107 protein-coding genes, 1 tRNA gene and 1 pseudogene (1 of these 109 running past the window's edge) are annotated in these 115,343 nt (G+C 35.9%); 77 read left to right on the top strand and 32 right to left on the bottom strand.

What is annotated here, in order from left to right; genetic code table 11:
- From ACM40_RS15925 to ACM40_RS15940, 4 genes are all read left to right on the top strand, one after another.
- Positions 1-760 (top strand): T9SS type A sorting domain-containing protein (locus ACM40_RS15925; protein WP_048503803.1); only part of this gene is annotated, 760 nt, incomplete at its 5' end.
- Positions 761-765: 5 nt separating this feature from the next.
- Positions 766-3,567, top strand: a complete 2,802-nt coding sequence (locus ACM40_RS15930; RefSeq protein ID WP_131705376.1) for an RHS repeat protein — start codon at positions 766-768, stop codon at positions 3,565-3,567.
- 2 nt (positions 3,568-3,569) lie between these two features.
- The gene (locus ACM40_RS15935; RefSeq protein ID WP_053077122.1) at positions 3,570-7,205 is read left to right on the top strand and encodes a DUF6443 domain-containing protein; all 3,636 of its coding nucleotides are present in this window, start codon (positions 3,570-3,572) and stop codon (positions 7,203-7,205) included.
- A 1-nt stretch (position 7,206) separates the two neighbouring features.
- On the top strand, positions 7,207-7,539 hold the full coding sequence (locus tag ACM40_RS15940) for a hypothetical protein (protein WP_048503805.1): 333 nt from the start codon (positions 7,207-7,209) through the stop codon (positions 7,537-7,539).
- Positions 7,540-7,597: 58 nt separating this feature from the next.
- On the opposite strand, the gene ACM40_RS15945 is transcribed toward ACM40_RS15940, so the two are convergent.
- Positions 7,598-8,029 (bottom strand): hypothetical protein, encoded by a 432-nt coding sequence (locus tag ACM40_RS15945; RefSeq protein WP_048503806.1) that lies wholly within the window; start codon positions 8,027-8,029, stop codon positions 7,598-7,600.
- A 189-nt stretch (positions 8,030-8,218) separates the two neighbouring features.
- Between ACM40_RS15945 and ACM40_RS15950 the strand changes: the two are divergent.
- From ACM40_RS15950 to ACM40_RS15970, 5 genes and pseudogenes are all read left to right on the top strand, one after another.
- Positions 8,219-9,136: pseudogene (locus ACM40_RS15950) on the top strand (RHS repeat-associated core domain-containing protein); the annotation flags it as partial.
- Between the two features lie 96 nt (positions 9,137-9,232).
- Positions 9,233-9,616, top strand: a complete 384-nt coding sequence (locus tag ACM40_RS15955) for a hypothetical protein (protein ID WP_048503808.1) — start codon at positions 9,233-9,235, stop codon at positions 9,614-9,616.
- Between the two features lie 88 nt (positions 9,617-9,704).
- Positions 9,705-10,166 carry a hypothetical protein gene (locus ACM40_RS15960; RefSeq protein WP_048503809.1) on the top strand — a complete coding sequence of 154 codons (462 nt, stop codon included), beginning with the start codon at positions 9,705-9,707 and terminating at the stop codon, positions 10,164-10,166.
- Positions 10,163-10,927, top strand: coding sequence for a hypothetical protein (locus tag ACM40_RS15965; RefSeq protein ID WP_048503810.1), 765 nt, complete (start codon positions 10,163-10,165; stop codon positions 10,925-10,927). Before ACM40_RS15960 ends, ACM40_RS15965 begins: the two co-directional genes overlap by 4 nt.
- Positions 10,928-10,972: 45 nt before the next feature.
- On the top strand, positions 10,973-11,362 hold the full coding sequence (locus ACM40_RS15970) for a hypothetical protein (protein WP_048503811.1): 390 nt from the start codon (positions 10,973-10,975) through the stop codon (positions 11,360-11,362).
- A 125-nt stretch (positions 11,363-11,487) separates the two neighbouring features.
- On the opposite strand, the gene ACM40_RS15975 is transcribed toward ACM40_RS15970, so the two are convergent.
- Positions 11,488-12,513, bottom strand: a complete 1,026-nt coding sequence (locus ACM40_RS15975; protein WP_048503812.1) for a phytase — start codon at positions 12,511-12,513, stop codon at positions 11,488-11,490.
- Between the two features lie 4 nt (positions 12,514-12,517).
- Complete coding sequence (locus tag ACM40_RS15980) at positions 12,518-15,328, bottom strand: TonB-dependent receptor (RefSeq protein ID WP_048503813.1); 2,811 nt, start codon at positions 15,326-15,328, stop codon at positions 12,518-12,520.
- A 234-nt stretch (positions 15,329-15,562) separates the two neighbouring features.
- On the opposite strand from ACM40_RS15980, the gene ACM40_RS15985 reads away from it, so the two are divergent.
- The 4 genes from ACM40_RS15985 to ACM40_RS15995 all read left to right on the top strand — a co-directional run bounded on the left by ACM40_RS15985 (position 15,563) and on the right by ACM40_RS15995 (position 17,261).
- A complete protein-coding gene (locus tag ACM40_RS15985; protein ID WP_048503814.1) occupies positions 15,563-16,132 on the top strand; it encodes a DUF6624 domain-containing protein in 570 nt (189 codons plus the stop codon).
- 129 nt (positions 16,133-16,261) lie between these two features.
- Positions 16,262-16,346: transfer RNA gene (locus ACM40_RS15990), tRNA-Ser, on the top strand.
- 255 nt (positions 16,347-16,601) lie between these two features.
- Positions 16,602-16,745: an Arm DNA-binding domain-containing protein gene (locus ACM40_RS20295; RefSeq protein ID WP_083996890.1), complete on the top strand. Its 144-nt coding sequence runs from the start codon at positions 16,602-16,604 to the stop codon at positions 16,743-16,745.
- 69 nt (positions 16,746-16,814) lie between these two features.
- Positions 16,815-17,261 (top strand): pentapeptide repeat-containing protein, encoded by a 447-nt coding sequence (locus tag ACM40_RS15995; protein WP_228376196.1) that lies wholly within the window; start codon positions 16,815-16,817, stop codon positions 17,259-17,261.
- Positions 17,262-17,356: 95 nt separating this feature from the next.
- Here ACM40_RS15995 and ACM40_RS16000 read toward each other — a convergent pair whose 3' ends face one another.
- Both ACM40_RS16000 and ACM40_RS16005 read right to left on the bottom strand, forming a co-directional pair.
- Complete coding sequence (locus ACM40_RS16000; RefSeq protein WP_048503816.1) at positions 17,357-17,767, bottom strand: DUF2000 domain-containing protein; 411 nt, start codon at positions 17,765-17,767, stop codon at positions 17,357-17,359.
- A 3-nt stretch (positions 17,768-17,770) separates the two neighbouring features.
- Positions 17,771-18,736, bottom strand: coding sequence for a helix-turn-helix domain-containing GNAT family N-acetyltransferase (locus ACM40_RS16005; RefSeq protein WP_048503817.1), 966 nt, complete (start codon positions 18,734-18,736; stop codon positions 17,771-17,773).
- A 526-nt stretch (positions 18,737-19,262) separates the two neighbouring features.
- Between ACM40_RS16005 and ACM40_RS20300 the strand changes: the two genes are divergently transcribed.
- From ACM40_RS20300 to ACM40_RS16045, 8 genes are all read left to right on the top strand, one after another.
- Positions 19,263-19,472 carry a hypothetical protein gene (locus tag ACM40_RS20300; protein WP_048503818.1) on the top strand — a complete coding sequence of 70 codons (210 nt, stop codon included), beginning with the start codon at positions 19,263-19,265 and terminating at the stop codon, positions 19,470-19,472.
- Between the two features lie 100 nt (positions 19,473-19,572).
- Complete coding sequence (locus tag ACM40_RS16015; protein WP_048503819.1) at positions 19,573-19,773, top strand: hypothetical protein; 201 nt, start codon at positions 19,573-19,575, stop codon at positions 19,771-19,773.
- Between the two features lie 428 nt (positions 19,774-20,201).
- Positions 20,202-21,110 (top strand): hypothetical protein, encoded by a 909-nt coding sequence (locus ACM40_RS16020; RefSeq protein WP_048503820.1) that lies wholly within the window; start codon positions 20,202-20,204, stop codon positions 21,108-21,110.
- A 566-nt stretch (positions 21,111-21,676) separates the two neighbouring features.
- Positions 21,677-22,612, top strand: a complete 936-nt coding sequence (locus ACM40_RS16025; protein ID WP_048503821.1) for a helix-turn-helix transcriptional regulator — start codon at positions 21,677-21,679, stop codon at positions 22,610-22,612.
- Positions 22,613-23,136: 524 nt separating this feature from the next.
- Positions 23,137-24,138: a hypothetical protein gene (locus tag ACM40_RS16030; RefSeq protein WP_131705377.1), complete on the top strand. Its 1,002-nt coding sequence runs from the start codon at positions 23,137-23,139 to the stop codon at positions 24,136-24,138.
- A 624-nt stretch (positions 24,139-24,762) separates the two neighbouring features.
- Entirely contained in the window at positions 24,763-25,968 is a 1,206-nt protein-coding gene (gene hmpA / locus ACM40_RS16035) for an NO-inducible flavohemoprotein (RefSeq protein WP_048503823.1), read from the top strand.
- Positions 25,969-25,983: 15 nt separating this feature from the next.
- On the top strand, positions 25,984-26,409 hold the full coding sequence (locus ACM40_RS16040) for an Rrf2 family transcriptional regulator (RefSeq protein ID WP_048503824.1): 426 nt from the start codon (positions 25,984-25,986) through the stop codon (positions 26,407-26,409).
- An 851-nt stretch (positions 26,410-27,260) separates the two neighbouring features.
- Entirely contained in the window at positions 27,261-28,010 is a 750-nt protein-coding gene (locus ACM40_RS16045) for a hypothetical protein (RefSeq protein WP_131705378.1), read from the top strand.
- 848 nt (positions 28,011-28,858) lie between these two features.
- On the opposite strand, the gene ACM40_RS16050 is transcribed toward ACM40_RS16045, so the two are convergent.
- Positions 28,859-30,199 (bottom strand): T9SS type A sorting domain-containing protein, encoded by a 1,341-nt coding sequence (locus tag ACM40_RS16050; protein ID WP_048503826.1) that lies wholly within the window; start codon positions 30,197-30,199, stop codon positions 28,859-28,861.
- 653 nt (positions 30,200-30,852) lie between these two features.
- Here ACM40_RS16050 and ACM40_RS16055 point away from each other — a divergent pair.
- The 13 genes from ACM40_RS16055 (at position 30,853) to ACM40_RS16115 (ending at position 41,450) form a co-directional block, all read left to right on the top strand.
- The gene (locus tag ACM40_RS16055) at positions 30,853-31,674 is read left to right on the top strand and encodes a hypothetical protein (RefSeq protein WP_048503827.1); all 822 of its coding nucleotides are present in this window, start codon (positions 30,853-30,855) and stop codon (positions 31,672-31,674) included.
- Positions 31,675-31,692: 18 nt separating this feature from the next.
- Complete coding sequence (locus tag ACM40_RS16060) at positions 31,693-32,598, top strand: hypothetical protein (protein ID WP_048503828.1); 906 nt, start codon at positions 31,693-31,695, stop codon at positions 32,596-32,598.
- Positions 32,599-32,618: 20 nt separating this feature from the next.
- Complete coding sequence (locus tag ACM40_RS16065; protein ID WP_131705379.1) at positions 32,619-33,419, top strand: hypothetical protein; 801 nt, start codon at positions 32,619-32,621, stop codon at positions 33,417-33,419.
- A gap of 354 nt (positions 33,420-33,773) precedes the next feature.
- Positions 33,774-34,523, top strand: a complete 750-nt coding sequence (locus ACM40_RS16070; RefSeq protein ID WP_048503830.1) for a type 1 glutamine amidotransferase domain-containing protein — start codon at positions 33,774-33,776, stop codon at positions 34,521-34,523.
- Between the two features lie 230 nt (positions 34,524-34,753).
- Complete coding sequence (locus ACM40_RS16075; protein WP_228376197.1) at positions 34,754-35,074, top strand: hypothetical protein; 321 nt, start codon at positions 34,754-34,756, stop codon at positions 35,072-35,074.
- 35 nt (positions 35,075-35,109) lie between these two features.
- Entirely contained in the window at positions 35,110-35,790 is a 681-nt protein-coding gene (locus tag ACM40_RS16080) for a DUF2490 domain-containing protein (protein ID WP_048503832.1), read from the top strand.
- A 39-nt stretch (positions 35,791-35,829) separates the two neighbouring features.
- Positions 35,830-36,570 (top strand): SDR family oxidoreductase, encoded by a 741-nt coding sequence (locus ACM40_RS16085; RefSeq protein ID WP_048503833.1) that lies wholly within the window; start codon positions 35,830-35,832, stop codon positions 36,568-36,570.
- Between the two features lie 26 nt (positions 36,571-36,596).
- The gene (locus tag ACM40_RS16090; protein ID WP_048503834.1) at positions 36,597-37,970 is read left to right on the top strand and encodes an aldehyde dehydrogenase family protein; all 1,374 of its coding nucleotides are present in this window, start codon (positions 36,597-36,599) and stop codon (positions 37,968-37,970) included.
- A gap of 13 nt (positions 37,971-37,983) precedes the next feature.
- Positions 37,984-38,331, top strand: a complete 348-nt coding sequence (locus ACM40_RS16095; RefSeq protein ID WP_048503835.1) for a hypothetical protein — start codon at positions 37,984-37,986, stop codon at positions 38,329-38,331.
- Positions 38,332-38,369: 38 nt separating this feature from the next.
- Entirely contained in the window at positions 38,370-38,993 is a 624-nt protein-coding gene (locus tag ACM40_RS16100) for a TMEM175 family protein (protein WP_048503836.1), read from the top strand.
- The gene (locus ACM40_RS16105; protein ID WP_228376198.1) at positions 38,994-39,677 is read left to right on the top strand and encodes a potassium channel family protein; all 684 of its coding nucleotides are present in this window, start codon (positions 38,994-38,996) and stop codon (positions 39,675-39,677) included. It abuts the gene before it with no gap.
- Between the two features lie 7 nt (positions 39,678-39,684).
- Positions 39,685-40,701: a bestrophin family protein gene (locus ACM40_RS16110; RefSeq protein WP_048503837.1), complete on the top strand. Its 1,017-nt coding sequence runs from the start codon at positions 39,685-39,687 to the stop codon at positions 40,699-40,701.
- A 14-nt stretch (positions 40,702-40,715) separates the two neighbouring features.
- Entirely contained in the window at positions 40,716-41,450 is a 735-nt protein-coding gene (locus tag ACM40_RS16115) for a hypothetical protein (RefSeq protein WP_048503838.1), read from the top strand.
- Between the two features lie 368 nt (positions 41,451-41,818).
- On the opposite strand, the gene ACM40_RS16120 is transcribed toward ACM40_RS16115, so the two are convergent.
- Positions 41,819-42,103, bottom strand: a complete 285-nt coding sequence (locus tag ACM40_RS16120) for a hypothetical protein (RefSeq protein ID WP_048503839.1) — start codon at positions 42,101-42,103, stop codon at positions 41,819-41,821.
- Between the two features lie 95 nt (positions 42,104-42,198).
- Positions 42,199-42,891, bottom strand: a complete 693-nt coding sequence (locus ACM40_RS16125) for a DUF1003 domain-containing protein (RefSeq protein WP_048503840.1) — start codon at positions 42,889-42,891, stop codon at positions 42,199-42,201.
- Positions 42,892-43,037: 146 nt separating this feature from the next.
- On the opposite strand from ACM40_RS16125, the gene ACM40_RS16130 reads away from it, so the two are divergent.
- On the top strand, positions 43,038-45,548 hold the full coding sequence (locus ACM40_RS16130; protein ID WP_048503841.1) for a cation-translocating P-type ATPase: 2,511 nt from the start codon (positions 43,038-43,040) through the stop codon (positions 45,546-45,548).
- Positions 45,549-45,625: 77 nt separating this feature from the next.
- The gene (locus tag ACM40_RS16135) at positions 45,626-46,183 is read left to right on the top strand and encodes an inorganic diphosphatase (protein WP_048503842.1); all 558 of its coding nucleotides are present in this window, start codon (positions 45,626-45,628) and stop codon (positions 46,181-46,183) included.
- Between the two features lie 83 nt (positions 46,184-46,266).
- Here ACM40_RS16135 and ACM40_RS20190 read toward each other — a convergent pair whose 3' ends face one another.
- The 4 genes from ACM40_RS20190 to ACM40_RS16155 form a co-directional block, all read right to left on the bottom strand.
- Positions 46,267-47,325: an MlaD family protein gene (locus tag ACM40_RS20190; RefSeq protein ID WP_053077123.1), complete on the bottom strand. Its 1,059-nt coding sequence runs from the start codon at positions 47,323-47,325 to the stop codon at positions 46,267-46,269.
- Positions 47,326-47,336: 11 nt separating this feature from the next.
- Complete coding sequence (locus ACM40_RS16145; RefSeq protein WP_048503843.1) at positions 47,337-48,116, bottom strand: ABC transporter ATP-binding protein; 780 nt, start codon at positions 48,114-48,116, stop codon at positions 47,337-47,339.
- Entirely contained in the window at positions 48,116-48,880 is a 765-nt protein-coding gene (locus ACM40_RS16150; protein ID WP_027380723.1) for an MlaE family ABC transporter permease, read from the bottom strand. Before ACM40_RS16150 ends, ACM40_RS16145 begins: the two co-directional genes overlap by 1 nt.
- 117 nt (positions 48,881-48,997) lie before the next feature.
- Positions 48,998-49,660, bottom strand: a complete 663-nt coding sequence (locus ACM40_RS16155; protein WP_048503844.1) for a BON domain-containing protein — start codon at positions 49,658-49,660, stop codon at positions 48,998-49,000.
- 226 nt (positions 49,661-49,886) lie between these two features.
- On the opposite strand from ACM40_RS16155, the gene ACM40_RS16160 reads away from it, so the two are divergent.
- Complete coding sequence (locus tag ACM40_RS16160; protein WP_048503845.1) at positions 49,887-50,822, top strand: 1-phosphofructokinase family hexose kinase; 936 nt, start codon at positions 49,887-49,889, stop codon at positions 50,820-50,822.
- A 130-nt stretch (positions 50,823-50,952) separates the two neighbouring features.
- Here the strand turns inward: ACM40_RS16160 and ACM40_RS16165 are convergent, their stop codons facing one another.
- The 4 genes from ACM40_RS16165 to ACM40_RS16180 form a co-directional block, all read right to left on the bottom strand.
- Positions 50,953-51,426: a Dps family protein gene (locus ACM40_RS16165; protein WP_027380726.1), complete on the bottom strand. Its 474-nt coding sequence runs from the start codon at positions 51,424-51,426 to the stop codon at positions 50,953-50,955.
- 39 nt (positions 51,427-51,465) lie between these two features.
- Positions 51,466-52,227 carry an SDR family NAD(P)-dependent oxidoreductase gene (locus tag ACM40_RS16170; protein ID WP_048504028.1) on the bottom strand — a complete coding sequence of 254 codons (762 nt, stop codon included), beginning with the start codon at positions 52,225-52,227 and terminating at the stop codon, positions 51,466-51,468.
- A gap of 158 nt (positions 52,228-52,385) precedes the next feature.
- Positions 52,386-53,051, bottom strand: coding sequence for a BON domain-containing protein (locus ACM40_RS16175; RefSeq protein WP_048503846.1), 666 nt, complete (start codon positions 53,049-53,051; stop codon positions 52,386-52,388).
- A 222-nt stretch (positions 53,052-53,273) separates the two neighbouring features.
- Positions 53,274-53,903, bottom strand: a complete 630-nt coding sequence (locus tag ACM40_RS16180) for a hypothetical protein (RefSeq protein WP_131705380.1) — start codon at positions 53,901-53,903, stop codon at positions 53,274-53,276.
- A 288-nt stretch (positions 53,904-54,191) separates the two neighbouring features.
- Between ACM40_RS16180 and ACM40_RS16185 the strand changes: the two genes are divergently transcribed.
- The 19 genes from ACM40_RS16185 (at position 54,192) to ACM40_RS16275 (ending at position 74,246) form a co-directional block, all read left to right on the top strand.
- Complete coding sequence (locus ACM40_RS16185; RefSeq protein WP_048503848.1) at positions 54,192-55,574, top strand: L,D-transpeptidase family protein; 1,383 nt, start codon at positions 54,192-54,194, stop codon at positions 55,572-55,574.
- A 7-nt stretch (positions 55,575-55,581) separates the two neighbouring features.
- Complete coding sequence (locus ACM40_RS16190) at positions 55,582-56,457, top strand: universal stress protein (RefSeq protein WP_027380730.1); 876 nt, start codon at positions 55,582-55,584, stop codon at positions 56,455-56,457.
- Positions 56,458-56,591: 134 nt separating this feature from the next.
- On the top strand, positions 56,592-57,800 hold the full coding sequence (locus tag ACM40_RS16195) for a PAS domain-containing sensor histidine kinase (RefSeq protein WP_048503849.1): 1,209 nt from the start codon (positions 56,592-56,594) through the stop codon (positions 57,798-57,800).
- A 5-nt stretch (positions 57,801-57,805) separates the two neighbouring features.
- Positions 57,806-58,858 carry a response regulator gene (locus ACM40_RS16200; protein WP_048503850.1) on the top strand — a complete coding sequence of 351 codons (1,053 nt, stop codon included), beginning with the start codon at positions 57,806-57,808 and terminating at the stop codon, positions 58,856-58,858.
- Between the two features lie 79 nt (positions 58,859-58,937).
- Complete coding sequence (locus tag ACM40_RS16205; protein ID WP_048503851.1) at positions 58,938-59,294, top strand: hypothetical protein; 357 nt, start codon at positions 58,938-58,940, stop codon at positions 59,292-59,294.
- Positions 59,295-59,379: 85 nt separating this feature from the next.
- Positions 59,380-59,811 (top strand): Hsp20/alpha crystallin family protein, encoded by a 432-nt coding sequence (locus tag ACM40_RS16210; protein WP_048503852.1) that lies wholly within the window; start codon positions 59,380-59,382, stop codon positions 59,809-59,811.
- A 105-nt stretch (positions 59,812-59,916) separates the two neighbouring features.
- On the top strand, positions 59,917-61,284 hold the full coding sequence (locus ACM40_RS16215) for an MBL fold metallo-hydrolase RNA specificity domain-containing protein (protein WP_048503853.1): 1,368 nt from the start codon (positions 59,917-59,919) through the stop codon (positions 61,282-61,284).
- 285 nt (positions 61,285-61,569) lie between these two features.
- The gene (locus tag ACM40_RS20870) at positions 61,570-61,815 is read left to right on the top strand and encodes a hypothetical protein (RefSeq protein WP_316932880.1); all 246 of its coding nucleotides are present in this window, start codon (positions 61,570-61,572) and stop codon (positions 61,813-61,815) included.
- A 180-nt stretch (positions 61,816-61,995) separates the two neighbouring features.
- Positions 61,996-66,345: a CusA/CzcA family heavy metal efflux RND transporter gene (locus tag ACM40_RS16225; RefSeq protein WP_048503855.1), complete on the top strand. Its 4,350-nt coding sequence runs from the start codon at positions 61,996-61,998 to the stop codon at positions 66,343-66,345.
- 3 nt (positions 66,346-66,348) lie between these two features.
- Positions 66,349-67,503: an efflux RND transporter periplasmic adaptor subunit gene (locus tag ACM40_RS16230; protein ID WP_117614883.1), complete on the top strand. Its 1,155-nt coding sequence runs from the start codon at positions 66,349-66,351 to the stop codon at positions 67,501-67,503.
- 45 nt (positions 67,504-67,548) lie between these two features.
- Complete coding sequence (locus tag ACM40_RS16235) at positions 67,549-68,016, top strand: heme-binding domain-containing protein (RefSeq protein WP_048503857.1); 468 nt, start codon at positions 67,549-67,551, stop codon at positions 68,014-68,016.
- 55 nt (positions 68,017-68,071) lie between these two features.
- The gene (locus ACM40_RS16240) at positions 68,072-68,461 is read left to right on the top strand and encodes a hypothetical protein (protein ID WP_007844636.1); all 390 of its coding nucleotides are present in this window, start codon (positions 68,072-68,074) and stop codon (positions 68,459-68,461) included.
- Positions 68,462-68,540: 79 nt separating this feature from the next.
- Positions 68,541-68,984 (top strand): thioredoxin family protein, encoded by a 444-nt coding sequence (locus tag ACM40_RS16245; protein WP_007844638.1) that lies wholly within the window; start codon positions 68,541-68,543, stop codon positions 68,982-68,984.
- A 5-nt stretch (positions 68,985-68,989) separates the two neighbouring features.
- Entirely contained in the window at positions 68,990-69,916 is a 927-nt protein-coding gene (locus tag ACM40_RS16250) for an FAD:protein FMN transferase (RefSeq protein ID WP_048503858.1), read from the top strand.
- Positions 69,917-70,017: 101 nt separating this feature from the next.
- A complete protein-coding gene (locus ACM40_RS16255) occupies positions 70,018-70,245 on the top strand; it encodes a DUF4266 domain-containing protein (RefSeq protein WP_007844654.1) in 228 nt (75 codons plus the stop codon).
- Between the two features lie 33 nt (positions 70,246-70,278).
- A complete protein-coding gene (locus tag ACM40_RS16260) occupies positions 70,279-71,469 on the top strand; it encodes a DUF3570 domain-containing protein (RefSeq protein ID WP_048503859.1) in 1,191 nt (396 codons plus the stop codon).
- A 6-nt stretch (positions 71,470-71,475) separates the two neighbouring features.
- A complete protein-coding gene (locus ACM40_RS16265; protein ID WP_048503860.1) occupies positions 71,476-72,249 on the top strand; it encodes a phosphatase PAP2 family protein in 774 nt (257 codons plus the stop codon).
- Position 72,250: 1 nt separating this feature from the next.
- Positions 72,251-72,946, top strand: coding sequence for a VIT family protein (locus tag ACM40_RS16270; RefSeq protein ID WP_048503861.1), 696 nt, complete (start codon positions 72,251-72,253; stop codon positions 72,944-72,946).
- An 841-nt stretch (positions 72,947-73,787) separates the two neighbouring features.
- A complete protein-coding gene (locus ACM40_RS16275; protein ID WP_048504029.1) occupies positions 73,788-74,246 on the top strand; it encodes a MaoC family dehydratase in 459 nt (152 codons plus the stop codon).
- A 226-nt stretch (positions 74,247-74,472) separates the two neighbouring features.
- On the opposite strand, the gene ACM40_RS16280 is transcribed toward ACM40_RS16275, so the two are convergent.
- The 3 genes from ACM40_RS16280 to ACM40_RS16290 all read right to left on the bottom strand — a co-directional run bounded on the left by ACM40_RS16280 (position 74,473) and on the right by ACM40_RS16290 (position 79,804).
- Entirely contained in the window at positions 74,473-76,515 is a 2,043-nt protein-coding gene (locus ACM40_RS16280; RefSeq protein WP_048503862.1) for a M13 family metallopeptidase, read from the bottom strand.
- Between the two features lie 359 nt (positions 76,516-76,874).
- Positions 76,875-77,504 carry a response regulator transcription factor gene (locus tag ACM40_RS16285; RefSeq protein ID WP_048503863.1) on the bottom strand — a complete coding sequence of 210 codons (630 nt, stop codon included), beginning with the start codon at positions 77,502-77,504 and terminating at the stop codon, positions 76,875-76,877.
- Positions 77,505-77,512: 8 nt separating this feature from the next.
- Positions 77,513-79,804, bottom strand: a complete 2,292-nt coding sequence (locus ACM40_RS16290) for a sensor histidine kinase (RefSeq protein ID WP_053077124.1) — start codon at positions 79,802-79,804, stop codon at positions 77,513-77,515.
- Positions 79,805-80,112: 308 nt separating this feature from the next.
- On the opposite strand from ACM40_RS16290, the gene ACM40_RS16295 reads away from it, so the two are divergent.
- Both ACM40_RS16295 and ACM40_RS16300 read left to right on the top strand, forming a co-directional pair.
- On the top strand, positions 80,113-80,919 hold the full coding sequence (locus tag ACM40_RS16295; RefSeq protein WP_131705381.1) for a hypothetical protein: 807 nt from the start codon (positions 80,113-80,115) through the stop codon (positions 80,917-80,919).
- Between the two features lie 227 nt (positions 80,920-81,146).
- On the top strand, positions 81,147-82,685 hold the full coding sequence (locus ACM40_RS16300) for a membrane-binding protein (RefSeq protein WP_131705382.1): 1,539 nt from the start codon (positions 81,147-81,149) through the stop codon (positions 82,683-82,685).
- 404 nt (positions 82,686-83,089) lie between these two features.
- Here ACM40_RS16300 and ACM40_RS16305 read toward each other — a convergent pair whose 3' ends face one another.
- From ACM40_RS16305 to ACM40_RS20645, 8 genes are all read right to left on the bottom strand, one after another.
- A complete protein-coding gene (locus ACM40_RS16305) occupies positions 83,090-84,091 on the bottom strand; it encodes a terpene synthase family protein (protein WP_048503866.1) in 1,002 nt (333 codons plus the stop codon).
- 2 nt (positions 84,092-84,093) lie between these two features.
- A complete protein-coding gene (locus ACM40_RS16310; RefSeq protein ID WP_048503867.1) occupies positions 84,094-85,158 on the bottom strand; it encodes a terpene synthase family protein in 1,065 nt (354 codons plus the stop codon).
- A 305-nt stretch (positions 85,159-85,463) separates the two neighbouring features.
- The gene (locus ACM40_RS16315; RefSeq protein WP_048503868.1) at positions 85,464-86,339 is read right to left on the bottom strand and encodes a hypothetical protein; all 876 of its coding nucleotides are present in this window, start codon (positions 86,337-86,339) and stop codon (positions 85,464-85,466) included.
- 168 nt (positions 86,340-86,507) lie between these two features.
- On the bottom strand, positions 86,508-87,623 hold the full coding sequence (locus tag ACM40_RS16320) for a hypothetical protein (protein WP_048503869.1): 1,116 nt from the start codon (positions 87,621-87,623) through the stop codon (positions 86,508-86,510).
- A 273-nt stretch (positions 87,624-87,896) separates the two neighbouring features.
- Positions 87,897-88,511: a response regulator transcription factor gene (locus tag ACM40_RS16325; RefSeq protein WP_048503870.1), complete on the bottom strand. Its 615-nt coding sequence runs from the start codon at positions 88,509-88,511 to the stop codon at positions 87,897-87,899.
- Positions 88,504-91,512, bottom strand: coding sequence for an ATP-binding protein (locus ACM40_RS16330; RefSeq protein ID WP_048503871.1), 3,009 nt, complete (start codon positions 91,510-91,512; stop codon positions 88,504-88,506). The genes ACM40_RS16325 and ACM40_RS16330 overlap by 8 nt, the downstream gene beginning before the upstream one ends.
- Positions 91,513-91,734: 222 nt before the next feature.
- The gene (locus ACM40_RS20640) at positions 91,735-91,878 is read right to left on the bottom strand and encodes a bacteriocin-like protein (protein ID WP_165579317.1); all 144 of its coding nucleotides are present in this window, start codon (positions 91,876-91,878) and stop codon (positions 91,735-91,737) included.
- A 30-nt stretch (positions 91,879-91,908) separates the two neighbouring features.
- Positions 91,909-92,052, bottom strand: a complete 144-nt coding sequence (locus tag ACM40_RS20645; protein ID WP_165579318.1) for a bacteriocin-like protein — start codon at positions 92,050-92,052, stop codon at positions 91,909-91,911.
- A gap of 284 nt (positions 92,053-92,336) precedes the next feature.
- Between ACM40_RS20645 and ACM40_RS16335 the strand changes: the two genes are divergently transcribed.
- The 7 genes from ACM40_RS16335 (at position 92,337) to ACM40_RS16370 (ending at position 100,533) form a co-directional block, all read left to right on the top strand.
- Entirely contained in the window at positions 92,337-93,212 is an 876-nt protein-coding gene (locus tag ACM40_RS16335) for an alpha/beta fold hydrolase (RefSeq protein WP_048503872.1), read from the top strand.
- 53 nt (positions 93,213-93,265) lie between these two features.
- The gene (locus ACM40_RS16340) at positions 93,266-93,859 is read left to right on the top strand and encodes a dihydrofolate reductase family protein (RefSeq protein ID WP_048503873.1); all 594 of its coding nucleotides are present in this window, start codon (positions 93,266-93,268) and stop codon (positions 93,857-93,859) included.
- A gap of 308 nt (positions 93,860-94,167) precedes the next feature.
- The gene (locus tag ACM40_RS16345; RefSeq protein ID WP_048503874.1) at positions 94,168-94,923 is read left to right on the top strand and encodes an SDR family oxidoreductase; all 756 of its coding nucleotides are present in this window, start codon (positions 94,168-94,170) and stop codon (positions 94,921-94,923) included.
- An 82-nt stretch (positions 94,924-95,005) separates the two neighbouring features.
- Positions 95,006-95,356 (top strand): DoxX family protein, encoded by a 351-nt coding sequence (locus ACM40_RS16350; protein ID WP_048503875.1) that lies wholly within the window; start codon positions 95,006-95,008, stop codon positions 95,354-95,356.
- Positions 95,357-96,415: 1,059 nt separating this feature from the next.
- Positions 96,416-98,158: a sensor histidine kinase gene (locus tag ACM40_RS16355; RefSeq protein ID WP_048503876.1), complete on the top strand. Its 1,743-nt coding sequence runs from the start codon at positions 96,416-96,418 to the stop codon at positions 98,156-98,158.
- 2 nt (positions 98,159-98,160) lie between these two features.
- Positions 98,161-98,814 carry a response regulator transcription factor gene (locus tag ACM40_RS16360; protein ID WP_185097201.1) on the top strand — a complete coding sequence of 218 codons (654 nt, stop codon included), beginning with the start codon at positions 98,161-98,163 and terminating at the stop codon, positions 98,812-98,814.
- A gap of 1,203 nt (positions 98,815-100,017) precedes the next feature.
- A complete protein-coding gene (locus tag ACM40_RS16370) occupies positions 100,018-100,533 on the top strand; it encodes a thermonuclease family protein (protein ID WP_048503878.1) in 516 nt (171 codons plus the stop codon).
- Positions 100,534-100,618: 85 nt separating this feature from the next.
- Here ACM40_RS16370 and ACM40_RS16375 read toward each other — a convergent pair whose 3' ends face one another.
- From ACM40_RS16375 to ACM40_RS16395, 5 genes are all read right to left on the bottom strand, one after another.
- A complete protein-coding gene (locus ACM40_RS16375; protein WP_048503879.1) occupies positions 100,619-101,035 on the bottom strand; it encodes a hypothetical protein in 417 nt (138 codons plus the stop codon).
- Positions 101,036-101,259: 224 nt separating this feature from the next.
- Positions 101,260-102,441 carry an MFS transporter gene (locus ACM40_RS16380; protein ID WP_048503880.1) on the bottom strand — a complete coding sequence of 394 codons (1,182 nt, stop codon included), beginning with the start codon at positions 102,439-102,441 and terminating at the stop codon, positions 101,260-101,262.
- 141 nt (positions 102,442-102,582) lie between these two features.
- On the bottom strand, positions 102,583-103,194 hold the full coding sequence (locus ACM40_RS16385) for a response regulator transcription factor (RefSeq protein WP_048503881.1): 612 nt from the start codon (positions 103,192-103,194) through the stop codon (positions 102,583-102,585).
- A complete protein-coding gene (locus ACM40_RS20650; protein WP_165579319.1) occupies positions 103,187-103,354 on the bottom strand; it encodes a hypothetical protein in 168 nt (55 codons plus the stop codon). The genes ACM40_RS16385 and ACM40_RS20650 overlap by 8 nt, the downstream gene beginning before the upstream one ends.
- A 548-nt stretch (positions 103,355-103,902) precedes the next feature.
- Positions 103,903-104,550: a DUF1349 domain-containing protein gene (locus ACM40_RS16395; protein WP_048503883.1), complete on the bottom strand. Its 648-nt coding sequence runs from the start codon at positions 104,548-104,550 to the stop codon at positions 103,903-103,905.
- Between the two features lie 81 nt (positions 104,551-104,631).
- On the opposite strand from ACM40_RS16395, the gene ACM40_RS16400 reads away from it, so the two are divergent.
- From ACM40_RS16400 to ACM40_RS16460, 12 genes are all read left to right on the top strand, one after another.
- Complete coding sequence (locus tag ACM40_RS16400) at positions 104,632-105,375, top strand: helix-turn-helix transcriptional regulator (protein ID WP_048503884.1); 744 nt, start codon at positions 104,632-104,634, stop codon at positions 105,373-105,375.
- A 95-nt stretch (positions 105,376-105,470) separates the two neighbouring features.
- Positions 105,471-105,842, top strand: a complete 372-nt coding sequence (locus tag ACM40_RS16405) for a helix-turn-helix domain-containing protein (protein WP_048503885.1) — start codon at positions 105,471-105,473, stop codon at positions 105,840-105,842.
- Between the two features lie 377 nt (positions 105,843-106,219).
- Positions 106,220-107,476, top strand: a complete 1,257-nt coding sequence (locus tag ACM40_RS16410; protein ID WP_048503886.1) for an aminotransferase class I/II-fold pyridoxal phosphate-dependent enzyme — start codon at positions 106,220-106,222, stop codon at positions 107,474-107,476.
- A gap of 6 nt (positions 107,477-107,482) precedes the next feature.
- A complete protein-coding gene (locus ACM40_RS16415) occupies positions 107,483-108,124 on the top strand; it encodes a TetR/AcrR family transcriptional regulator (protein WP_048503887.1) in 642 nt (213 codons plus the stop codon).
- 99 nt (positions 108,125-108,223) lie between these two features.
- Positions 108,224-109,309, top strand: a complete 1,086-nt coding sequence (gene dnaX, locus ACM40_RS16420; protein WP_048503888.1) for a DNA polymerase III subunit gamma/tau — start codon at positions 108,224-108,226, stop codon at positions 109,307-109,309.
- A 32-nt stretch (positions 109,310-109,341) separates the two neighbouring features.
- Positions 109,342-109,920: a hypothetical protein gene (locus ACM40_RS20770; RefSeq protein ID WP_228376199.1), complete on the top strand. Its 579-nt coding sequence runs from the start codon at positions 109,342-109,344 to the stop codon at positions 109,918-109,920.
- 426 nt (positions 109,921-110,346) lie between these two features.
- Positions 110,347-111,426, top strand: coding sequence for a chorismate mutase (locus ACM40_RS16435; protein ID WP_048503890.1), 1,080 nt, complete (start codon positions 110,347-110,349; stop codon positions 111,424-111,426).
- Positions 111,427-111,585: 159 nt separating this feature from the next.
- Positions 111,586-112,509 carry a ribosome small subunit-dependent GTPase A gene (rsgA, locus tag ACM40_RS16440; protein WP_048503891.1) on the top strand — a complete coding sequence of 308 codons (924 nt, stop codon included), beginning with the start codon at positions 111,586-111,588 and terminating at the stop codon, positions 112,507-112,509.
- 597 nt (positions 112,510-113,106) lie between these two features.
- A complete protein-coding gene (locus ACM40_RS16445) occupies positions 113,107-113,523 on the top strand; it encodes a nucleoside-diphosphate kinase (protein ID WP_034722935.1) in 417 nt (138 codons plus the stop codon).
- A gap of 245 nt (positions 113,524-113,768) precedes the next feature.
- Positions 113,769-113,981, top strand: coding sequence for a hypothetical protein (locus tag ACM40_RS16450; RefSeq protein ID WP_048503892.1), 213 nt, complete (start codon positions 113,769-113,771; stop codon positions 113,979-113,981).
- Between the two features lie 3 nt (positions 113,982-113,984).
- Positions 113,985-115,079: a DUF692 family multinuclear iron-containing protein gene (locus ACM40_RS16455; protein ID WP_083996892.1), complete on the top strand. Its 1,095-nt coding sequence runs from the start codon at positions 113,985-113,987 to the stop codon at positions 115,077-115,079.
- 39 nt (positions 115,080-115,118) lie between these two features.
- Positions 115,119-115,343, top strand: partial view of a DUF1772 domain-containing protein gene (locus tag ACM40_RS16460; protein WP_165579320.1) — the beginning only. The gene runs 267 nt beyond the window's last position; only the first 225 of its 492 coding nucleotides appear in the window; the start codon lies at positions 115,119-115,121; its stop codon lies beyond the right edge, outside the window.

The following is a 115,343-nucleotide window of genomic DNA, read 5'->3' on the forward strand; positions in this document are numbered from 1 at the left end:
AGATGATCATTTAAGAACTCTTGCTTTAACGTCGGCAGGATATTTAATCGGAGGAGAATCCAGATCAGAGAGATCAGGAAACAAAACCGTTGGAATTGAAGAAGGAACCGATCTGTGGTTAATTTCCTTAAACGAAAGAGGCGAAGAGCTTTGGCAAAAATCTTACAATTTCGGGAACAGAGATATCCTGATGGGAACCAGTGTTATTCAGAGTCAAGAATCAAGAGCCAAGAATCAAGATGTCACAAAAGGAATTTTACTCGGTGGCTATACCCAGGCAGAAGGAAAGATACAGACTGATGACGAAACTTTCTGGATGCTGTATCTGGATCAGGAAGGAAATGAAAAATGGAGAAAACATGTGAAAGGAGAATCCAGAAAAAGAGAGGAGAGACTATCTGATATAAAACTGAACAGAGATGGTTCCATTATTCTAGCAGGAACCAGTGCGGAAGAACTTGGCAAAGAGAACTGGAAGATCGTAAAGTTGGGAGATAAACAGCTTGACCAGCTGATTGAAAAGCAGGACATCAAGATCTATCCAAACCCGGTTTCAGATTATGCTTATGTAGAAATAGGCTTTGATTTCAAGGAGGCTGATATTATGCTGTATGATATGGGAGGAAGGCAGCTTCAAAGTTTGAAGACCAATAATAAGGTAACTAAGATTAATACCCAGAATTTGATTCAGGGGGCTTATCTGGTGACGATAAAAACGGATAATAATAAAACAGCAAGTGCTAAACTGATAAAAAAATAATACAGATGAAAAAAATACTTTTATTATTCATATTGATATTCAATTGGGGCTTATCCCAAAGAAACTTAGGGGATACTCCGGAGCCGATGCCTTCTGTTTCTTCATTTTCCTCTTATGTGAATACTCCGGTTTCATTGTCTACAGGAATTCCGAATATTTCAATTCCTTTACTTGCCCTGCCTACAGGTAATGGTAACGTAGATCTTTCAACAGCTTTAAGCTATCATCCTTATAATGCCATTGGAAATAAAACGGGCAGTGAAGTAGGCTTAGGTTGGGCTTTATTGAAAGGCGGGGTTATTTCAAGAGTGATCAATGGCAGAGCAGATGAGGAATTCTCGGATCCAAACGCCACCAATTATAAGAGAAATATATTTGATGATATTTATTACTATGATATTCCCGGGGAGTCAGGAAAATTCAAATTTGTAAGGGATACTATAAACAATACTTTCAGCCTGAATAATATCTCAGGAAACAATGTTAAAATTGAATATACAAGAGATTCCAATAATGCGACACTCATTCTTAATTCTTTTACATTAACAAATGACAAAGGGATTAAATATATTTTTGAAGACTATAGTATTTCAAGGTATGATGTCAGTTATAAAGGTTTTAATTACAAATCTGCTTTCTTTCTGACTAAAATCTCCGATGAGAATAACAATATTGTTGCCAATTTTACCTATCAAAAGAACAGCAAATATGCAGGAACTTCCACTACGCTGTTATATCAGAACTGTAAGCTGGAAAACATGTCTACAAGGTATGGTAAAATAACAATTGGGTATACCTACAACCAGTTTCTGGAAGATTCGGGAAAAGACGACCCTTATCAGGTAAATAATATTTCATTATCAGATGCTTCTTCCAATCTTATTGCTCAATATAATCTGGATTATTCCAGTTTCCATGCTTACAGTACCTTTAAAAATAATAACGAGGATAAAAGAATCCTGGTCGGCATAAAAAAGCTTGACAAAAGCGGACAGATTGTAGAAAACAGGATATTTGAATATGATCAGTCCGGTTCTGAAACCAATTACAGCCCGTCAGGTAATCCTGATGAGTATGGAAATTTCCTGTGCCCTGATAGCAATCAAAAGAATCCGAGAAGCTATACCTTAGGGTTACTGAAAAAAATGATATTGCCGGAAGGAGGGTATGTAGTCTATAATTTTGAAGCAGGCGAAACGTATCAGGATAGCAGTAGTGTCCAGTTGAGCAATAATGAAATAACACGGCCGGATATACAGTTTTTAAGCCTTGCCAATACTGCTGATTTTGATACCAATATTAACAGGAATTATACATTTCAGGTAACCGAAGCGAAAAAGTTTTATGTAACCCAACTGACAGAAGAAGTTTATATTATTCCCAATCCTCATGGTGATGTAATTATTCCTCCGACCTATAAACTGTTGAATTCATCAGGAACTGAAGTGAACGGATACATCATTAACAACTGTGAAGGAGTAAATTATTACAATCTTACCCCGGGAATCTACACTTTTAAAATAAGCGGTAACGGAAGTGGAGCTGTTAAAGCCTATTCTATTGCCAGCCTTCCAGCTCCGTACAAAAATAGTATACCAACCGAAGTTCCGCGTATAGCAAACATTAAATATTATACGTCGGCTAATAGTCTGAAAAAATCTGTAACCTATAATTATAATTCATTTTCTAATCCCAATGATTCCAGTGGTAAAGAATTTACAAATGAGATATGTAATGATGAGGACTACATAAGCAGCTTTAATTTATATACCAATGTTAAGGAAATTTATGGTGGGGAGTCCGGAAACATAGGATATGCAAAATATTATTTCAAAACACCGGACGATTATGAAATAAGTGGAAATTTCTTTTATAAGCAGTATTACAATATAGTTTCATCCGGGGTGCTCAGTAAAAAGGAAACTTTCAGTCAGCAGAACCAATTAGTATCTGATGAGAATATGGAATATGTTTTCGAAGAAATCAATAATGTACCTGAATACTCATTATGTTTAGGATATAAATCCAAGGCTTCATGGATGAAATCTTCCAAAACCACTTCCAAAACGTATTTTGATAACGGAAGCAGCTTACAGAATATAACAGAAACCTTTTCCAATGCAGGTAATTTCCAGCCTTATTTAATCAAAGAAACAGCTTCAGATGGAAAAGTAACCGAGAAAAAAATAAGCTATGCATCAGACACGAACAATACCCGCCTGATGAATGCCAATATGATCTCCATACCCGTTCAGACCGAAGTGAAGGTAAACGGAATTGTCGTAGATAAATCGGAAACGAAATTTGATAATGCTTCCAACCTGTATCCGTCATCTGTTATGGGATACAATACGCAGAGCCAGACACAGTTTACAGCGGCTACCCTTGATGTATATGATGACAGAGGTAATCTTGTCCAGGTTTCCGATAAAGCTAATTTTCCGGTAACAACCATCTGGGGATATGATAAAACACAGCCTATTGCTAAGATTGAAGGTCTGCCATACAGCCAGGTCATGAATCTGTCCACTGTAACAGCTGCCGTTAATGCTTCAAATGCCGATGCGGCTAACCCTGCTACTGAATCCTCTTTGCTGCAGGCGCTGGAAAACCTTAGAAAGGATACCACATTAAAAAATTATTCCGTTACCACGTATACCTATGATCCGCTGATCGGTATGACCAACAGCATCTCTTCCAATGGTATGAAAACCACCTATCTGTACGATAATGCCAACAGGCTGATAAAAATTACAGATGCCACAGGGAAAACTTTGAAGGAATACCAGTATAACTATAAACACTAATCATGATGAAAAAAATAATATCACTCTTCACCTTGTTGTCTGCAGCGGCATATTTCAATGCCCAGACTGTCAATGCAAGCACCTCGGAGAATTATATATACACCAAAACCTGTCTTGACGGGAACTGTGCCAAAAAATCCGAACAGGTTCAGTATTTCGATGACCTAGGAAGGCTAAAACAGGCTGTAGATATCAAAGCTACACCTTCCGGAAAAGACATTGTTGCCCACATTCAGTATGATGAATTCGGAAGGGTGACCAAAGAATACCTGCCTGTTCCGCAGAACGGCACCCAGAACGGAGCGATTTATGCAGATCCTTTGAACAATGCGGTGAATATCTTCGGAAACGAAAAAATATATTCAGAAAAAGAACTGGAAAACTCTCCACTGGGGAGAATAAAAAAAGTGACTCCGCCCGGAAATGATTTTACGGCTCATCCATCCAGTATCGCCTATGCTGCAAATACGGCAGGAGAAGTGAAAAAATATACCGTTACAACATCCTGGCAGGATAATGCCACCTTGTCCGCACTTTCTGAAAACGGGACTTACGCTGCCAACCAGCTGATGAAAAACAGTGTGACAGATGCAGACGGGAACATCACCACAGAATTTAAAACCTCTGATGGAAATACCGTTTTAGTAAGAAAAAATGACGGAACGCAGAATGTGGATACTTATTATGTGTACAATGAATTCGGTCAGCAGGTAATTGTTATTCCGCCAATGGCTGCCGTGGCTACTGTAAACCAGACAGCTTTGGATAATTTGTGCTACCAGTACCGTTATGACGGTCTGGGAAGACTTGTGGAAAAGAAACTCCCAGGCAAAGGCTGGGAGTATATGTTATATGATAAGCAAGATCGATTGGTATCTACCCAGGATGCTGAACTGAGAAAAAAAGGACAATGGTTGTATACCAAATATGACAAATCAGGCAGAATTGCCATTACAGGAATTGGTACAGGCTCATCCCGCGTGTCGGAGCAGAGTATTGTAGACGGGCTTGCTGATAATAATGTTAACAGACTCGATAATGCGCTATTCAATAGACAGGGAATGGACGTTTATTATGGAAATCAGGATTCTACTTACCCAAACTCTACAAAATGGGTAACTTTACTTTCCCTGAATTATTATGACAGCTACCCCCAATATGGTTTTAACCCTGCTTTTCCTGCGACAATATTGGGGCAAAATGTTATTACAGACAATCAAAATGCGAATGTAAATACAAAAAATCTTCCTGTATTGTCTCTTATAAAAAACATAGAAGACGATAACTGGACAAAAAGCTATATCTGGTACGATGAAAAATCCAGGGCTGTGGGAACTTATTCCATCAACCATCTGGGAGGATACACCAAAACGGAATCTTTGTTGGACTTCGCAGGAGTAACCCAGCTATCCAAGGTATATCACAAAAGACTGAATACCGACACCGAAAAAGTCATTACCCAGACTTTCGAATACGATGCACAGAACCGCCTGAAAAAACATTACCACCAGGTGGACGGCCAGCCTCAGGAATTATTGACGGAGAATACCTATAACGAATTATCCAGACTTTCCAATAAAAAGGTTGGGAACAATCTGCAAAGTATTGATTATGTCTACGATGTCAGAGGTGCACTCACAAAGGTGAATGATCCTGCCAATCTGAATGGAAAACTGTTTGGCTATGAACTCAAGTACAATAATCCGGCAAATACTGCTGCAAAGTTCAACGGGACCATTTCCGAGGTAGACTGGAGAACAGCCAACGATAATGTGCTCCGAAGATATACCTATCAGTATGACGGGCTGAACAGGCTGAAAAAAGGAGCGTATTCCGAGCCGGATTCTTCTGTTCCTCAAAACGATTTTTATAATGAAACGGTAACGTACGACATGAGCTCCAATATCATGTCCCTTCAGAGAAATACAAAAGGGGTTTCAGGAACAGCTTCACAGATTGACAATCTTGCCTATACTTATACAGGCAACAGGCTCAATTCTGTTACCGACAGCTCAACCAATTACAGTGGTTATCCCGATACCTCAGGAAATACCATTTCCTATGATGATAACGGGAATATGAAAGACCACACAGATAAAGGTGTTTTGCAGATTGATTATAACTTTCATAATCTTCCTGCCAAAATAACTTTTAACCAAACCTATCGTGTCCGAAATTTAGTAACAGGAAGTCTGACCAACCGTAACGTCACTACCAATTATACTTTTAAAGCAGATGGTACAAAATTGCGTAAAGTATATAAATATGGAGGGGATTTGTTCGTCGGTGAGGTTTCCATTTCTACAGATTATCTTGATGGTTTTCAGTATGAATCCCAGACTGCATCAGCTCCTTTCATTTTAAAATTTGTTCCTACGGCTGAAGGCTACTATAACTTTGAAAATAATAAGTATATTTACAGCTATACAGACCATTTGGGCAATGTGCGTTTAAGCTACACCCAAAACGGTTCAGGACCAGAGATCATTGAGGAAAATAATTTTTATCCTTTCGGGATGAAGCATGAAGGTTACAATACTTTAGCAGGAAATCCGGCTTATAAATACCAATATAATGGCAAGGAACTTCAACAGGAAACCGGCTGGAGCGATTATGGTGCCAGAATGTACATGTCTGACATTGCAAGATGGGGTGTAATTGATCCATTGGCAGAAACAAGCAGAAGATTTTCACCATATAACTATGCGCTAAACAACCCTATAAGCTTTATAGATCCGGATGGAAGAAGAGCTATGACGCCAATTGGAGCAGCTGAAGGTGGTGCACCTGGAGGCTCTCTGTGGTGGTATTATGCAGGCGGTGGAAGCGCAACTTCAGGTTCAGCAGAAAGCTGGATAGGAGCTAGTACAGGAGAAGGAAGAGGTGGAAGTCATGGTGGTAGTGGGTTTGTCACAGAAGCCAAAACTTTTGGGGAAACACAGTGGTATAAAGATATTATGGCTTCAGTGGGAGATCCAGGTTCTCCCAAATCTGGTTTCTGGGATTTCTTAAAAGGACTCTTTGGAGGAAGTGAAAAAGGAGCAGGTATTAAAACATTGGCTCCTGGAGCAACAGTAACTAAAGTTGGAACTTTAGAAATAGGAGATGTTGTATTTAGGGGAATTGCTCAAATGGTTGATACACGAGTGTCTGATGCTTGGAATAGTAGTATTGCAAGAGATTTAATTAATGATTCATATAGTTTGGGGTTATCATCTAATGTATCTGCTATTATTGGTACAGGAACGACTCCTATTAATTTTACTTTACTTACAAGGGGACAGCCAGGTTTATATTTTACTTCTTCAGTGAATGGATCAATTGGAGACGGTATTGAGGGAAATGCAGGGGTCACATTTAGTGGGGGTAGATATACAGGTGACTCTAGAGATATAAGGTATAGTATGTTGCAAGGTCATTCGGCAGGTGTTTCTGCAGGGATAGGTTTTATTGCTGATGGATCTTTGAATGCAATGTACGCCCCTGTAGATCCACGAAATCCAATTAAAGGAGGTGGATTTATAAATGTGGGAGGACAGATAGGAGTGGGTATAGAGGGAAGTCCTGCATCAGTGGCTAATATTCAAATAAATTACCAATATACACCAATTGTTAAACCTATTTTCCAAATTAAATAAAATGAAAATTTCAAAATATTATCGCTTTGTACCTATGATATTAGGCTTAGTATTAGTGGGTTATTTTTATGGATATAAATATATATACAAAAATAATGACCATTTTTTTAAAAATAAAATTCAGACTAAAATCATTAAGGTGATGAATTATGAAAATAAATCATTACAATTTTATTATGACAATGAATATTGTATTACTACTACGAATACTAGAGGAGATACACTAAAAGTTGGTGATTCCATTTCCAAAGAACATAATACAAAAAGCTTTGATGTATATAGGGTGAAGAATGGTAGTTATAAATTTTTTAAAAGCTATAATATTAATAAATAAAGTATTTTAAAATATAATGTCCCTAAAATATTACATTTCAGGGGCATTTTATGAGTTTTTATTTAACATCCAGATTAATTTTATAACCTACAATTTTGATAGTATCATTTTCTTTTTGCAAAGAAAAAATCTCTTGTGTGTTAATAGAATCTCTCTTAATATAATATACAAGGGAATAATCAGATTTAGGGTTTGGCCCTTTGATAACTAATGTTTGCCAATTAGATAAAGTATAATTTGAAATAGTACCCCCTTTTTCATTAGTCCAGTTAATCATTTCATTAAGTTGTTGTTTATTTGTTATAAGAAAAAATTTCTTGCTAAATAATTTAATTGTACTTTCTTTATTATTCTCTTTTATAGAAGCATAGAATTTTTTTATTACTCGTTCAGCATCTTGCTTATCTTGTTCTCTATTTGAAAAGGTTTCATTATAATTACAGCTAATCATTAATATTAAAACTAAAAATATTTGAATGCTTTTTTTCATAAATAGTACGAATTATAATATAAAATTAGTTTTTATTTGTAAACTAATATATATAATTAAATGTTTATTTTAGATTTTTTTGATCATATTCCAAATGTTTGATACTTTTAATAAGTTTATCCAGCCTATAAATACCAATATAATAGTAAGAAACTTCAACAGGAAACCGGCTGGAGCGATTATGGAGCCAGAATGTATATGTCAGACATTGGCAGATGGGGAATTATAGATCCATTGGCAGAAACAAGCAGAAGATTTTCTCCATATAACTATGCTTTAAATAACCCTGTAAGCTTTATAGATCCGGATGGAAGAAGAGCCATGACTCCAATTGGTGCTGGTGAAGGTGGTGCACCTGGAGGTTCTCTGTGGTGGTATTATGCAGGTGGTGGAAGTGCTACTTCGGGTTCGGTAGAAAGCTGGATTGGAGAAAGTACCGGAGAAGGAAGAGGAGGTAGTGCTGATGGTAGTGGATTTGTTACAGAGGCGGAGACTTATGGTGAAACAGAGGAGTATAAAAATCTTATGGCTTATGCTAATGGCCCAGATTATTTTGGAGGCTTTGACTTTGATCAATTTGGAGAAGACCCACCAGGAAGTAAACTAAAATTGAGTGAAAGAACATCAAACTGGGTGCAAGAAAATATTAGAGGCCCCTTATCTGGATGGCTTGATACACATACTAGAAATGCTTTCGTGCTTGAAGGTGCAGACAAAGCAAGGATGGATGATCTTAGAGGGCAAATGACAGACTATATGCGTCTTAATGTTGGTGGAGGTATTAAATGGGGGGCAGAACATGGATTAGTTGGTTCTGGAATGGGAACTGGATTAGTTGGTGCATTTAGAAAGCTAGATCCAAATAGGCTTCCTTTTAAACCTGCATCAGAAATGACAAAAATTGAGATAGAAGGATTTCAACATGCCATGGATAGACATGGATCGCAATTTGGCTTAAAGTGGAGAAAAAAAGATTTGGCAAGCCTTGTAGAAAAGTTTAATATTGCAGCGTCTGAAATTAGACATACAGGAAGATTTACTGGATATCAACGTGTTTTATATGGTGAGAGGGGATCAGGTAGAGCTGCGACTTTTGTTCAGGCTTGAACATTTGAAATGGTTAAAAATGGTCAAACTTATTATTATTATGAAACAAAAGGTGGGAGATTTATAAGTGCGGGAATAAAACAAACTCAATAATTTATGGAATTAACTGATATATATATTTACAGAAATAAAGTTGAAAAAGAAATTATTTTTGACTTTATGAAAAATAGGCTAATAGGTTTTAAAACTACAGACGAAATTTTTGAGTATCCTCAATTTTTCGGAGACACAGAATTGGAAACTGATGATTATTTTGAGATGCTTTCCTTCGTCTTAGCTGCACCTGATAGAAACTATAATTTTTATTTTGAAAACAAAGATAATTTACAAAATCCCAAAGGAATGATTTTTATTCAGAATAATGCTATGTACTTAGGTATTGGTGTAATTCCAAGTTGTGAAAAGCATTTTATTAATAGTTTTACCGAAGAATATAAAGAAGAGCTGATTATTTGTAATGGGATTCTCCCTTATAAGTAATATACCAGATTTGCTGTTAAAAAAAATATAGCGTTGATTTTCAACGCTATATTTTTTCAAGTTAAATGATGAAAAATAAAATTTTAATATGTATTTAAGAGAAATTTCTGAAATAAATTATAAAAGCTCAACTTTACCTGTTTTATTTGAAGACGAAAGAACAGATCGAATGTTTGGAATAATTTCAAATAATATACATAGTTTTAAATTTGGTTGGCAAAGTACAAATATTAAACCCGTAGTGAAAGAGGTTAGTAAAGAAATCTATGCAATTGGAATTGATCAAAATTTTATACTAATTGATTTAAATATAGTAAATATCAAACTTAAACTTAAGCTTTTCTATTTTTTCTATAATCTAGTTGTCTATGATACTTTTATGATTGTAATAACCGAATTAGAAATCCTAATTGTTAGTTTAATAAATTATAATTTATTAACAAGTATTTCTTTACCAGAGCTTTATGAAAATATGGAAATCAATGGAAAGAATTTAAAGTTTACCTGCATTGATGGCAGTTATGTTGACTTTAATTTAAATGAAATATGAACCTAATAATAATAGATATAGACAGCGATTATCAGAGCTTAATTGATAATAAAGATTTCATTGCGGTGAATTTTCCTGTTGAAAATGCCGTTAAAATTTATGGAAGTAGTTATGACAGGCTAGTCGGCAAGAATAAATTAAAACGTGAAATTGAAAATATAATAGGCTTTAAAGATGATCGTTTGAACTCTTCTTCAGCAATAGAAAATTTTCTGGTTTTTACTTATTATTTATTAAAAACAAATGATAAGCTAGTTGTTTTTACGGCTGGGTTATCTTATGATTCTATTGACCATTATATTAAAGTAATGGAAATTATTTTGTCTAAATTGGATAATCGGACATTATGCGTTGTCAAAAATTTTTCTGATATTAATGAATCTAAATTAACTGATATATATGTACATATCAATATAATTGAAAAAGAAATTATATATGATTTTATGAAAAACTGGTTGATGGGATTTAAGCCTAAAGATGAATATTTTACCTATCCTCAATATTTTGGAAAAATAGAGTTTGAAACTGATGATTATTTTGAAATGCTTTCTTTTGTTTTAGCTGGGCCAAATAGAGATTATGAATTTTATTTTACCAACAAAAACAATCTTCAAAATCCTAAGGGAATGATTCTTATTAATAACAATTCCATATATTTAGGATTTGGCGTTGCCATAGGTCATGAAAAATATTTCAAGGATAAATTAGCTGCTGAATATATGCAGACGCCTATTATTTGCGATAATGTATTACCATATTAGTTAGTTTATTATGGATAAATAAAAATAATCTACTAAAAAAATAATATGAAAAAAGTAATTATATTAATTATATTGGGAGCAACTATGACTGTGGGGTGTAGTGTAGATAAAAATGATTTATTGGGAAAATATTCTTTTACAGGAGACAATGTTATTGACACATTAATTATTAAACAGGATACATATATTCATAAAATTTATGATAAACATTCAAAACTATTATATCAAGGGCAAGATAAATGGGAACTAGACAAAAATAGGATCGATCTTCAAAATTTTTATAATAATGAAGATAATGAATTAACTGAAGCCTTATCAAATGAAGATTCTAAGAAGTTTTTAATGTTAACTTCTTATCCTATTGATAAACAAAACAACCATATAATTATAGAAGTTAATGCTGATGAAAATATTAGGTATGAAAAAGGTAGGTAATGTTTTAGACGTGCTGCTATAAAATATTAATAGCATTACAAAACGTAACTTAAAGTAAAAAAATCAAAAAAGGATAACCAAAACGGTTATCCTTTAAACTATAATAAAATTGAAATAAAATTCCTCTACTTTCCAGCCTCCTGCGCCGCTTTTATCTTCTCCTCAACTATCCTCCAGTCATAAAAATGAAAAACCCTTCCATTGCTCATCGCAACCAACATACCTTTTGGAAATTGAGGCCCTAGATTAACGTTGGTTACCTCTGAACCGTCGCTTTCACTTGTGGAAACCGGGATTTCAGCAATTCTTCCTTTCGCCGGATCTTCCCGCAGATACACATTAAAAGTATTCTTTTGTTGATTGGAAACCAGGATATAACCTGTTTGTGCTGAAGTGGGATAAATAGAAATCCCCTCAAGATCAGACTTAAAATCGCCTTTTCCAAAGACCAGAAGCTCTTCATTTCCTTTCGCCGGATCTGCATAATACTGATGCACTCCGAACTGTTCGTCAGAATAATATATATATCCCATTTCATCATCCACAGCAATGCTTTCGATCTCTTTCATACCGCTGTATTTGCCGAACTTACGGACCACTTCACCGGTGATTTTTCCATTCTTCTCAGAAAGCTTATACTGCCACAGATAACCGTCGGCCGGTCCGGATTTTCTTCCTACAATAACATCAATTTCTTGCGTTACAGGGTTTTTATACATCGAAATTCCCATCGGGCCGCGTTCCGCTTCACCGTCAAAAACTGTAAATTCACCTGCTTCCTTCAGATCAGGGAGGCTGTAAAGCTTCACGGTATTGGTTTCCCTTTCCGTAACGGCAGCAATGTCTGTCTTCTTTCCGTTGAGCATAAAGCCATATTCAATATCTACATTGTTCGGGCGTTTCAAACCAAGGACTTTGTTGATTATTTTTCCGTTCAGGTCAAAGGCATACAGTCCGCCGTCAGTGTCCTTATCGGTTCCTATGATAATACTTTTTGAAGCATTTTCGGGATTAATCCAGATTGCCGGATCATCCGTGTCGTGTACCACTGTTTCTGTGATAACAGTGGGTTTTATACTTGAATGTTGTGCGGTGCAGCTTATCACAAAAGGGATAACTGAAGCCGCTATAATAAAGGGTAACTTTTTCATACGTTTAAAAATCAAATTTCAATCCTAAAGTGAATCTCGGCTTGTAATATTCCACTTGTGCGGTACGGCTCTGAATTCCCTGGTAATAGCGTAACGGCTGGTTCGTGAGATTATTGGCCTCTGCAAAAACTCTCAGTTGGCTGGTGATCTTATAAGAAGCATTGGCATCAAGGAAAACCTGCTTGTCATAATAACGGTCTTCAAATGAATTCCCACCCAATTCATCAATATAATGAGAAGCATAATTCATAGAAACCCTTGCCGAAAAACGTTTGTTTTCCCATGAAAGAGATCCGTTGAACATATGGGGCGCAGCTCCTGGAAGTCCTACATCCGTCCTCTCCACACCGTCTTCATTGGTAATACCTTTCGCTTTAGAATGGGTGTAGGTATAGTTGACATACACTCCAAGCCCTTTCCAGAATGCTCCCGGAATAAAATCAAGCTGACGTTGAAGAGCAACCTCAAAACCATAAATATCTACGTTGTCCCCATTACGCTGCTGGGTAAAACTCCAGTTGCTTTCTCCCGGAGGAATAGGGTTGGTTTGTCCCGCAAAATCATTCGCAAAATCCCCTGATGTATAATTTCTTCTTGAATAGGTATAAATAAAGTCTTTAAGATTCTTATAAAAAACACCTCCCGAAAGAATTCCTACAGATTTAAAATACTTCTCAGCCATAAAATCGAAATTATAGGCATACGTTGCCTTCAGGTCAGGATTTCCTGCGGCAATAATTTCATCACCGGAGACAACATTAAGATAAGGAACCAGGGAATAATAATTCGGGCGGGCTAAAGCAGTGGTAAATGCTGCACGGAGGATAAGATCCTGAACAGGAACATATTTGAAAGACACATTTGGGAGAACGTTGGTGTAAGTATTGGTACGGTTGATTTTCCCGGCCAGATCTTCCTCATCCAATACATAATTTCCTGTATAGTCAATTTTTGTAGTTTCAATACGGGCCCCGACAATCATCGAAAGCTTATCGTTGAAATCCTGGTCCCATCTGATGTATCCGGCATAGATGTTTTCCTTTGCAGTATAATTGCCCGACAGGAATTCTTCCGGTTTCAGTTCACCTTTAAATAAATCAGGATTAAACAGATCAAGTCCGCCCAGATAGGAGGGATCTGCAAAAGTTCCCGGAACATAATTTCCCGGCTGGAAATTCTGACCGTCAAAATATACGGTAGGAACAGACAGAAGGCTGCCCATATTATTCAATGGTTCAAAAGCATAATAATCATTGTCCCGCTCCTTTTCTTTTACACGAAGACGCAAACCTGCACGAAGCCTGCCTTTCTGATGGTCAATAACAGAAAATGGGAAACGCACATTTACCTTTGCCCCGAATTCTTTTTCCTGGGTAAAGCTGTTTGAATCCGAAAGATCACTTAGCTCATAAACTCCCGGGTTATCTGCAGAAAGCGGAGTGATCATAGGTCTACGCGGATCACTCAGGTCCGACGAGAAATTCATCTTCCCGTTTTCAAACTCTATATGCCTTTCATGAGGTTTCTTTTCGCTGGCAGTGGCGTAATTCATAGACCAGTCGAGGTCAACCTTGGAACCTAAGAGATGTTCACCCCTTAAGGCGTAATTCTGTACTTTCTGTCTTTCAAGACGGGTGTTGTCGTTATCGGAATCCCCGCCCTTGTTCTGTCTTGTAATGCTGCCCTTCCAGCCTGTGATCTCCGTTTCATCATCATTATAAATCGGTTTTATTTTATAGCCCAGTGCAAACCTGTTTTCCTTATCAGTCCTGAAATTATACATTGCCGAAGCATAGATCTTATTTTTTGAATTGAATTCATAATCCATATTCAGATCAAAACTGTGCCTGATGCGGTGCTCGTCGTAGTAGCGGATTCCCATTTTACTGATGTAGGCAGTTTGTGCAGCATCTTTGGCAAGGCTCCACGTAGGCTCAATATTATCTGAACCGAAATTATTGTTGTTGTAAGAAAAACTGAAAACAGCTCCTAATTTTTTATTTAAAAAACGGTTCCCATAGACAAATCCTGCAGTGTAATTCCCTTTTTCACGGATCGGGTTGTAACCTCCCGCGAGAGTGGCGGAAATCCTCTGTCCGTTGGGGGAAGCTCTTGTGATCAGATTAACGGAACCTCCAATGGCATCAGCATCCATATCCGGAGTCAGTGTTTTATTAACTTCTATGGTGGAGATCATATCTGAAGGAATAAGATCCATCTGAACATTACGGTTGTCGCCTTCAGCAGACGGAATCCTGTCACCATTCAGGGTTACGGAATTCAAATTGGGAGCAAGACCTCTGATGATCAGGTTTCTTGCTTCACCCTGGTCATTCTGTATGGTAATCCCGGGAACGCGTTTCAGGGCATCCCCGATATTGGCGTCGGGAAAACGTCCGATCTGATCGGAAGAGATTACATTCGTGATATTGGCATTGTTTTTTTGTTTGTTCAGTGCTCTGGCTTGGTTTTTCAACGTAGATCCGCTTACTACCACTTCCGCAATTACTGTTTCCTTTCTGTTGAAAATAATATTTTGTCTCGTATTTTTTTCAGCTTCTACGGTTACCTGGTACTCACTGATCCCGTAACCAAGATAATTTACAGTCATTGTATAATTTCCCGGAGGTACATTCAGGAAAACAAAATTACCGTGATCATCTGAAGTGGTATAGATATTTCCGGGAGTGAGGGTAATTTTAGCACCCGGCAGCGATAATTTGGAATCATCATTAATATTTCCGGAAACGGTTCCGGTTTGTGCATAGAAAAAGAGGGATGCACAAAATAAAACAGACGTAAAGATTTTCTTCATGGTATGACAGTATATTAAGTAGAAGCAAAATTAAACGTCTGTTTGGGGAATCGCTTAAAATGTAGATTACGATTGTTTTAAGGATTTATGAACAGGAGATTTGCGGTAGAATAAGAACTGTGATAATAATTGACAGGGAATTCCTAATTTTAAGCTTTAGTTATTATACAGAAAACATGTTTGTTTGCAGAGCAGGTTTTTATTTAAATCAAATGGATCATTAAAATTATAATAATGAATGAAGCATTTTCAAAAGAACTGATTAAGCTGGCAGAAAAAGATTTGTCGGTGAGAGAAAAACTGGCTTCTGAAGGAAAGCTTTCCAATGGCTATCATCCGGAAATGGAACTGATCCACAGGCAAAATGCGGAAAGGTTGCGGAATATTATTAAAGAAATAGGTTATCCCACCATTTCAAAAGTAGGAGAGGAGGCCAGTGATGCAGCATGGCTGGTTATTCAGCATTCTATCGGTGAGCCTGAATTGATGAAGGGCTGCTATAACATGATGATTGAAAACAAAAAAGATATCAATCCCTTGAATATGGCTTATCTGTATGACAGGATCCAGGTTTTTCAAAGCCAACCTCAAAAGTACGGAACACAGCTGACTACAGGAAGAATTCCCTATCCTGTAGAAAATAAAAACCAGCTGAATGAAGAACGCCTGAAGGTTAATTTACCGTCTTTTTCACAGGAAGAAATTGAACAAATCCCAGGTATAGAGACTATTGCTGAATTAGATAGCAGAGATGCAGATTATACCGCCTGGAGAATAAAAACAGGATGGATACTGACTTCTTAGATTTAAAGTATAGCCAGTATTCCGTTCTGTATTTCAATGTTTTTACAAAAGAGCTTAAAAAATATTTGGCCAGTTTCAAAAAACGTTATATATTTGCACCACTGAAAACGACGGCACAGCCGTTATTCAGGAGAGTTGGCAGAGTGGTCGATTGCGGCAGTCTTGAAAACTGTTGACTGTAACAGGTCCGGGGGTTCGAATCCCTCACTCTCCGCTAGTTGGGAAACCAAAATAAGCTAAAACGCTGTAAACATCAATGTTTACAGCGTTTTTTTGTTTTTGTGCTAGTATCAAAGAAAATCAAAAAAGGCCATATTAAAAGTGACCTATTTAGTGACCTATCGTGAAAATATCAAAATAGGTCACTGAAATCTCTGGAAAACCTGACCAATAGGCAGTCTAACGATTGTACATCTTGCAAAAAGTGGTAACAAAAAGTAAATTATTAATCAATTAAAGTTACCACACAATGAACAAAACATTCAACCTGCTATTCTTTATCAAAAAGAATAAAATCAGAACCAACGGCTCCGCTCCCATCTACTTACGAATTACGATAGACGGCAAGGTAGCCGAGATTCCTGCTAAAAGGTATATTGATCTGAAGAAATAGGATCTTAAAGCACATAAGGCATTTGGAAATACTCAGGAAGCTAAAACATTGAATCTCTATCTTAAAATTTTGGAACAACAAGTTTACGATTTCCACTACTTAATGCTGAAAGAAGAAGACTTTAATATTTTAGTGAGAATAAGTATCATCAGTGTATACTTTTTTTTGCCAGATATTATTACTTTAAATCAGCTGACAAAAATCCTGGATGTTGATCTAAATTATTTTTCAGAATATCTTCAATCTAGAGATGAGGCGGTACATAAAATAGGTGGTAACGCGACTACAGAGGCTGATCAGATTATTCAGGGAAAATTTTATGGGAGCTCTTTAAGCGAATCTGATTTTTCGGGTGCAGATTTAGTCGGCAGTACTTTTACGGGGAATGATATGCGTAAAGCCAATTTTGACGGCGCAAACCTGACTGATTATATTCTGTCTGTCAGTGACATTTCAGAGTCAAGTTTTAATGATACGATTCTTGTACGCGGGACTAACCCAGGCAAAGTTCAGTAATCAAACACCTCAGACCTGTGTGACATTAACAAATTCATCATTGATAGTAGACTTTATTAATTGCCTGCATATTTTTAACATTTCATCAATCATATTTATTCATGAAATTTCAATCCGTCTAAAGCCTTATCAACCTTTTTATTTTCTCCATATATTATAATGCCTACCAGGTTCAGATCATCCGCCCTATACTTCGCAATCTCCAGCACATTTTCTTCACCAGATCTGGTATCAAAAAGAGATTTTGTATAGATACCTATTGCAAGCTCCCTGTTTTTGGAACGCTGAAAAGCCCTTTGTAACTTTTCTGCTGTTTCTGCTTTATAAACAAGGATTGGATGTTTTAAAAATGGAAGAAATTTCACATTGTCCGCAGTTACGAAATCCTGGCCGTGTGTTTCAGGAAACCGAATAGCAATGCTGCTTGCAAGAAATGAAACTACATTGAGTTTTTGCCAGTCCAATAAATCATTTTTGATAACGATGGCTACTTTTTTATCGTACATTTTTTAATCTTTTAAATTAAGTTCCATTTGAATATTACAACGTTTATAAGGTGTTGGGCGTCCTGTTATTTTAAGAAATCCCATTTTATAATACAGGCTGATTGCTGGTTTCAAAATGGTATTGCTTTCCAGATAAATTTTTGATGCTCCCAATTCTCTCGCTGAATTGATAATGGATTGTCCCAGCAACCATCCAATATTCTTTCCCTGTGCTTTTGGAGAAACCGCCATTTTAGCCATTTCGTAATCGTAATCAGGATCATCCATTTTAATTAATGCACATACCCCAACAACTTCGCGATTGTAAAGCGCTACTTGTATTTTTCCACCTTTGTTCAATATGTAATCTTCCGGATTATCCAGTGTTTTGTGGTCAGTTTCTTCCATTTCAAAATAATTGGAAATCCATTCTGTATTGAGTGATTTAAATGCTGCTTGATATTGCGGCTGGTATTCTACAATTGTAACATCTTTGCTTTCACGAATTTTTTTTTGCTCCTGTACCCTTTTCAATAAAGGTTTCTGTTCCAGCAAAAACTCCCATTCTGCAATAGCCTCCCAAAGGTTATGGGTAGCTTCGGAAATTATACCGTCAATGGCTAGGTCAATATCAGCAGATTGCACTTTTATGATCGTTTCTGCAAGGGCTTTTCCTTTTGGTGTCAAACCTGCCACATTTCTCCGTTTATCATGTGATTTCAGATTGTCTTTAACCAATCCCCTTTTTGTCATTTCCTTAATGATCTTCGTAACGGATGGCTGGGAATGTCCTATTTCAGTAGCAATTTCAGTAATGGTTTTTTCTCCTTCCTCCGACAGAAAGAAGAATACAGGGAACCATTTAGGTGAAAAATCCTCCACATTGTATAATTTGTAGATTTTTGCTGCATCATCACTGATTTGTGCAGTAAGCAAACGTAGCCTGCTGCCTAATGCCACCTTACCTGTTTTTTCAAATATATTTGCCATTTTTAAACTTATATTATTGTGCAGTAGAAATTAATTTATAATTCTGATGTACTTCAAAGGTTTCTCTTGATATTAATTCTGAAACAGTTATTATTCTATAATCAATTACATAACTGGTTATGCAAATGTATATGATTTACAATTCTACACAAAATATTTTGATATTTATTTTTCTTCAGGATAGCAAAAAAATAACTCGATCGGCATTCGGGTGCCTCAATTAAGGTCTAACATCAATGGTAATAAAGCCCTATGTATGGGAATGATCAGCCGATTCAGAATTTTGTGGAAGTAAAAACATTTCTGAGTCATATGTAACAGATTATCTAAAAATATTTAAAGATTACTAATATGTTAGAGATGAATAACAATTATTGTATTATAAATACAACAATATAAAAAATTCTATCTTTGTCTAGAATTTAAACATAACAGAAAGACTGAAGAACAGAAATTATCAATTAGGGAAGCGGTTCCTTTCTTAAGAGAGCATGGTATCCAACTTACAGGATATTTTTACGAAAGAATGTTTTCACACAATCCCGAGTTGAAAAATATTTTCAATGTGGAAAATCAGGCTAACGCGAAGCAAAAAAATGTATTGGCTTCAACGGTTTTGGCCTATGCAGAACATATTGAGAACCCAGATTTGTTAATTAACACCCTAGAGACTATTGGTAACAAACATATAAGCCTTAATATAATCCTGTGTTTTCATTTCGCAGATGTAAATTAAAATTTATTTTAGATTTTGATTATTAGGTTTTTATGGAAAAATTAACTCAAATCAAGTTGTCTGATTTAAAATTTGGAGTTTTACTTTTAAAATATAAATAATGATTAGGTTAGTATTAAAAAATTTGCTTATTACAGGAATTATTACTTTTACGCTTGCCATTGTAAATAATGATAATATTGTTATGCTGATTTGGCTTCGTTCATGGATGGTAGCATTAACAATTTCTTTATTCTTCAATGTTGTAGTATTTTCTAATTCTAAAAATAGAATAATTGGTTATAAGAATAATAAGCAATAAATAACACTATTCTGTTTTCTATCTGATTATTTGGTTAGAATCTTAATGAATCACTCGATTTATTACCACTTTGAAATTTAATCAATTGATGACTAAGGTGTTTTTACAAAAAAATATTCTCTTCTCTAGATTTAGTTACATTATTTTAAATATTTGATTTACAGTTATATATAGAATTGAGTAGATGCGAGTATCTCTAAGAGTAGAGGTGGGAGATCTTTTTTTATGTCTGAAGAAATTTATCGTTTAATATTGCACCGTCTTGGGAATTTATGACATATTATTTAATTTCTAAGCCATCATACACAAATGTCTTCATATAATGCTGGGGAATTTCCCCAGCATCTTAAGAGGAAATAATTGAGGATGACAGCATAAAGGTTAATCAACAATAATTTATTCTAAATATAACCAGTTAACATAAACAAATGAAAAAAATTAATTTAATTACAATTCTGTTCGGAACTTTTATTTTTGGTCAGGTAGGGGTGAATACTCCTAATCCACAGGGCATTTTTCATGTAGATGGTGCTAAAGATAACTTTGCATCAGGTGCACCTTCAGCTGTTCAACAAGCTAATGATTTTATTGTAATGCCTAATGGAAACGTCGGTATAGGAACTGTTGCTCCAAATGCTTATGCCAAATTAGATATTACAGCTGCTGAAAAGGGTATTCTTGTACCGAGGGTCAATCTGCAAAACATTACATATGATCTGAATGCTGATGGGGACAACATTGTTTCTAACCAGCCAGCGGGCCTTCTGGTCTATAATAACGGATCAGATCTTGAATCTGGATATTATTTCTGGAACGGATCTGAATGGAGATTATTTTCTAATGTAAGTGGAAACAATGGAAGTATTACATCATATTCACAGGTAAATTTTGAACATTATGCATCTTCGGGGACAGGCGCCGGACCAAATGGAGGATTAGCTACTATACTACCTGGAGCGGTTAATATTGCTAGAGTTAAAAGACTGCTGCCATCTGTATTTAGGATTGATTTTTTAGTACCTTTTATAGATAATAATTATATTGTTTCTGGTGCTTTGTGGGAGCCAAGAGCTTGGAATTTGGATAATGCCCAGCCGTTTTTATATGCCCCTAATCTTGTGAGTCAAAGTGGTGCTGCTTTGGCATCTGCAATAGCAAATGATACTGATGTAAATCCTACAACTCCTACCAACCCAGCATATCATCTTGCTCCAAGACAGGCTGTACAAAAAGAAGGATTCGATGTCTGGGTAGTAAAATATCCAACTCATTTTTATATTGTAGAAGGTGTCGGAGCATTTCCTCTCGCTGGTGCCGCCTTGAGCATTACCAGATAAAGAAGATTGACCAAAATTTAGCAATGATGCATCTTAGTATATTTGTCTAGCCAAGTTTTATCTTTAATAATCTATTTTTTAGAACTATTCTCATATAAAGGTTCTGAAACAACGGCAATTATTTAGATATCAAATATTTGAATATTTTTAAAAGCCAATTGATGGCATGCATGCTGATGGAATAATAATGATAATAATAAGCCGTTTTCCTGCCTATCAATTTAATTTTTAACTCATGCTTAATATATAAGTTCGATTATAAAACAGGAGTTATTATTTCCGAATTTATAACTTGTACTGTTTGTATAGTTTTAAAAATAATTATATTATTAATTACAAACAATCATCATCACTTTCATGGAAAAATTTGAAAAAGAATTTTTCCTTTAATGAAAATCATTGTTCCTATAATATAGTAAAGAATTTTCATAAAAACAGAATTAAAAGTCAGTTGGCAAAATATTTTAATTGAAGTGGATATATGGTGTCAAAGTAGAAAAATAAGTTTTAGTTTAGATTTATTGTAATTCAAAATAAGTTAGGGTAGATTAATCATTGTATTTATAATGTTAAGATATATTTCTTTTTACATATCAGAGAAAAGACAATTGGCAAAAAATGAAATAGAATATGAGAAAAGTATTTTGTTTGATATCTATACTCTTGTTCTTGTGTTTATTTTAGGTTGTAATTTTTTATTAAATTTTTTTTTTCTTGAACAGCCCGTTTATGCCATAGCTTTTTTGGGAATGGGGCTGTTCATGTTGTGTACGATCTTATGGCCCGATAGAATACGGTTCAACAAAAACTTATTGATGCTGCTTTTTATATTCTTGGGCCTGATTATTTTCTATTGTGACATTATAAGTGGAAAAGATGTTATGAACTATTTAAGTTATATATCATTAACTGTAGCAATAGTATTTTTTTTTGAATACGGTAAAGACCGATATATAATTTTGTTGCTTGTCGGCATTTATATAACATTCTTTTTAATAAATATTATTACAGATTATTCTCTGTTGTCTTCCTTTCATCAGAATCTATCACCAGTAAAGGAATGGTATATAAGGGTATACAAAGTAATGGAGATTACTTTCTGTACTTTCGTTGGTATGTATTTTATCCACAGAAAGGAAAAAATGATCATTAAATATTATGTAGAAAAAGAAAGATTGAAAGATTTTATAAGCAAAACCGATAAAATAAATTTTTCTGACGGATTATATGAACTAGCGATGAGCAAAAACTCATTATTTATAACCTATTTTAAATCTCAATTTCCGGAGTATTTTGAAAAGATCTTAGAAGCCTGTCCGAATCTTATTTCGTCAGAATTGGAAATATGTGCATTGCTAAAATTAAATTTAAGCACCAAGGAAATAGCATTGGCAACTAATACTACAGTGCGTGCTGTAGAGAATAAAAAGTTCAGGATACGCAGGAAATTTAACCTATCTTCTGAAACAGATCTCAATTTGTATATGATAAACTCATTTTAAAAATATGATTTTCAGATATATAATAAAGTAATTAGATGTAAGCAGACTGCTGCCGGTTGAAACTGCATCATATGGACAAGAACTCTAAAGCCTTCAAATAAAAATGTCTTTGTACAGAATATATTAGATTTAAACCATCCGGCCGCAGATTTCATATTCAAAGCCTCTTTTCATCAAACGGTTGATATATCATCCTGAAATGATTAAAACAGTGTGTATTGGCTCCGACTAAGCAAAAGTATTAGACTATTTACCCATATAGCCTCTTTAAAAGATATTGCTAAAAATATTGCCTTAAACAAGATTGCAGTATTTCATTTTCATAATAAAAGTCAGTTTGATTTTGATAAATTGGTAACTAAAATCTTTTTCATAAAATTGATTTGGTGGTGCAATCGTACGTAAAATTCTCAAGTATAGGATATAGATTTTATTCTACAGTAAATAACCAGTGAATTTTTGAATTTATAAAGAGTACTTTAAATCAGAATAAAAACACAAAAAACATTTTCAAAAAATAAAATATGATGAACAAAAAATTTAGTCTTGCAGTTTCCCTTTTTCTTGGTGTAATTGTGTGGGGACAGGTGGGGATCAATACACCTGATCCTACAGAAATCCTAGATGTTAATGGTATAGAAAGAGTAAGAGAGCTTCCTAAACATGAAGCTGTAAATGCCATATTTACAAAACCGGACGGTACGAGATCCAATGCTAAAGACCAGACTTTTATAGCTACAAAAACAGTCGTTGCTGATGCCAATGGCATATTAGGCTATGTAGACGGTATATCTGGGAATGGCGGAACAAATATCAAAAAAAGAGTTACAATAGGTTACTGGGCAGGGTTATGGGACGGTAATTATTATGCACTAGGAGGTACAGGTTTTCCCACATTCAACGCTCAACTGCAAAACAGATTAAATTACGGACCTTACGGAATTTACAATAAAATTGATGGTATTGATTTTTTACAATTTGAAACAGAGCAGCTGAATAATTACACAGCAGCTCAACTGAAGGGAATGGTAGATGTTTTCTGTATTGGCTTGCAGGCTGGAGTGGATCTGGACGCTGTAGCAGTTACAAAAATTAAGGATTTTGTAGATCTTGGCGGGGTAGCCATTATCGTTTTAGATTCAGGAAGAAATACACCAGCTCTTCAAGGCTTTGGCGGGACAGGAAGTGTTTCGAACGGGACCGGAGTTTCTTATTCGATTGCAGGAACCGCAGGATCTACCGGTGTTTTTGGAAACGTAACGGGGAATACGGCTATTACGGGGGCACAGACAGCCAGTCGCGTAGCAGTCTCCCAACTAGGTCCAGGGTCACAGTTGTTAGCAACTGAAGGCGGTACTGCTACACCTTATGCTGGTATCTGGGTTACAGGAAATAATGGAAGGGTAATTTTCTTTTGGGATGAAGGGGTTTTCAGAAATTCAAGCATTACAACTACTTATATAGATACTAATCAGGAAAAGTACCTTCATAATATCATGGCTTACGCATTGGACAAGCTAAATTAATAATATGCACACAGGAAATAATAGTAAATAAGATGATTGCTATTAGTTTCATTTAAAAACATAAATTCTATCTTCTATTATCTCTTTCACTATAATCTTCCCACAAACGGAAGATTATAGTTTTTTATAGGAAAAGCCTTTGGTAGTGTTTGATAATACCGTTTTTAAATTATGGGTCACTTAAATCCTTACTCAATAAAAAATAATTTCAATACATCAAGTTTGTTTAATTTTACTGTCCAAAAAAGATCTAGGTAGTATAATAGATTTGAATGTACCGAATTATATGTATAAGAAAACTATTAAGCTTTAAATGGCAAGCCTGAAAATCAGCATTATTTCCTGATTTTTATAGTGTGTGTATTCAAGTATAAGCACCTAAATAGATTTATTTTCTTATTATTTTTTTGTGATTCTTTACCTTCTAGAGTAACAATTACAATAATTACATTTCTCGATTACAGAGCAGATTCCGAAAAAGAAACGTGTTGAAGTGATTCCATGTTCGGTGGAATGGCATCAAATGTAAATTTTACATTGATATAAATCATAATTAATTGTTGTATTTTAAATACAACAATATGAGAAAATATCTATCTTTGTTTAGAATTTAAACACAATAAAATGACTTACGAACAGAAATTATCAATTAGGGAAACGGTTCCCTTCCTAAGAGAGCATGGTACCCAACTTACAGGATATTTTTACGAAAGAATGTTTTCCCATAATCCTGAGTTGAAAAACATTTTCAATATGGGAAATCAAGCGAACGGAAAACAAAAAAATGCATTGGCTTCAACGGTTTTGGCTTATGCCGAACATATTGAAGCCCCGGAAGTATTGACAGAGGTCTTAAAGAGTATTGGAAATAAGCACACAAGCCTTAATATAGCTCCGGAGCAATATGATATTGTGGGATCTCATTTATTATCTTCAATAAAAGAAGTATTGAAGGAAAAAGCAACAGACTCCATCATCGAAGCATGGGCTCAGGCATACACTGAACTTGCGGCTATTATGATTTCCATAGAAGAAAAGATGTATCAGAAGAATGCAGAGAAAAAAGGTGGATGGAAAGGCTGGAGAACATTTATGATTGCAAATATTGTCGAGGAAAGCAAGACTGTAAAATCATTTTATCTGGTTCCTAAAGATGGAGGAGCCATTGCAGAATATCTTCCGGGACAATATATTTCAGTGAAAATGTTTGTTCCCTCTTTAGGCCATGAACAGCCAAGACAGTATAGTCTTTCTTCAACATATATGCCCAGTCATTATAGGATATCTGTAAAAAAAGAACAGGGAAACGCTAAAACCCCGGATGGTTTGGTTTCAAATTGTCTGCATGAAAAAAAAATAGGAGATGAAATCTCGGTAAGCGTACCGGCGGGATCTTTTTTTGCAAATATTCTACCGGAAGATTCTCTTGTTCTGATCAGTGGAGGAGTAGGCCTGACTCCTTTAATGAGCATTCTGGAAACAAGCAAAGCCCTGGATAAGAAAAATAAAGTCATTTGGATCCATGGCTGTAAAAATGAAGATTTACATGCTTTTAAGTCGAAAGTGGAAATTCTGGAGCATAATAACGATTGGTTAACATCTTTTGTCTTTTATGAAGACGGAATAACAGAAAACAGCTCTGTAAAGAAAGGAAGAGTTGATTTATCGGTGCTTAAAGATAAAATTCTTATTTCCAAAGCAAAATACTATATTTGTGGACCTGAACCGTTTATAAAAGCACATTATCATTCTTTGATCACTTTCGGGGTCAGTAAAGAAAGTATTTTTTACGAAGAATTCGGACCGCAGCTATTGCAGATCAAAGAATAAAAAGACTTGAAAGTAATGAAACTTAACCATTTTACTGATTTCAGTATGCGTGTTCTAATGTATCTGAATCAAAAGAATAATACAGATTCCAGCTCGTTGGATGAGCTCTCGGAGCGTTTTAGAATATCAAGAAATCATTTGGTAAAAATAGTACAGTTTCTATCCAATAATAACCTTGTTTCTACAAAAAGAGGGAAAAACGGGGGGATCCATATTTCAGAAAAAGCATTAAAAATGGGATTAGGAGATCTGATCAATATGCTAGAGCAAGAAGAGTTCCCCATGATAAACTGCCATTCAAAACCATGTGTATTTATTTCTCACAGCTGTAGGCTGAAATCTCTATTAGATGTAGCTTATCAGGCTTTTATAGACAGTCTGAATAAAAATAAGCTGTCTGATCTGAAATTTGAAAGCTGGAATGCCATTTTCAGCAGTTGATTTTTAGAAAATTATTCATTTCAAATAAAAATTGCCTTTAGAATAATCTAGAGGCAATTTTTGTTATTGTTGATTATTTGATAATTTTAAATTTTTTCTATTATTGAATTACTAGGTTCAGATGAAATCCAGCTGCTATTGTGGATAGCTCGGTTTTAGAAATTTTATCAATAAGGTTGATATTATATTTTATTGTCTGAAGTTATTTGTGCGGCTGTAAAGCAACTATTCTCAGAAATTCCTATAGAGTCCCGAAATACCCGATAACATTTTATATTCCTTTTTTCTGTATGGTATCTGATCAAGATTCGAACCACCAATGACAGTAAAAATATGCTTCAACTATATTAACATTATTGAGATGGTTGGCTGCAGGTTCTACTACTGTAATTATAGTGCTCTTCCAGGTTAGATTATATTTACTTACCACGAAGATAAACTCCAACCGACAATTGCCTTAATCCGGTTGAAAATTCGTACCAAATAATTAACAAAAGCAAGCAATTAAAGTTGTTCTTTTCATATAAAATTAAGTTTTTTTAACCTCTCTTTTTCTGGTATAATGCTGAAAAATATAATGTTATAACCCGAATTATTTTAGTTTTTAACTTTCTGATAATTAGCGTTTTAATTGTATTTGTATTGTGTGATTATTTCAAAATAAAAATGAATAATTAGAGTTAAAAATTCCGAAATTATAACAGTATCTGATTTTTTTACCTGGAATGATTTATAGTTTTGCAATTCAAAAGTTAAGGATTTAAATTATCTCAATATTGTTGTATTTTTTTTAATACAATTAAGTTTTTAAATCAGAATAAAACACAAAAACAATTTCAAAAAATAAAAATATGATGAACAAAAAATTTGTTTTTACAATTTCTCTTTTTATTAGTATAACTGTGTGGGGACAGGTGGGGATCAATACGCCTAATCCAACAGAAATTCTTGATGTTAATGGTATAGAGAGAATAAGAGAGCTTCCTAAAAATGAAGCGGTAAATGCTATATTTACAAAACCGGATGGCACGAGATCCAATACTAAAGATCAGGCTTTCACAGCTACAAGAACAATCGTTGCTGATGCCAATGGTATTTTGGGATATGTAGAAGGACTTCCGAAATCTAGTGACGGAGGTGGGCTGCCTGTAGGGGAAGCTATAACAAGAATTTATTCTGTTCCGGCCACTACTGCTCAGGTAGGGACTTTTAACTTAAAGGATTATGTAATTGCTAATAATCTTCCTGCATTGCCATCTATAGATGGTTTGGAAATGAATTTGCAGGGTGTAAATTCTGCTTATTATGATCCACGGATATACAATATTTCCAGCAGTTCAAAACTTGTTAGTTATCAATCATTTGCAACAGTAGGGAATGAGAACGAAACATCGCTAAATAATAATTTATCAGCAGGGAGTTATCTGCAGGTAGATGCTAACAACATTGTATTCTGGGCTACTACAGCAGCAGAAGTAGAAACAACAAACCTACAGATACAAATTGACAGCAATACATATAGATGGTATGAATTTAAGTGGTGGTGTATGGAGGTATCAGGAGAAAAGAAAATTTTTATGTCAGTTGTTCGTAAGGCCTAATTTTCAAATATTTACTTTTTTGGAAATAAGCCGCAAGAACTATTGTTTTTCATGATGTTAATAGCATATTAAGTGCTATATCTGAGAATGGCAGTTCAAATGCCCCCAGAAAATTATAATTGGTTATGATGTACGATTTGTGATGACAGTTATTATACATCTGAAGGCACAGTTTTTCCTACATTCAACATCCAACTTCAAGCAGTTAAATTACGGATCTTACAAAATTTACAATAAAATTGTGGTATTGGTTATTTACAACTAAATCCGAATACTGCAACAATTATAAAAATTAGAAATTTTGTGGATCTTGGTGGGGTAGTCATTATCGTTCCAGATGCAGGAAAATTACATACGCTCAAAGTTTTTAATGACAGCAACTGTATCGTGAGGAAATGAATTTTCTTATTGGGTTGTTTGAACCGTAGGATCTAGTGGCGTTTTTAGGAATGTACGGGGAAATACGGTTATTATCCGAGCAAATCCAGCCAGTCATGTAGTGATCTCCCAATTAGGATCAGGCACATAACTGTTAGCATTTTTCTGCTTGGATAAAGGTATTGTCAGAAATTACAGTACTACAACGACATACATAAATACTGATCAGGAAAGTACTTTCATAATATCATGGCTTATGCGCTGGATAAACTAAATTAATATATGGACTGGAGATGATGGCAAATAAGATGATTGCTATTGTTTTCATTTTTTAAAAACACAAATTTTACATTTCATCTTCTACTGTAATCTTCCTGCAAACGAAAGGTTACAGTTTTTTTATAAGAAAAACTTTCAAGGCAAAATTTAATTTATCAGATTTAGTGATAATATTGCTTTTAAATTATAAGTTATTTAAATATAATTTTTTTTGTGATTCTGTTACCTTCCGGAGTAACAATTACAATAATTGCATTTCTTGTATCTATCACTGAATTGCTAACATTGAAGGCAAACTTATTCCTGCCTTTGGTTAAAGTTATATTTTCAGCCTTTAATAATTTGCCATCCATAGCATATAATTCCATTTTAGCTATTCCGGATTTGGCTGTTTTCAAAGAAATGTTGATATCATTAATGACAGGATTGGGATAAAATTGTACAATGGGCTCATTTTTAATCTCACTATTAGCTAAAACCAAAGTTGGAAGATAGACTATCCAGCCATATGCAACCGTTGCCGGGCCATCTTCAAACCCAGCTATGTACTTACCGTTTGGAGAAATTGCGTAAGCTGCTCCCATAGAGTCCAAAGTTGAATTTACTGTGACTCCCAAATTGGTAAGATAGGTTTTAAAATCTATGGGAACCGTGCCTAATGCAGGATTGTATATTACTGGATATCTATTCGCATTAGCTGGTTTATACCACATTCCTACAATTGTTCCATCATTAGATATTCCTCCAAAAGATCCTCCGGCATACAAAGACGGATCTGGGTTTGCAAATTCGGTGTAAGAATCTGAAGCTGGATCATATACAAAAGGGAGATTATCAAAGGTACCCACTGCTACACCGCTTTCATTTATGGCCCGAACCTCGCTACTGGAAGACACGGGCAAATTGCCATTTTTTGTAATATATTTGAAAATGCCCGTTTCACTAAACAATGTTGGTACGCGTCTGGTTGAAGGTGCTGGAATATCTACCCATCCCGCAACTTTACCTGTATTATTAACCGTATAGAATGTACCATTTACAAAATCGTTGTTGCTGGCTCTGGTTGTTGTACCTGTTTGTATATCATGAATAAAGGGAATTACATAGCTAATGTTAGTAATTTGATCGAAAACTCCCATTTGTCCGGCAATATATCTGCCATTCTCGGATATTTGATAAGGAACACTTTCCGGAAATATGGAGGTAGAGGTTGTATTTGTTGGAAATGGAATAGTAATCCATGTATTGCTGTTATTTAGTTTATAAGCAGGTAATTTGAGGCTTCCGCTTGTTATGCTTCCTACTAAATCTCCATTATTATTAGTACCTCTCAATCGATAAACTATAGGCTCCTTTACTGCATAAGTATTAGTTGACCAATTATAGATAAGCCCGAATGAAACAGCAAGCCCGTTATCATTTACGTCCTGAAAAGCTGAATTATTAACGGCAAGTTTACGGTATTCCTGTGCAGTTAAAAAATTAGACATAATGCCTAATAAAACAAATACAAAAAAGTTATTTTTTTTCATAGGTAAAATATTTAATTTATTTAAAATTGTAATAATTAATTCAATAATTCTATACTTACTCTCTCTTTAAAGATTTTCCATTGAAACCTTGTTTAATGGTTTTTTGTATGCTTTCTTTTGAATTATTCGGTTGCCAACCTGGGCGTAATAAAAACTGAAAATCAAACTAAATGGTAAAGGAATAATTTTTTATATGAATCATTTAATGGGATTCTTTAGATTGCAATTTTAGTGTTATTTAATTCAAAATCTGTGTTTATTTTGTAAGAAATTCTTAAATTATAACTTTATTATTTCTTTAATATAAATTGTCTGACATCTTATTTGCCGGAAATGTTATTCTTTTTCTCATTAATATTTTCTAAGTTAAAAATACTATTTATTTTGATTCATATTGTTGTAATTCATTAATAAATAGGTAATTATTGATGTGTTGTTTGAGTTTGAATTACCGAATTTACAACTCATATTGTTTTGAAGAGATCAGGATAAACCTCTAATATTACACTATAATCCCTAACGGATAGTTGAATTAATTCTAAGCCATTCGTTGCACAGATTCTAAAAACACACACTTAACAATGATTAAAAATTTATTGTTTTTAAAAAAATGCGTTTGATCAAATTTACATTTAGTACCACTAAAAAAATTGATGATGAAAAAACACTATTTTATTTCTCTACTATTTTTATTTGAGAGCTTATTCTATGCTCAAATAAGTATTGCTCCAAATCCCGCCAACCACGAACCGCATCAAAACTCAATTTTGGATGTGAAATCTTCAACACCTGCAAAAGCCGTGTTGCTTCCCGTAGTTTCGCAGATCAGTAATGCAGCAGATCCGGATAATGATAACAATTTTAGGGGAGCAATTGTGTACAGTAAGAATAATGGTACAATTTATGAGCATGACGGAACCAATTGGTCAAGTATCTATAATTATATTGTTGATGTCAAACCACAGTATTTTGCCCATTTTTCGCGTCCATCCAATCTGAATCTTTCATGCAATGGAGGACTTCTTCCTCCATATGGCTGTACAGCTACAGGAATTATTCCGCTTGTAAACAACGGAAGTTCTGATTTTCAGGGAAGTTCTATCAACCTTTCTTTAGCTTCGAATGTTGTAACGGTAAATGAAACGGGCTTATACAGAGTTACTTACAGATCTTATGCAACTTTCAACGGGCTCAACACTGATGAAATCCAGTTGAGACTCCAAAAAGCTATGACTGCAACTCCAACGGTATTCTCGACGATTGATTATAAATCTTTTACAAGTGATAATGACAATTTGGGATATTCACCCGTGTTCAACGGTTCGATTGTTCTACAAGTGAATGCAGGGGAAAAATTCCGTTTACAGGGTTTCATGCAATCAGGATTTTCACCTTTGATTAACTCCTCGACCAGCTTCCAAAACAATAATACTTATGGAACAGGTGAGCTAATTTTCGAGAAAATTGTTTTATAACTCATTAATTTAAAAATTATGTATCCTAAAATATATTTAACGGTAGCAGCTTTGCTGGCTGCGGTGTTTTTCAATGCACAGGTAATGATTTCCAAAACGGCAGGTTCTGCCCATCAGAATGCTTTATTGGACATAAAAGATGCCACCAAGGGTGTTATTTTTACTCGTGCTGAGGATATTCCTACTTTTCCATTATATAATAATTCCCAGGAAGATTATTTTAATGATGAAGCTGCTCTGGAAGGCGCAATTTTATACAATAAAGAAGACAAACAATATTATAAATATGATGGAACAACCTGGATTCCTGCACTTCAACTCGGAGGGTGGTACAATCCTTTTTTAACCAGAAGAAAAGCTTCCAGTTCAAAAACATGGAATTGTTTAGGGGTACAAGTTCCCAACCCCTTTCCTCCATTTACTCCAATAACTGTAAGTACATGCAGTGTTTTAGCACTTTTTGGAAGCAATAGTAAACAGACTATTTCACTTTCGCCAATTACAAACAGGTCTCAATTATTAGTAAATAATCTGAATACGACAATGCCAGCAAACGGCAGTGATAATGTGATTGAAATACCGCAAGCCGGATTGTATCATATTTCCGGGGTTACAGGATTTGAAGGGTTTTCATTAGGTTCTTTAGGAAAAGATGCTACGTTTTGGGTAAGTATCGATGTCAGTTACGATGGCGGTGCAAACTGGTCAACACTGGCATTTGAGGAAACTAAACTGTATGGCGGAATTTTTATTGACTTAGGACAGGGAGGAAATAAAAGCGCAAGTGTTTCTGCTTCTGTCACATTACCAGCGAACTCTCGTATCAGGCTTCAGGCTGCTGTAAATACGGATTCTGTAATATCTACTTTTTCAAACTCTGTAGATCATAGAGAAACCTTCATTAATATTCAAAAATTAAGATAATCCCATAAAAATTAAAGCACATGAAAAAATATTTCGCATTTATAGGGATGTTGGGATTTATGATAGCAAACTCTCAGGTTGTCATTGGTGGATCAACTCCTTCTAGCAGTAATACTCAACTGGAACTTCAAAATTCCGGGCAAAAAGTATTGATTCTTCCTGTTGCAGAAAACGAAACAATATTACCAAAATACAACAGTTCTCAACCGGATAAATATGATGATGATGCTACAATGGAGGCGATGCTGATGTACAATAAAGAGGAAAGTCTTGCTAACGTTTACGACGGGACAAAGTGGGAACAGGCTTTTAATGCTAAAAATAAATCAACAACGTGGACACGAGCGAGTATTAACAGCACCAATATGACCTGCCTTTCCACCTCTGATCTTTTCGGACAGCTTTTACAGCTTTGTAGCTCTGATAATCTGAAATTTTCTGTTCCTCCAAACAGTTCTCAGTTTTCTGATTATCTGTCTGTTGTAAGAAATTCTGAAACGTTCAGGATAAGACAGAAAGGATTATACAGGATTAATTTTAATGTTTTATTTAGTGGTTTTACAGCCGGATTTGATTTTAATGGAGCCAGAATTACAGTAGTTGTTGTTGTAAATGGAGTAGAGAAGGCTTATATGTCAGGTAAAGCCTCTCCTTTTATTAATATAGGAAATTATCTTGTTTCCACGGATGGCGTTTTATTTTTAGATGTCAATAATGATGTTACATTCCGTTTGGTACTGGATGGTTCATCTTGGTCAATCAGCAGTTATAATTTCGGAGGAACAGCCGAAAGCAACGTAAGTATCGAAAGGATATTATAAATCAGAGGGAGAGTATTCTGAAAGCACAAATGAAATTTTTTATAAAACATTATTCGGTAGAAAATGCAACAAGATAAGTACCAAATACTTGTAGGAAAACAGTTTTAAAAGCTGAGTTTATCCTGAAGCTGAGTACTTTGCTTGAATATGATTTTTTCAGGATTTAAACTTGGGAGCTTACTAAGCAAAAATTTTGCAGCAAAAGGAGCAAACTGGCTATTGGTTGCTGGATTACCTAACAAACCAACTTTGTAAACGGAGGATAATACCACAAGATAATGATTTTGAAAACCGACCAACTAAGAAAATTAACGGACGGTTTTTCAGTTTTTAATTTAAACTTTACTTAAAATTATGACCAATAACGTAATCAGAAGACAACCTAAGCACACATTTCCTAAGAAAAAAGTTCTATGTCTGGTTTCAAACCCGGCAATGCTTCAGGGCATGAATGTAGGCTTTTTTGCTGAAGAAATGACACGTCCATTCTTTGATTTTGTCAATGCAGGATACGATGTAGATTTTTGTTCGCCTTGGGGTGGCGAAGTAATATTTGATAGACACAGCGATCCGGAAAATCCCGAAGGAGCATATCAAAACGACCTGATAAGTATCGGATTTGTCCACCATAAAGACTATGGCAAACTCATGAAGGATACACCTTCTATTGATCAATTTAATGTAAACGATTATGATGCTATTTGTGTAGCCGGCGGAGGAGCGCCTTTAATTAACTTTAAAGATGATGAAAAGCTGCACAAATTTATTGCAGATTTTTATGAAGCCGGGAAAATAGTATGTCTAATCTGTCACGGAACATCCTTATTGTTATGGACAAAACTAAGCGACGGTACACTTTTGGCAGACGGAAAAAGCTGGACCGGATTTGCAGACAGTGAAGAACAAATAATTAATGATATGTTCGGAATGAAGGTAAATTCTTACACCATCGAAACAGAAGCCCGCAAAAACCCAAATACTAACTTTGAATGCGCCGGTCCATTGGAGCCTTTTGCTATCAGAGACGGAAGATTGATTACTGCTCAACAGCAACACAGCAGTTTTTTAGCCTCTCAATTAGTTATTGAAGCATTATCAGAATAATATAGAATTTATCAGACCCTTTACAATACTTTTTAATTGGATGGGTCTGATTATTTCTGTTGCCGAAATTCTGGAATGAATCACAAAAATATTAAATGGAGCAATCACAAAATAAAGGGATGAAATCAATCAAGCTTTTACTCATCGTATTTTCCGTAATCAGTGTTACCGCTTGCGGACAAAACAAAAATCAAAATTCAGATCATAAAAACAGAAAAAAAATTGATAAAATGGACACAGGTAAACTAACAAATCAAAACGTAAAACAGGCATTCGAAGCTTGGCAAAGTGGTGACAGTAAAACCTTTCTTTCATTTTTTACCGATAATCCGACAATGACAGATGACGGTAGTCCCCGCAACTTTCAAAGTTATGTAAAGGAAGCTTGCGGAAAAGAAGTTTTCCTAACAATTGACTCTGTAGAAAATGATGGCAAAAATATTACGGGCAACTTTAAAGCCGGACCGTGGGGAACCTTTCCTGTTTTTTTTAATTTCCATCAAAATGCAAAAGGAAAATTTGAAAGGTTGGATATTGGCCAGGCTAAATAAGCTTTGATGATTTTCAATTTCTTTAAACAAGCTTTATGAATTTTTCATTGAGGCTTAAAATGCCAAATTTTAAAAAGGCTCTTAACGGTTTTCTGTTCTTTTGTATTGTTCAACATGCACAAGCTCAAGATATTGATGGCGTAAGTTCTTTTTTTGTAGGCGGAGTGAGTATGGATATTCCTAAGCAAAATAAATTGCTGCTCTATGGCGGTTTCAGTCCCTCCGATAAAGTAAAGGCATTTTTGGCACTGCCAAATTTTAAGATAAACAAATACTTGACACTTACGCCAGGTTATACCTATGTGAATGTAGATTTGGACAATGGCAGTAAGGTAGTGGAACATCAGTTTCTCGGAATGGCAACGCTGGCTTTTCCGATAGCAAAAAATTGGACTCTTGCTGACCGGAATATGTATTTCCACCGATTCAGAACCGGCGATGATTTATCATTTTACCGAAACAGGTTAGGTGTCATCCACAAAACGGAACTTTTCAAAAAACAGGTAAGTATTTTTTTACATGATGAAGTTTATCTCAATCTCGACAATGGACAATTTACCCGAAACCGTGTTGTTTTTGGGGGTGATATAAAGCTTTTGAAGTGGCTTACACCGCAAGTGATGTTGATGTATCAAAGCGATAGAGCAACAGGCAACAGAATTTTAGGATGGCTCATATTTACAGTGCCATTGGAAAACCTCGGAATTTTTAAATAAGTGAAACACTTAAAGAATTGGATAAAATAGAAAGAGATTATGAGTGATTTAAAAGATAAGGTAATTATTGTAACAGGTTCATCTAAAGGTATTGGAGCTACCATTGCTAAAACACTTGCGTCAAAAGGTGCGTCATTGGTTATCAATTTTTCAACTTCAAAATCAGATGCCGATAATGTAGTGTCTGAAATAATGAATTCGGGCGGAAAAGCAGTTGCTATAAAAGCTGATGTCAGTAAAACAGAAGACGTAAAATATCTTTTTGATGCAGCTATCAATCATTTTGGTAAAGTAGATATTTTGATAAATAATGCCGGAATAGCCATTTACAAATTGATTCAAGATACTACCGACGAAGATTTTGACCGTATTTTCAGTATTAATGTAAAAGGTACTTTCAACACAATGAGAGAAGCAGCACCCCGACTTGAAGCTAATGGGAGAATTATTAATTTTTCAAGCTCTGTTACACGGTTAATGCTGCCAACTTATGCTACTTATTCTGCAACTAAAGCTGCTGTTGAACAGATGACGAAAGTTTTTGCAAAAGAAATAGGCAGCAGAAAAATAACAGTCAATTCCGTTTCGCCCGGTCCGATCAATACTGAACTTTTTACACAAGGAAAAACTGATGAAACCATTGCCAGATTAGCATCAATGTCTGCATTCAACCGCATTGGAGAAACGGATGATATAGCTAATGTGATTACATTTTTAATATCAGATGAAGCTCAATGGATAACAGCTCAGAATATTGGGATAAATGGAGGATTTGCCTAAAGTTTAATTAATTAAAAAACCAAATTATGAATAAATATCAATCATTATTCGACACTCAAAAGGAGTTTTTTTATACCGATGCCACGAAAACCTATGAATGGCGCATGGATCAGCTCAACAGGCTGGAAAAAATGCTTACCGAAAATCAGGAAGTATTTTGTCAGGCATTGAAAACAGATTTCAACAAACCACCATTCGAACAACTGTTTGAAATTACGGTTCCTTTGGGCAATATCAAATATTATAAAGAAAACCTAAGAAAGCTGATGGCTCCCGAGCAAGTTGCCATTCCTAAAGGCTTGGAAGAAACCGGAAACAAAGGCATTATTTACAAAGAACCTTTTGGAGTAACCTTAGTCATTGGACCTTTTAATGCACCCATTTTATTATTGCTTGACCCTGCAATAGCTGCTTTGGCTGCTGGAAATCCGGTTATTTTGAAACCAGCGAACACTACTCCTACCGTTGCCGCCCTTTTTCAGGATTTGATTCCAAAATATTTTGAGCCTGAAGCTGTAAACATTGTTACCGGAGGAAGAGAAGGAATTACAGCATTACTGGAACTGCCTTTCGATTTTATATTCTTTACAGGAAGTTCTGCCGTGGGTAAAGTAGTAATGCGGGCTGCTGCAGAAAACCTTACACCTGTTGTTTTGGAATTGGGTGGACAGAATCCTACTGTTGTGGATGAATCTGCCAATCTTGATATTGCAGTAGATAGAATTGCGTGGGGACACAACGCTATTTCCGGTCAATGGTGCATTGCTCCGGGGTATGTATATGTGCATGAGAAAATAGCCGATGACTTTATAGCAAGATTAAAAACATCCATACAAAAGATGTATGGAGAAAATCCACAGGAAAGCCCGGATTTGGCAAGAATGATCAGTGAACATGATGCGGAAAGAGTAGCTTCCTACATTATTCCCGAAAAGGTGGTTGTTGGAGGAAGATTTGATATTAAAGCAAGGTACGTAGAGCCAACAGTCTTATATCCAAGTACATGGGAAGATCCTGCTTTGCAGCAGGAGATTTTCGGACCGGTGTTACCTGTAATGGTATATTCTGATTTAAAGGAAATTACCAACATTATCAAGCGAAAACCAAAATCGCTTGCAGCCTATATATTTAGTAAAAACCAGGAGAATATTGATTATTTCCTCAATTCGGTTTCATTCGGAGGAGGATGTGTGAATCAAACCAATCTTCATTGTTGGATAGACAGCCTTCCGTTTGGCGGCGTAGGCTATGCCGGAATGGGAAAATATTATGGAAAAGCAGGGTTTGATGCCTTAAGTAATACTAAAGCTATGTTAATTGGTAATCCTGATCTTGAACTGGATGTTTTTCCACCGTACGAAGGAAAGGATATTGCTAAAAATTTAAGCGTGTTTTCATAGATCAAAATAAACAATGGTACTAAAAACCATCAACTCAATTTTTATACTTATTGCCGTATTTATGGGCTTTAAACAAGGTGTGGCAATGCTTTCAGGCAAACCTGAAATGATAGAGATGTTCAGTAAGTGGAATTTTTCCAAAACGGCTCTGATGATCAATGGCGCAGTTACAATATTTGCGACAGTATTGATTTTGTTTACTAAAACGTTTGTTTATGGAAATTTTTTAATGGCAGCAGGTATACTTTTAATTATTTGCCTTCACTTACTGGATAAGGATTTAAAAGGGGTATCAATCGAATTACCTTTTCTATTACTGAATCTGATTATCATTTATCTACAGCATCCGTTAAAAAATTAATCTCTTGAGATGAATCGTTGAGTTATAATATTACTAAAATGACATCATACAATAATTTAGCAGGACAAAGCACAAGTAGAATTGAAGCTTTAAGTGATGCCGTTTTTGCTGTGGCTATGACACTTCTTGTACTAGAAATAAAAGTACCGGAATTTCACGAACCCATAACCGACAAAGAATTGATATCAGATTTTCTGAAGCTGATGCCCAAATTTTTGGTATATTTTCTGAGTTTTATTACTGCCGGAATATTTTGGGTAGGTCAATCTGCACAGTTTAAATATATCAAAAGCAGTGACAGAAATATCACTTGGTTTAATTTATTGTTTTTGCTTTTTATCTCTGTTTTGCCGTTTTCTACCGCTTTTTTGGGCGATTATATCACTTCCAGATTTTCAATTTTTTTATATTGGTTAAATATTTTTCTTTTGGGAATTATGCTTTACATCAATTGGGAATACGCCCAAAAGCATAATTTTATTTCAGAAGAGATGAAAGAAACAGTGTATATTCCTTTAAGGAGACGAATGATTTGGTCGCAGGGACTCTATTTTGCGGCCGCTTTATTATGTTTTATCAACATTTATTTAAGTATTGTGGCCATTATTTTAATTCAGCTAAATCAGGCTTTTGCCGTTATCGGAAACAGAAAAACAAAGTAAATGCCAAATTTTCATATGATTAAAACACTGAAGAATTATTTAAATAACCACAAATATGAAGTATTGCTTATTGCATTGGCACAACATCTTTTTATGGGTGTTTTTTTAAGTAATTTAACTTTATACACCAAAGTAATTTGGCCACTCAATATGCTCATACTTGGCATGGCAAGTGTGGGAGTGTTTATAGAAAAGGGTCAATGGAAAAATATAATTCAGAAAATACTTTTTCTACTTGTTTTGGTACTACCAATCGGTTTGACATTTTGGGGCAACAATACGCATTACTTTATTTTTCTAAACATAGGATATGTAGTTTTCTTTCTTTTCATTTTTGGGGAAGTGCTAAAATATTTAATAAAGCCAAGTTATATCAATACTGATATTATTTCAGCTTCGGCGTGTGGTTATCTTTTACTTATAGAAATCAGCACATTCCTGCTGCAATTTTTTGTATACCAAAATACACAATCCTTCAAAGGCATTGATTTGTCAAGTCCGGCCTTAACATATATGGATCTGGTGTATTTCAGTTCTATTACACTTACCAGTATTGGCTTTGGTGATATTACACCCGGTATATACTACACCAAATTAATTACTTCATTTTTTGGAATTGCAGGACAGTTTTATTCAGTAGTATTGGTGGGTATTTTAATCAGTAAATTTTCATCAAAAAATTAATTACCTTATGAACACAGGATCACACTATAAACTTCACCATTTTATTCCGTGGACGAGAACAAAGATTTATAAGATGCTTATTCTAAGTATCGTTCCAACGCTATTGTTTTATTTCCTGGACTGGAAGTGGCTGGCTATTCCATGGGTTCCGGTGGCCTTATTGGGCACAGCGACTTCTTTTATTTCGGGATTCAAAAATACCCAAACCTATAACCGAAGCTGGGAAGCCCGTCAGATTTATGGTACTATTATTAATAACAGCCGTAGTTTCGGTATTCTGGTAAAAGATTTTATAAGATTAGATGATAAAGTGGAAGAAGCAGCTTTGCATCAACAAATCATTTACCGTCATTTTGCATGGCTTACCGCATTAAGGTTTCAACTTAGAGAAATAAAAAGCTGGGAACATGTAAAGACAAAAAGCTATAATAAAGAATATTTACAATACTATGAAGTCCCTGAATGGGAAGGTAAACTTGAAGATGAGCTTAAGGAATTCTTAGGTGATGATGAGCTTCGGCATGTGCTTTCTACCAAGAATAGAGCAACACAGATCATTGTTTTGCAGTCTTCCCAGTTGAGAAAATTAAATGAAGAAAGTAAAATTTCAGATTACAATTATACTGCGCTTGAAAATCAATTTAAGGAATTGTATGATCAGCAGGGTAAATGCGAAAGAATTAAAAATTTTCCTTATCCACGACAGTTTTCAAGCATTAATCTCTATTTTACGAATGCTTTGTGTTTTTTGCTTCCTTTAGGATTTTTAGGAGAGTTTTCCAAAATGATCGATAAATTTGGAGACCCTGTAGTCTGGCTTACCATTCCGTTTAGTGTGCTCTTAGGCTGGGTATTTCTGGTTTTGGAACAGATAGGTGAGAGTACGGAAAATCCGTTTGAAGGGAATGCCAATGATATTCCGATCACTCAGATCAGCAGGAACATAGAAATTGACCTGCGTGAAATGCTGGGCGAAAAGGAACTCCCATCTGCCATACAGCCTATTAATAATATTGTCATGTAAAAAATAAAAAAATTATGAGTATAGAATCTGTAAGAAAATGGTATCCGAAGGCGTTAACGTCTATCGATACTGTTAATCGGTTATTAGACACGATCGAAAAACATTTGAAATTAAAGCCTGATCAGTTGATGCATGCAGACAGTATGTGCTGTGACGATGTTAATGCTATACAATATCCTCCAAGAGCCTATGAAATGCTTGGCCCGTTTCATTTGGGAGGGCTGGATGGTTTTCCCTTTGCCGGACTTACAGGAATGGGGGCTTTTGCCCATCATGTTCCTGAAGATGGAGCAGTGATCATTTTTTATGCTCCCCATATTGGAATTACCAGAGAAGGACAAATAGGAGAGATAAGCAGGATCGGGCAGAGCAGCAATTCTGCCTGTTGTGGTGCGGCAAAAGGAGCACTTGGAAAACTGGTAGCAGGGCAGATCATAGAAGGAAATATCACCTCACTTGATTTTCAGATGAATACAATTGAACAGATTTTCCTCCACAGTAAAGAGAGAATTCTGAATGCAGAAAATCAAATTTTTGAAGCAACGGAGGTCATGTATGAAGCCATAGATAAACGCATCGAAGTACTGGTAAAAGAAACCAGCTATCCATGTAAATATGTAATTCTGGTAGGTGGTATTTTTATTAATGGAGACAAAGATATGGGCTCATTCTGCCAGTATAAAAAATTTGAATACATCAATCTTGAAACCCAGGAACGGAAAAGTCTGATGAATGAATACTTCCATTAAATTTATAACGACCTGCTTACAATGCTATAATGCTGTGAGCAGGTTATAAAAAATAGTTTTAACTTGTAAAATATCAATAGATCTGCTACAAAAATGATTTAAATTTATGGTGTAAAGTTTAAAACCTTTATCCATGAATAAACAGTAACAGCAAGTCAAGGCTCGAAAAGATTAGCTTAAAATCTATTTAGAATCGAGGTCAATTGATCTAATGTTGGAATTTCATCCTTATTGTTAAATATACTTTTCATGCATTCAAAAAGTTTTAAAGGAGTTTTTTAATAAAATTCAGATAGATTTTTATTTTAACGACTCAGTTTACGCAGTATAAATTGAGTCGAATTTAATGCATTTCAGACTCTTAAGGATTATTTCTTAGCAAATTTTTTAGCTCCTTCATTACTGCCTTTAAAAGTGACATAACATCCTAGTACAAACCCGAAATTATACCAATTACCATTATTGGCAACTTCATAGACGGTGATATCTTTTTCAAATAAGCTTAGCACAAAAGAAACGGGAGAGATCATGCCTTGCCAAAATCCGTGTAAAAACCCGGCATTTGTTGAATGTATGCAGCTTGATAAATCGTGTGTTGTAGCACAGCTACCCAGTAAAAACAGCAGAAGCAGTAAAAATAATTTGGGATTCATAAGTTTTAATTTTTTTATCTAATATAAAAGTGTTTTCTTGTAAATGAAGCTCAGGAAAGTCCCGATAATATTCCATAAGTAGATAGGAACAGTGGCTACCTTTTTCTCTTCATTTCCGTTATAAGATCCTCAAGATAATCAGTTTGTATATCTTGTATTTCCAAGAGTTTTTTATTTTGGTTTACCAATAGGTGGTCTATTTTTTCACTCAGTAATTTAATTTCTAATTCAGCTTTTAAATTGATTTTGTAATCGTGTTCTCCTCTCAGTCTGTCTTTTTGTTCCTGTCTGTTTTGGCTCATCATAATAATGGGCGCTTGAATGGCGGCTAAACATGAAAGAATAAGATTGAGTAAAATAAATGGAAACGGATCAAATGAATTGGTTAATAACCAAACATTTATCATCATCCATAGTAATATAAATGAAAAAAACACCATAATAAATGTCCAGCTGCCTCCAAATAGTGCTACTTTATCTGCAACTTTTTCTCCAATAGTTAATTCTGATTCAATTTCATCCTGTATATTTTCTGACAGAATGGAGTTATTTTTAATGGCATCCATCACATCCAAGTCTATAATGGCCAGTTCACCTTTTTCCTGTGATATTAAAGAAGTCAGATATAGTCGTCTGTATTTATTAAGTTCAATTAAAGAGATATAATGATCTTTTGAAAAGCCAGGGAAATCCATTCTTAATAAATTAAAAATACCATCTCTGATGTCCTGACCCTGTATTTCTTCACCTTTCCCGATCTTTTTTTTGCTGATATAGCTTGTTTCCATTGTTGTTAATTGATCATTCAAAATTCCAGAAAGATTCCAGAATATTCTATGATCAGTATCACGATAAAACCTGATCCAGGTCAGGCATGGAAACTCAATTTGTATATAAATAATTGTTTATTTTTAGATAACCGATTTAATTTGATATGTCTTACAACTTACCTGAAGGTCTTAGAGGTCTTACAAACGATGAAGTGGAAGCTTCCAGACTGCAATATGGATATAATCGCCTGGAGGATATCCGTAAGAATACATGGTTTGATTTGCTTATTGGTATTTTAAAAGAACCCATGCTAATTTTGCTTATCATTATTTCCCTCATTTATGTGATTGTGGGAGATTATGGCGAGGCTGCTTTTATGTTTGTGGCAATTGTGGCGGTGACTGCAATATCCTTTTATCAGGATAACCGCAGTAAAAAAGCGTTGGAAGAACTTGAAAAACTCAACGAACCTTTAAGTACAGTTATCAGAAACTCAGAGGCTGTAGAAATTCCGACCCATGAGATTGTGGTAGGTGATTTATGCATCACCGAGGAGGGTAGAATTATAAATGCTGATGGAAAGATTTTGCATAGTAATGATTTTTCCGTTAATGAATCCTCGCTTACAGGAGAAAGCTTTTCGGTTTTCAAGGACAGCATCTCAGAGGATAATCTTGTATACAGCGGAACAGTTACAGTTTCAGGATTGGCCGTTTTTAAAGTACAAAAGATAGGAAAAGAAACACGTGTTGGTAAAATTGGAGAATCAATACTGAATATAAAAGAAGAAATTTCGCCATTGCAGATTCAAATCCGGAAGTTTGTAAAATGGATGGCAGCTGTCGGGATCGTTATTTTTTTGATAGTCTGTATATTCAGTTATATCAAAACCGGAGATCTGGTAACGAGCCTGCTTAGTGGATTAACGCTAGCCATGTCTGTATTGCCAGAAGAAATTCCTGTGGCATTTACAACTTTTATGGCCTTGGGAGCGTGGAAGCTTATGCGTGAAGGAATTATTATTAAGCGGAGCAGTATTGTAGAAACCCTGGGAAGTACCACGGTTATCTGTACCGATAAAACAGGTACCATTACTGAGAATTCGATGAAACTTCAACATTTATATAATTACCTTTCCGATAAGATTTATGAAGAAAAGGAATTTGAGTCTGACGAATTGAAAGAACTGATTGATTATGCAATGTGGAGTAGTGAGCCAGTCCCTTTTGACCCTATGGAAATAACTTTACACAAAATGTATGAGGAAACTCAAAAGAGTGATGCAAGAAAAGAATATCAAATGTTTCACGAATATCCGCTTGAAGGGAAGCCTCCAATGATGACCCATCTTTTTGAAAACACAAATAAAGACAGAATTATTGCAGCGAAAGGAGCTCCCGAAGCTATTCTTAGTGTTTCCAGGCTTTCAGAGACGGAAAAAAGTAAGATAAGAGATATTGTAAAAACATTTGGACAGCAAGGTTATCGTGTATTGGGAGTTGCTAAGTCTCATTTTGAAGGAAACAGCTTTCCAAAGAAACAGCAGGATTTTGAATTTGAATTTTTAGGACTGACCGTCTTTTATGATCCTCCCAAAAAAGGAATAAAAGAGGTATTTCAAAGTATTTATGATGCAGGGATCAAGGTGAAAGTCATTACAGGCGATAATGCAGATACGACGAATGCAATTGCACTTCAGGCAGGAATTAAAAATGATGCTCCGGCAATCAATGGCAGTGATATTATAGGACGTGCTGAAGAAGAGCTGATGCAGATCTCAGAGAACACAGTTCTGTTTACCAGAATGTTTCCCGATGCAAAGCTCGCGGTAGTGAACGCTCTGAAAAAGAATGGCGAAGTGGTAGCGATGCTTGGAGATGGTGTGAACGATGGTCCTGCGTTAAAAGCTGCCCATATTGGCGTAGCAATGGGGAATAAAGGAACTGAAATTGCCAAATCTGCTGCTGCATTGGTTATTACGAATGATGATTTAGAAAAACTTATTGTTGGAATTGCCGCAGGAAGAAGAATTTATACCAATATTAAAAAGGCGATTCAATATATTATTTCCATTCATATTCCTATAATACTGACGGTTTCTTTACCTCTGTTTTTGGGATGGATATTCCCACATATATTCACTCCGGTTCATGTTATTTTCCTGGAGCTTGTCATGGGACCGACCTGTTCTATTGTATATGAAAATGAACCTATGGAAAGAAATACAATGAAACAGCCTCCAAGAGCGATGGGAGATACTTTTTTAAGTTTTAATGAATTGGGAATCAGTATTGTGCAGGGGGTAGTGATCACCCTGGGAGTTCTGTTTGTATATCAGTTTACAGTTCAGCACGGTGGTAACGAAGAAAAGACGAGGGCGATGGTGTTCAGTACATTAATTTTTGCCAATATATTGCTGAGTTTTGTTAACAGATCATTCTTTTACAGTATGCTGGAAAGTTTCAGAAACCGTAATCCTTTACTTATGGGTATTTCTGCCTTAGTCGTGGTGATGCTTTTAGTCATATTATATGTAAAACCTATTTCTCTATTCTTTAAAGTAACAGCGCTCCATATAAACGAATTGGGGATGGCTGTTTTCATTGCAGCGGTTTCTGTTTTATGGTTTGAGATCTATAAATATGTAAAAAGGATAAGAAAAGCAAAGGCATAGTGACGATCATCATTTTTTTATAATACTATATTCTTGAAATTTACAATAATAAATTAAAAACAATTAAGGCTAAGGTAATGATAGGAAACCAACACCCATGGCATGACGTTTCACCAGGAGAGCATCTGCCACAAATAGTTACGGCAATTATTGAAATTCCCACTGGTAGCCGCACAAAATACGAAATCGATAAGCCTTCAGGATTAATAAGATTGGATAGAATTCTTTTATCCTCCATGTATTATCCTGCCAATTATGGGATAATACCACAGACTTACTACAGTGACGGAGATCCGTTAGATATTTTGGTGTTATGTTCGGAAAGTCTTGTTCCGCTTACTCTGGTTAATGCAAGGGTAATAGGAATAATGGAGATGACGGACGAAGATAAAAAAGACCATAAAATAATAGCGGTGACTGAAAATGATTCTTCTCTCCTGCATATCCATGATATTGAAGACCTGCCAGCTTATACAGTTAATGAGATTCAGAATTTTTTTGAAGAATATAAAAAATTGGAGGGAAAAGCTGTACAGGTATTTGGTTTTAAAAATAAGAAAGAAGCTTTCGATTGTATTGAAGAAAGTCTGATGATGTATGTCAAAGAAATCAAGCCTAAAATGAAAAATATCTGACCAGGTTTATTTTCTGCGGATCTTGTGGTAGCTTAGCATGGCGAAGAATAAATGAATCACACTTTTGAATGGATTAACATTAATTATCTTTTTTGTTTTCCGGTTTCTTTTTTCTTTTTATTAAAATAGCCTCTTAATAAAAAATTATTCCTGGCGGCGGCTTCAAGTTCTCTCAGTTCACCGACGCCTTTCTCAATATTGATAATAGTGGAGTCAACTGACTTTCCAAGTTTAGGATTGTTGGTGAGCTTCGATAAAACATTCTCATCATTGTTTATTTTTGAAGTAAACTCTATTAAATCATCTGAGCTTTTTTCAAGATTGCGGACTGTCTTTTCTATTGAAATAGCTAAAGTATCATTGGAAGATAACTGAGAAAGCACATTATTTTTATCATTAAGTTTTGTAGTGAAAATACTGATTTCACGAGAGCTGTTCTGTAAATTAGAAATGCTGTTTTCAATATTATCTGACCATTTCTTATCGGTAAATATTTTTGCAATAATTCCGTTTTTATTATTCAGTAAGGGAGTAAATTTTGCCAGTTCCCGAGAGCTTATCTGTAAATTTTCTATGGTTCTGTCAATGCTCGACGCAAAATCTTTATTGGTCATTATTTTTGTCAACAAGCTATTCTTATTATTCATTTTACTACTGAATTTAACCAGCTCATCAGTAATTGTTTTAGCGTTGTCTGTACTTTGTTTTATACTTGAGAACAGATCATCTATTTCAATGGTTTTATAAGAAGCAATCACATCATTATCCTTCACTATGGTAGTGGAGGTGGTGCCGGGCGAAATAATAAGAATTTTATCACCCATTAATCCATCTGATGCTATACTGGCAACCGCGTCAGTTTTTATATATTTCTGAACATCCTTTCTGATGACTAGCTTTACAAGAACCAATGAATCTGAAATAAAATCTATTTTATTAACCGTTCCTATGTTAATACCTGAAAGGCGGACATTACTTCCCTGCTTTAATCCGCTGACATTCTTAAACTCTGAACGCAGAACGAAATTAGAGCCAAACAGATTTCTGTTGACCCCAATAAAGTAAATGGCTGTTATGAAAAGAAGGATGCCTGCTGCTACAAAAACTCCCAATTTCCAATTGTTTGACGACTCGTTGCTCATGACTGCTTTATTTATTTTTCAAAAAAAGATTTTACCCAATCATCGGCATTATTTTCTATGTCTTTATAGTTGCCTTCAGCTTTAATTAGGCCGTCCTTCAGGACGATAATTCTGTCACCGGTATATTTTGCACAGGTTAAATCATGGGTTATGATAATGGATGAGGTATTGTATTTTATTTTGATATTTCGGATGAGTTCGATAATTTCACGGGCTGTGATCGTATCTAAACCTCCGGTTGGCTCATCATAAATTATAATTTCAGGTTTAATGATTAATGCTCTTGCCAGTCCTATTCTCTTTCTCATTCCTCCGGACAGTTCTGCCGGCAATTGGTCAATAGCTCCTTCCAGACCTACGTTTTGTAATGCTTCTTTAACAGCAGATTCAATTTCCTGTTCAGTAAGGTTTTTATGATTGTGCTGTAATGTAAAAATCAAATTCTCCCGGACTGTCATAGAGTCATATAAAGCTCCGTTTTGAAACAGAAAGCCAATCTTCATCCTGATCCGGTTAAGCTCTTCCTCATTCAATTTTGTTATATCCTTTCCTGATATAAATATTTCCCCTTTATCCACTTTAGTGAGACCGACAAGGCATTTAACAGCAACGGACTTACCTGAGCCTGACTTTCCCAATATAATCAGATTTTCTCCTCTTTTAACGGTAAAACTGATGCCGTTCAACACCTTATTACTGCCATAAGATTTGTAAACATTTTTAAATTCTATCAATGATGTGCCGGTTGTTGGCTGGTCATATCTGATAGGTAAATTTTTATTATTTTCCATTATAATTCAAAAAATAGATCAGTTACCTGCACTGCTACCAAATCAATGATAAAAATCATCAGCGAGGCTAAAACTACGGCTGAATTTGCAGCTTTTCCCACGCTTTTTGTACCCCCCGAAGCATTAAACCCTTCATAACAGCCAATAATCCCGATAAAAAAACCGAAAAAAAAGGTTTTAATGATAGCCGGTAAAATATCTGTGTATTCCAGGGATTCAAATATGTTAGAAAAATAATGCGCTATATTACTTTCGCCGTGCATATTGATCCCGATAAAACCACCCATGATTCCGATCAGATCAGCATAGAGGACTAAAATAGGAATCATTAATGTTGTAGCAAGGGTTCTGGTCACCACCAGATACCGATAAGGGTTGATCGCTGAAACTTCCATGGCATCAATTTGTTCCGTTACTTTCATAGAGCCTAATTCAGCTCCAATTCCTGATGAAACCCTTCCAGCACAAATCAAAGCCGTAATGACAGGTGCAATCTCTCTTATTAATGACAGCGAAACCATACCGGGGATCATAGACTCGGCTCCGAACCTTGCCATAGCCGGGCGCGATTGTATGGTAAGTACCAGCCCCATGATGAAACCTGTTATGGTCACTAATGCTAATGACTGATAACCAACAACAAAACACTGTCGGGTAAACTCTTTAAACTCAAAACCCGGTTTGAAAATTTCTTTAAAAAAGCGGCCGGAGAATAAAGCTATATTACCTACAATACTGAGGCTTTTTTTTAAATAGATTTCCATGATGTTGTGTTTATGAATATTTTATATGCAATGGGACTATTTTATTGTAAAGTAGTTTTAGCTGATAGATAAAAATTGATCGTCCACAATGTTTAGGATATATGAGACCTTTATAAATTATAAATCGTACTCATAATCCACTGTTAACTCATTTTTTACATCTTGTATACCAGGTGTTTTCCAGACAATGCGTCCTGCTTCTTCCTTTTGATGCCAGGTATGTACCGTCCCTGTTAATGTGGCCGTTCTTCCTGATACTGATACATTGATTTCACTATTATCAATTGAGCTTCTGCCAAGGGCTTTTTCAATATCGCTCTTTTCAACAGTGTTCCGTATTTCCGGGTTGACAATAATGTTATTATAAATGCCTTTAACGCCGGGAAGATACTTTACAGCATTTTCTGTAATATCCCTTATGTACTCCCAGGACACTTCACCATCCAGATCTACCCAACCGCTTTCTACTTTTACTGTTATTTTTTCTTGTGGAATAAATGAGTTTGCATTAAAAGCAGCTATAATTTCACCGGCAATTTCGATATCAGTTTTTGACCGGGGATCGGGTAATTTTACTTCGATATCTTCTACTAAAACCTTTACCCCAAAAACATTTTTTGCAGCATGTTCAGCCTGCAGTTTTTTTGCATAACTGTCCACAGTACCTGTAAGAGAAACAATTCCGTTTTTTACAATAACACCAATTTCTGCTGAATGCAGCAGAGGTTCCCATTGAATGGCATCCTGAACATCTTTTTGTAATTCTGCATTTGTTTTCATTTGATTATAAATTTATATTTCAAAGTTCCCGAAACTTTACAGAAGATAAGATGACCGGCATCACTATGAAACATGATGTTGATCAGGTCAAATATTTGGCAGTCTGTTCCTTATTGTTGAAATTTGAATTAATATAGGCAATATTATTTTTTTTAATAAGAGGACAGTAATAATTTGATAACGATACTGTTTTGAATAATTGAGTAGTATAAAAAAGTTTAATAAAATGGACAAAACTATTTTAACAATCACATTGAATCCGTCGGTAGACAAGAGCAGCAGTGTTGAAAACATCATTCCTGAAAAAAAGTTACGTTGTAATTCCCCTAAATATGAGGCAGGAGGAGGTGGGGTTAATGTATCCAGAGCATTAAAAAGATTGGGAATCTCATCAGATACTTTTTTTACTTCCGGTGGAAGAACCGGCAGATTGCTGGAAGAGTTACTTCAAGCCGAACAACTCAATATATTACCTTTCCATATTGCTGCAGAAACCCGGGAAAATTTTACTGTTTTAGATACTTCTAATAACAAGCAGTATAGGTTTGGATTTCCAGGAGAACTGTTAACAGAAGAAGTGCAAGACGAAATTTTAAGTAGTGTTGAGGTAATAAATCCGTTTCCTGATTTTGTAGTAATCAGTGGCAGTTTACCGACAGAAACCGACCCGGATGTTATAAAACAGATTGTTAATATGTGTAAGTCAAAGAGGAGTAAGGTAATTATTGACACCTCAGGAGAAGCCCTGAAAACAGCTGTAGAAGAGGGTGTATTTTTATTAAAACCCAATATAGGGGAGCTTGCTGTTTTAGTTGGAAAAGACAAGCTGGAAGAAAGTGATGTAGATCAAGCCGCCCAACTTATCATTTCGCAGGGTAAAGCTGAGATTGTGGTAGTCTCATTAGGTTCTCGGGGAGCCGTTTTATTTTCATCAACTGAAAAAATCCAGATAAAGGCACCTCATGTAGAAGTGAAAAGCACGGTTGGTGCCGGAGACAGCATGGTTGCCGGAATGGTTTATGTTTTGGTGAAAGGAGGTGATTATAAAGAAGTCCTTTCCATGGGAATCGCTTGTGGATCTGCCACTACAATGGCCGAAGGAACAGGACTTTTTACAAAGGAAAATGTAGATCGTTTATATAAAGAAATTGAAAAACAATAGACGAAATTTCATTGGATTTACAAAGATAATGTGAATTATAATTGCTAAAACGATTGATGCTTCATGATATTATATTTTTTTATTAAAATTAGATATTTCAATCGTGGCTATATTTTTAATTATTACTTCATCATAATAAATAAGAACGTAAATACCAGGCCATTTTTTGATGTGTTTCTATGAGACCAATAATAAAATGGCCCGTTGCTATATCATGGAAATCATCTGTACAGCACTTGACATGTTCACGAAGTTTGGTGATAAGACTTTCATGATCTTTCAACAATTCTGCAATTAAAGTCTGGCTGTAGTTTTTATCTCCTTCTTGTTCGGTAAGATGAGTTAAGTTGAGGTATGATTGTAAAGTTGCCGGTACAAGATGCCCGATAGAGCGGATTCTTTCTGCGGTATTGTTTATTATTTTCTGCAGTTGTTCGGATTGGGTTTCAAAAAAGGTATGTTTATCATAAAAATCAGCTCCTTCAATATTCCATTGGGCATTTTTTGTTTTCATATGCAAAACGTTTTCATCTGCCAGTATTTTTATCAGTTCATCAGCAACTGCCTGTCGATGATTGTCAGTTATTCCTATTTGTATTTTCATAACTAATTAGTTTTCTTAGTATTGTAAAAAATGCCTATATTATTCAGTAGACATTCCACCATCAATGATCTGAGTTGTTCCTGTAATGAACTGACTGTCGTCACCGGCAAGAAATAAAACCAGCTGTGCTATTTCAATAGGTTCAGCATAACGTCCTAATGGTATTGCCGCTTCAAATTGTTTTTTTGCATCATCGCCGTGTCCCGGAGCAGAATTTTCTTCTATAGAGCGCATCATTCTGTTATTTACGGGAGATGGGTGAACCGTATTCACTCTGATTTTTCGTGAAGCTGCCTCAAGAGCTGTGGCCCTCATAATGCCTACTACAGCATGTTTACTGGTGACATAGGCGCTTAGCCCTGGAAATCCCAATATTCCGGCAACAGATGAAGTCAGAATGATGCTTCCCCCATCATTCATCTGGGGTAAAACATATTTATTTCCCAGCCATACACCTTTAATATTGACGGATATGACTGTATCAAAAACGTCTTCAGGATAATTTTCAATTGGCTTCACAACCCCTTCAATACCGGCATTGTTGAAAAAAACATCTATTTTTCCAAATAGCTTTATGGTTTCAGCCACGTAGTGTTCAACTTCAGCAGCTTTTGAAACATCAGCAACACAATACCTTATATGTTCACTGTTTAATTCGTAAGCAGCTTCTTTTAATGCATTTTCAGAGAGGTCGACAAGCATTACTTTTGCCCCTTCTTCTAAAAATAGTTTAGCTGTAATTTTTCCAATGCTTCCGGAGCCGCCTGTTATAATGGCTACTTTATTTTCTAAATTTTTCATAATTTCGGATTTGCAGATTGAATTTATATTTACTATTTTCTTAATAATCTGGTTAATGGTATCACAGTGATGCAAAAGAATTAAAATTGATCCCTATGTGCGAATAAAAACCTGTGGAAAACCATATGATCTTCCACAGGTCAGAGGTTAATCAGAGATTAATAAAAATCGTACTCATAATTAACTTCCAGTTCATTTTTTACGTTCCATATACCGGGAGTTTTCCAGGCAATACGGCCTGCTTCTTCTTTTTGATACAAAGAATTTGCACTTCCGGTTAAAGTTACTGTTGTTCCTAACACAGATACTTTAATTTCATTATCATAGATTGAACTTCTTTTCAGTGCGTCTTCAATATCTTTTTTTTGTATTGAATCATCTGCCTCTGATTTGATTTTAATTTTATTGATCAGACCCTTTACACCGCTAAGATATTTTACTACACTTGCTGCCTCTTCTTTTTGGTAATGCCAAGGTAATTCTCCTTCCAAAGTAACCCATCCGTCTTCAACTTTTATCTTGATATTGTCATCGGGAATAGAGTAGTTTGATTTAAAAGTATCTAATACTTCTTTTGCGACTTCAGCATCAGTTTTTTTCCAAGAGCTCGGAAATTGTACTTCAATATTTTCAACTAAAGCTTTAACTCCGCCCACTTTTTTTGCTGCATTTTCTGCTTCAGCTTTTTTTAGATAGCTGTCGACTATTCCGGTAAGAGAAACTACACCGTCTTTTGCGATAACGCCAATCTCCGCAGCGTGTAATAGAGGTTCCCATTTAATGGCATTTTGAACGTCTCTTTGTAATTTTGCGTTTGTTTTCATTTTAAATTTTTTTTGGTTAATAAAAAGTTGAAATTTGAAATAATGAATCGTATATAATTAAACCAAATTTTAAGGTTGATTTTTTATCAAATTGGTTTTGTATTGTATTTTTTACTGATATTTTCTACTTAAAAAGTTAAATTCTTTACAGGAATATTGCTAAACAACCAGCCCTTTATCTTTTGCATTGATCATGATGATTTACTATAGGTTTTGTATTCGTTATTTTTCAATAAATCCCTCCTGCTGCATTTTATTACGAAGAGCCCGGGCAATTTCGTTCGTTAGTCTTTTTACTCCCTTCGGATCATACGTTTCTGTAATTCCTGACCATATTATTTTATCATCCTTAATAGAATAAATTATAGTTTCAATAATGAATTTTTTGGTGATGGTATAATTGCCGGGAATATTGTAATACATCCAGTTTCTGTAATAATAGGTGATGAAATCATTATAGTACATTGGGTACATATAGTATTGCTGGGGAGTATACACTTTTTCTTTATCCACATCAATCAAACGCATCGTTATCGCAGCGTCAAAACCGTCTTTTTTTATTCTACTCCGTAAAGCCTGTTCATCTTTTATGTTAAAATTTTCATCCAGATAACTGTAAGAGGTAATGCCTTTTCCATCGAGGTATTCCGCCATTTCATCTTCGGCACTGCGGCGATTGGTTTCATTTCTTAATAGTGCCATCACCAATACTTTTTTCCAATCTGTAGGGTGAATCTGTTTATCCGGATCCCGCCAACTGCTTGCTATATGAGTGGAGCTGCAGGAATTGAGGAGTACTGTACATACCAATGCTGTAAAAAGAATCACTTTATGATAGTATAATTTTTTCATGATCATGTTTTATATTAATTCCTATCAAAGGTCCTGAAACTGCATAGGAAATTATATGATACGCATCACTGGGAAAAATGATGCTGGTCAGTTCTTTAGTTCAGCCCTTTATAAGCGCTAAATCAATTATTGACTTTAAACCAATTTAGATTGATCCTTTTATATTAAGTGTTTAGGGAGTCCCGGTGAAACTTAAATTAAATTATAGCTTTATCATGATTTTTAGTGACGGTAGTCATTATTTAGCAAGACCGGAATTTGGAAATTTACACTGCTAAATGATTACTCATGAAAACTTTTATGAACTTCGCGATTATTTTTTTCTGTACTGTTTGCAGTACTATTGTATTTGGTCAGAATGCAAAAACGAATACTGAGATAGCCATACTTCTTAAAGACAACGTGAATCTCTCTACGCTGCATTACCCAAAATCTGTTATTCAGTTTTATACCCAAAATGATTCTGAATATGCTTGGGTACATGTTATGCAGAAGTCAGATCAACCTGAAGCAGCAATGTTGTTACTAGAGTATTCTTACCGGTTCGGACTCTCTTTATCTGATTATCATTGGGAAGCTATTTCTCTTCAGAAATTAAGAAAATTGAGAGGTTCTCCTGTAGAAGTAAATCAAAAAGAGAAGGCTGTGTTCGATATTCTGATGACCGATGCTTTAATAACATTTATTAATAATCTGCATTTTGGAAAATACAACCCTTCATACAATTCGGCATATATTGATGCCAACGACATTAATGGATTTCGCTCAGAGGATACATTGATATATGCAAAAAAGCAAACAGATTTTCTTAAAGCAATCCTTGATGTTCAGCCTGAGATTAAAGCATACACAGATCTTCAAAATTATTTGAATGGACTCTATGAAGAAAACGATTGCCTGGCTCCTCAAACGGAAATTGAAAAGATTGTTATCAATATGGAACGCCTGCGATGGATCAATACAAGAGATCAAGCATATGTATTAGTCAATATTCCTTCCTATACATTAGAATTTCACCATAAAGACAGTGTATCTGATTTCAAAGTAATTATAGGAAAGCCAACTACTAGAACTCCGGTCTTGGAAAGCAGCATTAATTATTTTACAACAGCCCCCGACTGGAAAGTTCCCCAAAGCATATTCATCAAAGAAATGCTACCAAAAATTTTAAAAAACAGTGGGTATTTGGAAGATCACCATTATGCAGTTTACGATAAGCAAGGCCATGAAGTCGAAATAACTTCGTCAAAATTAAAAGAGATCCGTCAAAACCCTCATAGATATAGTGTAAGACAATCATCCGGATGTGATAATGCACTGGGAGCGGTGGTTTTTAGATTTGACAACTCTTATGGAGTATATCTCCATGATACTTCTCAAAAACAATTGTTTAATAAAGATGAAAGAGCTTTGAGCCATGGGTGTATCCGTGTTGAAAATGCTAAAGAACTCGCATCTCTTCTATTAAAATATGACCACTCTGAACATAAGATTCCCATTTTAGAAAAAGCGATGGCCGACTACCAAAGAAAAGATTTTGTTTTAAAGCAACCGGTTCCTATCATTATTACTTATCTGACTTGCTTAATAAAAGATGGAAAACCTGTACTATATAAAGACATTTATCATTTTGATGATTCACTCGAAAATAAAATTAACCAAAATAAATAATAGAATTATGAGAACGATTGTAGTACCTACAGACTATTCAAAGCCGGCAAAAAATGCAGCGTTGTATGCACTTCATCTGGCTAATGCTCTAAAGTGTAATATTGATTTGTGCCATGCCTTTGCATTGCCGGTTGAAAGCCCTATGCTTGGGCAGACTGCGTGGGCTTTATATGAATATCCTGCTTTACAGGATGAAAACAGTAAAGAGATGAAAAAATTGGTAAAAGTACTTGAAGATAAAGAGAAAGCTTTATGGGGAGATGAGACTTTCCCTTATCATCCGTCGATATATTATTCTTGTGAGGGAGGTGATGCTGTGCAGTTAATAAATAATACAGCAGCCAATAATAAAACATTGCTTATTGTAATGGGGATGCAGGGAGCCGGGATGCTTGCCCGGTTTATTTTTGGAAGCAACAGTCTTAAAATGATTGAAAATACACAACATCCGCTTCTGTTAATTCCTCAAAACCATAAATATAAGGAAATAAATAAGATTGCTTTTGCAACAGATCTGAAGAAAAAAGATATAAAAATTGCTCAATCATTAATTAAATTTGCCCAATACTTTGATGCCGAACTTTTAATTACCCATATTATTCAAAGCAATAATGATGTGATTCAGGATGCTGCTTATGAGCATAAAAAAGAAGTGTTTTTAAAGGCTCTGGATGGTAAAGTTTGTTATAACTGTATTTACAGCGAAAATATAGATTACGGTTTAGATATATTAAAAAATAAAGATATTGATATCTTGGCAATGGGTCATGATCACCGGGATTTTCTCGAAAGATTTACAAAGAGCAGCCATGCTGCAAGACAGGCCGCCGGGTTAGAAATTCCACTACTAATCATTCCGGAAACTGATCAGCTGTTTTTTTAATTTAGATTTCATTTTTTTTAATCTTGTTTGTTGATAATAATTAGTAATAATTTAATATTTTAACATTTTTCATATTCAGATACCTTTAGTATACTAAAATTCATACCTTTAAATAATAGTTTAAGATATGGATTATGGAAAGCGCTAAACTTTTGCATGCTATTATAGAAACAGCGATTGATGGGATTATAACCATTGATAACAGGGGGAGAATAGAAAGTCTGAATCCCTCTGCGCTAAAAATATTTGGGTATAAAGAAGAAGAGTTGGTAGGTAAAAATATTTCAGTACTGATGCCGGAACCCGATAAAAGCAGACACGATGGTTATCTGCTTAATTATCAAAATACCGGCGAAAAAAAAATAATAGGCAAAGGAAGGGAAGTTAGGGGCTTGAGAAAAGATGGGACCCAATTTCCCTTCAGGCTTGCTGTAAGTGAAGTGCAATATCAGGATAGGGTGATTTACACAGGTTTTATCCATGATCTTTCTAAAGAAAAAGAAGCGGAAGAATCTCTTAAAAGATATGCTAGCGAACTGGAGGAATTAGTTGAAAACCGTACAAAATCGCTTAAAAAGATGCTTCGTGAATTGGAAATGGCAAAAGAAGAAGCCAATGTATCGCTGGCAAAAGAAAAAAATCTTAACAAAATGAAAAGTCGGTTCGTATCAATGGCATCGCACGAGTTTCGAACCCCTTTAAGTTCTATGCAGCTTTCTGCCGTACTTATTGAAAAATATCTTCAAACTTCAGACAATATCCAGATATTAAAACATCTTCATAAGATAAAAAATGCAATTGCCAGTTTGAATTCCATTCTCAATGATTTTCTTTCTTTAGAAAAATTGGATACCGGGATTGTAAAACCTCATTATGGCTCATTTGATATTGTAAAATTCTCAGAAGAACTTACGGAAGAAATGCAACTTATCACCAAAGAAGATCAAATTATTATTTATCAGCATACAGGATCAGAAGGTGATGTAAATCTGGATCAAAATTTATTAAGGAATTGTTTAATGAATTTAATAAGCAATGCTATAAAATATTCGGGAGAGCATACATTGATTGAATTCTCTACAGAGATAAATGAAGATAAGTATGTGTTTTCAGTAAAAGATAATGGAATAGGAATACCCGAGGAAGACCAATCCGGTCTTTTTCAGCCATTTTTTAGAGCTCATAACATAGGGAATATTCCTGGGACCGGTTTGGGTCTCAATATTGTACAGCGGTATGTAAATCTCATGGATGGTAAGATCCATTTCGAGAGTCAATCTGGCAAGGGTACCGAATTTACCTTATCATTTCATAAAAATTTAGCTAACAATACTCCAATTTAGTTCCAATGGAAAAAACACGCCTATTGATTATCGAAGATAATGACGATATCCGCGAAAGCACTTCGGAAATTCTTCAGCTTGCCAGTTATGAAGTATTTCAGGCTTCTAATGGTAAACAGGGAGTAGATCTGGCCATTAAACACATACCGGATGTGATATTATGTGATATTATGATGCCGGAGCTTGACGGGTATGGAGTATTACATCTTTTAAGCAAAAGAGAAGATACCGCACTTATCCCTTTTATTTTTATAACGGCAAAAACGGATCGGGTAGAAGTCCGAAAAGGAATAGAAATGGGAGCGGATGACTATCTAACCAAACCATTTGATGATATAGAACTTCTCAGTGCTATTGAAAGCCGATTGAAAAAGAAGGAACGTCAGAAAAGCCTTTATAGCAATATTCTTACTCAAATGACCAATTTATTTCATGGTTCGCACGGACTTGATGAATTAAAGAAAGCTTTTGATGAACGAAAAGTCAAATCTTTTAAAAAGAAGCAGATTATATATTATGAGGGTGATACTGCAAACGCTGTTTATCTTATTATATCAGGCTCAGTGAAAACAACAAAAATGACAGAAGACGGGAAAGAACTCATGACAGGAGTCTACAGTCCGGAAGAATATTTTGGAATCACTTCATTATTTGCAGGAAAAGAATATAAAGAAACAGCTGAAGTATTGGAGGATGCTACCTTATGCTCAGTTCCCAGAGAAGTTATTGATCAATTATTATATAAATATCCCGACATAGCGGAAAAATTCATCAAAATTCTTGCCCAGAATGTTATTACCCACGAAGAGCAGCTATTGCAGCTTGCGTATTTTTCTGTGAGAAAAAGAATGGCAGAAGTCTTACTTAAACTCCATACAAAACATCCCCACACTCAAAATTTTGAAATTTCAAGAGAAAACCTAGCTTCTATGGCTGGAATGGCTATTGAAACGGTAAGCAGAATTCTCAGTGATTTTAAAGAAGAAAATTTAATAGACCGAAGTGCCGGAAAGATTACCATACTTGATGTTTTAAGACTTCAAAAGCTTAAAAACTAATCACTATCACTTTTTATAATGATTTCATGCATTTGTAAGTTCTATGCTGTTCAATACATTTGAAGATTGAACCGACAGTATGAAAGTCATAGTTTACAATATCAGTCAGGAAGATAAAAAGATTCTGGCTTTGGCTAATCGTAAAAAACATAAAATTACGATTATAGTAGATCCTTTAAGTGAAGCTACCGTTCATTTTGCAGAAGCAAAAGATACTGCCATAATCATTGATCAGGAAAACCCGGTTTCAAACAGTCTTATTTTGAAACTTATATCCTTTGGGATCAGATATTTTATATTCAGATTCCAGGAACAGGCTCCTGTGGATGTATCAATAATTCAGGATGCCGGATTGAAATACATTACCATTACAGATTCAACATTGAACATTTCATCAGTAATTAAAATTCTTGATGCCTGGGAAAAAAGTGATTAGCATCATTTCAAAACGCAACGGTAGTCATGATTTAAAAATTATTTCCATTATACCTTTGGTGTATAAACCTTAAAATAATTGTATTATGAAAACTTTAGAAAAAATCAATCCAACAAATCAAACTCAATCCTTAGAATCTCTGATAGAAGATTTTTGGAAGAATGATGGTATTGTTAATCAGTTGGTTAAATCAGAACCAACAGTTAACATTATTGATAAAAATGGGGTCTATAAGCTAAAAGTTTCAGCTCCGGGATTTAAGAAAAAAGATTTCAAAGTGGCCGTTGAGGACGGAACATTGACCATTAGTGCTGCAACCAGTGCAGAGAAAAAAGAAGAAAAAGAAAATTATGTCAGAAAAGAATTTTCAGCTTCCTCATTTGTCCGCAGTTTCCGTTTACCCGATAGTATTAGTTTAGGCCATATAAAAGCTAATTATAAAGGGGGACTATTAAATATTACCATTAATAAATCTAATCTGGATAAAAAAGAAGTAAAAGAGATCAAAATACGCTAAAATTTTTCAGTATTAATTCATAAAAACCTATTGCGCATTCAGGAGATTATTCAAGTGTCAGAACCAAAATAGGCTGGTGCGCAACAGATTTATAAAAATAAAAAAATGGATACTATTATTCTAAAATCTCTTGGAGGAGCCGAAACAGTTACCGGATCCAAGCATTTATTAAAAACCTCGGAACTTACTATATTAGTAGATTGTGGATTGTTTCAGGGCATTAAATCTTTGCGTGAACAAAACTGGGAATCATTAAATATCGATGTTGCTGAAATAGATATTGTCATTCTTACGCATGCTCATCTTGATCATTGCGGTTATATTCCTCTTCTTGTAAAAAACGGATTTAAAGGTAAAATTTACATGACTGAGCCTACCAAAGAATTAGCAAAATTGATTTTACTCGATAGTGCAAAGCTGCAGGAAGAAGATGCGGAGAAAGCGAATTTTCATCATTATACCAAACATAATCCTGCAAAACCGTTGTATACGATAAACGATGCTGAAAGATCTTTTAAACAATTTTTTACGGTTAATGAAAACACCATGATCAAACTTAGTGATCATATTCAATGCAGGTTCAAGCCCTGCGGACATATCATTGGAGCCTGTTCCGTGGAGATCACATGTTTTGAGAAAACGATCATTTTTTCAGGAGATATCGGACGGACTCACAGCGCTATTTTACCTCCTCCTGATTTTTTCACCAAAGCAGATTTTATAGTGATGGAATCAACATACGGAGACAGACTTCATGACAATACCAATTTGTATGATAAATTGGAACACTGGATCAATCTCACTGTTAAAAACCATGGTAATATAATTATTCCCAGTTTTGCTGTAGGCAGGGCACAGGAGCTTATTTACATCCTTTATCAGCTCAAGGAACAGAACAGAATCCCTTACAATCTTCCTGTAATTATGGATAGCCCAATGGCTGCTTCTGCCACTGATATTATGGTTGAATATGCTGAACACACAATTGTTAATAAAGAAAAATGGCTGGAAATTATTGAACAGGTGAATATCAATAAAGAATATACGAATACTGAAGAAATAGTTCATGATAAGCAAAGTAAAATAATAATTGCCGGCAGTGGTATGATGACAGGAGGGCGTGTTCTTGAGTATTTAAAGCATGATGTAGGAAATAGCCGGAATACCGTATTAATTGTCGGGTTTCAGGCAGAAGGTACTCGTGGAAGAGCATTGCTTAATGAATCTCATGAGTTGAAAATTCACGGAAAATATTATCCTGTAAACGCAAATGTTGTTGAATTGACAGGATTATCTGCACACGCTGACCAATATGAACTGATGGAGTGGATAAGGAAATTTAAAAATCCGCCGAAACAGATCATGCTTGTTCACGGTGAACCCTCTGCCCAGGAAGCATTAAGGGTAAAAATTCAAACGGAGTTGCAAATACCGGTAAAGATTCTAATAAAAGATAAGGAAGTCGTTTTCTAAAACAATGCTGATTGCTCTTGCTTAAAAGCAATTAGCATTTATTGCATGGAACTTCTTATCAAAAATGACATACAAATCTTAATCATTTTTGTTACTGAAGATAGTATTATTTATAATCATTCTGAAAAGAAAAATATCTAATTTTGTATTGTGAGAAAGTTCATTTCCATAGTATTACTTTCCTTTTATTTGGTTTCGACAACTGAGTTATATCAGTTGTTGAAAGTTCCTGTCCTTATAGAGCATTTTTTAGAACATAAGGAACAAAATAAGGATATGACTCTTATGGCTTTTCTTAAGATGCATTATGATCATCCTGTAAAAGATGCTGACTATCAAACCGATCAAAAACTACCCTTCATCGTTCATTCTTTTCCTCTTACTCTTGTCTTCACTGTAAGTCCTAATATCACTTTTGAGGTCAAAAAGCAGATCATAACAGATCATCATGAGAAAATTTATTCTTATGATGAACCTATTTATGATAGAGATGCTTTAAATTCTATCTGGCAGCCACCTAAAAACTGTTAATCATTTCCGTTTGTTTTTAAAGTTCAACACGTTGGTGTTGGTCTCTATCCTGCTGTGATTGGGCTGGATTCAATCACCTTGTGGTTCTTATTCTTTTGATAAGAATAGGAGTTTACACTCTTTTCTGGCAGGAATAGGAGCAAATACTATTTATTTCAAATAAGATTAACAGAATTATTTATGCTTACAAAAATCATTGAGTTTTCTGTAAAGAATAAACTCATTATAATACTATTGGTTTTTGGACTGATCGGTGTAGGAACCTATCAGGTAACCCGATTGCCAATAGATGCAGTTCCTGATATTACCAATAATCAGGTTCAGGTGATAACCACAGCTCCTTCATTCGGAGCTACTGATATCGAAAGACTTGTTACTTTTCCCATAGAACAGGCCAACAGTAATATTTCAGGGTTAAAAGAAATCCGCAGTTTTTCCCGATTCGGCCTTTCACTGGTCACCATCGTTTTTGATGATGATATAGATATTTATTGGGCGAGACAGCAGGTTGCAGAAAGGCTGCAGCAAGTGCAGAACCAGATCCCTCCGGATATAGGAACCCCTACGCTGGGACCTATTTCAACAGGACTGGGTGAAATTTATCAATATGTTGTCCGTCCTAAAAAAGGATATGAAAGTAAATATGATATTACGGAGCTCCGTACCCTCCAGGACTGGATTGTCAGGAGACAGTTGCTTGGTGTAAAAGGGGTTGCGGAAGTCAGCAGTTTTGGAGGGAAACTGAAACAATATGAAATTTCTGTAAATCCGGACAAACTTAATGCTTACGGAATTACCATTACAGATGTATTCGATGCATTAAAAACCAATAATCAGAATACAGGTGGTTCTTATATCGAAAAAGGACCTACGGTTCTATACATACGAAGCGAAGGACTGGTTGGAAATCTTGATGATATCAAGAATATTTCTATCTCCACCAAGAATAATGGTGTTCCTTTATTTATAAGAGACATTGCAGAGGTGAGGTATGGTTATGCAACAAGATTTGGGGCAATGACCTATAATGATAATGGTGAAGTTTCCGGTGCTATTGTGATGATGCTCAAAGGCGAAAATAGCAGTGAGGTTATTAAAAATGTAAAAGCTAAGATTTTGCAGATTCAGAAAACGTTACCCGAAGGAGTTGTGATAGAGCCCTTCTTAGACAGAACCAAAATGGTAAACAATGCCATTGGTACCGTTGAAAAAAATCTGATGGAAGGCGCATTGATCATTGTTTTTGTGCTGGTTTTGTTCCTTGGAAACTTCCGTGCGGGTCTATTGGTAGCTTCAGTTATTCCTCTGGCAATGCTTTTTGCCATTTGTATGATGAATCTCTTTGGGGTAAGCGGTAATCTGATGAGCCTTGGTGCACTCGATTTCGGTTTGATTATAGACGGAGCTGTTATTATTGTAGAATCGGTTATGCATCAGTTTACCCATAATGCCAAATTCCGGAAAGCAATTTCAGTTTCAAAACAGGAAATGGATACCATCGTTATAGATTCCGCAGGAAAAATGATGAACAGTGCTGTTTTCGGACAGATCATTATTCTTATCGTCTATCTGCCTATTTTAACGCTACAGGGTATTGAAGGGAAAATGTTTAAACCGATGGCACAAACCGTTGCCTTTGCTTTATTGGGGGCATTCCTGCTTTCACTTACCTATATTCCGATGATGAGTTCTATTATTTTAAGCAAAAAAATAAGCCACAAAATGAACTTCTCAGACCGTTTGATGGCGAAGGTTGAAACTCTTTACCGTAAAACCTTATTAAAAGTTTTAAGAGTTCCAAAAGCCATTTTTAGTATTGTCATAGTTCTTTTTATTCTTGCCGTTGTGGTTCTGAGCAGAATGGGCGGTGAATTTATTCCATCCCTGGAAGAAGGTGATTTTGCTGTTGATACTAGGGTTTTGCCCGGAAGTAATCTAAAAACCACTATTGAAAGTACACAAAAAGCGGCCCATATTTTGAAAACGCGCTTTCCGGAAGTTCAGAAAGTAGTCACTAAAATAGGAAGCGGGGAAGTTCCCACTGATCCAATGCCTATGGATGCTTCTGATATGATGGTAATTCTGAAAGATAAAAGCGAATGGACTTCTGCCAAAAGCTTTCCGGAGCTATCTGATAAAATGAGCAAAGCTTTGGAAGATGTTCCCGGAATTACCGTTGGTTTTCAGTATCCCGTTCAGATGCGTTTTAATGAATTGATGACCGGCGCAAGACAGGATGTTGTTTTGAAAATATTCGGAGAAAATCTGGAGACTCTGGTTACAAATGCCAATCAGCTTGGGAAAATAATCAATACAGTAAAGGGAACTCAAAACTTATATATAGAGCCTGTTTCAGGTCTTCCGCAGGTGATTATCCAGTACAACAGACCGGTTATAGCGCAATACCATTTGTCGATTGGAGATATCAACAGGGTGATCAATACTGCTTTTGCAGGACAAAGTACAGGTTTGGTTTTCGAGGGAGAAAAACGCTTTGATATGGTGGTAAGATTAAACAGTAATGACCGTAAAAACCTTGATAATGTCAGAAATTTATTGATTCCTACGCCTTCAGGTAATCAGATTCCGCTTTCGCAGCTTGCCAATGTTGATATTAAAGATGGTCCGAACCAAATCCAGCGTGAGAATGGGCAGCGGAGAATTGTGGTAGGTTTCAATATCAAAAACCGGGATGTTCAGGGAATTGTAGAAGAACTCCAGGCTAAGGTGGACCAACAGCTGAAGCTTCCTCCGGGATATTACGTCACGTACGGAGGCTCTTTTGAAAACCTTAAAAATGCCAAAAGCAGGCTGATGATTGCAGTACCGATTGCTTTGATTTTAATTTTCGTGCTATTGTTTCTTGCTTTTAATTCCGTTAAAGAAAGTCTTTTGATTTATACGGCGATTCCACTTTCTATTATTGGAGGCGTGTTCTTGCTGGCTGCCAGAGGAATGCCTTTCAGTATCAGCGCCGGTGTAGGATTTATTGCTCTTTTCGGAGTAGCGGTTCTTAATGGAATCGTACTGATTTCCGAATTCAACAGATTGTATAAAAACGGAATTAAAAATATTGTGAGAATTGTTGTCGATGGAGGAGAAGCAAGGTTAAGACCTGTTCTGATGACTGCGTTTGTTGCTTCACTAGGATTTATCCCGATGGCAGTGAGCAACGGAGCAGGAGCAGAAGTCCAAAGACCATTGGCAACCGTGGTGATAGGTGGACTTTTGATTGCCACATTACTCACGCTTTTTGTGCTTCCATTGCTTTACGTAACGATAGAAAAAGGATTTAAAATGAAAAACATACGAAAAAATACAGTAACACCTGCTCTTATCATCTTTTTTGTATTAACAGGAAGTGTTATGAAATCTCAAGCCAAAATCACCTTAAATGAAGCGGTTGACATCGCTTTAAAAAACAACAGAGGTCTTAAAAATGAGAAATTAAAATCAGAATATGCAAAAGCACTCATAAAAACTTCTTCAGACATTCCTCAGACAGGAATTTCTGCGGATTATGGACAAATCAACAGTGCTTACCGTGATGTGAAATTCGGAATTTCCCAGAGCATTGCATTTCCTACCGTATATAAAAGACAAAAAAATCTGTACACCGAAGAATGGAAAAAAAGTGAGCTTAATATTTCATTAAAAGAATATCAGCTGAAAAAAGGTGTTACGCTTACGTTCTACAATATCTTATATTGGCAGGAAAAGGAAAGAATACTGAATGAATCTTTAGATTTTTATTCTCAATTTCTGGATAAGGCAACTTTAAGATTAAAAAGCGGTGAGAGTAATATTTTGGAGAAAGCGACTGCTGCCAACCAAAAATCAGCTATTGAAATCCAGATTAAACAGGTGCAACAGGAACTCAGTACTTTGCAGCTGCAGTTGCAATGGCTTCTTAATTCAGAAACAGAATTAATTCCAGATGGAGGACATATTTTTTCTCTTTCTCGTCTACAAACTGATGTTTCCAGCAATCCTTCGTTAAAAATATTGGAACAGCAGAAAAATATTGCAGCACAGCAAACGGCTTTGGAAAAATCCAAATTACTGCCGGGTTTACAGTTCGCCTATAACCTCAACAGCTTCCGCGGGATGGGGGCAGATGATAAAGTTTACAATTCTTCACCACAGTTTCATTCGGTTCAGGTTGGTGTTTCCGTCCCCATATTTTCTGGCGGACAAAAAGCGAGAATTGAAGCTTCAAAAATTGCAGAATCTGTAAGTGAAAATGATTTTCAGAATGCCGAGTTTACATTAAAAAATCAGTATAAAAAGCTTTTAGAAATTCAGCAGAAAAATCTGGAAATTGTTTCTCAGTACGAGAAATATGAACTGAAAAATGCCAATACCATTCTTGAAACTGCTCAAAAACAGTTCATCAACGGAGAAATCAATTATCTGGAATTTGTAATGCTTGCCAATCAGGCGATCAGTATCAAAAATAATTATACAGATGCCGTTTGGAATCTTAATGAAAGTATTGTTGAGCTGGAATATATTACTTTAAATCAATAAATTATGTTAAAATCAATTCAAAATAAATATTCGGTTTTATTAATGCTTACCCTCTTTTTTGCGGTCCAGTGTAATAAAAAAGAAAAAGCTGTAGTGCAGCCAGCCTCTCCCAAAGACGAAAGTAGGGTTGTGCTTACCGATGCGCAGATCAGCAATACTCCCATAGAAACAATGTCACTTTCTGTAAAGAATATTTCCACAATGCTTAAAATTAACGGGAAAATAGATGTTCCGCCACAGAATATGATTTCTGTAAGCGTTCCGTTGGGAGGGTATCTGAAAAGTACTGACCTTTTGCCGGGAATGAAGGTGAAGAAAGGGCAGGTGATTGCTGTTATCGAAAATCCTCAGTTTATACAGCTTCAGCAGGATTATCTGATGGCAAAATCAAAACTTCATTTTGCAGAGCTGGATTATAACAGACAAAAAAAACTGAACCAGAGTCAGGCAAGCAGTGATAAAGTCATGCAGCAGGCGCAGTCTGAGATGAACAGCCAGAGAATTATGATGAATACTTTGGCAGAACAGCTTCAGCTCGTTAATATCAATCCGGGAAGTTTAACTTCGGGAAACATTAGGAAAAGCGTTCCGGTATACAGTACAATCAATGGTTTTGTGAGCAAAGTTAATGTGAATATAGGCAAGTTTGTCAATCCGTCTGATGTTTTATTTGAACTTATCAATCCCAATGACATTCATCTGAATCTTAAAGTGTATGAAAAAGATCTCGGAATGTTGAAAATCGGACAAAGATTTACAGCCTATACCAATACACAGCCAGAGAAAAAATATGATGGAGAAATTATTCTGATCAGCAAAGATATCAATGCGGACGGAACGGCAGATGTACATTGCCATTTTGAGCAGTATGACCATAATTTGACTCCCGGAATGTATATGAACGCTGAGATCGAGACTCAGACATCCTTCTCCAATGCACTTCCAGAGGAAAGTATAGTCAATTTTGAAGGTAAAGATTATGTTTTTGTTCAGGAAAAAAGACAAACCTATAAACTGATCCCGGTAATGTTGGGAGAAGCTGAAAACGGTTTCATTCAAATTAAAAACTTTGAAGATTTTAAGAACAGAAAAATCGTCACCAAAAATGCGTACACGCTTTTGATGAAGCTTAAAAATACGGCAAGTGAAGAGGAATAATTCCGCTTTAAATAATTAAAAAAATAAATTCAAAAACCTAAAATAATGAATAAATCATTTTTCTCAATAAAGAATATTTTAACTGTATTGTTGGTCCTGTTTATCGGTATTCAGTTCATTGATGTAAAAAAAAATATCAGTCCGAACCAATTTGCCAATGCCATCGGAAATTTTTATGCAATACCGAAAAACGTTCAGTCTATTTTGAAAACCAGTTGCTACGACTGCCATTCCAACAATACTTTTTATCCTTGGTACAGCAATATGCAACCAGTGAAATGGTGGCTGTCGGATCATGTCAATTCGGGTAAAAGACATTTGAATTTTGATGAATTTAATACTTACAGCCGTGAAAAAAAGCTTAAGAAACTAAATGAAATCGTAGAAACGGTAAAAGAGGGCGAAATGCCGCTTACTTCTTACACAGTTATTCATCAGAAAGCAAAACTTTCGCTGACTGATCAATCTGAAATAGAAAAATGGGTGAATGAAATAAGGAATGGGATTAAATAGTTAATTACATTTAATTTAAAATCATTCTTAAATAAACATTTCATAATTTTGATTAGTGAAAAAGCTGATTTCCATATTATTGTTGTCACTGTATTTGGTTTCTACAACCGAACTGTATCAGCTTTTGAAAGTCCCGGAACTTATTGAACATTATTGTGAACACAAAGCTTTAAATCCGGAAATGTCGCTTACAGCATTCTTGAAAACACATTACGATCATCCGGTTAAAGATGGTGATTATGGTAAGGATCAAAGGTTACCTTTTATCATTCATTCTATACCTCTTACTTTGGTTTTTACAATCAATCAGGGATTCAGTCTGGAAACCAGAAACGACTTATTTCAACATATAAAATCTCATAAAATACCGTTTTATGACGAAGATTTTTATTGTAAAGGATTTTTAAACTCCGTGTGGGAACCGCCCAGATATGCATTTTCATAATTCATTTTAATTATTTGGTTTAAGTATAAACCAACTTATCGTATATTCTTAAAAACAAAATCATTATAAATTCTAAGTAATGAAAACAATAATCTCGGCCTTATTAATGGTTGTATTTGCTGTTGGTTTCCATGCACAAAACAGATTAGAAATCGCAAAAAAAGAAGCTACAGAAAATAAAGAACTTATTTTACTTAATTTTTCCGGTTCAGACTGGTGCATTCCATGTATTAAACTTCATAAAAACATTATCGAAACAGAAGATTTCAAAAAGCTGGAAACCGAAAAGGTGATTGTCTACATCAATGCAGATTTTCCACGAAATAAGAAAAATCAGCTTTCTCCCGAACTGAAAAAAGAAAACGCTTTACTTGCGGATCATTATAATTCAAAAGGCCTGTTTCCTTACACCCTTTTATTGAATTCTGAAGGAAAAATACTGAAAAGCTGGGAAGGTCTTCCTTCGGAAAATGCATTGGCTTTCAGCAAAGAGATAAGAAGTATTAAAGAAAATCAAAAATAAAAGGTATGTTAAGAGAATTCAAAAGACCTCAAAAATTAATGGGGAACGCTTTTGAAATTACCGTTGTAAGCGATGATAAAAATTCTGCGAATCAGCATATCGATGCAGCAATTGACGAAATCAGGAGAATTGAAAAGCTTCTGACGACATTCAGTGAGGAAAGCCAAACCAATCTCATCAACAGAAATGCAGGAATCAAGCCTGTAAAAGTAGATTGGGAAATTTTTGATCTCATTGAAAGAAGTCTAAGAATCAGCAGAATAACGGACGGATATTTTGATATTTCCTATGGTGGAATCGATAAAAGTTTCTGGAATTTCGACAGGAAAATGCAACAGCTACCTGATCCTGAATTGATTAAGGAGCACTTGAAGTTGGTCAATTATCAGAATATTTTGCTGAATCGTGAAAATCAGACTGTGTTTCTGAAAGAAAAAGGAATGAGGATCGGTTTTGGAGGAATCGGAAAAGGCTATGCCGCGGAAAAGGCAAAAAAACTTCTTCAGAAAAGAGGTGTTTTATCGGGAATTGTAAACGCTTCCGGTGATTTGACGACTTGGGGAAATCAGGCAGACGGAAAACCATGGACCGTCGGAATTGCTGATCCCGATAATTCAAAACAACCATTCTCTTATATGAACATCACAGATATGGCCATCGCAACTTCCGGAAATTATGAAAAATTTGTCGTCATAGGCGGCAAAAAATATTCTCATACCATCAATCCGAAAACGGGAATGCCTGTTTCTGGTGTAAAAAGTGTTACGATCTTTTGTCCGAATGCTGAGATTGCCGATGCCATGGCAACTCCGGTAAGCATTATGGGGATTGATTCTGCCCTCAATATGGTGAATCAGATCAATCATCTGGAATGCATCATCATCGATGATCAGGACAGAATTTATTCATCTCAAAACATTAATTTAAAATGAAATGTTTCTGTCAATATAATGGAATGAAGAATCTCAACTCATAGCTGAGACTCCACCTATCCCGGAACGACAAAATAATTTCATCAAAAAAAGAAATCAAAATGAAAAATTTCATAAAAATAACAGCAGGAATTTCCCTGCTAATCACAATTGTTTCCCTGCAATCCTGCACCACTGTAAAAGAATATGAAAAAAACAAACTGAACGATGCAGAAATGGTTCTTGGAAACAGAACGATCGAAAAAACCGAACTGAGCTTCCAATCCTACAGGGAAGGTTCTTCAGGAGCCAATGCCGGAAAAGTGGGAGGCGGTTGCGGATGTAATTAAGAGAGTAATTGTAAAATTTAATTGTGATTTAAAATGAAAAAATTGATAATAAGTATCTTCGCTCTTTTCGGAATTTTCAATGCAAAAGCGCAGGAAAATGCTGGCAACGAGCAACCGAAAAAACTGACTCTTGATGAAGCCAATCTGGTTTCCAGCTATTACAAACAGGATGGAAACAATTCGGCGGTCACAGGAGGAATCGGAACAGAGAAGCTTACAGATATTTCCAATACGATTGATGTAACAATGGTAAAATATGATAAAAAAGACCGGAAAAATAAATTCGGGTTCAGTGTCGGAATCGATCATTACACATCGGCATCTTCCGATATGATAGACCTGAAAGCCAATTCATCCGCTTCTCACGCAGACAACAGAATTTATCCTGCATTAAGCTGGAGCCGTGAGAATACCGAAAAAGGAACGACTTTAATGGCGGGTGTTTCTACCTCTTTTGAATTTGATTATGCATCTTACGGTGCAAACATCGGGTTTTCACAAAAAACCAAGAATAAAATGGGGGAGTTTACCGCAAAATTCCAGGCTTATCTGGATCAGGTAAAACTGATTGCCCCGATTGAGCTCAGAACAAACGGAAGCACAGGAGGTGAACACGAGAACTACGGCACAAGCGGAAGAAATACTTATGCACTGTCGCTTTCTTATTCGCAAATCATCAATCAGAACTTTCAGGTTGAATTTTTGGCGGACGGCGTTCAGCAGACAGGATATTTAAGTTTGCCTTTCCACAGAGTTTATTTCAATGATAACTCAGTTCATCAGGAAGCTTTGCCCGATAAACGGTTCAAAATTCCTTTAGGAGTAAGAGCAAATTACTTCCTTGGGGATAAAGTGATTTTGAGAGCCTATTATCGTTATTATACCGACGATTGGGGACTAAAATCAAATACAATTAGCCTGGAAACCCCCTTGAAGATCTCACCTTTTGTTTCGGTGAGCCCTTTTTACAGATATTATTCTCAGACTGCAGCTAAATATTTTGCGCCTTATCAACTGCATACGGCATTTGATGATTTTTATACAAGCAATTATGATCTTTCAAAATTCGACAGCCATTTTTATGGAGCAGGGATACGTTTCAATCCTAAAAATGGATTATTTGGAATAGAACGTCTTAATATGCTGGAGATTCGATATGGACATTACACAAAATCTATAGGAATGAAATCTGATATTATTTCACTAAATTTAAGATTTAAATGATAGAATATGAGATTATTAACCATGATTCTAATCTCTTTAACCTGTTCAAACATTTGTTTTGGGCAGGTTACTTATGACTCAGTTACACTAAAAGATTCAAATTTTGGAAGATATAATGACAAAGTATATCAACCCAGTTATAAGAAACTCATTATACCTACCATTTTTATCGGATATGGGGTTTTAAGTTTGAGTTCTGATGCACTGAAGAACCTCAACAGATCTACCCAATATGAAATTGGAGAACATCAGCCAAAACATATTAAATTAGATAATTATACGCAATACTTACCCGTAGTTATGGTGTATGGATATAATCTTGCAGGAATCAGAGGAAAGCATAATCTAAAAGAGAGAACCATTATTTATGGTACTTCTCAGCTTATTTCTGCTGCTTTCGTTTTACCTTTAAAACATTTGGTAAAAGAAGAACGCCCTGATGTATCTAACAATCTTTCTTTCCCTTCCGGTCATACTGCAGCGGCTTTTTCTTCTGCACAATTTCTATTCAGGGAATATAAAGATGAAAATTTTTGGGTGGCACTTACAGGCTATCCGATTGCTGTTTTTACAGGGATTTACAGAACATTAAACGATAAACATTGGATAGGAGATGTAGTGGCTGGCGCGGGGTTCGGTATTTTAAGTACTGAATTGGCTTATTGGTTATTTCCCACCGTCAATAAGCTGTTTAATAAGAAAGAATCAAAAAATATAACTTTAATATATCCCGTTCTTGAATCTAAAAATTTTGGAGCTGGGCTTGTTTTAAATTTTTAATATGCATCACCAATTAGAAAAACATTATGTAAATAGAATTGGCTGGCTTCGTGCAGCCGTTTTAGGTGCTAATGACGGTTTGTTGTCTACTACAAGTATTGTCATTGGCGTCGCAGCCGCACACCCGGATCGAAATACCATTGTACTTGCAGCTTTAGCGGGGATGATTGCCGGAGCGATGTCTATGGCTGCCGGGGAGTATGTTTCAGTCAGTTCGCAAGAAGATACTGAAAAAGCAGATTTATTGCGTGAAAAAAGAGAACTGGAAGAAATACCTGAAGTAGAACTGAAAGAACTGGCGAAAATCTATGAGAGAAGGGGAGTAAGTAAAGAGACTGCACTACAGGTTGCTACTGAGCTTACCGAACATGATGCGTTAGCTGCTCATGCTCATGATGAACTGGGTATTAATGAAATTACCCAGGCAAAACCATTAATTGCGGCTGTTGCATCATTTGGATCATTTGCATTGGGTGCTTTGCTACCTTTTATGGTTTCTTTTTTAGCACCTATTAAGGAAATGGTATACTTTCAATATGGATTTTCTATTATTTTTTTAATGATTTTGGGAGCAATTTCTGCAAAGACAGGAGGTTCTCATATTGGGATTGCTATGCTGAGAATTTGTTTCTGGGGAACCGTTGCGATGGGAATAACCGCTTTGGTAGGATATGTATTTGGAGTGAATGTCAAGTAAAATATAATGAGAGTTAAGAACTTGCAACAATTTTTTTATGACTAAAAGTCCGGCATCCATCAAAAAGTGATCATAATAGAGTACAGCTTAATATTAGCAGTTAATACTTCAAGTCATTGTCTTAACCTTAAAATCCTGTTGATCTTTTTCACGGCAGCCCAATTTCAAATTCCTGTGGATAAGTAAATCAAAAATTGAATAGGAAACAGGAAAGCCTATATTTCAAGCTCATCAAAAGCATCTTCAAAGTGGTTTCTATCTATTATAGGCAGTGATTCAAAAATAAAGATTCAGAAGAAAATAAAAAGCCAACGAACCCATGGACTCTTGAATTGTTTCATTAAAACAAAGAACTGAGAAGGAGTTTGGCTGTCAGTTTAATGGTGTTCTATTAAACCTGTATCGTGACCATAAGGATTCCGTTGCCTGTCTGGCACAGAGATAAGGAAAGTCGTTAGGGTAAACGAACTGTGCTTCTATAAGCCTTGGGCAGACCAGGAGCTTTGATTTCAGAAAGAAAGAGCATCATTCAAGTAAAAATACCTATGAAAGAGCGGATTAATCTTACGTTTCGATTGATCATAAGGTTATGCGACTTGTTTAATCTAAATTGGCATCATTTTAACTTTAATATCTGTACGGAATAAATAGTATTTCAGTGTCAGTATTATGTTTTTATATAATGGAAAGTTCAAGAACTTTTGTATGATATATTGTTTAAAGAAGATACATACGACCCAGATTACTTGCTGTTTATTACGTTCATGACCTCTCGCGCTATGTGAGGTTTTTTTTAAGAAGAGAGCAGGCATTAGTTCATTATAACAGTAAAAGAAATGAAATGATTATCATCAACAATTTTATTGAATATAAAGCTTTAGAAGGTCAAATGGTTGGATTTTCTGACTGGCACAAGATAAACCAGGACCAAATCAACAGATTTGCAGCAGCAACTTTTGATGATCAGTGGATTCATATTGATAAGGAAAGAGCAGAAAGCGAGGGACCTTTTAAATCGACCATTGCTCATGGTTACTTATTATTATCGCTGATTCCTTATCTCTGGAAGCAAATTGCAGAAGTGAGAAACGTTAAAATGGAAATCAATTACGGGATTGAGAATTTCAAATTCGGTCAAGCTGTGACGGTAGATAATGATGTGCGATTACAGGCAACTGTAAAATCGGTTACAAATCTCAGGGGAACTGTAAAAGTGGAGGTTGAAGCAAAACTTCTGATAAGGAATCAGGTTAGACCCGCCTATAGAGGAGATGTTATTTTCCTATATCATTTTTTATAAAAATGATATCAATGCCGCTCGTACATCATTATTTTTAATGTGGTCTACTGAACATTAACTGCCGTTTGTAAGTATGTGGTTCAATATAAGATAATAAGGTCACAGAGCATACCTGCCTCGTCTTTTATTTCTGCACGATCAATAATCTCCAAAGCTCAAAAGCACAGGAAGTAATGGAACCATTAATTTCAATAAATGCTTGGGATATTGTTTGCGAGGCTAAGAGCTACCAGATTTGTATCTCTTTGGCATTTAATAAATTGGCTGAATCTTTTTCATAGCAGTTCCATGCTTGTTTAAATTCCTGCAATTGTGCCAGCGGGCCATTTATTCTAAATCTGAAAGGTACATGAGGATTAGTTTGAAGTTCATTACGCAAAGCTTCAGGACTGATGTTGCCATGCCACATTTGCGCCCACCCTAAAAAGAAACGTTGCTGCCAGGTGAAGCCGTTAATTGGTGCAGGCTGCTTTTTTTTATCATAACTTCTTTTAAGTGCATGATAAGCTAAAGTAAGGCCCCCAAGGTCGGCTATGTTTTCACTTATGGTGAGTTGTCCGTTAATGTGTAATCCCGGCTGTCCCTCTATTCGGTTAAAATAATCAATGTATTGTTTTGTGAGATTTTCAAAATTACGTCTGTCTGTTGCTGTCCACCAGTTACTTAAATTACCCGAAGCGTCAAACCTGGAGCCTCTGTCATCAAAAGCGTGGGTTATTTCATGCCCTATTGCGGCGATTATAGCACCATAATTGATGGCATCATCTGCTTTATGGTTATAAAAAGGTGGCTGCAGGATACCCGCAGGGAAACAAGCGCTGTTAGTATATTGATCATAAAAGGCATCAACGGTTTGCGGTGTTGCATGCCATTCGTTTTTATCTACAGGCCTGTCAATTTTATTGATGTTTTCGTTATGATGAAAAATTGCAACAGAAATAATGTTGTCTATCAACCTTAATGGCTGTATGGAGATACCCGAATAGTCGGGCCATTTTTCCGGATAGCCGATCTTGAATGTCATTTCCTTTAATTTATGATGTGCCGACGCTTTGGTACTGTTGCTCATCCAGCTTAAGCTGTCTATGCGCTGGTGATAAACCCAGCGCACATTTTCAATCATTTCACTTATCTTTTGTTTGTCTTGCTTCAGGAAGTATTTTTGAACAAAAAGTTTACCTAAAGGCATACCCAGCGCTTTTTCTGACTCTTTAATTGCCATATCCCTGCGTCCTTTTTGTTCTTTTTGTCCGGTCATTACTGTTCCAAAAAAAGCAAAGTGTGGGTTGCTGTATTTTTGTGACAGGTAGGGGGCAAAATGAGATAGAAGCTGCCATCGGGCGTATAATTTCAGTGTAGCCAATGGTGTTTTATGCAGTAGAGTGGTTAAATTGCTCATATACGCCCGGTCTTCAACAACAACAGTCTGAGTATTTATTCCCTTTGCCTTTAAAAACACATCCCAACTAAATTGTGGCGCTACGCGGCTTAGTTCCTCAACAGGCATCTTATTATAGGTTTTTATCTGGTCACGCAACATCAAACTCGAGAGTTGCAGGCGTGCTATGTTTTGTTCCAACTCATAGATTGTGGCACCGGGAGATCCACCTTCAAATCCTGTGCTTTTATGCATGGTGTCTATATGCCGAATAAGCTTGTCTTTAAGGGCTGCAGATTTGGGTTCATTTAGGTCGTAATAGCTTTTATCACCCAAAGTTAGTCCACCTTGCCCTAAGTACAGGATATTCATTCGGTTGTTATGAGAATCCGCTTCTACCTTATAGCTGATAAAAGTCGGTACGCCTAATTTTTCAAGTTCCGCGGATACGTTGATCCACTGGGTATAATTTTTAATATGATCTATCTGCTCAAAATATTTATCAAGAGATGAGAGACCTGTTTTTTCTATGGTAACTGTATCCATATAGGATCGGTAAAAATCGGCTATCTGCTGCGATTCTGAACCTGGGATCAGATTAGGTAATCTACTTATGCTGTCTATAATATTTTGGAGTTTCACCTTGTTGTCCCGATCAAGAATTTCGAAGGCACCCCATCTGCTTTCAGTAGCAGGAAGCGGATTTTTCTTCTTCCAGTTACCATTAGCAAAGCTATCAAAATCAGTACACGGGTTTTTAGTGGAATCGATATTGCTGTTATCAAAACCGGAATTATCTAAAACCGAACTAAGGTGCGAGTTCTTTTCTTCTTTACACGAAAAGATAATCATTATTATAACTAAAAGTGTTGTCAGCTTATGGTTTTTCATAATTTATAATATGTATAATTACCCAGGCATTTAGTTAAACCATTTAATGTAGTGAGTGAAATTTTACTATAACACATTTTACTTTGCCACTAATGGTGCACTGATTCATTTTCAAATGTTTTTATTGTTGTTTAAATTATTAAAAATTTAAACAAAATTTAGATAATAGGGCTTTAAAATATTAACTTCTACTTAAGATTGCTGACATCTAACGTTGAAGGGCTTTTAATCAAGTATGGGTTATCTTCAAATACTTTTATCAATAGTCTGGTTCGATTGAGCTGAATAAAACAAGAATGAAAGGGTTCATTTTTGGCAGGTAATTTTCTATTCTAAATATAATAACAAGATGATACCCCTTATTGGCGAACCAATCCGTATTCCATTGCTAATTTTATGGCTGTGCTTAAATTTGAGGTTTTGAACTTGACAATCAGGTTTTTACGGTGACTTTCCACGGTATGAGGGCTTATGCATAATTTATCCGCTATCTGAATGGTGGTAAGACCTAAAGATGCTTCTATTAAAATTTCCTTCTCCCTACGGGTTAATTTGGGTACCGAACTGAGCCCGGAATTTGTTTTCATCTCTACGATTCTTTTGGTTTGGTTGCATAAGAACTTCTCGCCCTTAAGTATTGTTTGTATTCCTGAAATTATTTCTGTGACCAAAGCATTCTTCTGAATATATCCCATAGCCCCTTCCTCCAAGCTGCTGTTGATCACTGCAAACTCATTGTGCACACTTAAAATAATGATTTGGGTATCAGGATATTTTTTTAATATAGGCTGAATCAGATCTATACTATTGCCATCAGAAAGATTAATATCCAGGAGCAGCACATCCAGAGCCTGGTTTTCTAATCCTGCAAAAAGCTCACTGGAAGAAGAGTAGCAGCCCACTACGGAAAAACCTTCTTGCTGGGAGAGAATATTTTTTAAGCCTTCCAGTAATAATGGGTGATCATCGGTTATAGCTATTTTAGTCATAATTTTATTTATTTTAGAAATTTGATTTCAATATTGGTTCCTATATTGATCTGGGATTCTATTTGCATGGTGCCTTTCAGGAACTCAACACGGGAACGGATGTTGTGAAATCCTGCAGAATGCGAGTGATTCAAAGTATTTATATCAAATCCTTTTCCATCATCCTCCACGATAATCACATACTCGGATTCATTTTCTATGAGCTGAATAATGATCTGGCTTGCTTTGGCATGCTTTACGGCATTGTTTACCAGTTCCTGGATGATCCTGTAGGCAAGCAGCTGGCTTTCTAAAGGTAATTGATTGGAATAATACAAAAACTGAACATCAACATCCAGCTTCGGAGTAGTCATCCGGGAAACATATTCCATTAATGTTTCCTGAAGTCCGTACTTTAGCAGCAGATCCGGCATAAGATTATGGGCAACGTGACGAAGCTCGTCAACTGCTATATCGATCTGTTCCATCGATCTTTCTATTTGCAGCTGATGATGATCATCAGATTTATCCTTTAATAAGAACAAATTCATTTTGGTTCCGGAAAGCAGGCTTCCGAGGCCATCGTGGAGGTCCCGGGCTATTCTTCCCCGTTCCTGCTCCTGGCCTTCCAGCATTACCGTAAGGTTGGATATTTTTGACTCCTGTATGATTTTTTCCATCTCAAGAAGATGCAGTTTCTCTTTCTGCTTTATGCCTTTTGCTCTTTGAAAATAGGCATAGAGCAGTAAGATAAGCAGTAAAGAAACAGAGGCCGCCAGCCCGATATAAAATGTATTTGTTTTCTCCTTATAGTCAATGCGGGCTTTATACAGATCCACTTCACGCTTTCTGTTAAAAGATTCCAGTTGGGATAAACGGAGTTCCTGTGCTTTTTTACTGTTTTCCATTTCAGTAAATTCCAGTTTTCTCAACTGATTTTCTTTCGTCAGTTCCAGATTTTCTAATTTCTGGGCCTGCTGTAAACTATGCCAGCTCATTTCCTTGAGCCGCTGTTCCTGCTTTTCAGATGCCAATTGTAACCGGAGCAATTGCTGCTTCTGCTTTTCCCTTTCATACTGGGTTTCCAATTGTTTCCCCAGGGCAGCACTTTTTTGATCATACACCTTTTTAAAGGTCTCTAAATACACTTTTTGGTAAAATATGGCTTCTTTAAAATTGTTTTCATCCTGAAACAGCTTCGATAGATTTTCAAAAATTGACAGCTTGATATTCAGATCGGTGACCTTGTCATATTCCGATTCTGCAAGGGCGGCCAATAATTGTTTTTTTGCTTCCTCTTTATTGCCATCCTGTAAAGCTATTTCTGCCAGAAGGCCATTGGCAGAGGCTACATGGTCGTGATTTCCTGTAGCGATCCCCTGGGTTTTAGCTAAATTGGCATAATAAAGTGCCTTATCTTTGTAGGATTCCGGGAAATAATTTAAATATAAATTGGCCAGATTGATGGCTACAAAAGAGAGATTGGAAGGAATGGGTATATCGGCCTTATTGGCTTTATAAGTCTCCACTGCTTTGATGTAGTAAGATTCAGCCTGATGAATAAAGGCCTTATCAGAAGTAGATTCGTAGCGTTTCTCGTACATATATCCCATGGCCATATAAGCATCAAATAAGTTCATAGGATCATTCTGCTGCCTGGCAATTTCAAGGGATAGCTTACTGTACTTCTCCTGAAGCTGATAATCGTTCCAGTCAGCATAGATACTGTTTAATTCCCGGTATACAGATGCTTTCCTGGTATTTAAACTTTCGGAATGGACCGCTTTTTCATAAAACGACAGGGCTTTTAAAAAATAGCGGACCGCTTCAGCTTTTTTATGGTTACGTTCCTGGATCCAGCCAAGCCCGTAGGATACATAGCCTTTTGTTTCCGGGTCTTTTGTTTTTTCCTGATAAATCTGAGCCAGCCTGGAAGCATTTTCATACGCCTTAACATTGTCCAGCAGCCTGTAATTGATAGCTGAAATAATGTATAAATAAGCAGCATACTTCCCGTCAGCCAACTTTTTGGCATAAGTAATATTCTCATTTAAAATGACAAAAGCTTTATCCTCCTGATGATTAAAAAAAAGAGCCTGTGCATACTTTCCGGTCATCATCATTCGTTGGGTGCTTCCCGGTTTATACTTTTTATATTGATGTTCCAGGCTGTTTTGCAGTTCCTGGGCAGATGTAGCCTGACCAGCCAATACAAGACATATAAAGATAATTGGGGAGCGCAAAAAAGAAAAAAAATTGATCAGCATTGTATAGGTTGTAAGCGCTGCAAAGTTATTACTTTGCTGTTTTTTACTGGGCATATTATATCATCAAATATGACCGGTTTACATTTACAGCCAAAAATCGTTATTATTTTCAGGTTTTTCAATCCCTGCTTTCAGCTAGTTTTGGTTAAAATTTTATATTTTTTCGCTTTAAACGGATATTTAGAGCAAACTGGCTGAAAAAAGGGATGTTTTACAAACGTATTTTTTTACAGATTTGTTTTTTATTTGTGGAAGCAAATCATTTCAGATTTCAGCCGCAAAAATATAATGAGGAAAAGTGATAAAATGACTTTCAGAATAGGCATCTTAGATAGCATATGATAAACAAAAGAGCAAAAATAATGAAAAGAGGAATATTGATTTTTTTACCCTTAACGATGATGCTTTCCTGTAAAGATAAAATACAGGAAACAAAGCAAGAGATAAAACATCCTCAACAGGAAGTTCAGCAGGGTGAAAAACTGAAAGATCCGGAGCTAAATCCGGTTGAAGAAGCAAATGGTGATTTTGAAATCCTTTTACCCAAAGAATATCGGGATTTCGGAAATGAAAACGAAGCCAATACACTCACAAAAGACTGGTTGGATTTATATCAAAAAGACGGAAAATTTTATTTGGGTAAAGCTGACTACACCATTACCAGAGGGTACTCTGAATGCTCGGGAGATTCTACCAGAATTATTACTTCTAAAAATAACAGCTTTTTATTACTGGATAATCCGCGATTATCACAGGGTGAAATAAAAACAGCAAAAATCCTGAAAAATAAAATCTGGCCAAAAGAGAAATTAAAATTTCATTTCGGAAATCAAGAATATACTTTGCGAGCAGAAGGAAAAGTGCTTTCATCAGAAAAAGTACACACCGATGAAGGCGAAGAGCTCTATCAGAATGTAAAAGATTATAAGCTCTATCTGTCAGCAGGTGATTCTCCGGAAACATTATTTTTAGAAGAAGAATCATTTAACGATACTTTTGTCGAATTACTTTTCATAGGAGATATTGATAAGGATGGGAAACCTGACTTTATTTTTGGTGCCAACCGTGATTATGAAGAAGAAAGGGTGATCCTGTATCTTTCTTCCAAAGCGGAAAAAGGAAAACTGATTAAAAAAGCCGCAGAAGTTGCCATTCAGTTTGACTGCTAAAATAAACTCAATACGACAATTTTTATTTTCAGGCTTTAAGATCACAAATTAGCTGAAAACAGGGATTTTTTGTCATTGTGATTTTACAGACCTTTGTCTACGTCATTTCGGCACAAAAAAACACAATGATGAAAATTTTCTAAGTGTCCGGGAAGACCTATCAGAACTATGATGAAACACTGGAAGCTGTTCCTAATGGCTTTTATGTAATATCTAAATCTTTTTTAATGAAAAAATTATTTACATCAGCGGTTTTCGCCCTGATCATAAGCATTCACGCAAATGCACAGCAAAGAATCTATTTTGATGAAAACTGGGAAAAAACCACCCAGAGTAAAATGGAATTTTACAGGGAAACCGAAAATAGAGGAAAACTCACTTTAATCAGAGATTTTTACAAAAACGGAACGCTTCAGATGGAAGGGCTTGTTTCAGATGCTACGCCCGGAAGTGAAGTGTATGAAGGCCAAATTACATGGTATAATGCTGAGGGTAAAGTTTTAAGTACAGGAATATTCTCAGGCGGTAACCAGGTTGGACCGGCCAAGACTTTTGATGAGCAGGGAAGAATTTTGGAGGATTTGGTTTATAAAGCGGATGGTACTTTTACAGGCAAAATCTACAATTATAAAAATCCGGAAGAAATGTCCTATTATAACATGGTCACCACCTATGAAGCTCCTGATAATTTCAAATCCGTAGTTTATGATGAAGATAGTAAAGGAATCCGTTATGAAACCATCAGCAACAGCAAAACAGGAGCGTTTGAAACTAAGTATTATGGTGAAAAAGGGAAATTTATCGGAGTAAACAGTTCCGGAAATTCTGCGGATAAAATAACGGTAGAGTATTACCAGGATCCTATGAAGGTGTCCAAAATTGAAAAGCAAAATAAAGAGGGAGTAGTAACAGAAAGTATCATCTACTCTAAAAAAGGAGAAATTCTGCAGGAAGAAAAGAAAAACAAAAAAGGCGGCTATAAAAAAACGTATGATGAAACGGGAAAGCTGATGGGGAACCTTACCTATACCTATGATAAAGAAACTGATGCTTACAAGCCTCAGGACGGAGAAGATTATCAGTTCAATTACAATTTTTCCAGCTTTGTTACCATCGAGACTTATAAAAATGGTTTTGCGGTCCTGAATAAATATTTTGACGAAAACGGAAATTTATCTTCCGAACAGGTACTGAAAGATGAGATGACCCAGGAGATCAGATATTATCATCCGGACGGAAAGCCCAAAGGGACGATAACGTATAAAGATGACATGCCTTATAGCGGTACTCTGTACGAGGGACTTGTAGAACAGCATTATAAGGACGGTATTTTAATACATTCCAGATCTTTCAGAGACGAGGAAAACTTAAAGGCGGAAACAAAAATCAATTCGGATCAGACCATATACAATTCTACTGTTTATGATGAAAAAGGAGCTGTTGTCTATACCTACAGCCAGCCGGTAGGAGAAGACGGTGGTTTTACCGCACAGATTGTACAGTATGTCAAAGGAAAACCGGCTCATAAAGCAGTTGTAAAAGATGGCATTCTTCAAAGCGGAAAAATTAAATATAAATCCGAATACGGTTTAAAAGATCTGGAACGCAGCGGAAAATGGATCCTGGTAAAAGTTTTTAATCCTGAAGGAGGATTAATACAGGAATCCAAGGTGCTTGCAGAAACGGGAGAACAGGATTTATATAATTCATTAAATACACAGATTACAGAAGCTGATCTTCAGTACGAATTTTTTGAATCTATATAAACTCATTGATAATAACCAACCAAACATCCACATCACACAGAATATATAAAAGGATTGCTGTAAAGTTTGAACGATGTCTTTCAGCAGCCCTGATGCTTTAAACCAAAGGCAAAAACTAATAACCAGGGAACTCCAATCATAAAAAAAACACCAAACTGAAGGAAAGCACTTACCAAATTGACAAACACATAAGGACATCTAGTTTTATCAAAAAACAATATCCAATTCATTTTCCTGCGGTTTGGGTGGATATTTAACTGACACTGTAAACTTGTTCAAAAAATTATAGTTGGGAGATAGTATTGACGCTATTGTAATCTCCCGGAAGTTCAGTTTCAAATTAAGCTCCCAAATTATTATTTGGGAGCTTAATTATCATTATACTATTTTTTATTTCAAATGTATTACAGACTTTTGTTGGCAGCCTGATCCTCTGGCCAGGCAAAACCGACTCCGCCATGTTTGTATCTGTTGGTTTCAAGATAAAAAGTATTCACTCCCTGAAGCCCTACGCCTGCATAATAGACAAACTTGTCAACATATTCCTGATACTCGCCAAACTCCCGGTATTCCGCATGCAAATCCATAAGGTTTTTTAGTTCTTCATTATGAATGCGTAAAGCCTCTGCACAGGCATCTTCCAGTGAAAGACTATATTCTTGCTGCAATACAAAAATCAGGTTAAATACCTCTGTTCCTTTTGCCATTTCTTTCGGAAGAGAATGGATGTCATTTTGCCAGGCCACCACCAGAGTCATGTGAGAGATCATTTTTTGTACCACGATATGTTCAAAGATATGTTGTGGCAGTACAAGTCCCGATTCAATTTCGCCAAGGATCAGATACGGGCGCATGAGGACAGAATATTCCCGGATTGTTTTAAAAAGATTCAGGGAAGGAGGGCGATGAGCTATTTTATAAGGGAATTCCAGTTCTATTCCGTACCTGAAGGATTGATAGAAATAATAAATAAAGCGTTCCATCCACAGATCCGGCATGAAAGCACGAAACTCATCACGGATCATTGCCATATGGTGATACAGGGCATTTTCTTCCGGAGCAGGTTCAGCGCCCCTGAGAATATCTGTACAACGGCTTCTTAACTGTTGAATTTCCTCAAGGGATAAATGCTCCACCTGATCATCGAGCGCAACATACTGGAGCATGAACCTGTTGCAGGGAACGGCCTGTTCGTAGGTTAAATCCGGCCACATACGCGCAGTACACCTGTGAAGCCTCATTTTTTTATAGATTTCGCGCTGCTTTTCCGTTAAAAAGGTATAGTCATTGTCAATCCAGTTATCCATATCCTTTCCCATTTGTTCCACATGCGGATTGATAAGATCTGGCCAGGGATAAAACTCCCGTGGTAAATAATCCGAGCTGTTAAATTGTTCTGGTGTCATTTTTATTTGTTTAGGGATATACGGGTAGTCTTGTTAATTTCTTTGGACTCAGGGAATGGATTATTTAACTTATCCCTGAGCTCTTCCGTATTGGGAAATTCCATGGCGTTGTAACGGGCCAGTTTCGTAGAGATATTTTTCCAGCCGCTCAGTACCATGCTCATATAATGCACCCAGTTTACTACCGCTTCATGCCAGATACCAAAATCAGGGAGGGAAGCCTGCAGGGTTACAAATTCTTTCAGGTCTTCATTATGGAGGCGAAGATCTTCAAGACATGCTTCCTCCAGAGAGAGTCCCCGCTCATTTTGGATGACTTTGACAATATTATAGTAAATGCTCCCGGTGGCTTCATCTTTTACCACAGACTGTACCTCATTGAAAAATGTGACGAGGTGACAGGCCAGGGCCTGCAGTCGCTGGACAACAGGGTGCTCATGTATTTCAGGGGGTAATATAATACCCGTTTCCACCTCTGTAAGCTGTAAAAACGGATATAGGCAGATAGAATCCTCTCTTAAAGCGATACAGGCTGCTACCGTGGGAAATTTTTTGTTTCTTTTGTATTCCAGTTCTATTTTCAGTCCGTCGAAATATCTGCTGATCATCCGGCTGAAACGAAGAATGGACTCCTGTGGTATAAACTGTAGCAGCTCTTCCCTGAGCGAGGCTAGCATATTACCTAATGGTATTCCGGACTGCCAGGCGGTGATTTCCCCGTTCAATATTGCAATTGACTGAAGATGGACATAATTAATATTTTCCGGCTCTTCTTCCTCATATAAATCATCGTTATAAAGGGTCCAGAGCATCAACCTGCAAATAGGCTTAAACCTTTCTATCGGGGCTGTAGGAAACCATTGGGCTGCAATATGAGCAGTCAACGTTTTTTTGTACTTTTTACGGATTTGGGGATTGTTTTTATAGAGCCAGAGGTATTCCCCATCGATCCATTCGTTTTCTGTGATCTGCTGCAGTTCGTCAGCGTGAGGATTCTTAAGGGTTGGGAAAGGATACCTGAACCTGTTCTTGAGCAGTTCAAGCGGATTAAAATTTTCGTTACTCATGATTTATAGTTTAATGGTTATCGTTTATTTATCTATATATTATTATACTTAAAAGTGTAATAAGTAAAATGCGAGTTACCTGATTGACGTATTATGCTAAATAATAGTCAGATACAATCATGAATTATATTTTAAATTTACTATTTATTTTTATTGTTTTAAAATAAATATTTAAATTTTGAAATGATTTTAATAATTTATACTAAAATTAGAATCCCCCTCTTTGTTTGGGAACAAATTGTTTTCTTTCTCATCATGTATGGCATGAGTAATGAGGGGAATTTCTAATTTATTTATGCATTTTATTAATTAGCGATTTTGTATCCGTAAAAAGAACTTACTACCACCTGGTAAGTAGTCCCGCTGGTTACGGCTGCTGCCGAAGCCATGCTTACGGTTTCTCCTGCATTCAGATAGGTGATGCACGAAACGTTGGCTCCTACCAATATTCCGGGGTTCGACTGGTAAGACTGAACCAGGATATTATTGGGTGTGGTGCTGAAGTTTTTTACAAGATATAATACAGCCCACGAAAAATTGGGAGCACCGGCAATAGCGCCGTTATCAAATTGGGTAGAGCCGTAAAACATATAATATCCGCTGGTAGCCGCTGTAAACCTTCCATTAGCCGTATTCATTACATTTCCTGTATTGATGACTGTTCCTTGTGGATAATTAATTTCACCGTTGATAAAAGGTCCGCTTACTGTAGCAGGAAGAGACTGTCTGGTGGTGGTGCTTATGGTGGAAAAAGCATAGGTGGATGCTGCTGCGGGCAGACTGCTGGAGCTTGAAAGTAAAATAAGTTCCCATGTTGTATTGGTAGCTGTTCCTTTGCTTATGAAAAAAGCATAGTAACCCGGAGGAACACTTATGGAAGCTACTCCCGCACCGCTTTGATTGTCAATTAGCTCCGTTCCGCTGGCGGCAATAGATAACGTTGCCGTTCCGGTATTTTTGAAATGATAGGTTCTTCCAATAAAATTGCCGGATCCGGTCGCAGCAGCAGGCAGTGTTAAAGTACCGTTGGTATTGCCGCTGTAAGCTACATAATAGTCATCTGCATCAATAAGCCCACCTGTAGCAGTAGATCTATAGGTAGCAGCAAAAGATCCGTTAACGGTTAATTTACTTCCCGGTGCATTAGTGTTAATGCCTACATTGCCTGTCTGCGAGTACATTAAGTTTGTGCTTAATGCAAGAAATATTGGAAGAAAAAATATTTTTTTAGTCATTTTTATAATATTGAATTAGAAATGATGATTGATGAACTGCTGCAGAAATGAGGGAGTTTGCAGCAGTTCAGTTTTTCAGCTTTATGTATTTAGAATCATGGTTATTGCGGTTCCTTAATTTTGGAATTTTACAAAGTTTACATAGAAGCCAGGATTGCCAATATTAAATCCAGTTGGTACTACGGCATTGGTTTTGGTAGCTATGATGGGATAAGTTCCCGGTGTTGCAAAATAAAGCACTCTGTTTTGATCCCTTGGCGACATCATCTGAACATCTGCCACATTACAGTATGTTCTCCAAATGTCTCCAATTCCACTGATATAGAATGAATAGTCATTACAATTTGACTGTATAGTAATTCCCGCACGGAAAAAATACCATCCTTTGGCAGGAATCACAACTGAAGTTCCTGTGGGCTGGGTATTTACACCTGTTGTGCTTGTAAATGGATTGGTTAATGTGCCTGTATAGTTTGACCAGTTGTTGGCAAAAGCCGTAGTCACGGTAGAAGACCAGGTGGCTAAACCATCAGCATCACTGGTCAGTACATACCCCAGCTGCTGGGTACCATCCTTAATCTGTAACGCACCGTTTGTAGTACCGTTGTCTATAACGATTTTAGAATTGGCAGCTCCTGCAGGGACAGTAGTGGTCCCTATCAAAACTTTTCCGGTCCCGTCGATGCTCAGGTTATTTCCGCCTGTAGCAATATTGGTTGCCTGAGATAAGGTGCCTCCTAATTTAACATTAGTACCTGAGACGTTAAGGCCGTTACTCGCTGTTATGGTGGTGTCGGCTGTTGTAATTTCCCAAGTGCTTGCGGCTCCTGTAAGTCCTGTGTTAATCAACTGAAGGCTCTGATTCGCCGGGATTGTAATATTTGCACTTCCATTAATGGTTTCGGGAGCTGCAGGATTTACCGTTAAGGTAAAGTTTGTATTATTCTTAATGGTGTACATTCTTCCCTTAAAATTTCCCATTCCGCTGATGGCTGTAGGAAGATTAAATACAGCATTGGAGGTGCCGTTGTAAGAAACATGAAAGTCGGAAGAATTCAAATTGTAAGATGCCGTATTGATTGCAGTGTAATTAGCAGCTACAGACCCATTAATATCTATGGTAGACCCGGGATTGGCGGTGTTGATTCCTACATTTCCAGCCTGCGAAAAGACAAAAGTGGAAGCGAGTAATCCTAATAGTTGACCTAATTTTGTAATTTTTTTTAGCATTTATTTCTGATTTTAAATTCCTGATTCTGAACAATAATTATGCATAACATAGCATATCAATAAGTTATTTACTTGATTTATTAATAGCATATTAAATAATTGTTAAAATATTATGAATTTTATTATTTTTTAACTTTATTTTTGAATTAAAAATATTAATAATGTAAAAATATAGAAATATCACTACAAAAAACAACATATTTAGTAGAATAAAGTAAAGGTATTTGTAGAAAATTTTCTACATAAAGTGATTTATGATTGAAGGCATGTGAATCAGGAAATATAGGTTTGATAGAGCTTAATCATGTCTGCTAAATTTTTGGTTTTCAGTTTATTGTGTATTCTTTTTTTATAAGTGCTGATGGTGGGCATCTGTATACCCATTTTATTTGATATTTCTAAATTACCGTTGCCCTGTACCATTAGGATAAAAATTTCATATTCCCTGGCAGATAAATTTTTTATAGAATCTAGCGGAGACTGCTGGAGTAAGTGCTGTACAATGGATAGGGGATAGTAGAATCCTTCAGAGAATATTTTATTTACAGCATTTGAGATTTCTTCAGATTTGCTTAGCTTGCTGATGTATCCGTTGGCTCCTGCCTTTATATATTGTACGGCTACCTCTTCTTCATAGGCCGAAAATATCAGGATTTTTATATCAGGATCCAGTGCTTTGATTTCGGTGATCATTTTTTTATTTTTGCTTTCCGGCATATTGATGTCCAGAATAACAAGGTCGTATTTCTGCTTTGATATTTTTTCCAGGGCTTCCGGGTAATCTTCAGCCTGGTCTATTGCTACATTCTGGATTCTTGACTCCAGAATCATGCTTGTGCCTACCAAAACAATCTCGTGATCATCGGCAATGAGAATGTTCTTAATCATCTTTTTTATTGGTTAAAATTAGTTTGAATGATGTTCCTTTTAATATGTTTTTTTCGAAGACAATCCTTCCTTCTATCATCTGAAGCAGCTGCAAGACAAGGTGAAGCCCCATTCCGTATTTTTGAAGTAATAATTTTTCATTTTCAATATTGTCCTGAAGTTTTGTATAATATTCTATTTTCTTTTCATCCATTCCAATCCCTGTGTCGGTTATCTGCAAGGTAATAATATCTTTATCGGCGCTGCTTTCTATTGTTATTGTACCGTTTTTTGTGAATTTTACGGAATTATCCAGTAGGTTATGAATAATGGCGGCCAATATATTCTTGCTGATCCATACCAGTAATGTCTTGTCCGCATTATTGATAATGATAGTGTTGTTATTTTCTGCTATGGCATTAAAAAGAATCCTTTTTTCTTCTATCAGCTTATATAAGGAATAGAGTTCTGTTTTGTCGGAACGGTGGTGGGTGTAGATATCTGCATATTCTTTTAAGGTAATGGTAAAATTATACAGCTGATCCGAGGATTTGTAAATAGAGCTTAGAATTTTTCTACTCTGCTGTCCGCTCAATTCATTTTGATTCAGAGCCTCTTTTGCTGTAAGGGCAATGAATTTTACAGGGGTTGTGATATCGTGGGTGATGGTCCCGATAAGTTTCTTTTGCTGTTCAATTTCTTTATGAAGTTTTATTTTGGTAACCTCAAGCTTTTCAACAGTATCGGAAAGACTTTTCGTACGGGAGCTGATAATTTCTTCCAGTTCGTGGTTTCTTTTTTTCAGAAAGCTGATTCTCCATCTTGCCAGAAAATATAAAAAAAGTAGGATAGCCGCGCCAATAAGTATTTTAAACCATACTGTCTGGTAAAAATAGGGCGGAATAATAATATTGATCCTTTTGTAAATATATTTTTCCTGGTCGGAAATCAGTATTCTTACAATAAAAGTGTGATTTCCATACGTAAGATTCGAAATGGAAAATTTTCCGTCTTTTCCTATCGATTCCCATTTGGTGTTGGTTGTTCCGCTCAGTTTGGTTTCTATAACAAGATTATCAGGATTAGAGTAATAAGGCGTATCAATAAATATATCTACACGGTTGGATTCCGGCTTTATATTTAATATCTGATTGAAAAAATGCTCCTTACCATCAATCAAAGCTCTTTCTATGTATATGTTTTCAGGATAATAGCTCTTTATTTCTGTGGGATTGAAGAAAACCAAGCCGTCAAGAGAAGGAAGCACGAACTCTCCATTTCCTAACTTATTTCCGCACACATTACTGCCGCCATTGAATTCATTGGTTCTAAACCCCGATATTTTTGAAAAGCGGTAATAATTAACCCTCGATTTTTTATCCTGTACATGCCGCAGCAGCTGGCTTTCCGGAACCTTATAAAGCCCGTTGTTGGTAGGAATCCAGAAAAATCCGTTCTTATCTTCTAGGATCGTATGGGAAGAGGAAATATTATTGTCCGCATCATAAGGCATCTTAATGAGACGGTTATTTTTCAGCAGATAAAATCCCTTTCCTGAAGTGGTGATCCAGAAATTACCATCCCGGGATCGTATGATGCTGCGGACAGATAATCCGGTATTCGGACTTAAGCTGACGATTGTATTCGTCTTTAATGAGATTTTATATAAACCTTTCGTTGTGCCGGCCAGTAGATGGTCTTCATCGAACTTCAGGAATTTGGTAGGCTCACTATTAAAGAAAAACTTTTTTTTCACAGTTTTGAACGATAGGTCATTGTATACCATTAAAACTCCATTGTATCCGATAGTTCCGTCCGTTTTTTCAAGAGATTCAAAAGTGTAATATCTTTTTGCATCGAAAAAAAAATCTATTAAAATGGTATTCCGTTTGGTAACGGTTTTTGCGTAAGTTTTCTTTTTCTGATACAGCAGCAGGTCGGTTGCTTTGCGGGCCATAATATTGTCTTCCTGATCATAAGCCAGAAAAAATGGAATAATGCTTTTAAAATGTTTATCTTCTACAAGTCCCTTCCGGTTGTATACCTCTCCGAAAGTACTTATTACAGACGAACTGCCGTATGATAAAGTAGCATAAAAAACAGATTCGGGCTTAGACGGAGGCCTCTGGACGGTAGTGAAATCTGTAAAGCTGATAACCTGCAAACCATAAGTGCTGCTTCCGAGATAAAGCTTTTTGTATGCTTTGTCATAATACACGCTGGTAATATTTTCAGTCATATCATCAAACTGTACGAGTTTTGATATTTTGAATCGGTTATCTTCATAATCGCACCGGTAAATGCTGTTTCCGTTGAATATAAAAACCTGGTTATTGACCCTGCTCCAGTAGATTTTACTTTTAGCGTCGGTTAATAGCGGCTCATTATAAGAACCGACGATTTTTCCCTTTTCAATTTTCTGAACTTTTTTTGACTGATAATCAATAAAGAATACGGACTTATCGATCACGAATATTCTGGCAATATTTTTATATTTCGCTTTTATATTCAGGTTTACTTCTGCTTTAGAAAGATTATTAATGTACTTAATGGAATTTTCCTTTATAAAATAAATGCCTTCCTGGCATGGAAAATAAAGGCTTATGCCGGGCGATGTGGTATAGATATAATTGGAAGAGTATAAGAAGTAATTAACATCCCTGGATAAAAAATCGACATTCCTTTTTGAAGTCTTTGTGACTTTTGGAGATCTTTTGTTGATAAGTAAAATTTTTCCGGAATCTCCTGTGGTAAAAATGCTGTCTTTTTCAGGGTAGCCGTAGAAAAATGTAAACCTTTGATTGTTTAGCGGAAGGTTTTTATAAACCACAAACTTCATTCCGTCATACCTTACAATTCCGTTTTCGGTTGTCAGCCATATGAACCCGTATTTGTCCTTTATGATATCTTTTACGCTGTTCTGTGGAAGACCGTTGTCGGTGTTATATAACTGAATATTATAGTGCTGACTGTAAATAATGGAAAAGATAAAGATGAAAAAGGAGGAGATATACTTTTGCACAGATCATATTATTAGCCTGTGCAAAGATATTACGGAATATATAATATTAAATACTGGGAAACACTTTTTATTTTAAATATTTCAGATATTTAACTCATCATTGTTGTCGGTAAAGCTTTATGGTTACTAAAATATTCTTTTTAACCAAAAATTGGTTTGTACAAAAAAAGCCTTAGAGTTGTACTCTAAAGCTTTGTATTGGTTAATGTTAGGTATTGTTCTTTATTCTAATATATCGCATGGAGCATAACAAAGCACCCATGGGCATCTTTTAATCCCCGGAGGTGGGCAGCATGCTTCGGAGCAGCTGGCACCGCCATTGATGCTTTTCAACTGGTCTCTTGAAATTTTCTTAAAATTTTTCATAATAATAGTAATTGGGTTGAATTTTAAAAATTAAACATGGTTTCCGCCACCACATCCATCGTATGGTCTGCATTCCCATTTTCCGTTGATTAAGCATAATTGGCCACCCGTACAGTTGATCCCTCCTTTAATTGCTTTCATTTCCTGTCTGTTGATTTTTTTTAAATTTTTCATAATAATAGAGTTTAGTTCTGTTCGAAATTAATAAATTTTAATCAATTAACATGGGTTATTCTGAAAAATTATTTAACTTGAGTAGGTCTGTATTCTCTGGTATTTTACTTCAAACTTACTGATGTCAATCAATGTATGCGGGTAAAAATCTTTAAAAAAAAAATTAAACAGACCAGAAAAAATTATTTCATGGTGTATAAAATCTTGTCCTGTGGCAAGTTGCTTTTTGCAACGACTGGGTAAATTTGATTAAAAGTTTTTCAATTAACTAAATCCAAAACAATATGGAAAATGTATTAAAATCCAATCAACTTTTTAAATTGCTGATGATGGCAATCATTATGCTTGTGGGATCACAACAAGTGTACGGGCAAAAAGTAAAACCCTCCGAAAGCGGTTATGCACCTGTTAACGGCATCAAAGTGTATTATGAAGTGTATGGTGAGGGCAAGCCTGTTGTATTGCTGCATGGAGCTTTTATGACCATCGATATGAATTGGGGACAGCTGATCCCGGAATTGTCAAAGAACAGAAAAGTAATTGCGGTCGAACTGCAGGGACACGGTCATACGCCGTTTTCCGAAAGAAAATTATCACATACCACTTTAGCCGGTGATGTGGCGGGAGTGATGGATTACCTGAAAATTGATAAGGCAGATGTAGTAGGGTACAGCTTTGGCGGAGCAATAGCTTACCAGTTTGCCATACAGAATCCCGGGAAGTTAAATAAGCTGGTGATTATCTCTGCAACCTATAAAAGTACAGGGTGGATCCCTCAGGTAAGCGGCGCTTTTAAATCGATGAAGCCTGAGCTTTTTACGAACAGTCCAATGCACACCGCCTACGATGCAGTGGCGCCTGATAAAACAAAATGGACACCGTTTCTGGAGCAGATGATTGCCACTGCCGGGCAGCCGTTTGACTTAGGTGATGCCAATATTTCCAAAATTTCCGCACCCGTACTGATCATATCCGGAGACAATGATGGTCTTGATAAGGCGGAGCTTGTAAAAACCTATCAATTACTGGGAGGTGGTATTTCTGCCGATCTGGCCGCTATGCCGAAATCTCAGCTGGCTATTGTTCCCGGACAGAGCCATGTCAGTCTGATGATGCAAACCGACACGATTCTGAATTATTTAAATAATTTTTTAAAGTAATTGAATACATTAACCAGGAATTAAACTTTATTTTAATCAATAAAACAGATAATATGAGAAAAATAACCGTTTTATCAATGATTACAATGGATGGCGTTATGCAGGCACCAGGCGGTCCTGAAGAAGATGCATCCGGAGACTTTAAATATGGAGGCTGGACAGTATCGTATGGAGATGAGATTTTTGGTCAGATCATGCAGGAAGAAATGAAACCTGCCGATTATCTTTTGGGCCGGAAAACATTTGATATTTTTGAATCCTACTGGCCGCACCATGCCAATTTTTGGCCTGCCGTTAACGAAGGGACCAAATATGTACTGTCTCAAACAAAGGAAAAATCAGATTGGAAAAATACTGTTTTCCTTAAAAGTCTGGCAGATATACAGCAGCTTAAGCAAACTGAAGGAGCTGATATTCAGGTCTGGGGCAGCAGTGAGCTCGTTCATCTGTTGTTGAAACATGATCTTGTGGATGAAATCCGGCTTAAAATTTACCCTTTGATCCTTGGTGAAGGAAAAAAATGGATTGACAATAATGCTCTTCCGGCAGCCTTTGTCCTGGCAGAGAGCCATGTGACCTCAAAAGGAGTTATCATAGCCCACTACAAACGTTCCGGTGAGATTATAACGGGCGATGTTGAATTGTAAAAAGGTTTTTATCCGGAAAACAGATTCATATAAAACGATGCAGAATATTATTTTGAAGCATTTTTTTTGTTTTCGGAGGCTAAAAAAATGGCAAATTACCATTTGAAATGACTATCCGGTGAATTGTAAAATGGATCCATCAAAATTAAGCAGGCAGACTTATTGATCTGTTTGGTCAGAAGGCGTTCAGCTATTAAACAAAACAAAAGAAATTCGGAATTACGTACAACTTCCGAAAGGTTCACCATGATTTAAAATGACTTAGTCCTCATATTTGTGCTACTAAAACAATTAAAAAAAACATTCTCATGTCAAGAAATGATTTAAACGGAAAAGTGGTACTTATAGCAGGAGGTGGAAAAAACCTTGGAGGACTATTAAGCAGGGATTTTGCAGCAAAAGGAGCAAAGCTTGCCATTCATTATAACAGTGAAAGCTCAAAAGAGGAAAGCGAAAAAACCTTGGCTGAAGTAAAGGCTCTGGGTGCTGAAGCATTCTTGTTTCAGGGAGACCTTACCCAGGTAGAAAACATTACAAAGTTTTTTGATGAGGCTGTAAAAACTTTCGGAGGCATTGATATTGCCATTAATACTGTTGGTATGGTGCTGAAAAAGCCATTCGTTGAAACCACTGAATCTGAATATGATACCATGTTCGGGGTGAATTCAAAATCTGCCTATTTTTTCCTTCAGGAAGCCGGCAAAAAAGTGAATGACCATGGTAAGATCTGTACTATTGTTACTTCTTTACTGGCTGCATATACAGGATTATATTCAACGTATGCTGGAGCCAAGGCACCGGTAGAGCACTTTACAAGAGCTGCTTCCAAAGAGTTTGGTGACAGGGGTATTTCTGTGACAGCTGTAGCTCCAGGGCCTATGGATACGCCTTTCTTTTACGGTCAGGAAACTGCAGATGCTGTAGCTTATCATAAATCTGCAGCAGCATTAGGCGGGCTTACTGATATTAAGGATATTGCGCCTTTAGTGGAATTTTTGGTAACTGACGGATGGTGGATCACCGGGCAGACTATTTTTGCCAACGGAGGATATACCACAAGATAAATTGGCTCCTAAAACATAACCGGGAATGGATAGTATGATTTAAATCAATCTGTTATCCACTTCAACTTATAAAAATGAAATTATGATCATCAGGATAGTTAATTCAATACTGATTCTCTTCGCTGTATGCATGGGCCTTAAACAGGGATATGCAATGATTGCGGGTAAACCCGAAATGGTGGAAATGTTCGGTAAATGGGGATTTAATAAAACAGCGTTGGCAATAAACGGTGGTATCACAGTCATTGCAGCTCTGCTGATCTTGTTTCCTAAAACATTTGTCTGGGGCAACTTTCTGATGGCGGCAGGTATTTTACTCATCATTTGCCTTCATTTACTGGACAAGGATCTTAAGGGGGTTCTTATTGAGCTTCCTTTTTTACTCCTGAATCTGGTGATTATTTACCTGCAATACCCTTTGAAGGATGCTTAATGACAGGATAATACAGTTAAACGTCCGGTAGATTTATTACTACTCAAAATATTACCAGGATTTTTCCGGATCATTCACTCTTACTGTCTAGTCCGGTTATTTAAGTGGTATTGATGTCTATGGGCAGGCCAAATTTGGCCTGCCCATAGATTAGTATAGATTAGTAGTAAAAATATTTTAAGGTAGAGCTGTATACCAGTAATCCGCCTGCAGTAGATGTTACCGCTGTCCGCTCAGCGGGACATTCTTGGAGCCGGCATTCCTTTGGTTGTAGAGCTTGTATTAAGAATTGAACTGGCATTGAGAATAGGTTCCGATATTGATCGGATCTTTTGCTTTTGATGACCAAAAGATCAGTTCGGTTAAGAAAAAACTGTAAAATAATGTCTAATAGAAGTATATATCACGATAGATGGTTTTTGACTGTTATTTTTTTTTATTTTTATCTGTTATTGTTGAGTTTTAGTCTTATATTTAATAAATAATACAATTATGTGTGTGATTAATACTGTATAATTGAATTTTGTTATGTATATGGTAAATATATTAATTCTCAAAATATTGAAATATGATCGTGATCATAGAATTATTGGTTTTTTTTACAAGAAAATACAGGGTTGGTTCAAAAAATGGAGTGTAATAAAATGTAATTAATATATTTTCAGGTTTTTAATATGGAATAGTGCTTTGTTTCAGAACTGATAAAATCCTGTTTAATTTTAGTATAGAGCAAAAAAAATGGTGTATTTTTTATTAAAAGGAAATTATGAACTTAGGAAAAACTAACAATTATTATTTTCAATATCTATGTTTGGACAGAAAAAAATACTTATACTGAGTGTAATCCTGAAGTTTTCTTAATTTTTTGTAATTTTAAGTAAATGAATCCCCTGTATTCAACAGATATTTTACTCATATAAATAGACAAAAATTACTTTAACTTTGTAACAAAATAAAATGCTATAAGGCCTAAGACTTTGGCATAGTATTATACCGTTAAAAAACTAATACCCGGAAAACTTAAATAATCAGAAAATTAAATTTAGCTGAGAAGCAGATATGAAATATAAATTTTTAAATTTTAAACTGAGGAAAATTGTTCATTACTCATTGATCGTATGTATACTATTGATACAGGTTATTATAGCTATATTCTTTTATAATGAATTTGTAAATGAAAAGAAACTCAAGTTTATCAAAAGTCAACTGGAGGAAAGCAGAGTATTGGGAGGATTGACTGATAACTCGAGAAAGGATTTCATGGATGCGCAGAATTATCTTCAGAAATACATGATCAGCCAGGATGATAAAGACTTGCAGTTATATTTCCAGTCACTTAGGAAGCTCAATAACAACTTCGAAAAAATAAACGATTATGGCAACATAAATCCCGGATTGAAAAACAGGCTTGCCCAGCAAAAAAAAGATACTGTAAAAATTGTCAAGCTGAAAACCATTATAGATTCTGTATACCAGACCTCCTCGAAACCACCTGTACAGGCAGTTCAGGATCAGCAGTATGAGTTGGAAAGCTATAAGAATAATGATAATTTTGAAGATCTGAATATACAGACGCAGACCTATTCTGATACGATCAAAAAGAAGGGGCTCATGGGTCGTCTGAGAGATGCTATATCAGGTAAGGTAAATGTTCAGAAGGAGAGTACCGTTATTACCATGACCAATAAAAAACCAGCTAATCTTTCGAAAGTAAAATTAAGAATGGATAGCCTGGCAAAATCCATGAATAGGTATTATACGACTGAAGTTAAAAAAATCCAGCTCTCCAGCGCTCAGAATCAGAAATTCATGGCTGAGAACCAGCGGGAAAGTATAAAGTTCTACGGCAATTTTACTAAGCTGTTGGTTTACAGTAACAGGCTGATTAATGTTTACGAAAAAGCCATTAAAGATTTTAAATCTGAACTGGAAAAAGAATACAATGAACAGAGCTCCAATAACAACAGAATCAGAACTTATCTTGTCCTTGGACTGATGATCCTGATGTTTGTGGTGTCCATCCTGATCATGTATTTAACCAGAATTGCATTCATTTATGAAATGAAACTCAATGCGGCAAATAAAGAGATTAAAAAGAGTCTTAACTTCAAGAACAGAATTCTTGGTATGCTGAGCCATGAACTGATGTCACCTCTGAAGATCGTCAATATTTTTATTGATAAAATCAACAGGACCACAGCAGATGAGACCACAAAAGATTACCTTAAATCAATAAAATTTACAAACAACACCCTGCTCATACAGTCTACCCAGATTCTGGAGTACACAAAAAACCAGGAAACAGAAAAGAAGCTTGTCAAGACAGTTTTTAATCTTAAAGATGAAATTAATTCTATTGTCAAAGCCATTACGCCTTATATAGAAACAAGAAATAATAAGTTCCTGGTAACCGACAGGATCCCTGAAAATCTGATGGTCAATTCAGACTATATCAAAATCAACCAGATATTTATGAATATTCTGGGAAATGCCAATAAGTTTACAGAAAACGGACAGATTGATCTTACCATAGCTACTGAAAAAATAGATGAAAATAATATTTCTCTCATTACTACGGTAGGGGATACAGGGGTAGGGATTTCCGAGTCTGATCTTGAAAAAATCTTTGAACCGTATTATCAAGGCATGATTTCTGATAAGATAGATAATTTTGGAGCAGGATTGGGACTGAACCTGTGTAAAGAAATTATAGAGCTTTTCAACGGGGACATCTCTGTTTCGAGCAAGCTCCATAAAGGAACAAAAGTAACATTCAGAATTAATTTAAATTTAAATAAATAATAATGGAAGAACAAATTGAAAATAATGAGATCGTATTTCTTTTAGCGGATGATCATAGCATCGTACGTCAGGGAATAGCGATCCTGATCGATGAAGTTGTTCCTAATTCTAAAATCTATCAAACCTCTTCTTCACAGCAGATTGTGGAAATGATAAAAGCAAACGGAGTAGAAATAGCCGTCATCGATGCTCATTTTCCTGACGGGAACAGCCTGCATATTATACCCCTGATGAAAATAGCCAATCCTGATATTAAAATATTGGTTTTCACAGGTCTTGAGGAAGAACTGCACGTGCTTAAATTCATCAAGGCCGGTGCCAGTGGGTACGTAAGTAAATTGAGTGAAGAGACAGAAATCAGACAGGCAATTTCAGATATTGTACACAAAGGCGAATATTTTTCTCCAGTTTCACGGAACTTAATGTTGCAGCTGGTTCAGAATCCGGATTTAATTAATCCTCTCAGCCGTTTAACTAAAAGAGAGCTGCAGATTGCAGAAATGTATGCAGAAGGATACGGAAATCTGGAGATTGCCAATAACCTGGATATCAAGCAAAACACCGTAAGTACGATCAAGAAAAATATTTTTGATAAACTGAAAATTGAAAACCTTGTCGAGCTGATCGATCTGATCAATACTCATCACAAAATATAGAGTTTCTAAATCTTTATTTTTTTTAATTTGAAGCATTTTTTCGATAAATATCTATAGTGTTATCGATATATATCGACGTGATTTGTTAAGAAGCTTATCATATAATGTTGTTACTTTGTCTCAATAAAATAAATCAAATGAAAGAGACTCAGGATCTGAATTGATTAATTTTATAACACACAAAAATGATGAGATAAATATAAGTGTATGCATGATCTCAAAAGAGCTTCTCGAAAGCAAATTATAAAAAAACACAAATTAATATAGAGAAGTTAACTTGGTCTTTGTAGGTCATATTTATACAGGAAAAAAGGGGAGGCTTTAGCCTCCTTTTTTATTTTAAAATACTGTTTAAAACTGTTCATGTTTTTGATAATTTAGAATAGAATTTATTAAATGAACTGACTTAATTGTCTTGATTAATGGATAAATATCTATATCCTTATCGACATATATCGATGCAATTCATGAGGAACCTTATCATATAATATTGTTACTTTGTTTCAATAAAATTAACCGGCTGAAAGAGTTGTACTCATTGGAAATATTTTTTGGTTTTTATTCCGGATGGTTAATTTTATAACACACAACATGATGAGATTAATATAAGTGTATACATGATCTTAAAAAGTAGCTTCTTGAAATAAAATTATTAAAAAAACACAAATTAATATAGAGAAGTTAACTTGGTCTTTGTAGATCATTTGTACAATAAAAAGGGAGGCTAAAGCCTCCTTCTTTATTGGTAAAAATTTACCTGGCCATTCCCGATAACAGTCGTTCTTTTAAAGTTTTCCTGTGATAAATATCTTAGTCGTTATCGACATATATCGATTCGGGTTATGAGAAACTTTATCTTATAATGTTGTTACTTTGTCACAGTGAAATTAATCAAATAAAAAAGGTGTATTCATTGAAAATATTTCCCGATTGACTATAAATGATGAATTTTACAATACACAAATGATGAAAAAATATAAGTGTATAGATGATCTTAAAAGAACTTCTTGGAAAAAAAATTATTTTAAAAACACAAATCAATATAAAGAAGTCAATCTGATCTTTGGATCATTTTATGCAGAAAGAGGAGGCAGCAGCCTCCTTTTTTATTTCAGGACTCATGACCTTATTTTTTTGAAGAGAAATTGAATAAAAAAAACAGGCTGGCCGCGGGTTTTCGAAATAAATACATAATTTCGCACGATGAGAATAATTCTTCCCGCATTATTATGTTTTCCCTTTTTATTTTTCTCACAGACAACGGCTAAGGTAGTTGGAGTTTCAGACGGAGATACGATTACTGTTCTATTGGATGGAAATGTACAGAAAAAGCTCCGGCTGGCAGAAGTAGATTGCCCCGAAAACAGGCAGCCGTTCGGTAAAAATGCCAAAAAGTTTACATCCGATCAGGTTTTTGCCAGGCAGATCACTTTTACAGAAACCGATAAAGACCGTTATGGGCGTTCGGTAGCGAAAGTATATTATGATAATGGTAAATATCTGTCAGCAGAGATTATAAAGGCCGGATACGGATGGTGGTATTATTCCTATTCTAAAAATGCAGACCTTGGAAAAATGCAGGAAACAGCAAAAATTAAAGGAGTGGGACTGTGGCAGGATAAAAAAGCAGTTTCTCCCTGGGACTTCCGAAAACAGCAGCGTGAAAATGCCAGGATTAAAAAGCTTCAAAGCCAATTGGATCAGCAGATACAAAAGTAGGATACGAAAAAAGTACAGGCTATATAAAAATTAAAACCGCTGTTTTTGCAGCGGTTTCTTTATAAATAATAAACAAGAATAATAACTAGGACTCGGTCTTCAATAGTCCATAATTAGAAGTTGAAGGCTCTTTTCCGAAAAGACACGAAAAGATATTCTGAAACTCATGAATATACTTGCATCTGATGGAATTGCCGTATATTTTCAGCCCCTCCAGGATCTTTTTTGAACTCAGGTCAATATCGTATTTAATAAATGTTTCAGGTCTTTCGTACCGGATTCTTTGTTCTGAGCTGTACGTCCGTAGAAAGCCAAGTTTTTCAAGCCATTCTTCCGTTATCTGAATTGGTTTGATAGAATCTGCCGGCACCGAAATACTTTGGATGTCGTTTTCTATTTTTACAAAGTAATCTTGACTTGCACCCTGAAATATTTCAGTGATGGTGTAAATTTGGTTTTTGTATTCAACTAAGTTTTTAATTTTAAGATCTGCTGCATTCATAATATTGTGAGTTTAGAAAGGTGTGATAGTTCTTAATTAATTGCAAATACTATGCCCAGCATGTCGGTAATATTTATAAAGTTTTGGATATTTTATTGATTTTTGGCATCAATAATTAATTTTATGTTAAAATTATCCATCTATTTTGTTAAATTAATGAATTTGAAAGAATTTAGCGTGGTATCTATGTGGTATCTGTTTTTTATTAAAGACATTTAACAATTCTAATTTTTGTTCTTTGCAGCAAGTAAAAAAGAAATTCCCACAGAAAAAAGGAGCAAAAGAATAAAAATATTCCATGAGCCTGCATGGAGGATATATCCTGTTCCTGTTCCGAGAATACTGGATCCGAAGTAATAAAAAAGCCAGTAAATAGAGGTTGCGGAAGACTTTCCCTGCTTCGCATCAAGCGCAGTCATCTGGCTGGCCATAGTGTGTGCCGCAAAAAAAGAAAGGGTGAACAATCCAAGACCGAAAATGATCATATAAATACTTCCCGACATCAGCAGTGCAGTGCCTGCTAGCATAAACAAAACTGAAGCTTTCAATATAAGTTGGTTGCTGTACCTTTTGGAAAGCCTGCTCGTGATCATTGTCCCGAATACCCCGAAAATGTACATTAAAAATATAAAGGCAATTACAAAGTGGCTTAAAGAAAAAGGAGCAGCTTCCAGCCTGAAAGATAAATAATTGTATACACTGACAAATGAGCCCATCAGCAGCGCGGCAATACAATACAAACGCAGCATATAAGAATCCGTTAGAAATCTTTTCATTTGCTTTATTTTCAGGGAGTAATCCGTTTTCTGAGGATTAAAAAACCTGGATTCCGGAAAAAAATTCCAGAAAATAAGGCCCAGTATCAGGCTTTCTATACCTATAATAAGAACAGCATTCCGCCAGCCCAGTTCGCCTGCCAGGATGGTAGCCATTATTCTTCCACTCATTCCCCCGATGGTATTACCGCTAAGATACATGCTGATGGCAGGCCCAACCACAGAAGCATTCACTTCTTCAGTAAGATAGGCGAGAGCTATTGCAGAAACGCCGGATATTACAAAACCTTTTAAAATACCCGTTGCGATAAGTAGGCTGAGACTCGGCATCCATGCTGAGATGATAGTAAGGACTGCAGAAGAAACCAGTGAAAAAGTCATCAGTCCCTTCCTGGAATAACTGTCTGCCTTAAAAGCAAAAAACAGCAGTCCGAGAGCCATTCCGATAGTGGAAGAAGATACCAGCAGAGAGCTGTCGCCGGCAGTTGTTCTGAAATATTCAGAGACGGTGGGAAGTATGGGCTGAAAAAGATAAAGCTGGGCAAAGACAGAAAGCCCTGAAAAGAAAATACAAAGCTTTATATACCGGAAACGTTGGCTTCCTTTATTCGCCTTTTCAGTTAAATCCATGCTATATATTTACTATACCGTACTTTTTATCAAAAACTTGAGTCCGGCAAATTACCTTATATTTTTTAATTGTGAAAATACCTTAGTCAATACTTATTAAACAGGTTATTATCGTTCGGTTATTTTACGGGATAGTCTTTCTTAATGCATCGTTTCGTACACCTTGATCAGTTCTGCAATATTGGAAACATTCAGTTTTTTAAAGATCCTTTTTTTATAAGTGCTCACGGTAGACATCTGGATGTCCAGCTTATTTCCGATTTCCAGATTTCCTGATCCTTTAGCCAGCAGTTGAAAAATTTCATATTCCCGGGTAGATAGCTTTTCTGAGGGATTGCTTTTTTTGTTCTGAACGATAAGTCCGATCAGTTCACTTGGGTAATAATATCCTTTCTGAATGACAGATCTTACTGCTTCTCTGATCTCCTCTTTGCTGCTCTGCTTATTAAGATAGCCTTCCGCACCTTCCCGGATATACTGTATGGCTACATCTTTACCATGTCCTGAAAAGACAAGGATTTTCAGGTTTTTCTGAATACCTTTAAGCTCAGAAACCATTTTCTTGTACTGTGTTCCCGGCATGTCAATATCAAGAAGGAGAAGATCATAATCATGATTGGATATATGTTCCTTTACCTGGTCATAATTCTCTGCAAAATCTATGTTGGTTTTTGGATAAACAGACTCTAGTACCAAAGCAGTTCCTGCTCTTACTACATAGTGATCATCAGCAATTAAGATTCTTTCATTCATATAAATAGGTTTTAATAAGAGTTGTTTCAGCGATAGTTTTTTCGGGACGGTTTTGCCTGAATTTGATGTGAAACGATGAATAGCCGGCTCCAGGGGTTTTCCTTTTAAAATCAGGATTTTCAAACTCTGGATGGTTAGGCAGGCTGATATAGTCACTCATCTTTTCAATAGACATTTCTTTTCCCGTATCGGCGGTTATTGTAGTTAGTTTTTTGTTAAAGTCTGGCAGGAGATCATGACATAGCTTAACAGCGGTTCTTGCACTTTTTTGTAGAAATCCGTTGCTAATATTATAAAACGCAAAAAGATGACGCTGTTTGTAAATGTTCGGAAACAAAATTACAAAAAACAATGTCCGGGCTTTCATAAATATATCAATGATCTATGCTTTCCGTTTGATTAGTGCGGAAAATGATTAATATTAATTATTAGATAAGCCGAAGTTTTTTAAGCGGGGAATAACTGAATACATTTTTCATTCAACATTTTCGTGTTTTGTGTCTTGTAATAAAACAAATTTTGGTTTGAGCTGTAAAATTAGTGATTTTGTATGCATTAATCATTATAAAGAGGTAGATTTTGATATGAAATTTATCCTGTAAAACAGAAGCCATGTTAAGAATTATATATTTTTTCCTCCATAAAACAAAACCTCCCGGAAAGGGAGGTGAATAAAAATTGACTGTATATTGAATGTAAATTCAACCGCTATTTATTGTTTTCGAGCCATTTTAGCCTGCGCTGGTCAGGAAGATGTTTTACCTTGAAGCTGTCGAAAATAGCTGTAAAGCCATTCCCATCTGGGCAGGCAGCCATTAAGCCTACCATTACAGGTGTATTGTCCTGCAGATAAGCATTACGCATCATAATATAATTCTGATCATCAAAAGAATAAAATATTTCCACCGCATCAAGCCTTCTAACCGCCTTAATCCATACTGCAGAAGGGGTTTTGTCCAGTGCGATAACGCTCCAGTCACTTGTTCCATGAGTAACCACAGTACTCAGGTTATATTTTCCGTCTACGAATTCTATGCCTGCCTTGATATAATTCTCTTTATCCGTTCTCAGCATAAGCCCCATCTGGTCGAATCTGGCTTTATAATTCCCGCTGATCTTCACTTTTGCCTCAAACTCACCTCCATAGGTTGTATAATAAAAAGGGGCGTCATCTACCGTAAATCCATAGTGAGAGATTCTCCAGTAATCACTTTGGGGAGTAACGGTCATAGACAGTCTGTTGTTTTTGATTTCCCATTGCTCCGGTTCATTAAACCAGTTCATTTTTTCCAAAGTTTGTGCAAAGGTTTTCTGAACCATAAAAACTGTACATAAACTTAAAATCAGTCTCTTCATCCTTTTTAATGGTGGTAAATTATTATTTTAGCAAAAGTATAGTTTAACCCACACTGCATCAATACTGATAAATAACCATTTATGGAAATCATAGAAAAACTGAACAGCAGACTTTTGGATCAATCATCCCGGAAATGTAAGCTTGAGACTGAAGTGTACAGGCAGAGAGCATGGATGTATGCACAGATGGAAGGTGCAGTCTCTGTTCTAAGCGATATGCAGGCCGATAAAAGCTATGTGTACAAATCCAAAGCGGCTATTGAATTGGGTTTAAGTATGAAAGAAAATCCATCAGAAATCGATTCCATCTGGGAAGAAGAGATTATTAAAAAGATCCATCCGGATGACAGGGTCAAAAAATACATCCATGAACTGAGATTTTATGAAATGATGGATGCTATGGATCCGGAGCTAAGAGCAGATTATTCCGTTCTTTCAACAATACGGATGAAAGATGAAAATGACGAATACAGACTCGTAAAGCACCGTATGTTCTACATTTATTCACCCGATAACGGAAAGCTGAGATTTGCACTGTGTCTTTATCAGATGGCTCTGGAGGGGGCATTGTCTTCGGATTCAGCTTTTATGATAATCAATATGGCTAAAGGGGAAATTGTTGTAAAAGATAAGCTGAATTACCAGAATATCCTTTCAAAAAGAGAGCTGGAAATTTTGAAATATGTAGGAGAAGGATATGCCAGTAAGGAAATAGCAGGTTTTTTATCAATAAGCATCAATACAGTAAGCAGGCACCGTCAGAATATTCTTGAAAAACTGAAAGTTAAAAATTCTGTTCAGGCTTTTAAAGACAGTTTTTATTAGCAGTCTCTTTCCATGTGCCGAAAAGTTCACCATGTTTTTTTTATCCTTATCTTTAATTTTATAGATTAAAATCTTTCTATAAATATTGATGAAAAATGAAAAGAAGTGAAGAAATCACCAGGCAGTATTTTAATTTTCTTGAAAAACATATTCATGAGGTGATAACCGGAACTGTTCCCGAATTTTTGGAGCTTAATGAAATTGCAGGCAAACTTGCTGTTTCCCACAAGCACCTTACGGATACTATAAAAAAAGAGACAGGACAGCACCCTTGTTATTTTTATGACGGAAAAATTATTGATAAGGCCAAAGCGATGATCGCAGATTCAGATGCTTCCATTGCGGAAATTGCAAGAATGTTTACCTATGACCCTTCCAACTTTTCAAAATTCTTTAAAAAAATGACAGGAATGACGCCGGGACAATTCAGGAAAAACAACAGGCCTACTCATAGAGAATCTTGCTGAAAGTTAAAAAGTACAAACATACAGCCCCTTCAATGCACCAATCCTTTCGAATATTTTTCTATCTTAATCCGGTAATTGAGAATAATAATTTATAAATGAGGCAATTGTGAAACATTTGTCTTTTTTTTGTGATTTATTTACTAATAGTGGATTATTGTTGTTGCTTTTTTGTTAAATTTAGGTTCAGATAAAAAACTGATAAATAGATCAAAAAATAACAGATATAGGATCAGTAAAGCTATTTGATTATCAGATTATAAGTGGTATGTCTATAAAATCACATATAATATTTAATATAACAGATAGATTTTACAGATTCTAATAATCATATATTTGTTACTTAAACAACTAACATTAAACAACTAACAATATTAAGGATGACCATTGATTTTACAACAGCAACATTTAAAGATTTTGAGAATATCCCTGATTATGATATTGCTCAGAGAGCAGATTACTTTTATGAATTTCTAAATCATATGAAATCCAGAGGACATATGAATTACAGACTGAAAAATACTTCAGGAAGCAACGCAACACTCAATATAGATATAGCCAACCAAAATAACGAATACATAAGCTTTGTTTCCAGCGATTATTTAGGATTTACACAACACCCTAAAGTAAAACAGGCAGCTATTGAAGGAATTGAGAAATATGGGACAGGTACAGGAGCATCACCCCTGATCGGTGGATATTTTGATTATCATAATGCCATAGAAAAAAAGATTGCTGATTTTTTTGGCAGAAATGAAGATGAAGTTGTATTGTTTACCACCGGCTATGCAGCTAACAGTGCCACTTTACAGATATTAATGCAGAAAGAAGATATCGCCATTCTGGACATGGGAGTGCATGCCAGTGTACACGAAGGATGTGCTTTTACCAATAAAAAAACATTTCCGCACAATAATTTGGAAGCTTTGGAACACATTTTGAAAGTATGTGAAGATACGTACCGTACAAAGCTTGTTATTGTAGATGGAGTATACTCTCAGGAAGGGGATACTTCACGTGCCAAAGAAATATATGCTCTTGTAAAAAAATATAATGCCTATCTTATGGTAGATGATGCCCATGGTGTTGGAGTTATGGGAAAAACCGGAAGAGGAGCCCTTGAGGACGACAATTTATTAGATAAGGTAGATTTTATTACAGGAACATCCAGCAAGACTTTCGGCAACCTGGGAGGATATACCATTGCTAACAAAAAAATAGCATCATTCCTTAAATTCCAGTCCAGGCAGCATATTTTCTCAGTAACACCACCACCTTCTTCCTTCGGAATCCTAAAAGCAATTGATCTTATTGATGAAGAGCCATTCTGGAAAGATAAGCTATGGGATAATATCAATTATTTCAAAAAAGGACTTAATGATTTAGGTTTGGATACAGGAATTACCTGCTCAGCCATCATTCCGGTGAAAATAGGAGACCAGAATAAAATGTGGGATATCGGAAGAATATTGCTTGAGGCAGGAGTGTATACAAACCCTATTATGTATCCCGCCGTAGCCAGAAAAGATGCCCGTATAAGAATGACAGTAACAGCCCGACACGAGAAAGAACATCTTGATAAAACACTTAATGTGTTTGATGATATAAATAAAAAATTGCATATTGCAAAAAAATAATAAATTATGCCCAGAAAAGTAGTTCAAGGCCCTATCAGGGACAAAGAAAAAACAAAACAGAAGCTGCTTGCAGCAGTTGGTAAAATTTTGAGAGTTAAAGGATACTCCGGTCTGAAAGTAAGTAAGATTGCAGCAGTAGCCGGTTTCGATAAAAAGCTTATTTATGAGTACTTTGGAAGTACCGACAAACTTATTGATGAATATATAAGGTCTCAGGACTATTGGAGTAAATTCAGCCCCGATATCGAAGAAGAAATACAGGTAGGTAAAGGTAAGGAAGCCTTAACCCAGGGAATTCTTATGCAGTTTGAAAGCCTGAAGAAAAATAAGGAATTACAGAAAATTATTCTTTGGGAACTTTCAGAAAGTAAGCCAATACTTAAAAATATATTGAAGCAAAGAGAAGATGTAGCGGCTAACCTGTTTGAAAACGTAACCGATCCTTACTTTGGAGAAAACGCCACAAATGTTAGAGCGATGTTAGCCCTGATAGCAGCAGGTGTTTACTACCTGAACCTGTTCCCTGCATACAATGGAACTGAATTCTGTGGTATTGATATGAGAACCGAAGAAGGAAGAGCTGAAGTGCAAAAAGTGATCGTTGAGATTATAGATCACTACTACAAAACAAAGAAAGCAAAAGACTAATCATTAAAAGTTTTCCAATTTAACCTGAAATATATTTTTTTGTTGATATTTGAAAACTTTTAATTTTCAGATTAAAACTATATTTCTTATTTTTGACCAATGGAAAATTTTATCGTATCTGCAAGAAAATACCGTCCTCAGCAGTTTGACACTGTAGTAGGACAATCCCATATTACAGATACCTTAGAACATGCTATTGGAGAAAATCAATTGGCTCAGGCCTTACTTTTCTGCGGTCCTAGGGGTGTGGGCAAAACCACTTGCGCCAGAATCCTGGCCCGGAAGATCAACGAAAAGGATGGTTCTGTTTCAGAAGACGGCTTCGCCTATAACATCTATGAACTGGATGCGGCGTCCAACAACTCCGTAGATGACATCAGGGAACTGATAGATCAGGTTCGCTTTGCGCCTCAGGTAGGTAAGTATAAGGTTTATATTATCGATGAGGTGCACATGCTGTCTTCTGCAGCCTTCAATGCATTCCTTAAAACCCTTGAGGAACCGCCGGCACACGCTATTTTTATTTTGGCAACCACCGAGAAGCACAAAATAATCCCTACCATCTTATCCAGATGTCAGATCTATGATTTCAAGAGAATTACTATCGAAGATATTCAGGGACATTTGCGCAATATTGCACAGAAAGAAAATATCCAGTATGAGGATGATGCCCTGTATCTTATTGCCCAGAAAGCGGATGGTGCCTTAAGAGATGCGCTTTCTATTTTTGACAGGCTTTCCACATTCTCCCAGAAGAACATCACATTGGCCAAAGCTGCTGAAGTACTCAATATCCTTGATTACGACCAGTACCTTAACATAGTGGATCTCGTCAAAGAAAACAAAATCCCTGAAGTGCTTTTTGCTTTTAATGAAATTGTGAAAAAAGGCTTCGATCCCCATATCTTTATTGCCGGTCTGGGAAATCATTTCAGAGATCTGATGATGGCACAGAACGCCAGGACAATCGAGCTTATTGAAGTAGGGGAAAGGACCAAAGTGAAATTTGTAGAGCAAAGCCAGAAATGGAGCCCTCAGCAACTGATTGATGGGATAGAAATCTGCAATCATGCGGACATCAATTATAAGAATTCCAAGAATCCAAGACTTACAGTAGAAATTGCACTGATGCAGCTGTCTTCCCTGACAGTTAATCCAGGTGATACTAAAAAAAAAAGTTCTTAATACTGGCTCCGTTTCTCAGTGAGAAGCAGGAAATGAAAATTCCTGAAAAAGCACCTGAGAAAAAAGTAATAACAGAAATAAAACCAGCACTCCAGCCCGAGACTGTTCCCGAAACATCTGTTAAAACTACAAAACCCTTGTCCAGACAGGGAATTTCTTCAGCTTTCAGCATCAATTCTTTCCTGAATAAAGAAGAGATAGAAGTAAAAGAAGAAATCGCAGCTGTAAAAACGGAAAACCTTCCCCAGAACCATTTTACAGAAACAGACCTGCAGATGGAATGGAATCTGATGCTCAAACAGCTTCAGACCAGAAACAGCTTCATCTTTAATGCAGTAAAAACATTTAAGCTGATAAAGACAGGAGAAAATACCATTAAAGTTTTGTACCCTTCCGATTCGGCTAAGGTTGAATTTGACAAGATTGCAGGAGAATTTTTCAATCACTTCAAAACAAAAGTCCACAATCATGCTATTGTGATCGATTACCAGCGTGATTTCGATAACCTTAAAATTGAAGTGCTTACCAAAAGAAAAGTATTCGAAAAATTTATTGAGAAAAATCCTCTTTTAAAAGATCTGGATGATTTGATGAAATTCGATTTGACATAGTTTATTGTATTTATCACAATTTTTTTTGTCAGAATAAGTTTTTTTATATCTTTGTCAAAGATTTTTGCAAAAATTAAGTTTTTGACAAAACAAATAAGATTAGAACTAAACAACAGAAGTTTCAGAATCCAGTGGAAAAATCATTAATCCCATCTCTGTCTCATTTTGTACCCGCTGATTTCTTTAGCGGTTATTTTAGTTTTTCTGCTTTCTATTATAGAAATTTCAGAACGTATTATCGATTTTATTGGTACTGCTAACTAAATTTCTTTCCAAAAAATACAGGAGACGTAAAGTCCTTACATTTTCCTGATTCCTTTAAACCATTTTGAACGGCATTTTTTGAAAAGAATTATAAAATAAATTTTATAATAAAAGGACTATTGCTGTTAACTTAGAAAATAAAAAAACAATAAATTTAAAAATATGAATTTAAAAGATGTAAAAAACGAGTGGATCAACGAGCTTTCACAGCCATTAATGATCGCCGGACCATGCAGCGCTGAAAGTGAAGCACAAATGCTTGAAACCGCCAGAAGAATAAAAGAAACCAATGCTCAGGTGCCCATTTTCCGTGCAGGAATCTGGAAACCCCGTACCAAACCTAACGGTTTTGAAGGAGTGGGAGTGATTGGCCTGAATTGGCTGAAAAAAGTAAAAGAAGAATATGGTTTCAAAACCGCTACGGAAGTAGCAAACGCTCATCACGTATTTGCCGCCCTGGAAGCTGATGTAGATGTTCTTTGGATCGGTGCAAGATCTACCGTAAACCCTTTTACTGTTCAGGAAATTGCAATGGCTTTAAGAGGAACCAATAAACCGGTATTCGTTAAAAACCCTGTTAATCCGGATCTTGCCCTTTGGATTGGTGCTTTGGAAAGACTTTTGGGACAGGATATTAAAAACCTGGGAGTCATTCACCGAGGATTCTCAACGTACCAGAAAACAAAATACAGAAATAATCCCAACTGGCAGATCGCCCTTGATTTCAAAAGTCAGTTCCCGAATATTCCCATGCTGATAGATCCTTCCCACATCTGCGGAAACAGGACAGGTCTTGCAGATGTTACCCAGGAAGCCTTAAATGTAGGATACCAGGGAGCCATTATTGAAACACACTGCAACCCTGATGAGGCATGGAGTGATGCTTCCCAGCAGATTACCCCGGAAGTATTGGCAGAACTTATTGGAAATCTGAAAGTAAGAAATTCCGGTCTAGCAGGTTTTGATAACGAAATGGGAAGACACAGAACCCTGATCTCTGATCTTGATTTCCAGCTGATTGAGCTGCTTTCCCAAAGAATGAAGATCTCCGAAAAGATCGGTAAGCTTAAAAAAGAAAATGATATAGCAATTTTCCAGCCCGAAAGATGGAAAGTAATCACAGAATACGCAACACAGAAAGCAAAAGAAACCGGAATGTCTCAGGAATTTATTGAGAAAGTTTTCAAAGCCATTCACGAAGAATCTATTGAAGTACAGAACAGTATTATGATCGAGAAGTAAAGAATTAGGAATCAGAAGTTAGGGATAGGGAATGATCCTTCCAGAATTTCTGTGAAAACTAATAATAGGGCTTAGGGCGCTGGATTATAAGAGAAATTATATTTTCAACTATATCCTGAACCCTAAGCCCTAATTGCTTATATTTGCATCACATTATCTATGAAAGGGAAAATCATTAAATCTACAGGCAGCTGGTACCAGGTCATGGAATTCGAAACGGACAAAATTTTCGAAGCCAGGATCAGGGGTAAATTCAAACTGATTAAGACAAGACTTACCAATCCGCTTGCTGTAGGAGATTTTGTAGAATTTCAGTTAGAATCGGATGGAATAGCGTGGATCACTAAAATAGAACCCCGCACGAACTACCTGATCAGAAAATCGGTCAACCTTTCAAAAGAAGCTCATATTATTGCCTCCAATATAGATCTGGCATGTTTTATCTTTACCCTGAAGCATCCCGAAACTTCACTTGGTTTTCTGGACCGCTTTCTGGCATGCTGCGAGGCATATAATATTACCCCTCTCATCCTGTTCAATAAAATTGATGTTCTGAACAGTGAAGAAATAGAGCTGGTAAAAGATATAGAGTTCCTTTATCAGGAAATAGGATATGATACTTTGGAAATTTCCTCTTATTCCAAACTGAATTTTGATCAGCTCCAGGAACTTCTTAAAAATAAAACTTCCGTATTCTTCGGACATTCGGGTTGCGGAAAATCTACTTTGGTGAATGCACTGCAACCGGGATTAAATTTAAAAACTTCTGAAATTTCAGATTCTCACCTGAAAGGAAAGCACACAACGACTTTCGCTCAAATGCATTTCTGGGATTTTGGTGGCAATGTTATTGATACACCTGGCGTACGCGAATTTGCCATGATCGACATTGAAAAAGAAGAAGTACAGCATTATTTCCCTGAAATTTTCAAAAAAAGAGAAGAGTGTAAATTCCACAATTGTCTTCATATTAATGAACCTAAATGTGCTGTTCTGGATTCTCTTGAAACAGGGGAGATCCAGCATTCCCGTTATGCAACCTATGTCAAGCTGATGGAGGAAGCTGAAGAAATGCAGAAATAAAATATTCCTCAATCATCTACAGCAGATACTTATTCCTCTGAAATAAATTCCGGCCTTAAAAAAAACAATCGAAGGTTAGTGGCATCTTTGCAATCTTAAATCTGAAACTTTTTAGAAGACAGATTAAGCATTCTGCGATTCTAGGGATTTATTTTTCTGAATGATATTCTATTTTTAATAAATAGGGTAATTTCTAATTTCACCATAAGTCCACTTTTTGTCTTATAATTTTTACCACATATGTCCGGATTTTGGAATTCAGATACATGAAATAAAAAAATATCAAAAAATTAACATTATCTCATTGATTGAAAAAGAAGCAATAATGTATTAATATGGTTTTAATGGCTTTTTAAAATTATTAAATCTGTAACGAAATGTCATTATTTTTGCCAATAAAAAACCCAGCCGAAGCTGGGTAAAAACTAATAACCATGAAAACTCAAATTAAACATGAGAATCGTAATAGAATTAACAATTACTGTGCCAAAGTTTTGGGGCATTTCTTAATAAAAGTTATTTTTATGTTAAAAAAAAATTAAAATAAAAATCAAAGATATTTTTTGTAATTTTGCGGCATTAAAAAAATATACATTTATGTCTAACATTACATTCACTATGATTAAGCCTGATGCAGTAGCAGACGGACATATCGGGGCTATATTAGGGAAGATCGCAGAAGGAGGTTTTAAGATCAAAGCATTAAAATTAACTCAGCTTACTGTTGCTGATGCTAAAAAATTCTACGAAGTACATGCTGAAAGACCATTTTATGGGGAGTTGGTAGAATTCATGAGTTCTGGTCCTATCGTAGCTGCTGTTTTAGAAAAAGACAATGCGGTAGAAGATTTCAGAACATTGATTGGTTCTACAAATCCTGCAGAAGCTGCAGAAGGTACCATCAGAAAAATGTTTGCAAGAAGCATTGGTGAAAATGCCGTTCACGGTTCAGATTCTGACGAGAATGCTCTTATCGAAGCTCAGTTCCACTTTTCAGGAAGAGAAATTTTCTAAGAAAAACCATTCAAAAAAAATATAAGCCAGAGAAACTTTCTCTGGTTTTTTTATGCCAAATAGTCAGAACTGATTGTCAGGTTCATCTTAATTTCAGTACTTATAGTTTGTTTTGCAAAAGCTTGAATATCTTTAACATGAAATAAAAAGAAAGATTAAATTTAAAAACATTCCCGGATAAATTGTTGTATTTTTAGCATTATCATATTGGAATACTTATTGTAAGTTTCATTAAAAAATGTATTATGAAAGTTCCAGCATTAGTAATGGCCAGCTTATTGGCTGTAAGTGTATCGGGGCAGACTACAAAGCCTGTCAAAAAAGTGAAAAAAGCGGTTAGTAAAATTAAAAAGGCAGAATCTCCAAAGCCTGTAAAGACCGCAGAAACAAAATTTGTACCCCGAAAAGACACTGTTCTTGGAACTGGCGGTGCATGTCCGGCCTGTGGAATGGGGTAAGATATGAAAAAACCATTGTTAGGACTGGCTATGATGCCGGAAGCAGATTTTGTTTCCGCCATACTTTCTATTCTGCAAAATAATTCTGTGGATGTACTGGAATGGTCTTTCGATACCTTTTATGACGTGGAAGAACCGGAATGGCTTTCCGGACTTCTTGATTTTTATGCAGAAAACGACCGTCTTCTGGGTCATGGCGTTTATTATTCCCTATTTGATGCCAGATGGACCAGCCGTCAGAAAGACTGGCTTCAAAAACTGAAAGAAGAATTCAGACACAGAAAATACAATCATATTACCGAGCATTTCGGTTTTATGAATACCGAAAATTTCCATCAGGGTATTCCGTTGCCCGTTCCATTACATTCCAAAACTCTTCAGATAGGGAAGGACAGACTCAAAAGACTTCAGGATACGGTAGAAGTTCCGGTGGGAGTAGAAAATCTTGCTTTTTCATTTTCTATGGATGATGTAAAAGAGCAGGGTGAATTTCTAGAAAAGCTAATAGAAGATATTGACGGATTTCTCATTCTTGATCTTCATAATATCTATTGTCAGTCCTGTAATTTTAAAATTGATATGCAGGAACTCATCCGGATGTATCCTTTGGAAAAAGTTAAGGAAATTCATCTTTCAGGAGGAAGCTGGCAGGAAAGTTCTTATGGAAACAAACCTGTAAGAAGAGATACCCATGATGATGATATTCCTGATGAAATAATAGATGTTCTTCCAAAAGTTCTCTCCCAATGCCTTAACCTTGAATATGTTATTATTGAAAGACTTGGACATACTCTGGATACTGAGGGAAAAAAACAGCTTTTTTTTAATGATTTTAACAAAGTAAAAGAGATTATTGAAGTTTCAGATTTTCCCACTGGAACAACAAAACCGTGGAATAAAAGAAAACGAGAATCTTCAGAGCCGGTGGAAGATCTGTTGCTGTATGAAGAGCAGACAAAACTCACAAAAATACTATTTGAGGGGAATGCTGCCCAATCTGTAAAAAATGAAGCGTTTCATTATTTCAAGCCTGAAAACTGGGATAAGGAAATGATTGCCACTGCACAGCAAATTATCAAGAAATGGAATCCTTACTAGGATTTTCTCACGATACATCACAAATCAAAACATATGAAAATGACAACGGTATTTTTATTAATTACGGCTGTGCTTACGGCTTTAATCGCCGGGCTTTTTTATGCCTATTCATGCTCTGTAGTCCTGGGATTGGGTAAACTTTCCGATGCTGAATATTTGAAATCGATGCAGAGTATCAACCGGGAAATACTTAACCCTGTATTTTTTATGAGCTTTATGGGAACTGCGGTATTGCTTCCGGTCACGACTTTTCTGTTTCGGGGA

The sequence above is a fragment of the Chryseobacterium sp. BLS98 genome (assembly GCF_001045445.1).
GTDB lineage: Bacteria > Bacteroidota > Bacteroidia > Flavobacteriales > Weeksellaceae > Chryseobacterium.

What these genes read in the sequence shown, in the direction of transcription:
- ACM40_RS15930 (WP_131705376.1), top strand. Translation starts at nt 766, where the DNA reads ATGAAAAAAATACTTTTATTATTCATATTGATATTCAATTGGGGCTTA.
- ACM40_RS15935 (WP_053077122.1), top strand. Translation starts at nt 3,570, where the DNA reads ATGATGAAAAAAATAATATCACTCTTCACCTTGTTGTCTGCAGCGGCA.
- ACM40_RS15940 (WP_048503805.1), top strand. Translation starts at nt 7,207, where the DNA reads ATGAAAATTTCAAAATATTATCGCTTTGTACCTATGATATTAGGCTTA.
- ACM40_RS15945 (WP_048503806.1), bottom strand. Translation starts at nt 8,029, where the DNA reads ATGAAAAAAAGCATTCAAATATTTTTAGTTTTAATATTAATGATTAGC.
- ACM40_RS15955 (WP_048503808.1), top strand. Translation starts at nt 9,233, where the DNA reads ATGGAATTAACTGATATATATATTTACAGAAATAAAGTTGAAAAAGAA.
- ACM40_RS15960 (WP_048503809.1), top strand. Translation starts at nt 9,705, where the DNA reads ATGTATTTAAGAGAAATTTCTGAAATAAATTATAAAAGCTCAACTTTA.
- ACM40_RS15965 (WP_048503810.1), top strand. Translation starts at nt 10,163, where the DNA reads ATGAACCTAATAATAATAGATATAGACAGCGATTATCAGAGCTTAATT.
- ACM40_RS15970 (WP_048503811.1), top strand. Translation starts at nt 10,973, where the DNA reads ATGAAAAAAGTAATTATATTAATTATATTGGGAGCAACTATGACTGTG.
- ACM40_RS15975 (WP_048503812.1), bottom strand. Translation starts at nt 12,513, where the DNA reads ATGAAAAAGTTACCCTTTATTATAGCGGCTTCAGTTATCCCTTTTGTG.
- ACM40_RS15980 (WP_048503813.1), bottom strand. Translation starts at nt 15,328, where the DNA reads ATGAAGAAAATCTTTACGTCTGTTTTATTTTGTGCATCCCTCTTTTTC.
- ACM40_RS15985 (WP_048503814.1), top strand. Translation starts at nt 15,563, where the DNA reads ATGAATGAAGCATTTTCAAAAGAACTGATTAAGCTGGCAGAAAAAGAT.
- ACM40_RS20295 (WP_083996890.1), top strand. Translation starts at nt 16,602, where the DNA reads ATGAACAAAACATTCAACCTGCTATTCTTTATCAAAAAGAATAAAATC.
- ACM40_RS16000 (WP_048503816.1), bottom strand. Translation starts at nt 17,767, where the DNA reads ATGTACGATAAAAAAGTAGCCATCGTTATCAAAAATGATTTATTGGAC.
- ACM40_RS16005 (WP_048503817.1), bottom strand. Translation starts at nt 18,736, where the DNA reads ATGGCAAATATATTTGAAAAAACAGGTAAGGTGGCATTAGGCAGCAGG.
- ACM40_RS20300 (WP_048503818.1), top strand. Translation starts at nt 19,263, where the DNA reads ATGTTTTCACACAATCCCGAGTTGAAAAATATTTTCAATGTGGAAAAT.
- ACM40_RS16015 (WP_048503819.1), top strand. Translation starts at nt 19,573, where the DNA reads ATGATTAGGTTAGTATTAAAAAATTTGCTTATTACAGGAATTATTACT.
- ACM40_RS16020 (WP_048503820.1), top strand. Translation starts at nt 20,202, where the DNA reads ATGAAAAAAATTAATTTAATTACAATTCTGTTCGGAACTTTTATTTTT.
- ACM40_RS16025 (WP_048503821.1), top strand. Translation starts at nt 21,677, where the DNA reads ATGTTAAGATATATTTCTTTTTACATATCAGAGAAAAGACAATTGGCA.
- ACM40_RS16030 (WP_131705377.1), top strand. Translation starts at nt 23,137, where the DNA reads ATGATGAACAAAAAATTTAGTCTTGCAGTTTCCCTTTTTCTTGGTGTA.
- hmpA (WP_048503823.1), top strand. Translation starts at nt 24,763, where the DNA reads ATGACTTACGAACAGAAATTATCAATTAGGGAAACGGTTCCCTTCCTA.
- ACM40_RS16040 (WP_048503824.1), top strand. Translation starts at nt 25,984, where the DNA reads ATGAAACTTAACCATTTTACTGATTTCAGTATGCGTGTTCTAATGTAT.
- ACM40_RS16045 (WP_131705378.1), top strand. Translation starts at nt 27,261, where the DNA reads ATGATGAACAAAAAATTTGTTTTTACAATTTCTCTTTTTATTAGTATA.
- ACM40_RS16050 (WP_048503826.1), bottom strand. Translation starts at nt 30,199, where the DNA reads ATGAAAAAAAATAACTTTTTTGTATTTGTTTTATTAGGCATTATGTCT.
- ACM40_RS16055 (WP_048503827.1), top strand. Translation starts at nt 30,853, where the DNA reads ATGATGAAAAAACACTATTTTATTTCTCTACTATTTTTATTTGAGAGC.
- ACM40_RS16060 (WP_048503828.1), top strand. Translation starts at nt 31,693, where the DNA reads ATGTATCCTAAAATATATTTAACGGTAGCAGCTTTGCTGGCTGCGGTG.
- ACM40_RS16065 (WP_131705379.1), top strand. Translation starts at nt 32,619, where the DNA reads ATGAAAAAATATTTCGCATTTATAGGGATGTTGGGATTTATGATAGCA.
- ACM40_RS16070 (WP_048503830.1), top strand. Translation starts at nt 33,774, where the DNA reads ATGACCAATAACGTAATCAGAAGACAACCTAAGCACACATTTCCTAAG.
- ACM40_RS16075 (WP_228376197.1), top strand. Translation starts at nt 34,754, where the DNA reads ATGGACACAGGTAAACTAACAAATCAAAACGTAAAACAGGCATTCGAA.
- ACM40_RS16080 (WP_048503832.1), top strand. Translation starts at nt 35,110, where the DNA reads ATGAATTTTTCATTGAGGCTTAAAATGCCAAATTTTAAAAAGGCTCTT.
- ACM40_RS16085 (WP_048503833.1), top strand. Translation starts at nt 35,830, where the DNA reads ATGAGTGATTTAAAAGATAAGGTAATTATTGTAACAGGTTCATCTAAA.
- ACM40_RS16090 (WP_048503834.1), top strand. Translation starts at nt 36,597, where the DNA reads ATGAATAAATATCAATCATTATTCGACACTCAAAAGGAGTTTTTTTAT.
- ACM40_RS16095 (WP_048503835.1), top strand. Translation starts at nt 37,984, where the DNA reads ATGGTACTAAAAACCATCAACTCAATTTTTATACTTATTGCCGTATTT.
- ACM40_RS16100 (WP_048503836.1), top strand. Translation starts at nt 38,370, where the DNA reads ATGACATCATACAATAATTTAGCAGGACAAAGCACAAGTAGAATTGAA.
- ACM40_RS16105 (WP_228376198.1), top strand. Translation starts at nt 38,994, where the DNA reads ATGCCAAATTTTCATATGATTAAAACACTGAAGAATTATTTAAATAAC.
- ACM40_RS16110 (WP_048503837.1), top strand. Translation starts at nt 39,685, where the DNA reads ATGAACACAGGATCACACTATAAACTTCACCATTTTATTCCGTGGACG.
- ACM40_RS16115 (WP_048503838.1), top strand. Translation starts at nt 40,716, where the DNA reads ATGAGTATAGAATCTGTAAGAAAATGGTATCCGAAGGCGTTAACGTCT.
- ACM40_RS16120 (WP_048503839.1), bottom strand. Translation starts at nt 42,103, where the DNA reads ATGAATCCCAAATTATTTTTACTGCTTCTGCTGTTTTTACTGGGTAGC.
- ACM40_RS16125 (WP_048503840.1), bottom strand. Translation starts at nt 42,891, where the DNA reads ATGGAAACAAGCTATATCAGCAAAAAAAAGATCGGGAAAGGTGAAGAA.
- ACM40_RS16130 (WP_048503841.1), top strand. Translation starts at nt 43,038, where the DNA reads ATGTCTTACAACTTACCTGAAGGTCTTAGAGGTCTTACAAACGATGAA.
- ACM40_RS16135 (WP_048503842.1), top strand. Translation starts at nt 45,626, where the DNA reads ATGATAGGAAACCAACACCCATGGCATGACGTTTCACCAGGAGAGCAT.
- ACM40_RS20190 (WP_053077123.1), bottom strand. Translation starts at nt 47,325, where the DNA reads ATGAGCAACGAGTCGTCAAACAATTGGAAATTGGGAGTTTTTGTAGCA.
- ACM40_RS16145 (WP_048503843.1), bottom strand. Translation starts at nt 48,116, where the DNA reads ATGGAAAATAATAAAAATTTACCTATCAGATATGACCAGCCAACAACC.
- ACM40_RS16150 (WP_027380723.1), bottom strand. Translation starts at nt 48,880, where the DNA reads ATGGAAATCTATTTAAAAAAAAGCCTCAGTATTGTAGGTAATATAGCT.
- ACM40_RS16155 (WP_048503844.1), bottom strand. Translation starts at nt 49,660, where the DNA reads ATGAAAACAAATGCAGAATTACAAAAAGATGTTCAGGATGCCATTCAA.
- ACM40_RS16160 (WP_048503845.1), top strand. Translation starts at nt 49,887, where the DNA reads ATGGACAAAACTATTTTAACAATCACATTGAATCCGTCGGTAGACAAG.
- ACM40_RS16165 (WP_027380726.1), bottom strand. Translation starts at nt 51,426, where the DNA reads ATGAAAATACAAATAGGAATAACTGACAATCATCGACAGGCAGTTGCT.
- ACM40_RS16170 (WP_048504028.1), bottom strand. Translation starts at nt 52,227, where the DNA reads ATGAAAAATTTAGAAAATAAAGTAGCCATTATAACAGGCGGCTCCGGA.
- ACM40_RS16175 (WP_048503846.1), bottom strand. Translation starts at nt 53,051, where the DNA reads ATGAAAACAAACGCAAAATTACAAAGAGACGTTCAAAATGCCATTAAA.
- ACM40_RS16180 (WP_131705380.1), bottom strand. Translation starts at nt 53,903, where the DNA reads ATGAAAAAATTATACTATCATAAAGTGATTCTTTTTACAGCATTGGTA.
- ACM40_RS16185 (WP_048503848.1), top strand. Translation starts at nt 54,192, where the DNA reads ATGAAAACTTTTATGAACTTCGCGATTATTTTTTTCTGTACTGTTTGC.
- ACM40_RS16190 (WP_027380730.1), top strand. Translation starts at nt 55,582, where the DNA reads ATGAGAACGATTGTAGTACCTACAGACTATTCAAAGCCGGCAAAAAAT.
- ACM40_RS16195 (WP_048503849.1), top strand. Translation starts at nt 56,592, where the DNA reads ATGGAAAGCGCTAAACTTTTGCATGCTATTATAGAAACAGCGATTGAT.
- ACM40_RS16200 (WP_048503850.1), top strand. Translation starts at nt 57,806, where the DNA reads ATGGAAAAAACACGCCTATTGATTATCGAAGATAATGACGATATCCGC.
- ACM40_RS16205 (WP_048503851.1), top strand. Translation starts at nt 58,938, where the DNA reads ATGAAAGTCATAGTTTACAATATCAGTCAGGAAGATAAAAAGATTCTG.
- ACM40_RS16210 (WP_048503852.1), top strand. Translation starts at nt 59,380, where the DNA reads ATGAAAACTTTAGAAAAAATCAATCCAACAAATCAAACTCAATCCTTA.
- ACM40_RS16215 (WP_048503853.1), top strand. Translation starts at nt 59,917, where the DNA reads ATGGATACTATTATTCTAAAATCTCTTGGAGGAGCCGAAACAGTTACC.
- ACM40_RS20870 (WP_316932880.1), top strand. Translation starts at nt 61,570, where the DNA reads ATGGCTTTTCTTAAGATGCATTATGATCATCCTGTAAAAGATGCTGAC.
- ACM40_RS16225 (WP_048503855.1), top strand. Translation starts at nt 61,996, where the DNA reads ATGCTTACAAAAATCATTGAGTTTTCTGTAAAGAATAAACTCATTATA.
- ACM40_RS16230 (WP_117614883.1), top strand. Translation starts at nt 66,349, where the DNA reads ATGTTAAAATCAATTCAAAATAAATATTCGGTTTTATTAATGCTTACC.
- ACM40_RS16235 (WP_048503857.1), top strand. Translation starts at nt 67,549, where the DNA reads ATGAATAAATCATTTTTCTCAATAAAGAATATTTTAACTGTATTGTTG.
- ACM40_RS16245 (WP_007844638.1), top strand. Translation starts at nt 68,541, where the DNA reads ATGAAAACAATAATCTCGGCCTTATTAATGGTTGTATTTGCTGTTGGT.
- ACM40_RS16250 (WP_048503858.1), top strand. Translation starts at nt 68,990, where the DNA reads ATGTTAAGAGAATTCAAAAGACCTCAAAAATTAATGGGGAACGCTTTT.
- ACM40_RS16255 (WP_007844654.1), top strand. Translation starts at nt 70,018, where the DNA reads ATGAAAAATTTCATAAAAATAACAGCAGGAATTTCCCTGCTAATCACA.
- ACM40_RS16260 (WP_048503859.1), top strand. Translation starts at nt 70,279, where the DNA reads ATGAAAAAATTGATAATAAGTATCTTCGCTCTTTTCGGAATTTTCAAT.
- ACM40_RS16265 (WP_048503860.1), top strand. Translation starts at nt 71,476, where the DNA reads ATGAGATTATTAACCATGATTCTAATCTCTTTAACCTGTTCAAACATT.
- ACM40_RS16270 (WP_048503861.1), top strand. Translation starts at nt 72,251, where the DNA reads ATGCATCACCAATTAGAAAAACATTATGTAAATAGAATTGGCTGGCTT.
- ACM40_RS16275 (WP_048504029.1), top strand. Translation starts at nt 73,788, where the DNA reads ATGATTATCATCAACAATTTTATTGAATATAAAGCTTTAGAAGGTCAA.
- ACM40_RS16280 (WP_048503862.1), bottom strand. Translation starts at nt 76,515, where the DNA reads ATGAAAAACCATAAGCTGACAACACTTTTAGTTATAATAATGATTATC.
- ACM40_RS16285 (WP_048503863.1), bottom strand. Translation starts at nt 77,504, where the DNA reads ATGACTAAAATAGCTATAACCGATGATCACCCATTATTACTGGAAGGC.
- ACM40_RS16290 (WP_053077124.1), bottom strand. Translation starts at nt 79,804, where the DNA reads ATGCCCAGTAAAAAACAGCAAAGTAATAACTTTGCAGCGCTTACAACC.
- ACM40_RS16295 (WP_131705381.1), top strand. Translation starts at nt 80,113, where the DNA reads ATGAAAAGAGGAATATTGATTTTTTTACCCTTAACGATGATGCTTTCC.
- ACM40_RS16300 (WP_131705382.1), top strand. Translation starts at nt 81,147, where the DNA reads ATGAAAAAATTATTTACATCAGCGGTTTTCGCCCTGATCATAAGCATT.
- ACM40_RS16305 (WP_048503866.1), bottom strand. Translation starts at nt 84,091, where the DNA reads ATGACACCAGAACAATTTAACAGCTCGGATTATTTACCACGGGAGTTT.
- ACM40_RS16310 (WP_048503867.1), bottom strand. Translation starts at nt 85,158, where the DNA reads ATGAGTAACGAAAATTTTAATCCGCTTGAACTGCTCAAGAACAGGTTC.
- ACM40_RS16315 (WP_048503868.1), bottom strand. Translation starts at nt 86,339, where the DNA reads ATGTACTCGCAGACAGGCAATGTAGGCATTAACACTAATGCACCGGGA.
- ACM40_RS16320 (WP_048503869.1), bottom strand. Translation starts at nt 87,623, where the DNA reads ATGCTAAAAAAAATTACAAAATTAGGTCAACTATTAGGATTACTCGCT.
- ACM40_RS16325 (WP_048503870.1), bottom strand. Translation starts at nt 88,511, where the DNA reads ATGATTAAGAACATTCTCATTGCCGATGATCACGAGATTGTTTTGGTA.
- ACM40_RS20640 (WP_165579317.1), bottom strand. Translation starts at nt 91,878, where the DNA reads ATGAAAAATTTTAAGAAAATTTCAAGAGACCAGTTGAAAAGCATCAAT.
- ACM40_RS20645 (WP_165579318.1), bottom strand. Translation starts at nt 92,052, where the DNA reads ATGAAAAATTTAAAAAAAATCAACAGACAGGAAATGAAAGCAATTAAA.
- ACM40_RS16335 (WP_048503872.1), top strand. Translation starts at nt 92,337, where the DNA reads ATGGAAAATGTATTAAAATCCAATCAACTTTTTAAATTGCTGATGATG.
- ACM40_RS16340 (WP_048503873.1), top strand. Translation starts at nt 93,266, where the DNA reads ATGAGAAAAATAACCGTTTTATCAATGATTACAATGGATGGCGTTATG.
- ACM40_RS16345 (WP_048503874.1), top strand. Translation starts at nt 94,168, where the DNA reads ATGTCAAGAAATGATTTAAACGGAAAAGTGGTACTTATAGCAGGAGGT.
- ACM40_RS16350 (WP_048503875.1), top strand. Translation starts at nt 95,006, where the DNA reads ATGATCATCAGGATAGTTAATTCAATACTGATTCTCTTCGCTGTATGC.
- ACM40_RS16355 (WP_048503876.1), top strand. Translation starts at nt 96,416, where the DNA reads ATGAAATATAAATTTTTAAATTTTAAACTGAGGAAAATTGTTCATTAC.
- ACM40_RS16360 (WP_185097201.1), top strand. Translation starts at nt 98,161, where the DNA reads ATGGAAGAACAAATTGAAAATAATGAGATCGTATTTCTTTTAGCGGAT.
- ACM40_RS16370 (WP_048503878.1), top strand. Translation starts at nt 100,018, where the DNA reads ATGAGAATAATTCTTCCCGCATTATTATGTTTTCCCTTTTTATTTTTC.
- ACM40_RS16375 (WP_048503879.1), bottom strand. Translation starts at nt 101,035, where the DNA reads ATGAATGCAGCAGATCTTAAAATTAAAAACTTAGTTGAATACAAAAAC.
- ACM40_RS16380 (WP_048503880.1), bottom strand. Translation starts at nt 102,441, where the DNA reads ATGGATTTAACTGAAAAGGCGAATAAAGGAAGCCAACGTTTCCGGTAT.
- ACM40_RS16385 (WP_048503881.1), bottom strand. Translation starts at nt 103,194, where the DNA reads ATGAATGAAAGAATCTTAATTGCTGATGATCACTATGTAGTAAGAGCA.
- ACM40_RS20650 (WP_165579319.1), bottom strand. Translation starts at nt 103,354, where the DNA reads ATGAGTGACTATATCAGCCTGCCTAACCATCCAGAGTTTGAAAATCCT.
- ACM40_RS16395 (WP_048503883.1), bottom strand. Translation starts at nt 104,550, where the DNA reads ATGAAGAGACTGATTTTAAGTTTATGTACAGTTTTTATGGTTCAGAAA.
- ACM40_RS16400 (WP_048503884.1), top strand. Translation starts at nt 104,632, where the DNA reads ATGGAAATCATAGAAAAACTGAACAGCAGACTTTTGGATCAATCATCC.
- ACM40_RS16405 (WP_048503885.1), top strand. Translation starts at nt 105,471, where the DNA reads ATGAAAAGAAGTGAAGAAATCACCAGGCAGTATTTTAATTTTCTTGAA.
- ACM40_RS16410 (WP_048503886.1), top strand. Translation starts at nt 106,220, where the DNA reads ATGACCATTGATTTTACAACAGCAACATTTAAAGATTTTGAGAATATC.
- ACM40_RS16415 (WP_048503887.1), top strand. Translation starts at nt 107,483, where the DNA reads ATGCCCAGAAAAGTAGTTCAAGGCCCTATCAGGGACAAAGAAAAAACA.
- dnaX (WP_048503888.1), top strand. Translation starts at nt 108,224, where the DNA reads ATGGAAAATTTTATCGTATCTGCAAGAAAATACCGTCCTCAGCAGTTT.
- ACM40_RS20770 (WP_228376199.1), top strand. Translation starts at nt 109,342, where the DNA reads ATGAAAATTCCTGAAAAAGCACCTGAGAAAAAAGTAATAACAGAAATA.
- ACM40_RS16435 (WP_048503890.1), top strand. Translation starts at nt 110,347, where the DNA reads ATGAATTTAAAAGATGTAAAAAACGAGTGGATCAACGAGCTTTCACAG.
- rsgA (WP_048503891.1), top strand. Translation starts at nt 111,586, where the DNA reads ATGAAAGGGAAAATCATTAAATCTACAGGCAGCTGGTACCAGGTCATG.
- ACM40_RS16445 (WP_034722935.1), top strand. Translation starts at nt 113,107, where the DNA reads ATGTCTAACATTACATTCACTATGATTAAGCCTGATGCAGTAGCAGAC.
- ACM40_RS16450 (WP_048503892.1), top strand. Translation starts at nt 113,769, where the DNA reads ATGAAAGTTCCAGCATTAGTAATGGCCAGCTTATTGGCTGTAAGTGTA.
- ACM40_RS16455 (WP_083996892.1), top strand. Translation starts at nt 113,985, where the DNA reads ATGAAAAAACCATTGTTAGGACTGGCTATGATGCCGGAAGCAGATTTT.